Origin of the sequence: Rhizobium aouanii, from assembly GCF_037002925.1 — a bacterium.
Taxonomy (GTDB): Bacteria; Pseudomonadota; Alphaproteobacteria; order Rhizobiales; family Rhizobiaceae; genus Rhizobium; species Rhizobium aouanii.
In genome coordinates, this window is record NZ_JBAMYD010000014.1 from 1 (window position 1) to 112,889 (window position 112,889).

The following is a 112,889-nucleotide window of genomic DNA, read 5'->3' on the forward strand; positions in this document are numbered from 1 at the left end:
CACACACGGCATTCCGCCAAATATCGACCACCAAAAAGGGCGCCGCCCACGCACCGCCCTCTATCTCACATCACGCTCGAATTACTTCGCGTTCAGGAACTCGCCAACCTCAAGCAGGCTGAACTCGTTATTGTCGGCCTTGTCGACGGCGCGGCCGGCCGAGAAGGGCAGGTTGTTGTCGTTGCCGATGATGATGTGCGTGGCGTCGACGCGGTCGACGTTTTCGATCGTCACGAACGGCATGTCGTAGACGCCGTCCTTGCTGCCGGCCTTCTTCTTGTTGTCGGGGTCCTGGATGTTCAGGAGGTCGATATAGCCGATCTTGCGGACAGCCTTGCCGACATTGGCATCGTTGAACTCGATTTTGTAGACGCGCTTCAGCACGGCCGGAGCTTCGAAGCAATCCGGCTTCGGTTGCTTCGGATCGGCGCAGGCCTTGTCGCTGGTGCCGGCGCCGTTGTCGCGCTCGATGACGAGAGCGGTCGTGTCGTCGAGCATGTTGAAATCGCCGATCGACACGCCCTTGTCTTCGAACGGATAGAACCAGCTGCGGCCGGTCCACTTCTTCGAAGCGACATCGAATTCGATGACGCGGATGGCGGTGTGGCCGTCGGCCGTTTCCACCGTGCCGTCATCCTTGTAGATGGCGCCCTCGAGCAGGCCGTAGAGCTTGGCGCCGTCCTTCGACATGGCGAGGCCTTCGAAGCCTCCGGAGCGCTTCAGATTAAAGACCGGCATCTTGGCGGCCGGGTTTGATGGAACCGAGAGAAGCGGATTGTCTGGCGAAAGCACCGGCTTGCCGTCGAGCGTCGTCGGGATGACGTCGGTGAGGCGGCCTGACGTGTCGAACTTCAGGATGTGGGGACCGAATTCGTCGCCGATCCAGAAGCCGTCGGCAACCGGCTGGATCGATTCGATGTCGAAGTCGGCGCCGGTGAGATAACGCGTGTCGGTGCCTTCGAGAACGATCGGGAACGGGGCGATCTTGTTGGGGTCGGAGAGGAAGAGCTTCTTGACGATCTCAGCCTTGTTGCCGGCCCAGTCGAACTTCATTTGGTGCAGGAAGAGCATGGAGTCCGACGAGTTGGACTTCGAGCCGAAACCGTTGTCGGAGAGCGTCCAGAAGGTACCGTCGGCCATCGTCTTGACGCCGGAGAAGCCTTGGATCGGCTGGCCGTCGAAAGGAAGCTTCAGATCGGTGACGCGAGCGCCGTCCTTGCCGGGAACGGTGCCGAGCGCTTCGGTACGCTTGCGGTCCGGCGTTGTAAACTTGCCGGAATGCTTGAGGAATTCGGGGGCATCGGCCGGCGCCGGAACCATGGTGTTGGCAGGCAGGATCGCCTGGCCCGCGAGCTTGGCCGGGAACTGCTGCTGGTCGGCCGAAGCGGAGCTCGCGACCAGGATGAAAAGCGATACGGAAGCAAAAAGGACGTTCTTCATAATATCCCCGTGGAGCGGATTGCAAAGGCCTTCCGCTTAGCAGGGCTTCCGTGTCAGCGAATTGACGGTTGGGTGAAGCTTTGGTGACGTGAGGTAGAGTTGTTACTCAGCCGTGCAGAATGACCGCCGGCGTGTTCAGTACGGTGACCGCGCGCGAGGAGAGCGCCATGACGCCGAGCGCCTGGCCGCGCCCCTTGACGGCATGGGTGCCGAGATCCTCGCATGTGATGTCGTCGGGAAAATCCATGCGCCGGGCAAGCTCGCTGGAGATCAGCACCGATCGGTTCAGACTGCGGCAAAGCGTCTCCAGCCGGGCAGTGGTGTTCACCGTATCGCCGAAATAGCTGATCTTGTGATGGTCGACGCCGATTTCGGCGGTAATGATCTCGCCGCCGTGAAGGGCGGCGCGGAGCTTCGGCACCTGCCCGTAATTCTTTCGCCAGCCGGCGGCATTGGCGTCGATATCGGCGAGGATATCGAAGATGCAGCGCACGCAACGCGCATTCTTGACGCCGCGGGCAAGTGGCCAGGTGATGATCGCCGCATCGCCGACATAGTCGTTGATCATGCCCTTGTGGCGCCTGACGGGCTCGGCGAAGGTCGCAAACAGCGAACTCAGCAGCTGTTGCGCCCTGAGGTCGCCGTGCTTCTCGGCAAAAGCCGTCGAATCGACGAGGTCGATGAACAGGAAGACGCGCTCTTCCTTGACCGGATTGCGGTAGCGGCTGATGAGCATGCTGAGGAAAACTTCACGACCAAGCAGTTCCCGCACGCGCAAGACGAAGATCAGCATGGTGCAGACCGCAAGCGCATAGAGGAAGACCTCGAACGGCATGATGACGAGGTCGAGGAGCGACACCGGCTTCACCATGCCGAGCCACCAGAGCAGCAGGCCGGCGCAGGCAAAGCCGATACTCATCAGGATTTCGTAGATCAGCAGCTCGGTGATGATGAAGGCGAAAGTCGGCAGCTTCTGGATGCGCCTGTAGAGTGCTCGAAACAGCACCTTGCGCTCGAAAGCGAGGATCGGCATGCCGATGAAGAGCGCGAAGATCGCCCCGATGATCGGCGTCTGATTGGAATAGAACATCAGATCATAGATGACGCCGCTGGTCGCAAGGACGATCGTGATCAGGATCCAATTCTGTGTCGGAGATATTTCCCGCATGCCGCCTCTGCGCCGTGATGTTTCTTCCCGCCATTGTTTCAGGCCGGAAAAAACCGTCAAGCGAATTCGAAATTACAGCCGCGCGTCTTTTCAGACGCGCGGCTGTAGCATTTGAATGACTGCGCTTAAATCGATGCCGGTTTAAGGCGTGATGCAGTCGCCTCAGAGGCTGACGGTTTCGACCTTCCGGTCGACGAAACGCAGAGCGATCGCGCCCTGGATCAGTTGCAGTGCCGGCTCGCCGAAAAGATCGCGCCGCCAGCCGTGCAGGGCAGCGACTTCGGCCTTCTCGCCCTCGGCGGCGATCTTGTCGAGATCTTCGCTATTGGCGATCACCTTCGGCGCCACGCCGTGTTTTTCCGAAATCAGCTTCAGCAGAACCTTCAACAATTCAACGGCGGCAGCGGCCCCTTCGGGCGCCTGCGCCTGGCGTGGCACATGCGGCATATCGGCCTTCGGAAGAGCAAGAGCGGTGTTGACGGCCTCGATAACCGCAGCGCCGGAAGTTGAGCGCTCCCAACCCTTCGGAATGGTGCGCAGACGGCCGAGCGCCTCTGTATCCTTGGGCTGCTGCTGGGCGATCTCGTAGATCGCATCATCCTTCAGCACCCGCGAACGCGGCACGTTGCGGGCCCGCGCCTCGCGTTCACGCCAGGCGGCGACATATTTCAGGATCGCCAGCTCCTGCGGCTTGCGCAGGCGCATCTTCAGCCGCTGCCAGGCATCGTCTGGATGCATGTCGTAGGTTTCGCGCGACTCGAGAACGTCCATTTCCTCGGAGAGCCAAGAGGTGCGGCCTTCGCGTTCGAGTTCCGCCTTCAGCGACAGGTAGACGTCGCGCAGGTGGGTGACGTCGGCCAGCGCATAATCCAGCTGTTTGTCCGACAGCGGCCGGCGGCTCCAGTCGGTGAAGCGCGACGACTTGTCGATATGGACGTTCTTGATGCGGCTGACCAACTGGTCATAGGAGACGCTGTCGCCGAAGCCGCAGACCATGGCGGCGACCTGCGTGTCGAAGATCGGATGCGGAATGAGATTGCCGCGATTGAAGATGATTTCGATGTCCTGGCGGGCCGCATGAAAGACCTTCAGCACCTTCGTATCGGCCATCAGCTCGAAGAAGGGGGCGAGATCGATGCCCTTGGCCAGCGGATCGACGAGAACTTCCGTCGTCGGGCTTGCCATCTGGATCAGGCAGAGCTCCGGCCAGAAGGTCGTTTCGCGCAGGAATTCGGTGTCGATGGTGATGAAGTCGGACTTGGCCAGCTCTTTGCAGGCGGCCGCCAAATCGGCGGTGGTTTCGATCATATCATTTCATTCGCAAGGAAAAGGTCGGTTAAACCTTCCTTCTCCTTTCGGTTCGATATGTCAATACAACAGCATACGCTTCGAGCATTGCTGGCTAAGAATCACGTCCAAACTGAGGCAAGGCGCGATGCATGGCGGCAATCGCGGTGAAAGTGCAGGCAGTCTCAGCTTACCCTGAGATAGCTCGTCATCCCCGTCTTCTGGTGCTCGATGATATGGCAATGCAGCAGCCAGTCGCCGGGATTGTCGGCGACGAAGGCAAGCTGCACCTTCTCGTCCGGCTGGATGAGATAGGTATCGGACACTAGCGGCATCACCTCCCGCGTCGAGGAGTAGATCACCGTGAAACTCATCCCGTGCAGGTGGATCGGATGGGCATGCGGCGTGGTATTCTCCAGATTGAAGACATAGCTCTTGCCAAGCTTCAATTCCGCAAGCGGCGCTGTCGGATCGGGCGTGTCGCCCGGCCATGGCACCTTGTTGATGGCCCAGAAACTGTAGCCGAGCGTGCCGCAGATGCTTTCGACGGCGGCATTCTCGGCAGTGGCGCTGAGCACCAGTGGGATCTGCTCGGCAGCGGTTAGATCGGCCTTCGGGACGGGGTTGTCGACAAGCGGCCCAAGATCGCCGATGGCGCGCTTCAACGACGATCCGACCGCGCGCAGGCTGGCGATCGTCTTCGGCGCCGTGCCGCGGATATCCTCCAGTGTCGCGACCGCACCTTCACCATCAGGCATGCGCACGGCAAGATCGAGCCGTTGACCCGGTCCGATCTGCAGGAGGTCGAGGGGAAAACGCTTCGGCACCGGATTGCCGTCGATCGCGATGACGGTGGCGTCGGCGCCTTCCATCTTCAGCGAGAAGATCCGCGTCACGTCGGTCACGGCAATGCGCAGCCGCACCAGCCCGCCGGTCGGCATGTCATATCGCGGTTCCTGTTGCCAGTTGGCGGTGCGGACCGTGCCGTAGGTGCCGGTCTTGGCAGCGTCGCGCGGCCGGAAGGGAGCGATGAATTGCCCGTCGCCGCCAAGCCGCCAGTCGCGCAGGTTCAGCACCACCTCGGCATCGAATTCCGGATCGGCCGGATCTTCGACGACGATGAGGCCGGTCATGCCGTGTCCCATCTGCGTCAGCGTGTTGCAATGCGGATGGTACCAGAAGGTGCCGGCATCGGGCGGCGTGAAGGTATAATCGAAGCTGTCGCCGGTGTAGACGTAGGGCTGCGTCATGAACGGCACGCCGTCCATGCGGTTGTCGATGCGAAGTCCGTGCCAATGGATCGTCGTCGGCTCGTCGAGACCGTTTTTCAGCCGCGCCGCATAGGGTCGCCCCTTCGTCATCCTGAGAACCGGCGGCATGCCGTCATGGCCCCAGCTCATGATATCCCTGGTCGGTCCCGCCTCGGTTAGCATAACCTCGGTCTTCACCGCCGTCAGCAGCTGCGGCTCGGGAGCCGCCTCGGCAAACCCGAATTTACCGGCAATGCCGATGCCGACGCCATAGGCACCCGCAACAGCGGATGCCTGGAGAAGGTTGCGTCGGCTAAGGAGAGGCATGCGGATGCTCCACGGTGAGAATGCCGATCCTTTTAAAGTTGACCGGCATCTTCATCAATATAGGAAGTGCGGCCAAACTGCCGCAGCATACGGGTCGCAGCCTCGCCATAAACGCGTGTCAAACGCCCGGTCGCGTGCGCCAAGCCTTGACAAATCGGAGCGTCCATGCGCTTTTCCGCCCGATTTTCTTGTCGGCGCTTGAGGGTCTTGGAACCCTTGCTGCCGTCTTAAGCCACATGCCAGGATTTGAGATCATGCATCGCTATCGCAGCCACACATGCGCCGCCCTCCGCAAGTCGGATGTCGGCTCGACCGTCCGTATTTCCGGCTGGGTTCACCGCGTTCGCGACCATGGCGGCGTTCTCTTCATCGACCTTCGCGACCATTACGGCATCACCCAGGTCGTCGCCGATCCCGACAGCCCGGCCTTCAAGATGGCGGAAACCGTGCGCGGCGAATGGGTCATCCGCATCGATGGCCTCGTCAAGGCCCGCACCGAAGACACCGTCAACAAGACCATGGCGACCGGCGAGATCGAGCTCTACGCACAGGAGATCGAAGTCCTCTCCGCCGCCAAGGAATTGCCGCTGCCGGTCTTCGGCGAGCCGGACTATCCCGAAGACGTCCGCCTGAAGTATCGCTTTCTCGATCTTCGCCGCGAAACGCTGCACCGGAACATCGTCAAGCGCACCCAGGTCATCTCGGCCATGCGCCGCGAAATGGGCAATGTCGGCTTTACGGAATACACGACGCCGATCCTGACGGCCTCCTCGCCGGAAGGCGCGCGCGACTTCCTCGTGCCGTCGCGCATCCATCCCGGCACTTTCTATGCGCTGCCGCAAGCGCCGCAGCAGTACAAGCAGCTGCTGATGGTTGCCGGCTTCGACCGCTACTTCCAGATCGCGCCGTGCTTCCGCGACGAAGACCCGCGTGCCGACCGCCTGCCGGGCGAATTCTACCAGCTCGACCTCGAAATGAGCTTCGTCACCCAGGAAGACGTCTGGAACACGATGGGCCCGCTGATGACTTCGATCTTCGAGGAATTCGCCGAAGGCAAGCCGGTCACCAAGGAATGGCCGCGCATCCCCTATGACGAGGCGATCCGCAAATATGGTTCCGACAAGCCGGACCTGCGCAACCCGATCGTCATGCAGGCGGTGACCGAGCATTTTGCCGGCTCTGGCTTCAAGGTTTTCGCGGGCATGATCGCCTCCAACCCGAAGGTCGAGATCTGGGCTATTCCGGCCAAGACTGGCGGTTCCAGAGCGTTCTGCGATCGCATGAATGCCTGGGCGCAGTCGACCGGTCAGCCTGGTCTCGGTTACATCTTCTGGCGCAAGGAAGGTGACAAGCTCGAGGGCGCCGGCCCGCTTGCAAAGAACATCGGCGAGGAGCGCACCGACGCGATCCGTACCCAGCTCGGCCTCGATGACGGTGACGCGTGCTTCTTCGTTGCCGGCGATCCGGCCAAGTTCTACAAGTTTGCCGGTGAAGCCCGCACCAAGGCCGGCGAAGAGCTGAACCTTGTCGATCGCGACCGTTTCGAACTCTGCTGGATCGTCGACTTCCCGTTCTTCGAATGGAGCGAGGAAGAAAAGAAGGTCGATTTCGCCCACAACCCGTTCTCCATGCCGCAGGGCGGCCTCGATGCGCTGCAGAACCAGGATCCGCTGACCATCAAGGCGTTCCAGTACGACGCCGTCTGCAACGGCTTCGAAATCGCCTCGGGCTCGATCCGCAACCAGTCGCCGGAAACCATGGTTGCCGCCTTCGAGAAGGTCGGCCTCAGCCAGCAGGATGTCGAGGATCGTTTCGGCGGCCTCTATCGTGCCTTCCAGTATGGCGCGCCCCCGCATGGTGGCGCCGCCTTCGGCATCGACCGTATCGTCATGCTGCTCGTCGGCGCGAAGAACCTGCGCGAAATCTCGCTATTCCCGATGAACCAGCAGGCCCAGGACCTGCTGATGGGGGCGCCGAGCCCGGCAACGCCGACACAACTGCGCGAACTCTCGATCCGGCCGATCCCGCCGGTCAAGAAAGACTGAGATCGTCTGATCCCGAATGCAAAAAGCCCGGCAAATCGCCGGGCTTTCCATTTTGTTCGCTCGCTCACAATGCCGCGTAGATTGCTTCGCGAAGATCGACTGTGAACTTGCCCCACATGCCCTCCAGCGTCGTGTTGGTCAGCGCAACGACGGTCAGCCCGTTGACCGGATCGATGAACCAGCTATGGCCGTAGACGCCGCCCCATTTCAGCGTGCCTTTGGGGAAGGGGACGCCTGCCTCGGCCGGATTGGTGATGACTGACCAGCCGAAGCCAAAGCCGGAGCCGGGTTCGTGCTGCTGGCGACGCCCGCCGGCCTGGTCCGCCATCATCATCCCTACGGTTTCGGTCGCGAGCAGCGGTGCGCCACCCCTACGGATGGTTTCGAGTATGGCCAGGATATCACCCGCCGTTCCCGCCATGCCGGCACCGCCGGAATGATAGGAGGCGGGGTCGGCCGATCTTTACCGCGCCGCGCTGGAGCAATACCGAGGGCTGGGCGCCGATACGTTTTCCGCGCTCGGCGAGCCGATCGACACCGTCTCCGCCTTCGAGCGCATATTGCGTGGCTCGGCTGCGATTTTCTCGGCGCCGGAGCATCCGAAAGGCTGCATGATCTCGACGGCCGTGCTGAACTGCGCCAGCGAGAACGCCGTGATCGCCGACCATGTCGCAGCGATGCGTCGTCGGTCGCTGGACGCTTTCACGGCGAGGATCGAGCGTGGCATCCGCGAGGGCGACATGAAGCCAGAGACGAACCCCCGCGCGCTGGCACGGTTCCTCGGTGCCATCATCCAGGGCATGTCGGTGCAGGCGAGGGACGGCGCATCGCCAGAGGAGTTGCTTGATATCGCAGTCCTCGCCATCGCCGAGGTCGCCCGTCATCGCGCCTGAAAACGAAAAGGCCCGGCAGTACCGAACTGCCGGGCCTTTTCGTCGCAAGATCGAAGCGATCAGTCGTTGGCGGTAACCTTGACGCCAAGCACCTGCGGCAGAGTGTTCGGAGCACCCATGGCGGCGCCCACGATCGTCGGGAACGGCACCGGTTTTTCAGGAGCGGCCTTGACAGTCAGGCTCTTCGGGTCGTCGAGGAAGGTGTTGACCGCTGCTGAAACGGCGTTCTGCAGTTCGGGGATATTGAGCTGCGCCAGCATGATCGGCGTCATCGCCTTCAGCGAATCCGCCATCTGTTTGCCGGACATGTTCTGCTGTGCACCGGCATAATCGAGCGCGCGCTTGGTGATCGAAGCATCTTCGAAACGCACCTGTGCGGCCTCGAAGGACAGCTGCTGCATCAGGCCGAGCATGGCAAGACCAAGCGCCTGCTGTGATTCCTCCTTGTTCGGGTTGGCTTCGGATTGCTTCATCGCATCCTGCAGCGATTTCACGAAGGGCATCGTGTAACCTGAGATCTTGAAGCCAAGGTTCAGCTTGCCGATGTTGGTGAAGTCGAAGGCGAATTCCGAAATGTCGATCGTGCCGGGTGCCAATTCCCAGGCGCCCTTCATGGTGATGTCGCCCTGGATGTGCTGCAGGGCCAGCTTCTCGATCGCGTCCTTGCTCTGCGGATCCTCAGCCTTGCTGAGATCGGCCTTCATGCTTTTGAAGGCGCCGTCGAAATCGAAACCGGATTCGTCTTCGCGCAGCGTCAGGTTGACGTCGCTTTCGAGCACCGAGAACAATTCCGCCCCATCCTTGACCACCTTCAGCGGGCCGGTATGGGCAGTTTCGTAGAGCATCATGGTATCGAGCGTGTCGCCGCCCGGCGTTGCCGGGATCGAGATGCCGCCGAGCGTCAGCTCCTGAGCCGTGACCGTGACCCCGTCTTTCGTGGTGTTGATATCGGGGAAGGCGGCCTCTTCGATGTAATAGCCGCCATCCTCGTCTTCTTCGACGCCGGAAAGGGTGACTTCGCCAACGGCCAGGCTTTCGCCGCCGGCAGATTTGACGCTGACATTCTTCAGCGTCGCGGTCGTGCCCTCGATATCGACGCTGTCAGCCGAAATCGTTCCGCCTTGTGCGGCATAGGCGGCATTGAGCTTCTTCAGCAGATCGGCGCCGTCGAGAGCGAAAGCCGAGCCGGCGAGCGAGAAAAAGGCTGCGCTCGATAGCATCAGCCGCGTTGTCCGGTAAAAGTTCATGGGGTGATTCCTCTGGTGGCGTGGTGGCGGTTGGAAATCTGCAGTGACGCTACTACGGATTGGGCCTGCTTTATATTTGCCGACCTCTAAATTTTTGTTGAGAGGAACGGCAAACGAAGTCCAAATTGCGGCGGAGCGTTTGTCTCATCCTTTGATGTCGGTCCCAAGCTTCATCCACAGCTGCAATGGCCCGGATTCCTTGCCCGCCGGCCGCTTCTGGGCTAGTCAGAACCTATGGGACAAGAGATTTTGCCGCCTTCAGGCGGAGACGACGATCACATCCAGCCGGTCGACCTCAAGGCGGCGCTCGAGCAGCGTTACCTTGCCTATGCGTTGTCGACCATCATGCACCGCGCCCTGCCTGACGTGCGCGACGGGCTGAAGCCTGTCCATCGCCGCATCGTCTACGCGATGAACGAGATGGGGCTGAGGCCGAACTCGGCCTTCAGAAAATGCGCCAAGATCGTCGGCGAGGTGATGGGTAACTACCATCCACACGGCGACCAGTCGATCTACGATGCGCTTGCCCGTCTCGCCCAGGATTTCTCGCAGCGCTACACGCTGGTCAACGGCCAGGGCAATTTCGGCAATATCGACGGCGATAGCCCCGCCGCCATGCGTTACACCGAATCGAAGATGACGGCGGTCTCCGAACTGCTGCTCGAAGGCATCGATCAGGATGCCGTCGATTTTCGCGACACTTACGACGAATCGAATTCCGAGCCGGTCGTCCTTCCCGGCGCCTTCCCGAATCTGCTCGCCAACGGCTCCTCCGGCATCGCTGTCGGCATGGCGACCTCGATCCCGTCGCACAATGCCCACGAGCTTTGCGACGCCGCCCTGTATCTGATCAAGCATCCCGATGCGACCGTCGAAAAGCTCGTCGAATTCATTCCCGGCCCGGATTTCCCCACCGGCGGCATCATCATCGACAACCGCGACAGCATCATCGAGAGCTACCGCACCGGCCGTGGCGGTTTCCGCGTCCGGGCGAAATGGCAGACGGAAGATCTCGGCCGCGGCGGCTACCAGATCGTCATCACCGAAATTCCCTTCCAGGTGCAGAAATCGCGGCTGATCGAGAAGATCGCCGAGCTGCTGATCGCCCGCAAGCTGCCGCTGCTGGAAGATATCCGCGACGAATCGGCCGAAGACATCCGTGTCGTGCTGGTGCCGAAGACCCGCAGCGTCGATCCGACGATCCTGATGGAATCGATGTTCAAGCTGACGGAGCTCGAAAGCCGCTTCCCGCTCAACATGAACGTGCTCTCCATGGGCCGCATCCCGCGGGTCATGGCGCTGAACGAGGTGTTGAAGGAGTGGCTGGACCACCGCCGCGAAGTTCTGCAGCGCCGTTCGCGCTTCCGTCTGGCGGCGATCGACAGACGCCTCGAAATCCTCAGCGGCCTGCTGGTCGCCTACCTCAACATCGATGAGGTCATCCGCATAATCCGCGAGGAGGACGAGCCGAAGCCGGTGATGATGGCGCGCTGGGATCTGACCGACAATCAGGTCGAGGCGATCCTCAATATGCGGTTGCGCGCCTTGCGCAAGCTGGAAGAGTTCGAGATCCGCAAGGAATTCGACGAACTCACCAAGGAGAAGGGCGAGATCGAGGTACTGCTTTCCTCCGACGACAAGCAGTGGCAGACGGTCGCCTGGGAAATCGGCGAAGTGAAGAAGAAATTCGCCAAGGCGACCGAGGTCGGCCGCCGCCGCACCCAGTTTGCCGACGCGCCCGAGACCGACGAGGAAGCAATCCAGCAGGCGATGATCGAGAAGGAACCGATCACCGTCGTCATTTCCGAAAAGGGCTGGATCCGCGCGTTGAAGGGCCATATCGCCGATACGGCGGCGCTGACCTTCAAAGAAGGCGACGGCTTGAAGATCGCCTTCCCGGCGCAAACCACGGACAAGATCCTGATCGTCACCACAGGTGGCAAGGCCTTCACGCTCGGCGGCGACAAGCTGCCGGGCGGCCGCGGTCACGGCGAGCCGCTGCGCATTATCGTCGATATGGATAATGATCAGGCGGTGCTGACCGCTTTCGTCCACGATCCCTCGCGCAAGCAGCTGATCGTCTCGACCGCCGGCAATGGCTTCGTCGTTCCGGAGGCCGAGCTGGTCGCCAATACGCGCAAGGGCAAGCAGATCATGAATGTCGGGCTGCCTGAGGAAACGCAGCTGCTCGTGCCCGTCAGCGGCGACCATGTCGCCGTCGTCGGCGAAAACCGCAAACTGCTGGTCTTCCCGCTGGCGCAGGTGCCGGAAATGTCGCGCGGCAAAGGCGTGCGTCTGCAGCGTTACAAGGATGGCGGCATTTCCGACGTCCGCTGCTTCGCGATATCAGACGGCCTCGTCTGGGAAGACAGCGCCGGCCGCACATTCACGAAGAACAAGGACGAACTTGCCGAATGGCTGGCCGACCGCGCTACCGCCGGCCGCACCGTGCCGAAGGGTTTTCCGCGTAGCGGCAAATTCGCCGGCTGAGGTCTAAAATTTCCGCGTTCGGCTCTTGGCGGGCGCGGGAACTTCTCTATCTCACTCCTGTTACCAAAAATAAGAGAAGGCCGGTTCCGAAGGCGGACGGAATGGCCGTGGCCGTGCGCTTGGGGAAGTGCGCGCGCCCTTACAGGAGGAAAATCGATGCCCGCCAGCACCATCAAATTGCATGTCAGTCACACCTACAAAGCGCCGCCCACTGTCGTCTACGACGCCTGGCTCAACCCCGAAATCGCCCGTCGTTTCCTGTTTGCGACCGATGACGGTCATGTCATCCGCGCCGATATCGATCCGCGTGTCGGCGGCCGATTCTTTGTCGTCGACCGCCGCCCGACCGGCGACGCCTTTCACCAGGGTGTCTTCCTGGAACTGAAGCGCCCGCGACGCATGGTCTTCAGCTTTTCCGTCGAGGAGCACGATCACAACTGCGACCGCGTCGAGATCGACATCGAACCTCTCGGCAGCGGCAGCCGTCTGACGCTGACCCATGAAATGTGCGCCGAATGGGCCGAACACGAGGAAAAGACCCGGAAGGGCTGGGCGCATGTGGTCGAAGGGCTGGGCAGGGAACTGGAGCAGCAGCAGTTCAAGGCGACGGGTTGAGCGGCATGCTGAAATCCCGCAGGAAGCGGGTCGCACCTTCTTCGTCGATCTCGCCGGCGGCTACGGCAAGAACGAAGGCGTAGAGATTGGCATCGGTCGTTTCGATCTCGTAGCCATTTTCGAGAAGGAACACACCGGCGGTTACGATCGCGATCCGCTTGTTGCCGTCGACGAATGCATGGTTGCGGGCAAGGCCGAAAAGATAGGCGGCGGCGAGTTCGATGACGTCGTCGCAGCCGTAATTTGCCTTGTGCATCGGCCGGCCGAGAGCAGATTCCAGGGCGCCTTCGTCACGCAGTCCCGCCAGACCGCCAAAGCGCTCGATCTGCATTTTCTGCAGGCTCTCGACCAATGCTCTCGTCAGAAATTTGAAGGCCATTATTCGGCCAGCTTTTTCAAGGCGACCTTATACTTTTCCATGAAATATCGCGCCGCCTCGAGCTGACGGGACAAATCCTCATCGGCCGGTTTCAACGTGATACCGCCGTTTTCCATCTGCAATTCCAGGGAATCGCCGGCCTTCAACCCAAGACGGTCGAGAGCTTCCTTGGGGATGATGACCCCCTCGGAATTGCCGATCTTGCGGATCGTGACGTTCATCGCTTCATCCTCAATGTAATAACGTGGTTATAACATGATGAGGAAACGGCGACAATCTTATCCTGCCATTTGCCTGATGCTTTTCCTCCGCACCATCCAGATGGAATGCGCTGCGATCGCCGTCACCAGGATGCCGCCACCGATCAGCGTCATCGGCGCTGGCGTTTCCGCAAAGATCAGCCAGACCCAGATCGGCGCGAGCACGGTTTCGAGCAGGTAGAACATGCCGACCTCCGGCGCGGAGAGGTAGCGCGGCCCGGTCGCCAGACACCAGAAGGCAAGCGGCATCATCACCGCACCGTTAAAGAGGATCCAGGCCGGATGATCGATCGAAAAACCGCCTGCCGGCATGATTAAGATCAGGCCGACTGCCGCCGGCAGCACCGTCGAAAGCAGCGAGACGAAGCCCATCTCCCGGCGGGATGCGCGGCTGATGGTGATGGCGGCGGCAATGATGAAGGCGGTAAGCAGCGCCATGATATCGCCGAAGAGATGGCCGCCCGAAAGCCCGTCCCGCACGATCAGGCCGACTCCGAAGATCATCGCGGCCATGGCGATCAGCGTTGCCAGCGCCGGCCGCTCCTTGAGGAAAATCCAGGAAAGAAGCGCAGCGAACATCGGGTTGAAGGCGACGATGAAAACAACATTGGCCGTCGACGTGTTGAAAACGGCGAGAAGGAAGATCACCGTCGTCAGCCCGTAGAGCAGACCGGTGACGAGGCCCGGCCAGCCCGGCACGAGCACTGGCCATCGCCCCTTGGCGAGCCTGAGCGCCGTTGCAACCAGAAGCGTCACGCCAAGGGTCGCGATGCTTCTTACGGCAAGGATCGACCACAGCTCGCCGTCGGCGAGCCTCATCAGCGGGATATCCACGGAAAGCGCCAGCCCGCCGATCGCCGTCAGCAACAGGCCCTTCCGATGGTCGGAAAGAGCGGTGGGGAACATTCAGTCGTGGGTGCTCTCGGGCATGGATGAGGGATCGAAGCGTTCCCAGCCGCGCGGGGTCAGATGCTCCTGCGGCTGGAAGCGCGTCTTGTAGTCCATTTTCCGCGACCCTTGAACCCAGTAGCCGAGGTAGACATGCGGCAGTCCCAACGCTTTCGTGCGCCTGACATGATCGAGAATCATGAAGGTGCCGAGCGAACGCCGCTCAAGCGCCGGATTAAAATAGGAATAGACCATCGACAACCCGTCGCTCATCGTGTCGGTCAGCGCAGCGCCAAGCAGCTCGCCCTTCGGGCGCTGCTCCAGTCCCGAGCCTTCCTCACGCAGGCGATATTCGATGATCCTCGTATTCACATGCGTGTCTTCCACCATGATTGCATAGTCGAGCACGGTCATGTCGGACATGCCGCCCTGCTGGTGGCGAAAATCGAGATAGCGCCGGAAGAGCGAATATTGCTCGCTGGAAGGCTGGGCCGCGAATTCGGTGGCGATGACGTCGGAATTGGCGGCAAGCACCCGCTTCATCGATTTGGTCGGTTCGAATTCCTGAGCGAGAATTCTCACGGAAACGCAGGCGCGACAGGATTCGCAGGCCGGGCGATAAGCGATGTTCTGTGAGCGGCGGAAACCGCCCTGCGTCAGGATGTCGTTCATCTCGGCGGCGCGCGGGCCGACCAGATGGGTGAATACCTTGCGCTCCATCTCATGCGGCAGGTACGGACACGCAGCCGGAGCCGTCAGATAAAACTGCGGGGATGGCGTCGTCTGCGTATTCATTTGTCGCGGAAATTTCCTTATCGAGACCGTGCCGTTTCCTGACAGCATGACCTAAGAATAAAAAACGTCAACAGCGGGGCGCGTTTCGCCCTTCATATCAGTCTTCTAATTTTAGATATGGAGCGCCGGCGCCCGTCGACAAAGAGACGGCGGAGACTTTATTTCGTCTCCGCCCCCGAGATCGCAGTTAGGGTTTCAGCCAAGGTCTCAGCCAAAGTCTCAGGCTGTGCGCACCGTCGCCGTGCCCACAAGCAAGTCGTGAACGAGACGGCTGCGCTCGATAAACAGGCCGGCAAGCAGGATCAGCGGCGTTAGCACCGAGTTGAGGATCCAGAACAGTGCCAGATGGACGATCGCCGTCATGAAATCCATCGGCCGTCCATCGACGCGCACGATCGCGATCCCCATGGCGCGCATACCGAGCGAGGCCTGGCTCGGCCCGCCCACCGTCAGGCCGAAGTAAATGCCGGCGACGATGACGAAGAGGGCAGGGTAGAGAAAGAAGCCAAGCCCCAGCGTGACGATCGACAGGAAGAATAGAACGATCGCCGCGGGAATGCAGAGCAGCGCCACGATGACGTAGTCGAGGATAAAGGCGAAGACCCGGCGGCTCAACACGCCGCTATAGGCGCGCCAGTCCTCCGGTGCGGCATAAAGCGGATTGGGGTTGTAGCTCATCTCAATCTCCTCAGGAAAAGCGATGCCGCTGATATGGTATCGGCAGGGCCAAATGCAATAATCTGCCCTGGGTGCGGATGATTTTAGCCGGATCGGCCAGAATCAGCGTTTGCTGAGAATCCTCGCCACTTCGACCGCGAAATAGGTGAGGACGCCGTCGCAGCCTGCCCGCTTGAACGACAGCAGCGTCTCGAGCATTGCCCGCTCGCCATCGATCCAGCCATTCATCGCTGCCGCCTTGATCTGGGTATATTCGCCGGAAACCTGGTAGGCGAAGGTCGGCAGGCCAAAAGCCTCCTTCATCCGCCAGCAGATATCGAGATAGGGCAGGCCGGGCTTGACCATCAGCATGTCGGCGCCTTCCTCGACGTCGAGGGCAGCGTCGCGGATCGCCTCGGTGCCGTTGGCGGGGTCGATATAATAGGTCTTCTTGTCGCCTTTCAGCAGACCGCCCGTCGAGATCGCCTCGCGATAGGGACCGTAGAAGGCGGAGGCGAATTTCGTCGCATAGCTCATGATGCCGACGCTCTGGTGGCCGGCCGCATCGAGTGCCATGCGGATCGCGCCGATGCGTCCATCCATCATTTCCGACGGCGCGATAATGTCGGCGCCGGCATCTGCCTGCATCACGGCGGCGCGCGCCACCTGATCGACCGTTTCGTCGTTGACGATCTCGCCGCCTCTGAGAATGCCGTCATGGCCGTGGCTGGTGAAGGGATCGAGCGCGACGTCGGTAATGATGCCAATATTGGGCACCGCCTTCTTGATCGCCGCCGTCGCCTGATTGATCAGATTGTTGGCTTCGAGGCTGTTCGAGCCGGTCTCGTCGCGCAGCTCCATCTCGATATTCGGAAAGGTGGCGAGTGCGGGAATGCCGAGGCCGGCCGCTTCGCGCGCGGCTTCGACGGCCTTGTCGATGCTCATGCGGTTGACGCCGGGCATGGCAGCGATCGGATCGACGATGCCGGAACCCGGCACGATGAAGATCGGCCAGATCAGGTCGTCGACCGTCAGCCGGTTCTCCTGCACCAGCCGGCGCGTCCAATCCGCCTTGCGGTTGCGCCGCATGCGGCGATGGCCGGTGATGTCGTCGACGAGATGAGTCCTATCCTGCATGATATCTATCCCTGGCCCATTCCATTTATCGGAGCGCTCATTATCATGGCGTCAGGAAAATCCAAACCGGACGATTGGCCGCGGCGGAAGAACCTCTGGCGCATGATGCCGATAATCGGAATCGATTTTTCGGGGGTATGCGCAAACTCAAAGTGATAAAGCGTTCTCCAGCGCGTCTTGTCAGACCCGCGGCGTTCTTTATGAAGATGCAACCTCAAACCGATGTCTGCGCTATGGAAACCGAATCCCCGACGATACCGAAACGCACACTGGCGGATATCCTCTTCATTCTCTTCCTGAGGCTGGTTGCCTTGTCCTGCTTCTGGTTCGGCCTGCAATATTGGGCGATGCTCGTCGGCTATTCGCTGGTCGGCGCCGGCCGCTTCGATCTTTTGAGCCTGCCATGGAAGGTGGCGAGCACCAGCCTCGCCGTGCTCTTCCCCGTCGCCTCCCTCGGCCTCTGGCTCACCGTCTCCTGGGGACCGGTCATCTGGGTGCTGGCCGCTGGCGGGCAGATCCTCATGTATGGCCTGCTGCCGGATATTTTCGGCCCTAATCAACTGATCATCCTGCTGCATGTCATCGTCGCCGTGGTCTACTTGATTTTCCGCCTGCTGCTCTGGCTGGAAAAGCGCCGGCATCGCCGCCAGGTAAGTGTTGATTTACCTTGAGACAACGTGGAGTTACCGGTAAGGCTCCGTTAAGCCTGCGGTTTAAGTCGAATTTTATATGTATTCGATAGGGTCTCACTCAAGGCGGGAAGAAAACACACCGCCAAACAAACAGTGAGGCAGTCAATATGAACACGAAAATCAAGCCACAGGCGGTATCGACCTTCCGTGACCAGCAGGACCACGACATCCGTGATCTTTACATGGAATCCCTTCATCTCGTTGAACGTCTGCACCGTCGTCTTCTCGACGTCATCAAGGACGAATTCGACCGCCAGGGTCGCAGCGACGTCAACGCCATCCAGGCGCTGCTCCTTTTCAACATCGGTAATTCCGAGCTGACCGCCGGCGAGCTGCGCTCGCGTGGCTACTATCTCGGCTCCAACGTCTCCTACAACGTCAAGAAGCTGGTCGATCTCGGTTTCATCAACCACCAGCGCTCGCGCATCGACCGCCGCTCGGTCCGCATCAGCCTGACCGAAACCGGCCAGGACATCGCCGAAACGGTGGCCAAGCTCTACGAACGCCACATCGCCTCGATCGACAAGGTCGGCGGCATCGGCACCGACGAGTTCACGCAGATGAACAAACTGCTCCAGCGTCTGGATCGTTTCTGGAACGACCAGATCTTGTATCGCCTCTGAGACCCCTGACCTCCTTCCAGGGTTGGCCAAAACTGGATGCGTCCCTGCGCGTCCGGTTTTGCCGTTTGCTCTCGCGTGGCATCTTTGCAACGCAAGGCAGGCAAGCGCAAAGCCCGGTATTCAAGCCGTTTTTTAGCCGTTATTAACCGGCACGCTTTACCCCGTCATATGGTTCGCTGCGTCCTGTTTCCGGCAGTCGGCAAGTCCGTCTTTCGGCCCGGCAACACGAATTGGCCATATTGGTGTGGCAGCGGAAGGCTTAACAACCGGCGCTTTCAATAGACCGATCAGGACTGTTCAGGCTGCCGCATCGCAATCTTGTGATGGGGCAAGCGGAATTTTTCGGTGCGCCGGGACAACGAATGGACTGGGATCTGCGTTAAAGCGCAGTGATATCGCAAAAGGCCGCGGGTTCTCTTTATAGCGGCATTCAGTGGTTGGGACTATGTCGAAGAAAAACGGAATTGAAGCTCTCTCGCGCCGCGCCTTCCTTGCGTCCGCGGCAACGGTTGGCGCCAGCGCGATCGCCGCGCCGGCATTCGCGCAATCGGCGCTCGATACGCTGATCAACGCGCCGCGCCGCGGCAACTGGGACGACCAGTTTGACGCCAAGGCGGCGTCGCGCACGGCGACCGCCATGGTTTCCAACACGCCGATCCTTGGGCCCCAATCGGTCGCGAGCGCGCAGCAGGCAATCATGCAGTATCAGCAGATCGCCGCAGCCGGCGGCTGGCCTGAGGTCAATCCCGGTGACCAGCGTCTGCAGCTCGGCGTCAGCTCTCCCGCCGTCCAGGCGCTGCGCCAGCGCCTTGCGATCACCGGCGATCTGCCGCGCGAGGCAGGCCTCTCCAACGCCTTCGATTCCTATGTCGACGGCGCCGTCAAGCGTTTCCAGGCGCGTCACGGCCTGCCGGCCGATGGCGTTCTCGGCGAATTCACGCTGAAGGCGATGAACATCCCCGCCGATGTCCGCCTGCAGCAGCTGAACACCAATGTCATCCGTCTGCAGACCTTCCCTGAAGACTTGGGCCGCCGTCACCTGATGGTCAACATTCCGGCCGCCTATGTGGAGGCTGTTGAAGACGGCAGTGTCGCGACGCGTCACGCCGCCGTCGTCGGCCGTATCAGCCGCCCGACGCATATCGTCAACTCGAAGGTCTACGAGGTCATCCTCAATCCCTACTGGACTGCGCCGCGCTCGATCGTCGAGAAGGACATTGTGCCGCTGATGCGCAAGGACCCGACCTATCTCGAAAAGAACGCCATTCGTCTGCTCGACGGCAAGGGCAACGAGGTCGCCCCCGAGACCATCGACTGGAACGGCGAGGCGCCGAACCTGATGTTCCGTCAGGATCCGGGCAAGACCAACGCCATGGCGTCGACGAAGATCAACTTTCACAACAAGAACGGCGAGTACATGCACGACACGCCGCAGCAGGGCCTGTTCAACAAGCTGATGCGCTTCGAATCGTCCGGCTGCGTTCGCGTCCAGAACGTGCGCGACCTGACGAACTGGCTGCTTCGGGAGACGCCCGGCTGGAACCGCCAGCAGATGGAGCAGGTCATCGCCACCCGCGTCAACACGCCGATCACGCTCGGCTCGGAAGTTCCTGTCTATTTCGTCTACATCTCTGCCTGGGGCATGCCCGATGGCATCGTCCAGTTCCGCGACGACATCTACCAGCTCGACGGCAATGCCGAACTGGCTCTGGACACGACCACCGGCATCGAACAGCCGGTCCAGTAAGCGGCAGCCTCTACCCACAGTGATTTGAAACCGCGCTTTCCGGCGCGGTTTTTTATTGGGAAAGACGCTCCGTAAGGTGGTCGACAGTCCTTGGCGCGACGCTGCTGTAAAAGAGCCCGAGCGCGCGCTTTGCTCAGCAAATGTCGTTCTCCGTATTGCTCTCGCCACGGCGGAAGGCTAATACCTCAGCGCATTCCAGTTGAGGAGCCCGCCGATGACCAATGCTTCCACCGAATCCTTCTTCAATCGCTCGCTTGCGGACGTCGATCCGGACATTTTCGGCGCGATCGGAAAGGAACTCGGTCGCCAACGGCACGAGATCGAACTGATTGCTTCTGAGAACATCGTCTCCCGCGCCGTGCTGGAAGCCCAGGGCTCCATCATGACCAACAAATATGCCGAGGGTTATCCCGGCAAGCGTTATTACGGCGGCTGCCAGTTCGTCGATATCGCCGAGGAGCTGGCGATCGAGCGCGCCAAGAAGCTGTTCGGTGTCAATTTCGCCAACGTCCAGCCGAATTCCGGTTCACAGATGAACCAGGCCGTGTTCCTCGCGCTGCTGCAGCCGGGTGACACCTTCATGGGTCTCGACCTGAATTCGGGCGGCCATCTCACGCACGGTTCGCCGGTCAACATGTCCGGCAAGTGGTTCAACGTCGTCTCCTACGGCGTGCGCGAAGGCGACAACCTGCTCGACATGGATGAAGTCGCCCGCAAGGCCGAGGAAACCAAGCCGAAGCTCATCATCGCCGGCGGCACTGCCTATTCCCGCATCTGGGACTGGAAGCGCTTCCGCGAGATCGCCGATTCGGTTGGCGCCTACCTCATGGTTGACATGGCCCACATCGCCGGCCTTGTCGCCGGTGGCGTTCATCCGTCGCCGTTCCCGCATTGCCATGTCGCGACGACGACGACCCACAAGTCGTTGCGCGGCCCGCGCGGCGGCGTCATCCTGACGAATGACGAGGATCTGGCGAAGAAGTTCAATTCGGCCGTCTTCCCGGGTCTGCAGGGCGGCCCGCTGATGCACATCATCGCCGCCAAGGCTGTCGCATTCGGCGAGGCGCTGCAGCCGGAATTCAAGGATTATGCCGCCCAGGTGGTCAAGAACGCTAAGGCGCTTGCCGAAACGCTGATATCGGGCGGCCTCGACGTCGTCTCCGGCGGCACCGATAATCATCTGATGCTGGTCGACCTGCGCAAGAAGAACGCCACCGGCAAGCGCGCCGAGGCAGCGCTTGGCCGCGCCTACGTCACCTGCAACAAGAACGGCATTCCCTTCGATCCGGAAAAGCCCTTCGTCACCTCGGGCGTGCGCTTAGGCGCACCGGCCGGCACGACCCGCGGCTTCAAGGAAGCGGAATTCCGCGAGATCGGCAATCTGATCGTCGAGGTTCTCGACGGTCTGAAGGTCGCCAATTCCGATGAAGGCAACGCCGCGGTCGAAGCCGCCGTGCGCGGCAAGGTGGTCAGCCTCACCGACCGCTTCCCCATGTACGGCTACATGGGATAAGGAGTAGGGATGCGCTGCCCCTATTGCGGTTCGGAAGATACTCAGGTCAAGGATTCGCGCCCGGCGGAGGACAACACGTCCATCCGCCGGCGGCGTATCTGTCCGGATTGCGGCGGCCGCTTCACCACGTTCGAGCGTGTGCAACTGCGCGAGCTGATGGTCATCAAGAAGACCGGCCGCAAGGTGCCCTTCGACCGCGATAAGCTGGTGCGCTCCTTCGAAGTGGCGTTGCGTAAGCGCCCGGTCGAGCGTGATCGCATCGAGCGCGCCGTTTCCGGCATCGTCCGCCGGCTTGAAAGCTCCGGCGAGACCGAGATTTCGTCCGAGCAGATCGGCCTGCAGGTGCTGGAAGCCATGAAGAGCCTCGATGATGTCGGCTTCGTGCGCTATGCCTCCGTCTACCGGGATTTCTCGCTTGCCGAGGATTTCGAGAAGGTCATTTCCGAAATCAACGCCAAGATCGCCCGCGACCCGCTGGACAGGTGAGCCATGAGCATCACGCCGCATGACGAACGTTTCATGGCGGCGGCGATCCGCCTGTCGCGCTGGCATCTTGGCCGCACTGCCACCAATCCTTCGGTCGGCTGCCTGATCGTCAAGGATGGCGTCATCGTCGGCCGTGCGGTGACGGCTGTCGGTGGCCGCCCGCATGCCGAGACGCAGGCACTCGCTGAAGCCGGCGCGCTCGCCCGCGGCGCCACTGCCTATGTGACGCTCGAACCTTGCTCGCATCACGGCAAGACGCCGCCCTGTTCCGAGGCGCTGATCGCCTATGGCGTTGCCCGCGTCGTGATCAGCGTCACCGATCCCGATCCGCGGGTCTCGGGCCGCGGCATCGCCATGCTGCGCGAAGCCGGCATAGAGGTGGATACCGGCGTGCTGGAGGCCGAGGGCCGGCACTCGCTTGCCGCCTATCTCACTCGCCAGTCGAAGAACCGGCCCTATGTGACTCTCAAGCTTGCTGTTTCCGCCGATGGCATGATCGGCCGCGAAGGGGAGGGGCAGGTGGCGATAACAGGCCCGGAGGCTCGCGCCCAGGTGCAGGCGCTGCGCGTCGAAACCGATGCGATCCTCGTCGGCATCGGTACCGCGATTGCGGATGATCCGCTGCTGACGGTGCGGGCATCAGGTCTTGAATCGCAATCGCCGATCCGCATCGTGCTTGATCCCTTTCTGGCATTGCCGCTGACGAGCAAGCTCGTCATGACGGCGCGTGAGGTGCCGGTCATCGTAGTGGCGAGCGAGGAAGTGTCGTTGTTGGAGGCGGAGGGTTTACCCCCCTCTGCCCTGCCGGGCATCTCCCCCACAGGTGGGGAGATCGGCAAGAGGCGCGATCCGAATTCCCTAGTTTCCGATGGTGATGGTTTCGCCTTGAGGCAAGACGCAGGGCAAGGGGCTAACCCCGATCCGATCTCCCCCCTTATGGGGGAGATGCCCGGCAGGGCAGAGGGGGGTAACGCACCCGCGGACGCCAGAGACATGGACTCCCGCCGCGCAGCCCTCGAAGCCGCCGGCGTCGAGGTGCTCTACTGCAATCCCTATCATCCGGAAGTCCTGCTGCCGGCGCTTGTGACGCGCGGTATTTCCTCGCTGCTGGTCGAGGGCGGCGCAAAGACCGCGCGGCTGTTCCTCAACGCTGGCCTCGTCGACCGCATCCAGCTTTATCAGGCGCCTGTCGTCATCGGCGAGCGCGGTATTGAATCCCCGCTTGATGCAACCGACATACCATCGGGTTTTGCCCATACGGGCACGCTGATGTTCGGCGACGATCGCCTGGACGAATACGAAAGAGGGCTTTGATGTTCACCGGAATAGTCACCGATATCGGTACGATTGAATCCGTTTCGCCGCTGAAGGAGGGCATCAAGCTCCGCGTTGCGACGAGTTACGACCCGGCGACCATCGATATGGGCGCATCCATCTCTCACTCCGGCATCTGCCTCACCGTCACCGGCCTGCCGCAGGAGGGCAGCAACGGCCGCTGGTTCGAGGTCGAGGCCTGGGAAGAGGCGCTGCGGCTGACGACGATCGGTACCTGGCAGGAGGGTAGCCGCATCAATCTCGAACGGTCGCTGAAGATCGGCGATGAACTCGGCGGTCACATCGTTTCCGGCCATGTCGACGGCAAGGCGGAAATTCTCTCGGTGACAGCAGAGGGCGACGCCACACGCTACCGCCTGCGCGCGCCCGAACATCTGGCGAAATTCGTCGCCCCCAAGGGTTCGATCGCACTCGACGGCACCTCGCTGACGGTCAATGCCGTCGACGGCACGGATTTCGACGTGCTGCTCATCCGCCACACGCTCGAGGTCACCACCTGGGGCGATCGCAGGGCCGGCGATTTCGTCAATTTCGAAGTCGACACCATGGCGCGTTACGCCGCCCGGCTGGCCGAATTCCCGAGCACCTGAATCGCAAACCTGTACCGGTTTTCAGGGTTACATCACGGCCGGCATGCTGGGCACGGAACATCATCAGGCGCTCGTCGACGCATCCAACTGCACGTCTGCGACGCGGCGCCGGCCCGATAGCTCACCAAGCCGGGGACAGCTTCGTCAGATACTGGCCGTAGGCGCTCTTGCCGAGCTCCTCCGCGAGCTTGGCAAGGTCGTTCTGCGAGATGTAACCCATGCGCCATGCGACTTCTTCGGGGCAGGCGATCTTGAAGCCCTGGCGTTTCTCCAGCGTGCTGACAAAACCTGCGGCATCGTGCAGGCTGTCCGGCGTGCCGGTGTCGAGCCAGGCATAGCCCCGGCCCATCAGCTCCACGAAAAGCTGGCCGCGCTCGAGATAGGTGCGGTTGACGTCGGTGATTTCCAATTCACCGCGTGGTGACGGCTTCAGGTTGGCGGCGATATCGACCACCTGCTGGTCGTAGAAATAGAGCCCGGTCACCGCCCAGTTCGATTTTGGCTCCTTCGGCTTCTCCTCGATCGACAGCGCATTCATCTTTTCGTCAAAGCCGACAACGCCATAGCGTTCCGGATCGGTGACGTGATAGGCGAATACGGTCGCGCCTTCCCGCCGACTCGTGCCGGATTTCATGATTTCCGGCAGTCCGTGCCCGTAGAAGATGTTGTCGCCGAGAACGAGTGCCGAGCTGTCGCCGTGCACGAAGTCGGCGCCGATGATGAAGGCCTGGGCGAGGCCGTCCGGGCTCGGCTGTACGGCATAGGTCAGCGAAATTCCCCATTGCGAGCCGTCGCCGAGAAGGCGCTTGAAGGCTTCGACGTCGTGAGGCGTGGTGATGATCAGCAACTCCCTGATGCCTGCGAGCATGAGCGTCGTCAGTGGATAGTAGATCATCGGCTTGTCGTAGACCGGCATCAACTGTTTCGAGACGGCCTGCGTGATCGGATGCAGACGCGTGCCCGTGCCGCCGGCGAGAATAATTCCCTTCATGCCATCTCCTTAAAGACCCTTATTCAAAAGGTCTTGCATGACGACCGTCATGGACTGCTTCCACTCCGGGAGCCGGATTCCATATGTTCTGGCGAGCTTGTCACCGTTGAGACGTGAATTGGCGGGACGCTTCGCCGGTGTCGGATAGTCCGCCGTCGGGATGCGCTCGACGCCGACGTTTCTGCCGGCGGATTTGGAAAGCTCCGTGAATATCTCTTCGGCGAAGTCCGCCCAGCTTGCTTCGCCGCCGCCGGTCAGGTGAAACGTGCCGCGGAGCGATGGCTCAGGGTCCGCTACGATACGGGATGCGATCGCAAGAATCGCGTCGGCGATGTCGAGTGCCGAGGTCGGGCATCCTATCTGATCGGCGACAACGCGAAGATGATCGCGCGTCTCGGAAAGCCGCAGCATCGTTTTCAGGAAATTGGTGCCAAAGGGCGAATAGACCCAGGCGGTGCGCAAGATGACATGGTTCGGGTTCACCGCCGCGACGGCCTTCTCGCCCGCGAGCTTCGAACGCCCATAGACGGAGATCGGCGCCGTCGCATCCTCTTCGGAATAGGCGGAGGCTTTGTCGCCGCTGAAGACGTAGTCGGTCGAAATGTGGATGACCGGCGCCCCGATCCGGGCGGCAGCCTCGGCAACCGCCCCGGCGCCCGCCGCGTTGACGGAAAAAGCAAGCTCGGCCTCGCTCTCGGCCTTGTCGACCGCCGTATAGGCGGCGGCGGAGACGATCACATCCGGCCGCAGAGCCGAGAAGGCGGCTGCGATGCTTGCAGGATCCGCGAGGTCTATTTCCGGGCGCCCGACCGCGCTGATTTCGACGCCCATTTCGGCGCCACGTCTGAGCAGCGACTGAACGACCTGGCCCTGTTTGCCGGTGACGGCAATGCGCATCGCTTATCGTCCCTTGAAAACGCCGAGGCGTTCGCCGGAGTAGACGTTTTCGCGCAACGGCCTCCACCACCATTCGTTTTCCAGGTACCAGTGCACGGTCTTCTCGATCCCCGTTTCGAAGGTCTCTTGCGCCTTCCAGCCAAGTTCGCTTTCGAGTTTGGAGGCATCGATCGCATAGCGTGCGTCGTGTCCGGGGCGGTCCGTGACGTTGGTGATCAGACGCGCATGCGGTCCCTTGTCGCTGTAGACGCCGTCGAGAATAGCGCAGATGCGATGAACGACATCGATGTTCCTGCGCTCATTGCGGCCGCCCACATTGTATTTTTCACCGGGGCGCCCTCTGGATGCGATCGTGAAGAGCGCGCGGGCGTGGTCTTCGACATAGAGCCAGTCGCGGACATTCGCGCCATTGCCGTAAACCGGAAGAGGCTTGCCTTCCAGTGCGTTCAGGATCATCAGCGGAATGAGCTTTTCGGGGAAATGGAACGGGCCGTAATTATTGGAGCAATTCGAGACGACGACGGGCAGGCCGTAGGTTCGGTGCCAGGCAATCGCCAGATGGTCGCTCGCGGCCTTTGAGGCAGAGTAGGGCGAGGACGGATCGTAAGGCGTCGTCTCCTCGAACAGGCCCTCGTCGCCGAGCGAGCCGTAGACCTCGTCGGTCGAGACATGCAGAAAGCGGAAAGCGCTCTTGCGGCGAGCGTCAAGTCCATCCCAATAGTGCCGTGCGGTATCCAGCAGGCTGAATGTGCCTATGATGTTGGTCTGAATGAAATCGGCCGCGCCCAAGATCGACCGGTCGACATGGCTCTCGGCCGCGAGATGCATGACGATATCAGGGCGGAAGGACGCGAATGCTTCCTGCATCCCGGCGCGGTCGCAGATGTCGGCGCGCAGAAACTGATAGTTCGGTGCCGAGTCGACGGATTTCAGTGACGCCAGATTGCCGGCATAGGTCAGCGTGTCGACATTCAGCACCTCGGCGCCGATCTCGCTGACGAGATGACGCACCAATGCCGATCCGATGAAGCCCGCTCCGCCCGTGACCAGGATGCGCATCGTCGATCAATCCTTGGGTTGCTGTGTTGAATAGGAAAAATGGCCAGGCAGATCGGCGAGCCGCGGCAGCGTCTTGTCCTTGTCGGACGATACCATGTCTCTCTCATCGAAGGGCCAGCGAATGCCGATCATCGGATCGTTCCACGCGATGCCCCGATCATGCTGCGGGCTGTAGGGTGCGGTTACCTTGTAGCTGATGACGCTGTTCGGCTCGATCGTTGCGAATCCGTGTGCGAAACCGGCCGGTATCCAGAGCTGCTTGCCGGTTTCCGGCGAGAGTTCCTGAGAGAGCCATTTGCCGAAGCTCGGTGATCCCTCGCGGATATCGACGACGACATCCATGATCCGGCCGGCAAGGCAGCGCACCAGCTTGCCCTGTGCGAAGGGCGGTATCTGGAAATGCAGCCCTCGGACGGTTCCGATCTGTGCCGAAAGCGATTCATTGTCCTGGATGAACGTGACGTCGGCCACATTTTCCCGGAACCAGGCATCCTTGAATACCTCGGAGAAGTAGCCGCGGTGATCGCCGAAGCGTGGCGGCGTGATTGCAACGATGCCCTCTATGGCCGCGGTCTCAATGCGCATGACGTACCTTTTCTGCGGCCTTCATCAGGCGCCCGCCTTCATGACGCTCATCAGCATGTCCGCCTGCGACCGGCTCCGCATGGCCGCAAGGCCTGTCGCGGCAATGGCATCGCGCTCGTCGGCATCTGCAATCAGCTTGTAGCAGCGCTCGATCATGTCGTCATAGGGCTCAATTGCCAAGCCGCCGATGAAGGGCTGGAGGTCAGGATCGCCGATGTCGCCTTCCGTCAGCACGCAAACGCGATTGGCGAGCAGGTAGGAAATGCGGACGATCTCGAAGACGCCGCTCGCATAATGATGGATGTTGATCACGATCTTGGCGCGGGCAATCGCCGCATCGCGTTCCGCGCCATAGATGTTGAAGAGGTGCGCGACCTTGAGCCCGCCATCCTTCAGCGTCTTCAGAATATGGTGGCGGCGTTCGTTCATCGAGCCGTAGAAGAGCACGTCGATATCTTTGACGGCGGCGTGCTGTATCTGACTGAGGCAGCGGCTATAGCCGATTTCGAGCACGCCGGCGTGATCAATGCCCTTGGCGGCGAGATTTTCCCGGTTGCGCGGGCTGTAGTCGAGAACCGGAAGCGACTTCAGGATCGAGGTATAGCGCGAATTGATCCAGATGCTTTCTGCGGACACCTGCTCGAGATTGATGACGACGCTGTCCTTCGGCAGATGGCTGACGATTTCGGCGGGGAGAAGATTGCCGCCATAGATGATCGGCGCACGGTCAGCGAATGCGTTCATGTCCCGGGTGATCGGAGCCGAGCCGCCGAGTTCCTCGAAGGCCCCCTGCAGGCCAAGCGCGACTTCGTCGAAGGCGTGGCTGTGAGTGTAATTGTCGGGCGTCACGATCCAGATGCAATGACGGTCCCTGTGTGCCTGCCATCCGCCGGCAAAGGGCTGCAAGAGGTTGCCGAGCGGCTGCTCGATCTTCGGCGCGGCTGGTATAGCGGGCCTTTCCGTCCGCACCGGCTGCCGCGGTACCGGGGAAGCGCCTGACGCCTGCTGGGCATAGGCGCGCATCAATTCGCGGCCGCCGATAAATTGGCCGCGCGGCATCCAGCCGGGCGGATCATCAGCCCCCCAGATAAGGTGCGGCTGCTTGATGAGCGGCTGGCGGCCTTGCTGCCACGAGGTCAGGAGAGCCTCGTCACGGCTCCGCAGAAAAGCTTCCTTGGCGGCAAAGAGACCATGCAGCATCCGGCCGAGGCGGACGCCGAACTTCCATTCGAAATCGGCAGGCGCCGGCACGAAGGCGGCGATCTTCAATCCGGCGGCGGCAGCATGCTGGACATAAAGCCCGAGCAGACGTTCGATCACGAAAGGGCGCATCTTCGCGTTGGCATCACGTGAATAGTGAGCCGAACCGGCATAGGCGGCGCCCGCCGCCGTGCCGGCGCACGCTTGGTTTTCCAGCGATTCGAGAATGCGTTCGCAAAAGGCGAAATACCCGGACCAGAATTTCCGGTTGCCGCAGAAATAGTTGCAGAACATGAAGGCGGTCTTGTCCTGCGGCGGCGCGATTGGGTAGCCAAGCTCCTGAATATGCAGAAAGATCGGTTCCATGCCGGGGTGACCGCCAAGCAGTGAATGTTCCCAGACGTTGCTGTAGATCGCCGCGTGGCCGATCAGCGGATTGTAAAGATAGGCGTCCGCACCTTCTGCCCTAGACTTCTCCGCCTCCGTGACAAAGGACGGAAAGCTCGTCACCGACTTCATCTCGAATTTGCTGGAGAGCAGCCCCCAAAACACGTCGTCACCGAGGCCGATCGCCTCATGATGCTGATGCAGGGTGAGGAAGAGTTCATATTCGCGGGTCGTAGCCTGCGTATTGAACGAGATGTCGAGTGGCATGGCGGCCGCATTGAGCTGGCTGCGCTGCGAAGGATCGAGATAAGGCTGATAGATAATGACGGATCCAGTGCCGGCAGCCTTCTCCGTGAGAAGCGCCAGATCAGGAAGACCGGCCGGCAAAGAAGAAATGGGCTGATTGATCGTCAAGGTATTGTCCTTCGCGAAGGCTGCCGTCTGCATGGGAATCCGCAGAACGGCAACTCGAGCCTGTTTGGTGCCTATTATTTGAGGTGAAGCTTGCGCCACACTGTTCGCAGAACTTTCGCTGATCAGCCTGAGGGGGTGTGGGAGCTCGGCTATCCGTGGTCAGTTTTGTCTAGCCAGCTTTATTGGCTCAGCCGCTTCTGCTGCCGGTATCGCAAAGAGTTGCGATGTTACGTTTGGAATTGGGCCGCCTCGGTTTATACGCCGCTTTTATAGACCCCATCATTCGATACGGTAGCTATTTCTCCGAACAAGGACCCAGGTAAGCTATTGCCATAGAGTTCGGCTATGCGTTTGATGAGAAGATAGCTTCCCAGACGCTCCTGGCAGAATGAGATCGCACGTTTCTGCACGGGGTCTTCGGCTTGAAACGGTTGATATCGTTTCGCAAATTCAAAAGACGGCGCCACAAGGCGCACAAAAGTATCGAGCCACCAGTCCGTCGGATACGTGCCGAGTTCAATGCCTCCAGGAACGAAAGTGCTGGAATTAAAAAAATGCAAAGCTTCGGCTTGCGTTAAAGTGTTTGCTTCGATCGAAAACGCTGTATATCTCAGGAAGTCAACAATATTGTGGAAGCGAGCATAGTGTTGAGAAATGTTATGGAGGTTTAACGGCCGAGGTAAGAAGAAGCTTTCTGTAAAAAGCGCCGGATTCTCCGGTCTTGTGATTCCTACTTCCTCTGAAGTCGTTGTATTCATTCCGGGATATTCGGGATTCGGTGTTCCGATTTTCAGTCGTGTTAAAAATTTACGATACTGCCAGATAGTAATGTTGCGAGGCTTTGCTGATTCCTCGGAAACGACTTTCGCGATTACGATCGTTCCCAACGATCCTGACAATTTCGCGTGAAGCTCCTCCGGTTCGCTGAAAAAATCATAACCGGCGATGACATCCATTCCTTTGTTTTCCAAAGGAGGTTTAGAATTGAGCCATATGATTTTCGAGCCCTCGGGAGGAGGGTAGCTCGGCAAATCCTTGTGGCAAACAATGAAAATGGTCATATTTGTGATCAGCCTCTTATGGATGGGGAGTTTCTGCCGGCTGCAATTACCACGCGGCTCGCCCGTCAACGCTTAATTGTGTCAAGGTGGCGGACGTCAGGATTCCAAGCGTTTCTGCCTCTTGTCAGCGACTCTAAAGCGCGTTCCTTGCGCGTAGCAGGTGCGAAGTCCGGACCCATCCGGGGATGAAGTCGGGTGCCGAAAGGTGAGGTCGTCGATATCCTTTTGCTTAAACTTGCTGTTGCTGTTGGCGATATCGGCAAATGTCAGCAAGCGCGCAATGGCGCGCGCTATGTTGTCCGCTTGGTGGAATTCCCTAACGCGAAAACTGAATGATCTCGCCGTTGTACTGCGTGCGCGCCGTCTCCCGGAAGCCGAGCTTGGCTGCGACCCGCAGCGAGGCCCGGTTCTCGGGACTGATGATGCAGCTCATTTGTTTTTCGGGAAAATGTGTTTCCGCCCAGCCGATCAGGACGGTCAACGCTTCGGTGGCATAACCGCGGCCGTGCGCCGAAGGCATCAACGCCCAGCCGACCTCCATCGTCCCCTCGATCGAGGGTTCCATCTCGCGGCAGGCTTCGAGGAAGCCCGCTTCACCGATGAACCGGCCGCTGTCCTTTTCCACGATCGCCAGAAAGCCGAAGCCCATATGGTGCCACATACCGGCGACACGCAGCATGCGGCTCCAGCTCTGCTCGCGTGTTGACGGCACGCCGGTGATGAAGCGCACGACATTATCGTCCGCCCACAGCGCTGCATGCGCGTCGAAATCATCGAGGCGGTGAGGGCGAAGCGTCAGCCGCGCCGTTTCGAGGGTCGGAATGTCGATCACGATGGGTCCTTGTGACAAAAACACGTCCTCAGGCGCCGGGCTCGCCGTCCCAATAGTCGAGGTCGCCTTCCGGCCGTCCGACGTGGCGGAAGCGCCTGGCTTCTGTACCGTCCCAGTTCGTCTTGGCAAGGAACTTTCCGGAATCGGGATATTCGACGATCTCGGTCTTCGCCATGGTCGAGATGCCGAGATAGACGAGTGTGGCCGTGCCGGTGTTGATGAGCTGGTGCGCCGTTTCCGGCCCGCCCGCCGGCGCGCCGAGCACGTCGCCTGCCTTGATCGCATGGCGTGCATCGCCGAAGCGGTATTCGCCGGTGCCGGCGATCACATAGAAAAGCTCGTCTTCGACGTGATGGTTGTGGAAGGGGCAGCCGGATTTGCCGGGCGGTACCTCGTTGTAGCTGACGCCCAGACCAGCCAGGCCGAGAAGCGCGCCGAACGATTTGTCGGTGCTCTCATAGAGCTCGCCCTGTGTCCAGTGCTCGAGCTTGAGATCGGCGGTATTGATCACCGCCTTCGATTCCATTGCCATGACGTCCTCCTGTTTCGGCAAGAGAAGCCGTCATCCCAGGAAAATTCAATGCTTATGTAAGATATCCCCAGCATGGGCGGAGAGGAGACCGCCGCCCATGCTTTGAGCGCCGTGCGTCGAATAGGACGCGATAAGGACGCTCGATCACTTCAACCCACGCATACCCCCGAAGATCGTTCCGATTTTCGGGGGTATGCGCTGGAGCGTCAGCGGACGTAGAAGGTCAAGCTTCCGTCGGCTGCCTGCTCGGCGTTGACGATGTTGTGGACGTCGACGCCTTCGGTGTTGAGCCGGTGGGCCAGCGACCTGTTGGCGTCGATCGAGGCCTGGATGCCGTGAACGGCTTGGCCGGAACGCTCCGGCGCCGAGCGGGGACCGGTCGTCTCGTCGTCGTGATTGCGCCAGTTGTAGACCTGCTCGACATTGAAATCATTGCCGTGGAAGGTCCTGAGTGTCTGCTCGATGCCCTGGGCCGTGTTCATCCCAAGGCTTTCTGCCCGGCTGACGCCGGCAAACGCGATGGAAGAGAGGGCAGCAGCGATAGTGATGGTGACAACGCGGTTCATGATGGTATCCTTTCATCTGCTTTGACGGTCGACTGTCGTTGCAGGGATCGTCTGCGTCACGACATCGAATTGGCACTCTCCCATTCGTGATTCAATGGGTTAAGCCACTGAAAATCCATTAAGAATTGTTCATGAAAACTGCCTTCGAATTGCCGCTTTCCGGGCGTCCGGGAAGGCTGATTTCAGAGGCTTGCCCAGCTGTGCAGACAGGGCGAGGCTATCCCCTTGCAGATATTTCCTCTTTCCCATTGCGGCATCGGCGAAATTGCTTGCCATTCGGACGAAGGCATGTTTTGACCGCGGGCTGCCGAGTGGGTAAATGTCCCGCCAACCGAAGGTGAACCATGCCGAGAGAGACCGCTCCCCATATTTTGATCGTTGAGGCCCGCTTCTACGACGACATGGCCGACGCCCTGCTCGAAGGCGCGACCTTCGCATTGACGGAGGCCGGCGCCACCTTCGAGGTCGTCACCGTTCCCGGCGCACTGGAAATTCCGGCGGCGATTGCCATGTCGCTTGATGGAGACGACAATGGCGGAACGCATTATGACGGATATGTCGCCCTCGGCATGGTCATTCGCGGCGAGACCTATCACTTCGATATCGTGTCGAACGAATCCTCGCGCGCCTTGATGGATCTCGCGGTCAGCGAATCCCTTGCCATCGGCAATGGCATCCTGACCGTCGAAAACGACCAACAGGCCTGGGCGCGCGTGCGCCGCTCGGAAAAGGATAAGGGCGGATTTGCCGCTCGTGCAGCTCTGACCATGATCGAGCTGAAGCAGAAACTGGGTGCATAGCGAATGAACGACGACAAGACGGAACGGCCGGTCAAGACTGCAAACCAGCGGGGCGCTGCCCGCCTTGCTGCCGTTCAGGCACTGTATCAGATGGATGTCGGCGGCACCGGCGTTCTGGAAATTGTCGCCGAATACGAGGCGCACCGTCTTGGCCAGGAAATCGATGGCGCGACTTATCTGAAGGCCGATGCCGCCTGGTTCCGTTCCATCGTCTCCGGCGTCGTGCGCGATCAGGTCCGTCTCGATCCATTGATTGCCGCAGCCCTGCAGGATGATTGGGCCTTGTCGCGCCTCGACAGCACCGTACGCGCCATCCTGCGCGCCGGCGTTTTCGAGATCGCCGACCGCAAGGACGTTCCGGTGGCGGTCATCGTCACCGAATATGTCGAGATCGCCCAGGCCTTCTTCGATGACGACGAGCCGAAGCTCGTCAACGCCGTGCTCGACCGCATCGCAAAGCAGGTTCGCGGCGAGGCGAAGAAATAAGTCATTAGCCGCCAAACAATCCCCCTACGTCTTTCTTCGTACCGCAATGGTTTTCGCCCGTGGCGGTCTTGACGCCACGTGATCGACCAAGCAATCTCCGCACCGCTTAGCTGTGGCATTTCTGTGGAGAGGAAGGCGATTCGGCGGCGTATCTGCCGGAGGAGGAGTGAGCTCCGGCCTATGGGAGGAAAGAGCGAAATGACGATTCTTTTATGCGTAATCGCATGCGGTCTGCTCTCGGTGGTTTATGCCGCCTGGGCAACCCGGTCGGTGCTTGCCGCCGATCAGGGCAACAGCCGCATGCAGGAGATCGCGGGCTATATCCGCGAAGGTGCGCAAGCCTATCTGACGCGCCAGTACAGAACCATTGCCATTGTCGGGGTCGTTGTTTTCATTTTAGCCTGGCTGCTTCTTTCCGCCGAGGCCGCGATCGGCTTCCTGATTGGCGCCGTGCTTTCCGGTGCTGCCGGTTTCATCGGCATGCACGTCTCCGTCCGCGCCAATGTGCGCACCGCTCAGGCAGCTTCCGTCAGCCTTTCCGCCGGCCTCGACATCGCCTTCAAGTCGGGTGCGATCACCGGCATGCTGGTGGCTGGCTTGGCGCTGCTTGGAGTTTCCATCTACTATACGGTCTTGACCATCGGGCTCGGCCATGAGAGCGGCTCGCGCGAAGTCATCGATGCGCTGGTGGCGCTCGGCTTCGGCGCGTCGCTGATCTCGATCTTCGCCCGTCTCGGCGGCGGCATCTTCACCAAGGGCGCCGATGTCGGCGGCGATCTGGTCGGTAAGGTGGAAGCCGGCATTCCCGAAGACGATCCGCGCAACCCGGCAACGATCGCCGATAACGTCGGCGACAATGTCGGCGACTGCGCCGGCATGGCTGCCGATCTTTTCGAAACCTATGCGGTCTCGGTCGTCGCCACCATGGTTCTAGCCGCGATCTTCTTTGCCGGCGCGCCGATCCTCCAGTCTGCGATGGTCTATCCGCTGGCAATCTGCGGCGCCTGCATCATCACCTCGATCATCGGCACCTTCTTCGTCAAGCTCGGCTCGAATGGCTCGATCATGGGCGCGCTCTACAAGGGCCTCATCGTCACCGGCCTGCTGTCGATCGTCGGGCTTGGCGCTGCCACCTCGCTCACTATCGGCTGGGGATCGATCGGCTCCGTCGGAGGCGCCGACATATCAGGCGCGAACCTCTTCTTCTGCGGCATCATTGGCCTCGTCGTCACCGCGCTGATCGTCGTGATCACTGAATATTATACCGGCACGGGCAAGCGCCCGGTCGTCTCGATCGCCCAGGCCTCGGTCACCGGTCACGGCACCAACGTCATCCAGGGCCTGGCGGTTTCACTGGAATCGACGGCACTGCCGGCGATCGTCATCGTTGGCGGCATTCTCGCCACCTATCAGCTCGGCGGCCTGTTCGGCACCGGCATTGCGGTCACGGCCATGCTCGGCATCGCCGGAATGATCGTCGCACTCGACGCCTTCGGACCGGTGACGGACAATGCCGGCGGTATCGCCGAAATGTCGCATCTGCCGCCGGAAGTGCGCAAATCGACCGATGCGCTCGATGCTGTCGGCAATACGACCAAGGCCGTCACCAAGGGCTACGCCATCGGTTCCGCCGGTCTCGGCGCCCTGGTTCTCTTCGCAGCCTACTCCTACGACCTCAAATATTTTGCGGCGAATGGTGACAAGTTCCCTTATTTTGCCGGCATCGGCGAAATTTCCTTCGATCTTTCCAACCCTTACGTGGTGGCGGGATTGATCTTCGGAGGTCTCATTCCCTATCTCTTCGGCGGCATCGCGATGACCGCCGTCGGCCGTGCGGCCGGCGCGATCGTCGAGGAAGTGCGTCGTCAGTTCAAGGAAAAGCCCGGCATCATGCAGGGCACGGAAAAGCCGGATTACGGCAGGGCGGTCGACCTTCTGACCAAGGCCGCCATCCGCGAGATGATCGTGCCGTCGCTGCTGCCGGTGCTGGCGCCGATCGTCGTCTATTTCGGCGTGCTTCTCATCTCCGGCTCCAAGGCCTCCGCCTTTGCTGCCCTCGGCGCATCGCTGCTCGGCGTCATCATCAACGGCCTCTTCGTTGCCATCTCGATGACATCGGGCGGTGGCGCCTGGGACAATGCCAAGAAGAGCTTCGAAGATGGTTTCGTCGACAAGGACGGCGTGCGTCACATGAAGGGTTCGGATGCGCACAAGGCCTCCGTCACCGGCGATACCGTCGGCGATCCCTACAAGGATACCGCCGGCCCCGCCGTCAACCCGGCGATCAAGATCACCAACATCGTCGCGCTGCTGCTGCTGGCCGTTCTCGCTGGTTGATGCCGCATCGCGGATGGTTGCCCCTCACCCTAACCCTCTCCCCGTTTTACGGGGAGAGGGGACGTGCTCTACGAGAGGTGAGCGAGGAACCGATAGGTTGCGGCTATCCCCTTCGCCCCGTTTACGGGGAGAAGGTGGCGGCAGCCGGATGAGGGGCCGGTGTCGGCAATCTCGGCCTGAATATGCTGGGTAAAAGACGAGGGTTATCAACAAAAAACCGCCGGAGCGATCCGGCGGTTTTTTCATATCAGGCGTGTCCGATCAGCGCAGGCTGCTTGGGTTCTGCGGCGTGCCGCCGGCGCCACCGCCGAACAGGCTGCGGGCAGCACTCGCGGCGCTGCCGCCGGAAAGCATCTGTTGCAGGAAGGTGAGTTCCTTGCCGCCGGTCGGCGTGACGCGTCCGATCGTGTCGAACACCTTGCCGTCCTGCAGCGTGTAGTTGGCGCGGCGGCTGACGACGCCGTCCTTGTCGAAATAGATCGCCAGAACGCTCTGATCGACGACCTTCAGTTTCTGGAAGGCGACCGCACGCGTGCGCCGCTGCGAGATGTAATAGAAGACTTCGCCGTCGAAGGTCGCCGTCGTCGACGGGGTGCCGAGCGAAAGCAGCACCTGCTCGCGGCTGGAGCCTTCCGGAACGAGGTTCAGCGACTGCTGGTCGGCGACGTAGCCGCCGTTGAGAACGGTGCTGGTCTGGCAACCGGAGAGAGCGGTAGTGGAGGCAATTATGAGGGCAATGGCCGCACTGCTGAAGAATTTCATGTCAGACTTGAAATACCGTTTCTTCAACGACATCTACTCCCTGTGAGTGTCGATAGCAGCCATTTGGGGCCTTGCACGCTTTCCTCCTGCAAAACCATTGTGGCCATTCCGGGTCGAATGTCCCGAATTCGCTTCGCTGACGCATCGAAGGCGTCGTCCCGAAACTGGCCATGATCGGCATTGCAATTCGCGCCTGCTTCGGTAAACCAGCTTTCGAAATCATGCAACAAGGCCAGACGCCAGCCGGCATGAAGAATGAGGCATTTCCGGAAAAAACAATGATCCTCGGGCTCTTCCGCAAGAAAAACAACAATCAGGCGATCGTCGACAGGCAATATGCGGCGTTGGCGGCGGCCGCGCGCATGCCGGAACTCTACGAGCGGCTCAATGTGCCGGATACGGTCATGGGCCGTTTCGAGATGCTGTCGATCGCCATGATTCTGTTTTTTCGCCGCACCCGTGCTTCCGCCACCAGCGGCCAGGAAATCGCCCAGGAGATCGTCGACGCTTTCTTCCAGGATATCGACTATTCGATCCGCGAACTCGGCATCGGCGACAACAGCGTGCCGAAGCGCATGAAGAAGCTCGCCGGTATGTTTTACGGCCGGCTCGAAGCCTATTCGAAGGCGATGGACACGGGCGATGCCGAAGCCCTCGCTCTTGCCCTTCAGCGCAATATTTACCCCGAAACCGCGGCGCCGGCCGATATGTCCGGTCTCGCCGGATGGATGATGGCCGCAGAATCGCATCTGTCCGCCGTTGCCGAAGAGGTAATCGCCACCGGTTCGGCAACGTTGCCGCCGGTCGCCTGCCCATCGGTCACCTGCCCACCGGTCACCTGAAGGAGGAAACGATGCAGAATGATCGGGACGATGTTCCCTTCTCCTATCAAGTCAAGGTCGGCCATATCTCGGCCAACCCCGTCGAGGTCCATGTCGAGGCCGACGCCAGCGAACTGAAGGCGTTGGCCCGGACCTGGAACGTCGTCTCCGTCGACGATCTCAGCGCCGATCTGCAGATTGCCCGCTGGAAGCGCGACGGCGTGCGCATCAAGGGCCGCGTGCAGGCGAAGATCGTCCAGTCCTGCGTCGTGACGCTGGAGCCGGTCGAATCCGCCATCGACGAGAGCTTCGAGCAGATCTTCGTGCCGGAGGGCTCCAAGCTTGCCCGCCAGGCCGGCAATGACGCCGGCGAGATGCTGCTCGATCCCGATGGTCCTGATCTGCCCGAAAACTTTGTCGGCGATACGATCGACGCCGGCGAGGTGGTTGCCGAATTCGCCGCTCTGGCGATCGATCCCTATCCGCGCAAGCAGGGAATCGAATTCGCCGGCCATGTCGAAGACAGCGGCGAGGACGATAAAAAGCCCTCCGCTTTCGCAGCCCTCAAGGACTGGAAAAAGGACTGAAGCCCCTCTGGCATTTGACACAATTCAGTTGTAAGCGACGCCAAAACCGGTATTTTGGCCGAAATTTCGCCCTCGGCGAAAAGAAGGATCAGGGACGCGTGATCAGAATATCTCTCGACCTCATGGGTGGCGATTTTGGTCCCCAGGTTGTCATCCCCGGCGCCGCCAAGGCGTTGGATCGGCATCCGGATATTTCCTTCGTTCTCTATGGTCTCAAGGAACAGTGCGATCCGGTTCTCGCCAAGTTTCCGAAGCTGAGGGAAAAATCGATCTTTCACGACTGCGAGCTTGCTGTCGCCATGGATGAGAAGCCGAGCCAGGCGCTGCGCCGTGGCCGCTACATCTCCACCATGTGGCGCTCGATCGCGGCGGTGAAGACGGGTGACGCCGATGTCGCTGTCTCGGCCGGCAATACCGGCGCGCTGATGGCGATGGCGAAGTTCTGTCTGCGGACCATGGCCAATATCGAGCGTCCTGCGATCGCCGCGATCTGGCCGACGCTGAAGGGTGAGAGCATCGTGCTCGATGTCGGGGCGACGATCGGCGCCGATGCGCAGCAGCTGATGGATTTTGCCCTGATGGGCGGCGCCATGGCGCGCGCGCTTTTCGAGCTCGAACGTCCGACGGTCGGCCTACTCAACGTCGGCGTCGAGGAGATGAAGGGCCAGGAGGAGGTCAAGGAGGCGGGCCGGCTGTTGCGCGAGGCGAACATCGCTTCGCTCGAATATTCCGGCTTCGTCGAGGGGAACGACCTTGGCAAGGGCACGGTCGACGTCGTCGTCACCGAAGGATTTTCCGGTAATATCGCGCTGAAGACCGCCGAAGGCACCGCCAAGCAGATCGGCGAATATCTGCGTGCCGCCATGTCGCGCACGCTGCTCGCCCGCATCGGCTATCTCTTTGCCAAAAGCGCCTTCGACATGCTTCGCGAAAAGCTCGATCCGAGCAAGGTCAATGGCGGCGTGTTTCTCGGCCTGAACGGCATCGTCATCAAGAGCCATGGCGGGGCGAACGCCGAAGGCATCGCAGCCGCCATCGAGGTCGGCTACGACATGGCCAAGAACGGCCTCAATCAGAAAATAGAAAACGATCTTAAGAAATATCATGCCAAGCGGCTGCCCCCGATGGGCCCGGAAGCGGCATGAGCGATGGGGTTCAATCAAAGATGATCCGTTCAGTGGTTCGCGGGTTCGGAGCCGCACTTCCGAAGCGCGTGATGACCAATCGTGACATGGAGGCCATCGTCGACACATCAGACGAATGGATCGTCCAGCGCACCGGCATCCGCCAGCGTTATGTCGCCGGCGATGACGAAACGACCGCGTCGCTGGGCGAGGCCGCCGCGCGCGCAGCGCTTGCCAATGGCGGCCTGACGCCTGCCGATATCGATCTTGTCATCTGTGCCACCTCGACGCCTGATAACACGTTTCCGGCGACGTCGGTCAACATCCAGAACCGGCTCGGCATGAGCCACGGCTTCGCCTTCGACGTCCAGGCCGTCTGCACCGGTTTCGTCTATGCGGTGACGACCGCGGATGCCTATATTCGCGGCGGGCTGGCAAAGCGCGTTCTCGTCATCGGCGCCGAAACTTTTTCGCGCATTCTCGACTGGAACGACCGCACCACCTGCGTGCTTTTCGGCGACGGCGCCGGCGCGATCATACTCGAAGCGACAGAAGGCGAGGGTACCGTTGCCGATCGTGGTGTGCTGACCGCACATCTGCGTTCCGACGGCTCGCACAAGGAAAAGCTCTATGTCGATGGCGGCCCGTCGACGACGGGCACTGTCGGCAAACTGCGCATGGAAGGCCGCGAGGTCTTCAAATACGCCGTCGGCATGATCACCGATGTTATCCAGGCGGCTTTCGATTCGACCGGCACCACAGCCGATGACCTCGACTGGCTGGTACCGCACCAGGCCAATCGCCGCATCATCGACGGTTCGGCGAAGAAGCTGAACATCGATGCCGCGAAGGTCGTCATCACCGTCGACCTGCACGGCAATACATCGGCTGCCTCGATCCCGTTGGCACTTGCGACCGCTGCCGGCGACGGCCGCATCAAGAAGGGCGACCTGGTGATGCTCGAAGCGATGGGCGGCGGTTTTACCTGGGGTGCGGTTCTGCTGCGCTGGTAGGCACGAATCCTAAAAAACTGGCGGCGAACAAGAGCTTGACCGTAAGGCGCAAGACAAATACTCTTCGTGCGATTTCACAAAATATTTGTATGGGCGGGGAAACCATGACCGGAAAAACAGTGACGCGAGCAGACCTGGCGGAATCCGTTTTCCGAAAGGTTGGGCTTTCGCGGACCGAATCTGCCGAACTTGTGGAAACCGTCATCGACGAGATCTGCAACGCCATCGTGCGTGGCGAAACCGTCAAGCTTTCCTCCTTCGCCACCTTCCAAGTGCGCGACAAGAACGAGCGGATCGGCCGCAACCCGAAGACCGGCGAAGAGGTTCCGATTTCCCCCCGCCGGGTCATGACCTTCAAGGCGTCGAACGTGCTGAAGACACGCATCCTCAAATCGCATGTCGCTCGCAAGATCAAGCTGAAGCCGCTGAATCCGGCTCCCTGATAATCGGCTTGCCGTTTCGGAAACGGCTTTTTTTCTCTCTCGCGCTCTCCATCCTTGTGCGCAACGTCAAGACATGACTTGAATTGTCGGCGCCAAACCGTTGAAATATGATGAGTCGCCGTAGGATCGAGCCGCGAGGTCGCGTAGCAGTATGACGTTGGACAAGAGCCCCGATGCCTTTCGCACCATCAGCGAAGTCGCAGACGATCTTGATCTGCCGCAGCATGTGCTGCGCTTCTGGGAGACGCGTTTTCCCCAGATAAAGCCGATGAAACGCGGCGGCGGCCGTCGCTACTATCGGCCGGAGGATGTGGATCTCCTCAAGGGTATTCGCCATTTGCTCTATGATCATGGCTATACGATCAAGGGTGTGCAGAAGCTTCTGAAGACCAACGGCAACAAGTTCGTCATATCGGTCGGTCATGGTGACCTCGCCAGCGTCGAGGCGCTTGCGTCGGGCGTGCAGGACATGGGTGCCGGAGAACCGCGCGTCGGCATGGCCGATGAAGACCAGATCGTCGGCCGCGCCAAGCCGCCGATCACCCGCCGGTTCTTCAATTTTGTCGCCGGAGACGACGAGCAGGAAGTCTCGATCGGCAAGTCGAGCGTTGGCAAGGAAGACAGGGCGTTGCTGCAAGAGGCGCTCTACGACCTCCTGGAATGCAAGCGTCTGCTCGATCAGGTGCGCTGAATAGGAAAGTCAGGCTGCGGTCAGCCGCTTCATTGCCTGTTCGAGTTCGCTGAGCTGGAAGGGTTTTTGCAGCACGGGCAGCGTGCTTGGGCTGCTGCCATCAGGCGGCGTGCCGTATCCCGTTGCATAGAGATAGGGTTTTCCGCGTTCGTCGAGCAGCTTTGCGACCGGCAGGGAACTCTGTCCGGCAAGCGAGACGTCGAGAATTGCAGCGTCGAACTCCGTATCCCTGGCGGTGGCCAGCGCCCGTTCCAGATCGGGTGCGCTCGCGCAGACCCGGTAGCCCAGATCGGCGAGCATGTCCTCGAGCAGCATGGCAATCAGCGCGTCGTCTTCGACGATGAATATGTCTTTCATGATCCCGTCCACCCATTGCCCCCTTGCTAAAGCATGTCGCGCAAAAGTGCGCGGCGGTTTTGCGATAACGACATGCGTAAAAACAAAGACCTAAAGCGCGAGGAGCGAATCTGAAAGATCGCGACGCGCTTTAGGCATGGAGATTTATGTGGACTGCTTGCACGGCTCGTCAAGACGTCATGGCCGGCAGTGCGAGAAACAGCATATTGCCGGTTGAAATTCGATGTGCAAAAGCTGGAAGTGCCGTCTCCGCAACGGCTCCTGCATAATTCCTTAAATCGGAATCGATTTATGGAAAAAATTATGCATCAATTCAATGCGTTACAGCGTCATTTGCCGCTCTCGAAAAGACGCGCGGCGCTGTAAGAAGGGGTGTCGAATGGATTTGCTGAGTGCCACGGATTGGCTGCGTCACAGGCCAGGTTATACATATCCGCTGGCCATTGCCTTTGTTGGCCTGACGTTTCTTCTGAGGCTTGCCGCCAGCGACACTCTCTCCGGGTTTCCCTTCCTGAGCTTTCTTCCGGCGATATTGCTCGCGAGTTTCATAGGCGGCGCCGGGCCGGGCGTTGTCGCGACCTTGGTTGCCGGTTTCATTGTCCAGCAGTTTTTCGTCGAGCCGTATGGTGTTTTCTGGCCAGCCACCGCCGGCCAATGGGTCGGTCTTTCCACCTATCTCATCAATGCGGTGATTACCGTCGGCCTGATGGAGATGATCATCATTGCCCATGGCAGGCAGAGCCGCCTCCGCAGCGAGCTCAACAGCTTCAACACGCGCCTCGAACAGACAGTGGCCCAGCGCACTGCCGAGCTCAGGCACGAGATGGAGGAGAATGCCGCCGCTCAAGCGCAGGTCCGCCAGTTGCAGAAGATGGAAACGATCGGCCAACTGACCGGCGGTGTCGCCCATGATTTCAACAACATGCTGGCAATCATCATCGGCAACCTCGATCTCGCCCAACGGCGCCTGACCGGCAGCGAGGATCCTCGCCTGCTATATTCCATCCAGAATGCCAGAGATGGTGCGCAGAGAGCGGCGGTGCTGACCGCGCGTCTTCTCGCCTTCTCGCGCCAGCAGCCGCTCGCCCCGGAGGTGATCGACCTCAACAAGCTGGTCGGCGGCATGTCCGAGTTGCTGCGGCGCACGCTCGGCGAGCACATCCGGATCGAGACGGTGCTTGCCGGCGGCCTTTGGCCGAGCTTTGCCGATTTGAGCCAGCTCGAGAATGCCATCTTGAACCTTGCCGTCAATGCCCGCGACGCCATGCCCGGCGGTGGAAATCTGACGATCGAGACCGCCAATACAGAACTCGACGAGCGATATTCGCGCATGCATTCGGAGGTCGAAGCAGGTCAATATGTGATGATCAGCATCACCGACACCGGCACCGGCATGTCGCCGGAGGTGATCGAACGCGCATTCGACCCGTTCTACACGACCAAGGGGCCTGGCAAAGGCACAGGTCTCGGCCTCAGCCAAGTCTACGGCTACATCAAGCAGAGCGGCGGCCACATCAAGATCTATTCAGAGATCGACAGGGGCACGACGTTGAAGATCTATCTTCCCCGTCATGTCGGCGCGACGGATGCCCGGTTGAACGTCGCCGGCGCCCAGCCGCTTCCCCAGGGCAGCGTCAAAGATACGATCCTGGTGGTGGAGGACGATGAGAACGTCCGCACCATGACTGCCGAAAGCCTGCATGAACTCGGTTACACCGTGTTGCAGGCCGCTAGCGGCATGGAGGCGCTTATGCTTCTGGAGCAGAATGCGGCAGTCGACCTGATCTTCACCGATATCGTCATGCCGCAGATGAGCGGACGCCAGCTTGCCGATATCGTCCAGGAAAAATGGCCGACGATACGGATCCTCTACACGACGGGTTACACCCGCAATGCCATCGTCCACAATGGCGTGCTTGATCACGGCGTTTCCCTGCTTGCCAAGCCCTTCAGCCTGGAGCAGCTCGCTCATAAGATCCGCGAGCTTCTGAATGTCGCGGTGAGGGTGGGAGACGAGCGGACGTGAAGCCGGAATACGGCCGCACGTCCGCAATTCTGTGTCAGCGTTATTCCAAGACCTGGATGATGCGATGCGTCTTCGGTTCGACGATCACGCGCCGCTCGTTGACGACCGTATAGCCATAGCCGTCGATATTTGGCACGGTATGCACTTCGACGGTATCGGGCAGCGTCGCCCCGACCGCTATATCGCCGTCATAGACGACGGATGGCGTGTTCTGCTCCATCACATAGGTGCGCACCTCGCCGGGCAATACGGCGGAGCCGGTCGGTGCGGGATCGGTGACGATGACGCTGCTCTGCGCGAAGGCGGCGGAACTGATGGTCAGCATGGCGGCCGCAGCCAGCATGGTCTTGCGCATGGGATTTCTCCTTTTCCTACCTGAGACATCAAGGCAACGCTGGCCATGCGGCATAGTTCCCCGCGGGCTTTTCGCGACAGCAGTAACAGACGCAAGGAGAGCATTTAAGTTGTTACTAAATTAATTTTTGCATCATACGGTTGAGCTGTCTGAACAGCGTTCGAAAAGAGTGAAGATGGTGATGTTAGAGCTCGCTTGTTTACTTTTCGCTAACCATGTTGGACGTTTATTCTGAACGGACGACCAACCGGTCGTTGATTCGACGATCCGTCGCGTTTCGGCTTGCGAATGGATCTCTAGAAAGACGATTGCGGCGGCTCGATACATGCGCTTGCGAAAGACGATATTGCTGGTGGCCGTGGGGGGCATGATGGCCGGCTGCACATCGACAGGCGGTGTGCGCCAGCCTTCCGCGCCGGAAACCGTGGCGCCTGAAAAGGCGCTGGTCCTGCCGCCGCCGGGCGGCCCGTCGATCGTCAGCGTCGTCGAGCGCAAACGTGGCAACGGCGTCGAGCAGACGATCTCGCTGTTTACCTCATCCTCCGTGCCCGGTCAGAATTCCCTGAAGGTCCAGTTCTTCGGCGGTTCCGGAGCCAATCCCGGCGCCGGCAATGCCGGCTTCAGCATGATCAACGAGAGCGGTATTGCCCGCGAGGTGGCCCGTTCGGCCCCAGGCGTGCCGATGGCGACCTCGGCGACCTTCCTGCAGAACGCCTATGGTCCTTTCGGCTATGCCTCCGGCCGAAGTCGTGCCGGCGACACCTGCCTCTATGCCTGGCAGCAGATCCGCTCGAGCACCAACGCCAATACCCAGGCGCGTAATTTCGGCATGATCCAGCTGCGCCTGCGCCTTTGCGATGCGAGAGCGAGCGAGCGCCAGCTGCTTGGCATCGTCTATGGCTACACCGTCACCGGCACCTTCGACGGCGAGATCTGGAACCCTTACGGCAGTCCGCCGCCCGCCGACGTGGCGCTCGGGCGCACCGGCGCACCGATCTATCCCGACGAAGGCGGTTATCGCGCCGGCCCGATGCCGATCGGCTACGAGCCGGCGCCTGCCATTGTCACCCGGCCGCGCGCCGCCGCTCGCAGCGCCTCGACCGCGCAACCGGCTCAAGGCGTCGCAGCGGTGCCGGCACCCATCGGCCCGCGCGTGCCGCTGCCGGGCGAGGCGCCCCAGACGAGAGCAAGGCCGGCTGCGGCCGCTGCGCCAATCGAACAATCGGTAAGGGCGATCGGCGTCACCGTGCCTTCGCCGGACTGCATAGGCGACGCGGCCATGACGGCCGCCTGCCGGAGATAGAGCATGATGCCGAAAAGTGTGAGCGGTTTTCGGACGACATCATGCTCTAACTCTTTAATTTAGAACAGGATTCAGATTTTAGGCCGACCCAGCCTAAAATCATCCTGTTCTAGTGAGCATGCCCGCGGGCGCCGGATGGTGCCCCGGTTGAGCAATTTCGAAGGAGCGCCGATGCGCAAAGCCCGCAGTGTCTTTATATGGGCCGTGGTTTCGCTCTGTATGATCGTGCTGATCACGCTGCCGGTCAACCTGCAGACCCAGCTCATCACCGCCATCACGGTCGTGACCGTGATGGCGGTCATCAAAATTCTGAAGGGCGAGGGGACATGGCGCCTGGTGGCGCTCGCCTTCGGCACGTCGATTGTGCTGCGTTATGTTTACTGGCGCACCACCAATACGCTGCCGCCCCTGAACCAGCCTGAGAATTTCATTCCCGGCCTGCTGCTCTATCTTGCCGAAATGTATAGCGTCGCGATGCTGGCGCTCAGCCTGTTCATTGTTGCCACACCGTTGCCGTCGCGCCCCTCGCGTGCCGCCAATCCCGGGCGCCTTCCTCATGTCGACGTCTTCGTGCCATCCTACAATGAGGATGCCGGTCTGCTGGGAAACACGCTGGCCGCCGCCAAGGCCATGGATTATCCGGCCGAGAAGCTGCATGTCTGGCTGCTCGACGACGGCGCCACCTTGCAGAAGCGCAACTCCGGCAAGCTGCTCGAAGCCCAGGCGGCTGCTGCCCGCCATATCGAGCTGAAGCAGCTCTGCGACGATCTCGACGTCCACTACCTCACGCGCGACCGCAACGAGCACGCCAAGGCCGGCAATCTCAACAACGGCATGAAACATTCGACCGGCGAACTCATAGCCGTCTTCGATGCCGACCACGCGCCGGCCCGCGATTTCCTCCTCGAGACCGTCGGTTACTTCGAAGACGATCCGAAGCTCTTCCTCGTCCAGACCCCGCACTTCTTCATCAATCCCGATCCGCTGGAGCGCAACCTGCGCACCTTCGACAAGATGCCGAGCGAGAACGAGATGTTCTACGGCATCATCCAGCGTGGCCTCGACAAATGGAATGCCGCCTTCTTCTGCGGCTCGGCCGCCGTTTTGAGCCGCAGGGCGCTCGAATCCCAGAATGGCTTCAGCGGCATCAGCATCACCGAGGATTGCGAGACGGCGCTGGCGCTCCATGGTAGCGGCTGGAACAGCATCTATGTCGACAAGCCGCTGATCGCAGGCCTGCAGCCAGCCACCTTCGCAAGCTTCATCGGCCAGCGCAGCCGCTGGGCTCAGGGCATGATGCAGATCCTGCGTTTCCGCTTTCCGCTTCTGAAGCGCGGCCTGACGATCCCGCAGCGCTTCTGCTATATGTCCTCCACGCTGTTCTGGCTCTTCCCGTTCCCGCGAACGATCTTCCTGTTTGCGCCGCTCTTCTACCTGTTCTTCGACCTGGAAATCTTCACAGCCTCGGGCGGCGAGTTCCTCGCCTACACGTTTGCCTATATGCTCGTGAATCTGATGATGCAGAATTACCTCTACGGGTCGTTCCGCTGGCCCTGGATTTCAGAGCTCTACGAATATGTTCAGACCGTGCATCTGCTGCCGGCAGTCGTCTCCGTCATGCTCAATCCGAGGAAGCCGACCTTCAAAGTCACCGCCAAGGACGAATCGATCGCCGTCAGCCGTCTGTCGGAAATCAGCCGTCCGTTCTTCGTCATCTTTGCGGTGCAGATCGTCGCGCTCATCATCACCATCTACAAGATTTATGCCGAGCCCTATAAGGCCGACGTCACGCTCGTCGTCGGCGGCTGGAACGTTATCAACCTGATTATGGCCGGTTGCGCGCTGGGCGTCGTCTCGGAGCGCGGCGAGCGCGCCTTGTCCCGCCGCGTCCGCGTCAACCGGCGCTGCGAATTCGGCGCCAACGGCAAGTGGTACGCGGCCTCGATCGAGGACGTTTCCGTCCACGGTGCTAGGCTTCACATCTTCAACAAGCAGCTCGACGAGATGCTGGTTGGCGCACTCGGAGAGATCCGCTTCCGCCCCTATAGCGGCGCGGAACTGGAAACCCTGCCGCTCATCGTCCGCAACATCGAGCCGTCGGGCGATATCAGCAATGTCGGCTGCCAGTACGCGCCGAAAAGCGCGCTCGACCATCGCCTGATCGCCGACCTGATGTTTGCCAATTCCGATCAGTGGACAGAGTTCCAGGCCTCGCGCCGTCGCAATCCGGGCCTGATCCGCGGCACCATCTGGTTCCTTGGCCTGTCGCTCTACCAGACGAGCCGCGGCCTCATTTACTTCTTCCGCAGCATGCGGCCGGAGCGAGAAGCCCAGCAGAAGGCGGCAAAGGTCAACGCCGGATGAGAAAGATCGTGGCTGCCTCGCTTCTCCTGCTGAATGCCTCCGCCGTCGCCCAGGCGCAGACGGCGCCCTTCGACATGTCCGGCGAGCGGCCGGCTGGTGCGTCCCTTACCCCGAGATTGACGTCGCCTACGCCGCCCGCAACCCCGGCCGCACCTGTTCCTCCGACGATCACCGTCCAGCCGCAACCGGCGGCGCCCCCGCTCCAGCCAGCCGCGGCGGCAAATACCGCTGCGCCGCCGCGCTCCGGCGATGTCCGTCGCTATGTCGTGCCCTTTTCGAAACTTGGTCTCGGCGGCGAATACGATCGCCGGTCATGGTCGGTCTATCTGACGCCGGAACAGGCGGCGGCCAAGGCAAACTTCACCTTCGCCTACCAGAATGCGATCGTCGTCGCGCCTGAGGCCTCGGCGCTGACCGTCTATCTCAACAACCGCCCGATCGGCCAGCAGCGTGTCGGCTCGCCGGATGGCCCGTCGGCCGTCACCTTCGAGGTTCCGGCCGGTTTGCTGCAGCCTGGCGCCAATCTTGTCACCTTTGAAGCCAACCAGCGCCACCGCACCGATTGCAGCATCCAGTCCACTTATGAGCTGTGGTCGAACATTGATCCGGCCGTAACCTATCTGAGCTTTGCCGGCAGCGATGCCGCCCAGCTGTCGAGCGCCGATGCAATCCGCGCCATCGGCGTTGACGGCGCTGGCAAGACCGAGTTCGACATCGTCGTCCCGGCACTGGAGCAGCCGGGAACCACCAAGCCGCTGTTGCGACTGGCGCAGGGCCTGTCGGTGCTGAGCAGTATGCCGAACCAGATCTTTGCCTTCAGCACCACCTCGCTTCCGGCCGTCAGGCCCGGCAAGCTTAGCGTGCTGGTCGGTACCGCAGCGGAATTGCGGCCGCTCTTTCCCGGCCTGCCGCCCGGTGCCGAAAGCGCGGCATTCGCCGCTTTCGCCACCGATCCGCGCAGCGGCTCGCCGGTGCTTCTGATCAGCGGCCCCTCCTGGCAGGCGGTCTCCTCGGCGATCGATACCATCGTCTCACCGACGGACCGGTCCTCGGATATCCGCCGCGACGTGTTGACCACCGAGCGCTGGAGCGCGCCGAACGCGCCGCTGGTCTTTTCCGATACGAACATCGCCTTGTCTCAACTCGGCGTGAAGACCACCGAATTCTCCGGCCGGCGGCTGCGGACCAGTTTCAATATCGCCGTGCCTGCCGATTTTTATGCCAATGCCTATGGCGAAGCGAAGGTGCTGCTCGACGCCGCCTATACCGATAACGTGATGCCCGGCAGCCACATCGATATCTACGTCAACGACAACATCGCCTCCACCGTGCCGATCACCACGACATCAGGCGGCATTCTCCGTCATCTGCCGATCCGCGTGACGATGCGGCACTTCAAGCCCGGTCTTAATTCGGTGGCGATCGAGGCGATCCTGATGACCAAGGATGATGCGGCTTGCGCGCCGGGCGCGACCGCGGGCGCCACCCCGCGCTTTGCCCTGTTCGATACGTCCGAACTGCAGATTCCGGATTTCGCCCGCGTCGGTCAGCGTCCGAACCTGGCCGCAATGGCCGGCACCGCTTATCCCTACGGTCGGGCCACGGAGCCGACGCCGCTCTTCATCGACCGCGTCGATGCCGATACGCTTTCGGCAGCCGCCACGCTGCTCGGTCAGATGGCGATCACCGCCGGCCATCCGATCGACGTCGAAACCGTCGCCTCGCCGAATATGATCGGCGATCGCGACGCCATCTTCATCGGCTCCGTCTCGCAGATGCCGGCAACCGCGTTGACGCAGACCAATATCGCCACGGCGAGCCAGGCCTCGTGGCGTCCCGTTGCGGATACGCAGGCGGGCGTCGTCGATACCGGTACGGCCTTCGAGGAGTGGAATTCCAAGGTCAGCGGCGGTGTCTTGCGCAACCGGATCACCGCCTTCCGCGAGTGGGTGTCGCGTAATTTCGATATCTCCCGCAGTTCGCTGCAATTCGTGCCCGGCGCGGAGGAGGTTTTCACGCCGTCCAATGTCGACACGATCTTGGTTGCCCAGGGCTCCAGCCCTGCCGGAGCCGGTGCATGGACGGTGGTAACGGCGCCGTCGGCAAAGGATTTGCGCGAAGGGCTGGAGGTTCTGACCGCGCAGCCGAACTGGCCAAAGATATCAGGCCACATCACCACCTATTCGAGCAAGACAGGCAAGATCGAGACCGTGCCCGTCACCCGTTTCGATTTTGTGCCGTCCACACCCTGGTCGATCTCCAATTACCGCCTGATCGCCGCCAACTGGCTGTCGACGAATATCCTCTCCTATGCCTCCCTGCTGGTCGTCTTCGTGCTGCTGATCGGGGTCACTACGTCAAGCATGCTCAGAAGACTGGGGCGGTCGAAATGAGGCGGTGGCGCGCACTCCTGCTTGCGGCATCGGTCGCGCTCGCTCCCGGGGGAGCGCCCGCCGTTGCGCAGCAGGCGATGATCAATGCCGGCGCATGGTCGGCCTACAAGGCGAAGTTTCTCGATGCGACCGGCCGCATCATCGATAACGGCAACGGCAATATCAGCCACAGCGAAGGGCAGGGCTATGGCATGCTGCTCGCCTATCTCGCAGCCAGCCCTGCCGACTTCGAACAGATCTGGTATTTTACCCGCACCGAGCTGCTGCTGCGCGACGATGGCCTGGCAGTCTGGAAGTGGGATCCGAACGGCAAGCCGCACGTCACGGACACCAACAACGCCTCCGATGGCGACATGCTGATCGCCTATGCGCTGGCGCTTGCCGGCACGGCGTGGAAACGCAACGACTATATCCTTGCCGCCTCCCGAATGGCGCAAGCGCTGCTTGCCGAAACCGTGGTGCACTCGGCTGGCCACACACTCCTGTTGCCAGGGAGTGAGGGTTTTGCCGCTACCGACCGTGAGGACGGCCCCGTCGTCAACCCGTCCTACTGGATTTACGAGGCGATCCCGGTGATGGCGGCGCTCGCTCCGTCGGATGCCTGGCAAAAACTGTCGGACGATGGCCTAGCGCTGTTGAAGACGATGCAGTTCGGCCCGCGCAAGCTTCCCGCCGAATGGGTCAGTCTCAACGGCCAGCCGCAGCCAGCTGAGGGTTTCGACGCCGAGTTTGCCTATAACGCCATTCGCATCCCGCTTTATCTCGCTCGTGGCGGTGTCACCGACAAGGCGCTGCTGACCCGCCTGCAACAAGGGATGTCGCAAGACGGCGTTCCCGCGACCATCGATCTGACTACCGGCCGGCCGAAGGCCGTGTTGTCGGATCCCGGTTATCGAATTGTTAACGATGTTGTGGCCTGTGTAGTCGATGGGACCAAGCTGCCGGTCTCGGCCCTGCAATTTGCGCCCGCACTCTATTATCCGTCCACGCTTCAGCTGCTGGGGCTGGCCTATATCGGGGAGAAGCATCCGGGGTGTCTGTGAAGTCTTCTCTCTTAGCGGTTTCAGCGGCAGTCGTGGTGGCGACCCTCGTCACCGGGCTGAAAGATCGTGCCGCTCTGCAGGAAAAGTTCGGCCTTGGGGCCGCCGGCAAGCCGGCGCCGGAGCTGATGATGATGGGCCGCATCAAGCCGACCGATGCTCCTGCCGGCAATCCCGAATTCAATGCGCAACTCGTCGCCGACAAGATAGAGGCGATCACTTCCCCGCCGCCAGCACCGGACAGGTCCGAGCCGGATGCCGCTGCGTCGCAGCCTGCGGCACCTCGGACGGCTGCTCCGCCGGCTCAGACGGTCGCCCACCCGGCACCAGTCACACCCCCCATCGTTTCCGAGCCGCCGGCACCACAGCAGGCGGCCGCGGCGCCGCAGCCTGCCGTCGATGAAAGTGCGCTTCGTTATTTCGCCAGCCGCGGCGACAAGGTGCGCCTGCAGGCCGAAATCTCCCGCCTTCAGGCGCTCTATCCGAACTGGGTTCCGCCAGCCGATCCGCTCGCCGTGCCGCAGAATGGCGACAAGCAGCTCGAGGCCATGTGGCAGCTCTATTCGGATGGCCGCTATGCGGAGCTGCGCAAGGCCGTCGCCGACCGCCAGGCAGCCGATGCAGGGTGGCAGCCGCCGGCCGATCTGCTCGACCGGCTTGACGTCGCCGAGGCCCGTGCCCGCCTCCTCAATGCTTCGGACCTCAAGCAATATGCGACTGTGGTCGATATCGCTGCCGCAACACCGAGCCTGCTCACCTGCAGCGAGATCGATGTTCTCTGGCGCGTCGCCGAAGCCTTCATCCAGACGGAGAGGGCGCAGCGCGGCCAGGACGCCTACACCTATATCCTGAAGAACTGCACCAATCCGGCCGAGCGGCAGGCGACGGTCGAGAAGGCTTCGACGCTGCTTGCCTACCAGCCGATGCAGGCGCTGCTCGCGCTGGAGAGGCCTGCCGCCGACGGCAGCAAGGAATTCGATGCGATTCGCGACAACCTCGCCCGACGCTTCATGGCCGAGGGCGATGACGATCCTAATCTCGCCATCGCGCCCGATTATATCGCCCGCCTCGAAAGACTCGCCGAGACGGAGGGGCTTGCCTCCGATGCGCTGCTGCTCGGCTGGTACCAGCTTCGCCGCAACAATGATGCCGATGCCGAAAAATGGTTCCGTGCCGCCCGAGCCAAGCAGGATTCGGCGGCCGCTTCGCAGGGGCTGGCGCTGGCGCTGATCGCCCGCAAGGCGCCTGAGGAAGCCGAGGACGTGATGTTCCGCTGGCGCGCCAATTCCGACGATGCAACTGCCACCTATCTCGCCGCCACCGCCAACTTGATGGCGTTGCAGCCGCCAGCCGATCTGGCCGAAGAGGTGCTGCATCGCATCGCCACCGAGGTCATCGCCCGGAAATATGTGCCGACCGCGCAGCAGTTCGGCTGGTATGCCCGCTCCCTCAACCAGTTCCAGACCGCCGCGCGCTGGTTCGAGACGGCGCTTGCCTGGAAACCCGACGACGAACCGTCCGCCTATGGCCTTGTCATTACCCGTGAGCAATTGAGCGACCGCAAGGGCGTGCTCGACCTCCAGCGTGCCTGGGCCGGCCGGTCGAGCCGGATCACCAATCTCCAAGACACGTCCTCCCTGATGCCGAATGCCGTCACGCCGCCGCCGGCGAAGGGCGGGCTTGTCGCACAGCAACCGGCCCAACCGACGCAGCGTCCTCCGGCCGAGCCGCTCCCGGCAGAGCGCCGCGTGACCCTGCAGCCGGGTGCGGAAGTGGTCGTTCGTGCGGCGAGACCGGCGATGGAGACGATGACCGTCCCGCGCGGCCCGCGTCAGACGCGCGGCTGCTCGACGACAATCGATGCGGGGCAGCTTAAGCCGGCCGACGCGTTGTCGCGCGGCTGGTGCCTGATGGATATCAACCGGCCGATGGAGGCGATCTCGGCCTTCGAGGCCGCATTGCAGAGCCCGGCCCGCAAGGTCCGTGAAGACGCAGCCTATGGCCAGAGCCTTGCCTATCTCCGCGCCGGCCTCTCCGGCAATGCCGCCGTCGCGGCCACCAAGGCGCCGCAGAACCGCCAGCGGGCCGCCGAGCTTCAGGTGGCGATCCTCGCCGACCGTGCGCTTTCAGCCTTCGACGCCGGACGTTACCGCGAAACCCTCATCTATCTCGACCAGCGTGCCCAGCTGCAGCAGGAACGCATCGACCTGATGGTTCTGCGCGGCTACTGCTACCTCAATCTCAAAATGTACGGCGATGCGACGCGTATCTTCGAAGCCGCTGCCGCGACCGGCAGCCGCGACGCCGCCCGTGGTCTTGCCGACGTCCGCAACGTCACGCATCCAGACACCAACAACTGACGTTGACGCCGCTTCCGCTCTCCGCTACTCGCCTGCGCAAGGCCGCCCCGGCCTCATGCTTGCAAGGAAACGCCCGTGCCCGCTCTCCATGACATCCTCGACAGATCCTACGACGCCTTCCTCTTCGATATGGACGGAACGCTGTTGAATTCCATTGCCGTCGTCGAACGCGTCTGGAGTGAATGGGCAAGACACCACGGCTTCGAGCCGGAGGTCTTCCTGAAGACGATCCACGGCATCCGCGCCTCCGACGTGATCCGCGGGCTCGGCCTGCCCGGCGTCGATCCCGCCCATGAGGCGGATCTGCTGCTCGCCGAGGAAATGGAGGATGTCTCCGGCATCGTCGAGATCCCCGGCGCCCTCCGCTTCCTCAATGCCATCGCCGATGGCAGATGGGCAATCGTCACTTCGGCGCCGATCGAACTCGCCAGGCGCCGCATGGCCGCCGCCGGCATCCCGATGCCGAAGGTCATCGTCAGCGGCCAGGAGGTCAAATCAGGCAAGCCCAGCCCCGAAGGTTATCTGCTCGGCGCAAGCCGCCTCGGCGTCGATCCGAAAAAATGCCTGGTCTTCGAAGATGCGGTCGCCGGTATCCTCGCCGGCGAGGCAGCGGGCGCCGACGTCACCGTCGTCACCGAAACGCACGCCACGCCCTTCGAAACGCCGCATTTTTCGATCGCCAACTACCAGGCATGGCAGCCTCGTCAAACCGCCGAAGGCCGGCTGAAGCTCGCGGCGATCTGACCATTCGCGCAAACCGCCTCCTTTTTCTTGGAGGCAAGGTTTTTCCGCTTGCATTGCACGCGCTGAAAAACTAAACGAAGCAAGCCGTTTCGGCAGGTCGGGGCGTAGCGCAGCCCGGTAGCGCACTTGACTGGGGGTCAAGGGGTCGCTGGTTCGAGTCCAGTCGCCCCGACCATTTATCCCCTTGAAATCCCAGTCATAATGTCAGTTTTCTTCGTCCCGCTGGCGGCGGAAATCGGAACGAGGCATTGGCAGAAATGCTAAAACGGGAGCCGAACGTCCCGAACGAAAATGTCATTTGTTCATGTTGCAGGTGAGCTGTAGCGCCAACCATTACAAAGGGCGGTCTGCCTTTGACCGCCGTCAGTGCGGTTTCTGAGCGATCGCGATCATCGACTTCGCCAGAAGCGGAATCCTCCCGACATATTCGAAGTCGACGTCTTCGAAGCCTGTTTCAAGCAGGAGGGTGCTGAGCGTTCCGGGAGACCAGAATTTGATATGGCCATGGTCCTTCAGAGGCATGAAATGGTCATCCATCTTTCCGCTGACGGCCAATGCCAGATTTTTCCAGTAGCCATGAAAAGGCGTCGACATAACGGCGATGCCGCCTGGCTTCACCAGATCATACATGGTGGCCGAGAAAGCCTTAGGATCATAGACATGCTCCACTACCTCGAGGCTTATCACCGCATCGAAGGTCCCATACCGGCTGGAAAGATCTTCGTATCCGGAACCGATTTCCAGCGGAAGATCGGGGTGGGCCGTTCTCGCTTTCGCGATGCCGTCCTGGGAGGGATCGACACCGACGACGTCATAGCCTTTTTCCGCAAGCACGGCGGCAGCACCGCCGGTGCCGCAACCGAGGTCGAAGACCGCTGTTTCTTTTGCCTCCTGGAAACTGTTCTCGAGAACATCGACAACGGTCGGCAGTATATAGGAATGGGCGGTCGCCGGCTTGGCGTGGACATAGGTAGTAGCGTCCAGTTCGATAGACATTTTACCTCCTGAAAACCTGAAGAAGTGAGCTGCCAATGGTACGGCGGACTTTGACGGGAGTGTGGTGTCGTTGTGGTATTAAGGTGATTAACGCCGAAGGCGTTCGCGGCGGCTAGGCGTCGCCCGCCGATTGGCTGTACAGACTGCGCGAGACATCCTCCAGCACGGCCCACGCTCGCTATGCCGGATCCCGAAGCTGATTGACAGGGTGCACTGAAGATGCTGAAAACGGGCCGCTTTCAGGTTTGCCGCATTCTCGTGGTTCAAAGGGCCGCTGCATCCGGCTCCGCTCCTTTCGACCATTTAGACTAAATAACGCGATGAAATACCCTTTGAAGGTGCATCGCAAATAAATCCTTTAGTTCTTTTTGGTACTACCTCAGTTGCGAGCGGTGGTATTTGTTGCCTTTTGTTAAGGTTATACCCAGTTTGGAAGTTAATACCCCAATTTTGGATTGAAAAAAACCTGAAGCCTCTTCGCATTCTCGTGAATATGTGTAAATTAACATTGTCCCTGTCACAGATAGCCTAGTCGAGCATGGCGGATATGAAACACAATCTAACTTGCAGGCAGAGCCTCGCCAGCGCGTTCCAGGCTCTGTCGGACGAGGCCGTCAAAGCCGGTTGGTCGGAAGGCGATGTCGCCCTCGCGCTTGCAGAACTCGCCGAGGAGCGGGTGATCGAGGTTACCGCCAAGGTGATCATGGAAGGCTCCGTCCATCCTCAGCTCATCGCTGCCGGCGGTGGACGCAACCGCTAACGATCTTACACCAGCAATCCCGCCGCTTTCGCTGCCGTGATGAAGGAAGCCTGTGCTGCGCGCGGGCTGCGTATTCCGTCGAGCGCATCCAGGCAGTGCTGGCGCGCAACGCGATAATCGCGCCCACGCTTGCTCGGCCACCGCTTCAGATATTCGACGGCCTCCCAGACGGTCGAAACGATCAGGCTGCTGTTTGCAGAAACGACCCGGACGGGGGAGGGAAAGCGTTTTTCACTCACGTCTGCACTCACTGATTCCTGCGACCAACGCGGCCGAACGCGCGGGATAAAATTTTGTTCCATAATTTTGTTCCATAGAAATTTGCGTAGTTGCTAAAGTTCGGACCCTCGCGCATAATGACTTTATGGTCGGTTGCGGAGGGCGGCCGGCGATGCAAGCGTGGATGCGTTTGCCCTCGGAGGAAATGCGGCGTGATGTTACGATCCTCAATTCATCCGCATGATTTACCGCTATTTTCGGAAGATCTCGATCTGCTCTCGCAGGTCCTCGACAAGGTCTGCGACGAACGCGGCCTCGCCAGGACGACGCCGGAGGCCGAGCGGATCGGGGCGGTCATCATTCAGCTCTACAGGCAAGGCGTGAAGGACGGCGGCAAACTCGCCGACCTTGCAAAAACCTATCTATAAAGATCAGTTCTGCTCGATCGAGACACCGTTCTTGCCGATGCTCATCTCGATGCCTTGCGGCTTACTTTCCTCGTGGAAGATATAGGCGCCGAGGCCGATGACGGCGACGACAAGAACGCCGATGATGACGTAGAGACCATTGCTGCGGTTCAAGAGACTGCCCCCGATATGATATAGGCCCCAATATGTTATGGGACAGCGAAACGCCCGGGCGAGCGATTGGTTCCGTCAGTCGTCGTTGGCGGCGTTGAGGTTTTCCGGCCGGATGCCGTCATCGCTGGAGGTGCGTGCGCGCAACCGGATGCCGGGGCCACCTTCATCCTGATTGCCGCTCGACAGGAAGATGATGCCGTTCGCCTCGAGTGTGCTGCGCACATCGAACAGCGCGTGCGGCTCGCCCGCGAATTCACCGTTTTCCAGCGCCGCCACAGTCTCGACCGGCAGGCCGCTGGCGGCGGCGAGCTCTTCGATGCTCATTCCAATCATGGCGCGCGCGCCGCGTATCTGCGTTGCTGTTATCATGGCGGAAAATCTAGCGCATTTCCAGCGCTTCTCAAGTGGCGACACTGCACGTTGGCCCTGCGGCATGCGCTCTTCAAACTTCCCTCAATTTGACACCAAATAGATCGTCATGCATGCGCTCGACCGCGATCCCCATTCCTCCCATCAGGGCGGCGCGGTTCCCAAAGCGACTGATCTCGATGCGCGGCGGATAAGGCGTACAACGCGGCAGGAAACCGCGGATGGCGTTTACGAGTTCCGGTCTTGCGCCGATGCTGCCGCCGGTGATCACCAGTTCAGGATCGAGAGCCGCTCCGATTGCAGCGATAGCGACTGCGACCAGCCTTGCCGTCTCTTCGATGGCAGCCGCGGCGCTTGTTTCTCCTGCATTAAACGCGGCGAAAAGATCGGCCACGGTGGATGCGTTACGCCCGCCGAAACCGACGTAGCGGCGCAACATCGCGGCACTGCCGACCGCACTCTCAAAGGTTCCAAGCGTAAATCCGCCAGGATCAAAAGCATCTCCGCCGATCGGAAGGTAGGCGATTTCGCCGGCCGCCCCACGCGCGCCGCGCAACAGAGTTCCGTTGGCGATGATGCCCATGCCGACGCCCGTTCCGAGAGCAACGAAAGCAAAATTGCTGGTTTCGATACCGTGTCCCCGCCATCTCTCCCCTTGCGCGGCCAGGTTGACGTCATTTTCAACGATCACGGGTATAGCCATTCTGTCGCTGAAGACTTGCCGCAGATTTATGGCGTCGATGCCGGGGATGCTTGGCGCTACGTTGATATGCCCGGTGGCCGGATCGAGCACGCCGGGACTGCCTAGAACGACGAGACGGAGTTTGTCGGCAGTCGTTCCGGCCGCAAACGCGAGTTCTACGATAAGATCGCTGAACTGATTGACGAGATGCATTCCGCCGCGCGGGTCGGTGGATACTTTGGTTTCAGCAACCACGTTCCCCAACAGATCGCAAATAGCCGCAGCAATCTTGGTGCTCCCGAGGTCGATAGAGACGGCCAGTCCCGCCCTGGCATTGATTTCATAGGTGATCGCATTCCGGCCCGGGCGACCGTCAGTCTGCCCGACTGGTTTCAGCCATCCGTCATCCTCAAGGTCGCGCACGACATCGGAAATCGTCTGCTTTGACAAGCCTGTTAGCTTGGCAATATCTGCGCGAGAGATCGACCCGTTCGCGAACACGGTTCGGATGACGGCATTGGTTGAAATTTTTCGTGCGATCGGGGTCTGTGCGACAGAAGATATCATTGCCATCCGGCTAGATCAGTCCAATTAGTTCGGAGCGCATACTTAATGGCCGCGATATTAAGTCACAACTATCGCGACTAACCGGAATTCAATACATCGAACCAGGCAATTTGTCTATGTCCTTGACAAATGGGAGGCCAGCTGTAGGCTTGAATTAACGTGCGATGAAATAAAGAGGGTCGATGAGAAGTATGTGCCATACCTATCGTCCGGTTAGCCGTGCGCCTGCCAAGATCGCCCAAAGAGGAACTGGCCTGGCCTTGACCGGCTATTTCCTTTTTCGCGTCCCGCGGACTCCTTAAACCCCGGCTGCCGAGGATTTGCTCATGATGAAGCCCTCGACTGATGGACAGCTTTTCGCCGAGCAGCCTGTTTTACTGCCAATAGTATCACGCCTTCATGCGGACGTTCATCCGGATGGGCACACTGATCTCGCCTTGTGGGGAGCAGGCAGTTTCGGGCGTGTGAGATTTTCTCCAATCGAGGGTGTTTATACCCGGGAGACAGGGCCTTTCCGTGGCTCGGAGAAACCAGGAAATGCTTCAACCCGATCCCTCGTCGATCCGCATTGCGAAGGCGACGGAGCCATCCTGCTCGAATTCGGAAAAGCCGAGGCGACGGTAGAAACCCCTGGCGCGTTCGTTGTTTGGGTCGACCCCGAGATGCACGGCTCCGACCCCGTGGTTTCGAAGCGCTTGAAGCTCCGTGGCGATCATCCTGCGCCCCCAACCGCTTGCCTGAAGTCCGGGAAGGATGTTGATGTGGAGATGCGCGGGGTACTGGTCTTGAAGCCACGCCGTTCCGCTGCGCGGATTTTGAATCCGTTCCATCACGTCGGCGTCGCGCGGACGGGTGGGTGCCAGTCCCGCAATCTGCTGGCGGACGAACGGCCACCAGTTTGTCTGCAAGTCTCTGTCGAACCTGCTGGTGTCCGGCACCCCTACGACATAGCCGGCCGGCCGGCCGTCCTGAACGAGAACAAAGGCAAAGTCCTTGGCGAATTTGAGGTAGGGTACCGACCAGATGTAGCCGGGCAGATGCGGGTCGCTATAAAGCGCGCTGGCATCCTCACCGCAATTGGCGGTTTTCAGGCAGATGTCGAAAAGGGCGTCGATATCCGCTTCAATCGCGGCGCGGATGAAACAGCTGGTGCCCATCACTTTGCCACCTCCTGCGTGGCGCTTTGTCATTTTAGGTCGCGAGAGGAGCCGATGCATTGACGATTACCTCAGATTCGCCAGCCAGGCAAAGCTCTGGGGGAAGAAAACGTTCGGCCGCTGCCTGGCGCAAGGCCTGAACGGGAGTGGAGAATAAACCAGATGAGGTGGAGCAGATGAAAAGAACCGTGAAATCGATCAGCATACTGCCGGCATACCGATTGAAAGCAGCTGTCGCGCTTGCTGGCGCGGCGCTTTTGAGTTTTAGCCTTTCGACAGCCGCGCGCGCCGATGACCTGGCTGTGTGGGATGACCAAACCTATGAAGGTCAGAGTGCGGTCATAGAGCAGCTCAACAAGGAGTTCGAAGCTGCGCATCCCGGCGTCACGATCAAACGCACCGCCCGCACCTTTGATGACATGAAGTTGACGCTGAAGCTCGCGGTTTCGGCAGGGGATGGCCCTGTCATCACGAAAGTCAATCAGGGTGCCGGCGACATGGGGGCGATGGTCAAGGAAGGATTGCTCCTGCCGGTCGACGACTACATCAAAAACTATGGCTGGGATAAGCGCCAGTCTGATTCCGTGCTTGCTCGAGACCGCTGGGAAGATGGAAAATTTGGGGTCGGTAAGACCTACGGCATATCAGGCCTCGGCGAGATCGTTGGCCTCTACTACAATAAAAAGATCCTCGGCGATGCGGGAGTAGCGCTGCCGCAAACCTTCGAGGAGCTGTTGGCCGGTCTTGATAAGCTGAAGGAAAAGGGCGTTGCGCCCTTCATGATGGGCTCGGCAAAGCAGCATCTGGCCCTGCACATGATCGGCGCCATCGAGCAGGCGCATATCGACGCGAGCAATCGTGCCGAGCTTGACGATCTGATTTACGGCCGGGGCGGCTCCTGGAACACCAAGGGGAACATCGAATCCGCCAAACTCGTACAGCAATGGGCACAGGGCGGTTATTTTTTCCCCGGTTTCGAAGGCATCTCGGGTGACGACGCCGTCCAGCTTTTCATTTCCGGGCAGGGCGCGTTCCTGATCTCCGGGACCTGGTATTTCGGTGACATGCAACACAATCCGGATATCGGTTTCATGGCAATTCCTGCCCCGAAAGGTATTTCCAAGCCCATGAGTGTCGGGGGCGTGGATCTTGCCTGGGCGATAACGAGCCTTGCCAAAACGAAGCCGACACAGGACCTAGCCGGCGCATACATCGATTACATGGTCTCGGAAAAAGCTGCTGAAACCTGGGCCAATGCCGGCTATCTTCCGGCAACGTCGCTCGCGGCTGACGCAAAGCCAAAGCTCACGCCGCTCCTCACCTCCGGCATCGAAATGTGGAAGACACTCAACGCAAACGACGCTCTCGGCCATTACCCCGATTGGTCGAGCCCAACGATGCTGAAGACAATAGACGACAACACGCCGCTTCTTCTGTCCGGCAATATCACGCCCGAAGCCTTTGTCGATGCTATGGACAAGGATTATCAGGCGTACCTGAAGGATAAGAAATAAAGATTGCGGGCGCTGGTCACGGCCGTCCCCTGCGGTCGTGACCTCAGTCTCGTCGATCCAAATAGATTGAGCGCTGCGATCGGCTCGCTGCGCGATGACCACAGCTTTGGCCTTATGGAGTACTGGATGAAACGCTCCGCACTTGATGGCTCGCAACAGACCAATTTTATCTATTTATTGCCTGGTTTGCTGTTCTACGCGGCTTTTGTCTTTGGACCGATCGTCGCGGCTTTGGGTTTGAGCCTGACCAGCTGGGACGGCTTGAGCATGCCCAAGTGGATTGGTCTCGGCAATTACGTCGATCTCTTTTCTGACAGCCGTTTTTATATTGCCTTGCGCAACAATGCCGAGCTCATGATCTTCTACTGCGTCCTGCCGCTCGTGCTCGGCATAACTCTTGCCGCTTGCGTCTGGAATCTGAAGCAGCGCGAACAACTTGCGCTCCGAACCTTCCTGTTCCTGCCTTATATCATGCCGACTGCCGTGTTGGGCATCATCTGGGCATGGCTCTACAATCCTGCATTTGGCCCTTTCAATCAGTTTCTGAGAGCAGTGGGCTTAGGCGCCTTGGCACTCCCGTGGCTCGGAGATTTCAATTTTGTGCTTCCCGCGGTCGGGATCGTTGCTACCTGGTATTTCTTCGGTTTTTGCATGGTCATCTTCCTGACCGGAATTCAGCGCATCGACCCGTCTCTTTTCGACGCTGCCAAGGTCGATGGCGCTTCGGCGCGAAAAACCTTTTTCTGGATAACACTGCCGCTTCTCTTGCCTGAAATAAGGGTGGTTTTGCTCCTGACGGTCATAGCGTCAATCAAAAGCTTCGACCTGATTTTTACAATGACCAGGGGCGGACCCGCCAACGCGACGCTCGTGCCGAACATCTACATGTATCAGCTCGGCTTCGAGCTTAATCGGTTCGGCGCCGCAGCGGCCATCGCCATTGTCGGCGCGGTCCTCACATTCGTCATCAACTATGCAATTCACCGATTTGTGGGATCGCAGAACAAAGGACGGGCTTGATGAGCCGTTGGTCTAAAATCTCGGCCGGTACGCTATTTCTTCGCCTTGTTCTCTGGCTTCTTGCTTTCGTAACGATAACGCCGTTCCTGCTTCTGCTTCTGACCTCGATAAAGAGCAAGGCCGACGTTCTGCAGGGTGCATTCGCGCTGCCGGCATATCCGCATTTCGAAAATTACGTCGATGCTTGGAATGCCGGACATTTCAACATTTACTTCTGGAATTCGATCATCGTTGTCATACCCGTCGTTGCTGCAAGCGTCTTTTTGGGCCTGCTGACTGGTTTTGCCTTCGCCTACCTGTCGTTTCCGTTCCGGCGCACGCTGTTCGCCATCCTGACGCTCGGCATGATGGTGCCCGCGGAAGCCTTCATCATCCCGCTTTATTACGAAATGCGGTATCTGGGGTTGATCAATACCTATGCGGCTCTGATTTTGCCGCAGATCGCGATGTCGATACCGTTCTCGACGATCTTCCTCGCCAGCGCGATGCAGCAACTGCCGGAAGAAGTTCTCGAAGCGGCGGTTCTCGATGGCGCCGGACGCTTTCATATCCTGCGCAAGATCGTCGTCCCGCTCATGGTGCCGGCAATGTCGACACTGGCGCTGTTCCTGTTCATATGGACCTGGAACGAGTTTCTGATACCGTTCATCCTGGTCAACGACGACGACTATCGGACGCTGCCCCTCGGCATGCTGTTTTTCCAAGGGCGTTATACCGTCAACACGCCGGTTCTGACCGCCGGCGCGGTGATTGTCATTTTCCCGCTCATCGTGACTTATCTCATTTTCCAGCGGCGGTTTATTGCTGGCTTGACGGCAGGAGCGACGAAATAGACAGCCGATGCGGTCGGCGGCAAGACCTCACGCCGCCTCGTGGCGTCTTCGTTCGCGCTTGTGGCGCACTTCCAGCGCCGCACAGCCCCAGACCGTGCCAAGCAGCAGATAGACATGGCGCCAGTGGTCGATATCGATGACGTTGCCGATTGTCGCATGGCCGAGAACCGAGATCCAGGCGATCATCAGGAAGGGCTGCCACGGTCGGTCGAGCAGCAGGTTTCTGAAACCGAGAGCCAGCGTCCAGAGAAGCATGCCGACGTAGCTGACGAAACCGAGCCAGCCATAGGAGGTGAGCGATTTTAGCCAGATATTGTGCTCGTCCTCGGGAAACATCGTGCCGAACACCAGCGGGCCGATGCCGAGCGGACGCTCCATCATCATGGTGAAGCCGATCCGGTGGCGCTCGAAGCGGCCGAGATGTTCGCCGTCATATTGCTGTACCAGCTGGGCGCGCGCCGAAAACAGTTCGGCGACCTTCGGGATCTGCAGCGCCACCAGCAGCGACGCGATCAGCATGATGATCGCCGCCAGCGACAGGACCAGGACTCTCAAGCGAAAGGCGCCGCTGCGCTCTTTCAGCAGCATGATGAAGATCAACAGCACCACGCCGAGCGCGAAGAGCCCCCAGGCGGCGCGGGAAAAGGAGAGGAAAATGCCGAGCGCAAGCACGAGCAGGGCGGCAGCCTTCAGCGGCGATTTCTTCAGGTCGCCGACCAGGATACCGTGGACGAGATAGAGCGATGGCGGCACCAGGAAGGGGCCGAAAACATTTGGATCCTGGAAGGCGCCCTTGGCACGGTCGTAGAGCGTGAAGATTTCCGCGCCCGGGAAGGCGTGGAAATAGCCGAGTATGCCGAGCGCGGAGGTGGCAACGGCGGCGAAGGTCCAGGCATTGAAGATCAGCGGCAGCCGCTTGTGGCTGTCCTCGATGATTGCCGCGTAGAAGACCGCCGTCAGCGCCAGGAAGGTCGACACCGCGATATACATCGGCGCCGTTGCCAGGTCCTTCATCTGCGTCAGCGACAGCATGCCGCCGATATTGAAGGTCAGCAGCAGGGCAAGCAGCGGCGCCACGCTGCGCGAAATCCTGAGGCCCAGGATGAACCAGAGGCCGATCAGCCCCGCCATCCAGAGTTCATAAGGTGCCGGCTCGTCGATCACGAAACCGGAAAGGAAGACGCCGAAGGCGACGAAGGCCGAGCCGATCAGGCGCAGCGTCATCCGCTGCGGTTGGGCGACAGGGGGATGTGTCGCCTCGATCGCGCTCAATAGGCGTTTTCCGTGTTGAGCAGTCGGATCGGCGTCAGGAACAGGATCTTGAGATCGAACCAGAGCGACCAGTTCTCGATGTAGTAGAGGTCGTAGGCCGTGCGGAACTTGATCTTCTCGTCATTGTCGACTTCGCCGCGCCAGCCGTTGATCTGCGCCCAGCCGGTGACGCCGGGCTTGACGCGGTGGCGGGCGAAATAACCCTCGACGACATCGGCGAAGGCGCGATCGCGCGCCTGGGCGAGAACGGCATGCGGGCGTGGGCCGACCAGCGAGAGCTCGCCCCTCAAAACGTTGAAAAGCTGCGGCAATTCGTCGATCGAGGTCTTGCGGATGAAGCGGCCGACGCGGGTGACGCGCGGATCGCCCTTGGTCACCGCGGCCTTGCCGGTGGGGTCGGCCATGGTGGTGTACATCGAGCGGAACTTGAAGACGTTGATGATTTCGTTGTTGAAGCCGTGGCGCTTCTGCATGAAGAAGACCGGGCCTTCGGAGGTCGCCTTGATGGCGATCGCGGTCGCGATCATCAGCGGCCAGAGCAGCGCGAGCGCAACCACAGTGAAGAAGATGTCGAAGCCGCGCTTGGCGACGGAATCCCAGTCGCGGATCGGCTTCTTGAAAATATCGAGCATCGGCACCGAGCCGACATGGGAATAGGCGCGCGGCCGGAAGCGCAGCCGGTTGGCATGCGCGGCAAGGCGGATATCGACCGGCAGAACCCAGAGCTTCTTCAAAAGGTCGTAGATACGGGCCTCGGCCGACAGCGGCAGGGCGATGATCAGCATGTCGATGCGCGTCAGCCGCACGAATTCGACGAGTTCGGCCACGGTGCCGAGCTTCGGATAACCGGCGACCATGATCGGCGAGCGTTTCTCGCCGCGGTCGTCGAATATGCCGCAGATGCGGATGTCGTTGTCGGCCTGCTGTTCGAGGATGCGGATCAGGTCCTTGGCCGGCTCGCCGCCGCCGACGATGACGGCGCGGCGTTCCATGATGCCGTTGCGCGCCCAATTGCGGATGCCGTAGGCGACGAGGAAACGCTCGGCCGCAAGGAAGAGCGCGCCTGCGACGAACCACGGGATATAGGCATCGACCATCGCCAATGTTGTGCCGCGAATGAGCGCGAACAGGCCGACGGTCAGGAGAAGCGCGATCGTCCAGGAGGCGAGGATGCGTGGCATCAGCCGCAGCTTCGCCCGGAGGGCGGGAATGGTGTAGGTGTCGGCAAGCTGCAGGCCGATAACGGTCAGGGCCGAAGCGATCGCCGCCATGCCCGCCCGCATCGAGGTGGAATCGCTGCCGTCACCGGGCCAGAAATAGTGGGAGATCAGGGCGATCGCGAAGAGCGCCAGGAATTCCAGCAGCCGCAATTGCCCGATGATGATCGCAGGCGAATTGGTTCCGTCGCGGAACTGTTCGGCGATCTGCCGGGCATAGGGGTTGATTTCGGTCGGGTCGGAGGACTTCTCCTGACCCGCGCCGCCGCGCGCCTCGACATCGGAGACCTGCTTGCGCAGTGCGTCCACGTCGAATTGATCGCCTTTTTCCAGCTTGTTCATGGGGCTTTTCGCTCGTTGTCACCAAGCGAATACCAGAAAGCCCCTAAGAAATATTTACGAGGTGACGGGCATTGCTTGGCCGGCAGTGGGATTGACGAGCTCATGGTACAGTTTCAGGACATCACGTGCCATGACGGCGGAGGAGAACACCGCCTTCACCGCCTCGGGCTTCGGCATCGTCCTGGCGTGCCAGTCTGGCGTACTCAGCGTTTCCGCCATGACGCGGGCGAGATCGTCGGAATTGCCGGGCTCCACCAAAGCTGCGCTGTCGGCGCCGAGCACCTCAGGAATGCCGCCGACACGGCTTGCGATGATCGTCTTGCCGGCGCCGAGCCCCTCGAGCACGATATAGGGCATGGCTTCGGCGCGCGAGGGAACGACGAGGTTCTGTGCCATGGAGAAGGCTTCGTGGACCCGCATGGCCGGCAGCATGCCGATGCGTTTGCCAAGGCCGCGTTCGACCATCATCTCACGGTAGCGGTCGCGATCCGGCCCGTCGCCGATCATCAGCGCCGACAGCGGCCTGCCGAGCAGCCGTTCGGTCTTGGCGAAGGCATCGACAAACAGATCGGGACCCTTGAGGTCCCGGAGCATTCCCACATAGATGAAATGCACGGCATCCGAGCGGGTCGGGATCGGCTCGAAATCGCGCTCGCCGATGCCGTTGTAGATCAGTCTCGTCTTCGTCCTCGGTCGCCCGACCTTGCGCGCATAGGTGTCGCGCTCGTACTCGCAGATGAAGACCAGCGCATCGGTGAAATATTCCTGCAGGCGCTCCATCCGGAGGACGAACTGTCCGCTGAGGGAGGAGCGCGAATAATGCAGGCTTCCGCCATGCGCGGTATAGAGGCGGGCTACGCGATACCTGTTCACCCGCAACACTGAGCCGGCAAGTCGCGCGAGCACGCCGCCTTTGGCGCCGTGTCCGTGCAGCACATCCGGCCGCAAACTTTTGATTTTCTTGTATGTATCCCACATCGTCGCGATATCGGACGGGCTGATCGAGCGCCGGATCGGCACGCGCGTCAGGCCGAGCGAGAGATAGGGACGGATATCGTCGAACAGGCTGTCCTCGTACTCGCCGCCGGTCGAGCTGTCGCAGAGGATACCGATTTCATGGCCGGCCTTGCTGTGTTCCTCGACGAGATCGCGGACATGGCGGAAAATTCCGCCGACCGGCGACCTGAAGCAATGAAGGATGCGGAGCGGCTGCTGTTTTGCCATCGCTCAGAAAAGCCGTTCGCGAACGTAGATCGTGTCACCTGCGATGATCGGCCCCGATATGTTGATGCGGCCGGTCAGCACCTGTCCATTGATCTTGCGGGTGACATCGACCATGCGCTGGTTGGCGCGGCTGGTGAAACCGCCGGCAACAGCGATGGCATTCTGCACCGTCATGCCGGGAACATAGGCATACTGGCCGGGCTGGCCGACTTCACCCATGATGAAGACCGAACGGTAGCGATCGACATCGATGGTGACGTCGGGATCGCGAAGATAGCCCTGCTGCAGTTTCTGGGCGATCTGTCCCGAGAGTTGCTGCAGGGTTCGGCCGCGGGCAGGGACCTGGCCGATGAGCGGGAAGGCGACATAGCCGGCTTGATCCACCGTATAGGTATTGGTCAGGCTCTGCTGGTCGAAGACGGTAATGCGCAGCCGATCGCCGCTGTCCAGCGTATAGGGCTGGATGGTGGCCTCGTTGAAGGCCTTCGGCGCCGGCTTGTACGTCGTGCAGCCGCTCAGTGCTGCCGTCATGGCTGCAAGGCTCAGGGCCAAAAGGATCTTGGGCTGGACGACAGACATCCGCTAGTGCTCACAAAATGAACTCGGTGCAGCCGTTATCGATCCGTTAGGGTTAATGCCCGGTAAAGGGCGCTTGCAATTTCCCGGTATCCTTCATCGCTCATCGCTCGGCGAAATTGCCATTAACCGTTGAGTTACCATGGTCGTTTACGCTTACGGCACCTTTGTTGTGGAGTAAGAGCATGTCCGGCGTAGCTCGTGATCAGGATGTGGACATCGACCTCGGCCAGTTGGTCCGTGCGGTCTGGGCGCGCCGTCTGCGGATTTTGGCAATCACCCTCGTGGGGGCGGGCGTCGCCTTTGCCGGCGCCAAAATCATGTCGCCGCAATATCGTAGCGAAACGCGCATCCTCATCGAACCCCGTGCGCCGGCCTTTGCCAGCACGCAGCAAACCAATGACGTCAGCGCCGGACCGCTGATGGATGAACTGAACATCGCCAGCCAGGTGCAGCTTCTGCAATCGGCGGATCTCCTCAAGAAGGTCATCAACGATCTGAAACTTTATAACCGGCCGGAATTCGACGATGCTGCCAGCGGCTCGGCCATGAGCAGTATCCTGGTGAAGCTGCACCTGAAGAAGAACCCGCTGGAGAACCCGCCGGAGGAGCGCGTCATTGACGCCTTCGTCGAACGCCTGCAGGTCTATCAGGTGCCGGGTTCACGTGTCATCGGCATCACATTCACTTCCAAGGATCCGAAGCTCGCCGCCGCCATCCCGAACGCCATGGCGAATGTCTATCTTTCGACCCAGAGCGGCGCCAAGCTCGATTCCAATTCCGAGGCGACCCGCTGGCTGGAGCCGGAGATCGAAGGCCTGCGCCAGAAGGTCAGCGAAGCCGAGAAGAAGGTCGCCGAATACCGCACGTCGCACGGGCTGCTGCAAACGAATGGCACGACTACTTTTCCGGCCCAGCAATTGAACGATATCTCCGCCGAGCTGACCCGCGTGCGGGGCGACAAGGCCAATGCCGAGGCGAGGGCGCAGGCGGTGCGCAATGCGCTGTCTTCGGGCGAAGCCTCCGATACGCTGCCAGACATCATGTCCTCACAGGCAATCCAGAGGCTGAAAGGGACCGAGTCCGGCCTGCAGTCACAGGTCTCCGACCTGCAGACCAGCCTTCTCAACAACCATCCGCGGCTGAAAAGCCTGCGCGCTCAGCTCTCCGATATCCGCACGCAGATCCGCCAGGAGACGCAGAAGATCCTGGCGAGCATCGAAAACGAATCCAAGGTTGCTGATCTGAGGGCGAGCGAGCTGGAGCGCCAGTCCGAGACTGTGCAGGCCAACAGTGCCCGCGCCGGTGAGGACGAGGTCGGTCTCAATGCGCTGGAGCGCGAGGCGAACGCCCAGCGCCAACTGCTCGAAACCTATCTGGTGCGCTACCGCGAGGCCGCCTCCCGCGCCGACAGCAATTCGAGCCCCGCCGATGCCCGGATCGTTTCCAGGGCCGTCGAGCCGGTCGATCCTTATTTCCCGAAGGTGGTGCCGATCGTCGTCGTCGCTGCCGTCGCGACGCTGATCATGAGCGCCATCGTCATCATGCTGGCCGAACTCTTCAGTGGCCGGGCACTCCGACCGACAGATGCGGCTTCAGAGACAATCGAGGCAGAAGCAGTCGTCGAGGAGAAACATGTGCCGCAGGCCGCTCCGATTGCCGCTGCCGCCGGAAAACCCGTTCAGCCGAGCATGCTCGCCGTGGTCGCGGACGAAGAGGATACGATCGCGCACGTGAAGGCTGCCGATGAGGCGCCAGAGGACGAACCGGAGGACGACAATGAATTCTCCGTCGCCTCAGTTGCGGATTATCTCACCGGCAGCCGCGCGCCGCTGGCAATCGCCATATCTCCGACTGGCGACAACGGCTCGGCGGCGACGGTTTCGCTGGCCCGCATGCTCGCCGATGCCGGCCACCGCGTCATCCTGATCGATATGACCGGCTCCGGCTACCCCACGGAACTGATGGCCGAGGATCCGGCCGCCCTTGGCGTCACCGATCTGCTTTGCGGCGAGGCCGCCTTCGGCGACACGATCCACGGCGACCGCCTTTCCGATGCCCATCTCATTCCCCAGGGCCAGAGCGACGTGCGCCGCGCCATGCGCGGTGTCGACCGGTTGTCGCTGCTGCTCGATGCGCTCGCCGCCGCCTATGATCTCGTGGTGGTCGAATGCGGTTCGGCCGATGTCGCCGGCGTCTCGCGGCTGACGCGCAGCCGGGACGTCGAGATCATCCTCTCGCTGCCTGAGGTCGAGGAGACCATTTTCGTTGCACTGATGACGGAATTCCAGGCTGCCGGCTATGAGCGCGTCGTGCTGATGTCGGGCGGCGAAGGGGCCGAGCAGGCATTCGGCCGGGCCGCTTGAACGGTCAGCCGATCCGTGCCCGGATGCCCTGGGCGAATTTATAGAGCTTCGGGCGCGCCTTGATGTGCGCCTTGCCGTGGGTGACGATCCGGTGGGCGGCGCCGGCGACGACGCCGAACGGCGATACCGGCAGCACCACGTCGTAATGCGCGGTCTCGACCGGCGCCCAGGAACGCTTGTAGGTCTGGTCGCCGAGGCCGAAATCGAACAGCGCGACACCCTTGCCATGCAATCCCGAGATGGTCTGCCAATAGAGAAATTCGCCGGGGCTCGTATCCGGTACGAGCTCTTCATCGATCGCGCCGAACTGGCAGATGATATGATCGCCCTTGCGCGAAATCCCTGAAATCGCGGCGATCTTACCCTCATGCTCGCCCTTGAGCCGGAGCATATGCATCTGCAGCCCGAAGTACTGCCTGGTGTCGTCCTGCTTGTCGATGAGGCCGTGCAGGAAGGTCTGCGTTTCCCTGTCGGCAAAGACGTCGGGCAGGCCGAGGCTGGCGAAGCGGGCGCTTTTCAGGCGGAAGAAGATATCGAGCAGGCCGTGTTGTTCTGCCGATGTCTCGGGAATGACGTATTCGAAGCCGCCGGCCGCCTCGAAGCGCTTCGACTGAACACGGAATTTCTTGCGCCGGTTCTTGGCGTTGAGCTGCTTCAGCGTGTCCTCGAAAGCGGGAAGGAACGGCAGCTGATAAGCGTGATTCTGGTTCTGCACCATCGGCAGCCCGGCGAGCGGGCTCTCTCGACCGCGCCATTCCAGCGGAATGTTCTGCAGCAGCAGCAGATCGGCGCGGCCCTTCAGCGCATGCCGGAGCTGGCCGGCGAACTCATGGGGGGCGATGGTCCTGCCGGCTTCGGCAAAGCTCTCTGCGAACAGGCCGGTATTGATATTACTGTGATCTGCGGCAATGAATTTCGCCATCCTGAGCCCGCGGGACTTGACGATCTCGACCGGCAGAATGAAGACGGTCTGACCCGCATGAGTGGCTTTGAGGATCGCAAGCGGCCGCTGGAAGGCGCTCACCCAGGCGGCGCACCAGTCGTAGCTCTGATGCAGGGACTGGAGGTTGTCGCGCTCCAGCGCCCGCCAGTCATCCTCCAGCGGCTGCATCGCGTCGAAGACTTCGATGTCGAGTTGGGCCATGGCGAGTTTCATGCTCAGCTGGCGCAGGCGCGAAATGGCCGTATCGGCCAGCGCCACGTCGGACGGCTGTTCATGGACATCGAGCTGTTGCGTCTGCACGGTTTTCTCCGGTCAAGAATGCTGAACGGGAAGGTAGGTATGCCAGACGTATATTTGGTTTAACCGCAGGCGATGGGCGAGGTTTTCCGCGGATCACGGTTATTCGGCCGTTAATGGCCCTAAAGCATGTCGCGCAAAACTGTGCAGCGGTTTTGCGACAACGACATGCGTAAAAGACCTAAAGCGCGACAAGCGAATCTGAAAGATCGCGACGCGCTTTAGCGCTGCGGCGGACCGGCCATCCATTTGATGATCACCATCGCCGGCAATACCCAGATCAGGCCGGTGAGCAGGAAATAGAGCAGATGTCCCCACCAGGGCGCGTTGCCGAGCGTCGCCACCGCGATCGTATTGGCCACCAGCGCATAGACGACCACGAGCACGATGATGAGGATCGTGCCGATGAATTTGCGGAGGCGGACGGGCATCGGTTATCTCTCGGCATGGAGGGGCGAACCGGCGCGACGGCATGCCGCAAAGGTTCGGGGCTTGTTTTGCATGAGCCGGTGGGGCAAATCAACTGCCGGATAGAAGGAGACATCATGGCCGTCGCAAACCCGACCACGGAGCAGCCGATCCTGAGCGAAATGCGCAAGCAGAATCGCGACCGCCGCGCCTTGCGCTTGTGGCTCGGCATCGTGCTTTTGGCGCTCTTCTGTCTCGTGCTCGTCGGTGGCGCCACGCGGCTGACCAATTCCGGCCTGTCGATCACCGAGTGGAAGCCGATCCACGGCGTCATCCCACCGCTGTCGGCCGCCGAATGGGAGGAGGAATTCCGCCTCTACCAGCGCATTCCCGAATTTCAGCAGCTGAACAGTTCCATGACCGTCGATGAGTTCAAGGGCATCTTCTGGTGGGAATGGGCGCACCGACTGATCGCGCGTGCCATAGGCGTGATCTTCGCGCTGCCGCTCATCTATTTCTGGCTGACGGGGCGGATCGAGAAGCGTCTGCGCTGGCCGCTCGTCGGCATCCTGGCGCTCGGCGGCCTGCAGGGGTTTATCGGTTGGTGGATGGTGTCCTCGGGCCTTTCCGTCCGCACCGACGTCAGCCAGTACAGGCTGGCGACGCATCTCGTCATGGCCTGCCTGATCTTTGCCGGCTGCATGTGGATCATGCGCGGTCTCTCCAGACATTCCGACGATCCGGCGCCGACAAGAACCTTGCGCGGCTTTGCCGCAGCGATCGCCATCTTCTCACTGTTCCAGATCTATCTCGGCGCGCTGGTGGCGGGGCTTGATGCCGGTTTCTCCTACAATACCTGGCCGCTGATGGACGGCGCTGTCATCCCTTCCGATCTGCTGATCCAGCAGCCCTTCTGGATCAATGCCTTCGAGAACCCGAAGACGGTGCAGTTCATTCACCGCATCGGCGCCTATACGCTGTTCGCATTGACGCTGATCAACATGGTGATCGCCCTTCGCGCAGCACCTTGGACCACCCATGCACGCCGCGCCATCCTGCTTTTCCTGCTGGTGACACTGCAGGCGGCAATCGGCATAGCGACGCTGCTGATGCAGGTGCCGCTTCACTGGGGCCTGCTGCATCAGGCCGGTGCGCTTGTGGTTTTCGGTTTCGCCGTCGCCAACTGGCGCGGCTTTTACGGCGAATATCCGCACGGGACGATGATCGCCGAGCGCGATTGAAACTGACCCTCAACGTGACACGCCGGCGTGCCTGCGATTTCATGTTGCAGCCGCTCGAAGGTGATGGGGCTGTAGGGCTCGAGAGGCTTAGATGAAGAACAGGTAGCGAAGCGCGTGCGCGAAATAGAATAAAAGCGTGAGGACGATCGTGCCGCCATAAAGCCGATACCGACAGCCACTGAGATTATTCGTTCCTCTCCAAGCAGATCAAGCGCACAGATGGAAGGCGTTCACGACCAAGAGGGCAATTGCTGACTTAAACGTGTAGTATTGCATAGATATATACGATTGGATTAGGTTCGGTGAACGACGACAGCGTGGAGGGGGCGATGTCTAATAATTATGCCGGAATGCGTAGGGCATTGGAGGGAGAACCGAAGGGAACGATAGAGCGCTGCGCGCAACGCCTTCTCGAGATTCGAAAGACGCTTGCACCATTGCGCGCCCAGAAGAAAGACAGCTCACTGCTGCTGGCGACCTGGAACATCCGCGATTTCGATTCCAATAAATTTGGCTTCGGCCCTCGTCTGCCGGAGACCTTTTATTATATCGCTGAGATGATCGCCTGCTTCGATCTGGTGGCGATTCAGGAGGTCAACCGCGACCTTTCGGCCCTGGAAAAGGTGATGAAGATTCTCGGCCGGGAATGGGATTATATCGCAACGGATACGACGGCCGGCTCCGGCGGCAATTCCGAACGCATGGCCTTCGTCTACAACACTGAGAAGGTCTGGTTCCGCAAGATAGCCGGCGAAGTCGTGCTGCCGGAAGGTCATCTCGTCGTTTCGAGCAAGAAGGTGAAGGCGCCGAAAGGCCAGCCTGATGTCGAGCCGAAGACTGTCGAGATGGAGCAGCAATTCGCCCGCAGCCCGTTTCTCGTGGCATTCCAGTCCGGCTGGTTCCGTTTCAGCCTCTGCACGGTGCATATCTACTACGGTGCGGATTCGGGCGAGCAGTTGAAACGGCGGATCGGGGAAATCAAGCAGCTCGTCGAATTTTTCGCCGACCGGCAAGATGAAGCCAGCAGTCAGGAACTCGACCTCAGCGGCGCTGTTGAAAACTATATCCTGCTTGGCGATTTCAACGTCGTCAGCCCCGAACATGAGACAATGAAGGCCCTGAAGAGCCACGGCTTCGTGGTTCCGGCGGAGATCGACGGCAAGAAGGTGCGCAAGCTGGGCGACCATTTCTACGACCAGATCGCCGTACGCGTGAAGGACAAGCGCTTCAAGGTGATTACCGGCGGGCTAATCGACCTTTATGCCGACGTCTTCCGCTCCACCGACGAGGATAGGGCGCTCTATGCTGGATTCCTTCCGAAGAGCGATCCGGAAGCTGATCCGAAATTCAAGGCAAAGACGCCTGAGGCGCTCTACGAGAAATGGCGGACATGGCAGATGTCGGATCATGCCCCGCTATGGCTGGAGATCGATACCGATTTCACCGAGAATTATCTTCAGACGATTGCAGCTGGCGCGCATCCCGGACCGAAGCCGGCCTAACGCAACACTCCATCGAGCAGCGGCATGCCGATGATCGCAGAGGCGGCGATCAGGACATAGCAGGCGATGCGGAAGGTTCGTTCCTCGGCAAGCCCGAACAGTTTCGAGCCGCCGTAGAGCCCGACCACATAACTCGGCAGGATGACGACGGTGAGCGCAAAGACGGCAGGCACGAACAGTCCGCCGATATAATAGCTGATGGCGCTGAAGACGGACGAGATCGAGAAATAGAGCACGACATTCGCCCTGACACGGGTGAAGTCGCTCTTGCCGCCGAGCCAGTAGGCGATGACCGGCGGCCCGCCGAGCTGCGCAGCGCCGCTGAAAAGGCCGGCAATTAGACCGACGCCGCTGCTGAGTGGCGCCGAAGGTGCGCCGTGGTAACGCCATCCCGATACGAGAAGCGCGAGCAAGGAGATGGCGATGATCGTGATGCTCCAGCGCAGCAGCATCGGGTCGAGCAGCGCCAGCATCGCCGTGCCGGCCGGCACGCCGAGCGCGGCACCCGCCGCCATGACGAAAACCTCGCGCCGGTTGGCGCCGCGCCAGGCCGGTGGGATCATCCCGAGTGTGGCAATGCCGTCGATGACGAGCAGGATCGGCGAGATCAGCTTCGGCCCGACGATCGCGCCGCCGAGCGGAATGAAGATCAATGCGGCGCCGAAACCCGAAAAGCCGCGGGCAAGCCCTGCGATGAAGGCAAATGCCATCAGCGCATAGATGCCATGATCGGGCAAGGCGGCGGCAAACCATGCGCCGACGCCAGCGATAAGCGCATCCAACGTCATGACATCGGCTCCGTGATTCGGGATGGGCAGCGAGGAAGGATCCGGTTTCATAGCCCAATCGACATCGATGATCGAGCGCCAAAGCGATGCTGCGGCCGCCGATGCAAGCGGCCGCGGAAAGACCATGATGAAGAGATCGATACAAACTCGAACGGCACCACGTTGATGCCGTCGTCTGCGCCTTACGAGGCGAGCATCAAGTCCATGTTCTGGACGGCGGCGCCCGATGCGCCCTTGCCGAGATTGTCGAGCAACGCCACGAGGTTCACCTGCGAAGCACCTGCGGTGCCGAAGACGAAGAGCTTCATCGTGTCCTTGCCTTCGAGTTCGACGGCGTTGACGCGGGGTAGGGTCTTGCTTTCGGCCAATGGCACGACACTGACGATATCCTGGCCGGCATAATGGGCGACGAGGGCAGCATGGATGCTCTCCATCGTCGTGCCCTCGGCGAGATCGTCGAGATGCAGCGGCACCTGCACGATCATGCCCTGCGCGAACTTGCCGACCGACGGCGAGAAGATCGGCGCGCGGTCGAGCAAACCGTGCACTGTCATCTCGGGCACGTGTTTGTGGGTGAGCGGCAGGCCGTAGAGGAAATGCGGTGCGGTGATCGTATCGGGGTGATCCGGGTTTTCCATCTGCGCGATCATCTGCTTGCCGCCGCCGGTATAGCCGGAGACCGCATTGACCGTAACCGGATAGCCGTCCGGTAGAATGCCGGCGGCGCGCAACGGCCGGATGAGGCCGATCGCTCCGGTGGGATAGCAGCCGGGATTGGCGACGAAACGGGCGGCAGCGATCTTGTCGGCCTGCTGCTTGTCCATTTCGGCAAAACCATAGGCCCAGCCGGGATTGACGCGGAAGGCGGTCGAGGTGTCGATGACGCGCACATTGTTGTTGGCCGAAACCATCTGAACCGCTTCCTTCGACGCATCGTCGGGCAGGCAGAGAATGGCGATGTCGGCGCCGTTCAGCATGTCCTGGCGCATGGCGGCGTTGCGCCGCTCGGCTTCTGGGATGGACAGAAGCTCGACATCGCGGCGGCCGGCCATGCGCGTGCGGATCTGCAGACCCGTCGTGCCGTGTTCGCCGTCGATGAAGATTTTCGGTGCCATGTTAAACCTGCGCTTTCAATAGGTTCTGAAGGTTTCCGGATTCAGTTTGAGGATGATAGGTCAGCCTTGTGACACGGCGATGGCGCGTCGCTCCGCATGAAGCCCCAGCATATACATCGCCACCGTTGCCCCCGCAATGGCGGTGATATCGGCATGATCGTAGGGCGGCGATACCTCGACGACGTCGGCGCCGCGGATATCGAGCTGGTGCAGACGCTGCAGCACCGAAAGCATCTTGGCGCTCGATGGTCCGCCTGAAACCGGCGTGCCGGTGCCCGGCGCAAAGGCCGGATCGAGGCAATCGATATCGAAGGTGAGATAGGCCGGCGCCCCGCGCGTATGGGAGATGATTGCCGAGGCGATATCGCTGGCACTCATCTCCTCGACCTGGTGACCGTAGAGAATATTGACGCCGCAATCCTCCGGCGCATGGGTGCGGATGCCGATCTGAATGGAGCGGTCGGGATCGATAATGCCCTCGCGGGCGGCGCGTGCCACGAAAGAACCATGGTCGATGCGGCGCTCCTCGTCGAACCAGGTGTCCTGGTGCGCGTCGAACTGCACGAGCGCCAGCGGCCCATGTTTTGCCACATGGGCTTTCAGCAGCGGCCAGGTGACGTAGTGATCGCCGCCGAGCGTCAGCAGGAAGGCGCCGCTGTCGAGGATGACATTCGCCTGGCGTTCGATGGCGGCCGGCGTGTCCTGATGATTGCCATAGTCGAGCAGGCAATCGCCGTAGTCGATCACGGCCATTTCGGCGAAGAGATCGCGGTTGAAGGGATATTGCGCATCATTGTCGAAGATCGCCGAGGCGCGCCGGATCGCCTGCGGCCCGAACCGCGTGCCCGGCCTGTTCGATGTCGCGGCATCGAAGGGAATGCCCCAGACGGCGACGTCGACGCCGGCGAGCTCCTTGGTGAAGCGGCGGCGCATGAAGGACAGCGCGCCGGCAAAAGTCGGGTCGCTGGCGGCAGAGGTGAGGCTGGTCGCCGTGAAGGCGTGGTCAATCGATCTGTTCGCCAAATCGTGCTCCTTTTTCGGTCGCAAAATCATAGTCGCGTTCGATACGGACGCTGCATTGCAGGATCGCCGTTCGACACCGAGCGTCGGGCGGCGGGTCTCTCGCGAAGGAATTGGCCGATCCGCCGCGCGCAGAAAGGGGTAGGCGAGGTGAGGACGGATTTCAAGCAATCGTTCGGACGACGGCCGCTCGTTATCGTCGAGCGACCGTCATTTGTCCGCTGCCTATCTGGCCGGCTCCCGCAGGCACCACAATCCAGCCAACGTCGTCAGCGCGGTCGCTGAGACATAGCCCGCGAGCGGCCAGGCGCTGTCGCCGCCGAGTAGAATCACGAAGAAGGTTCCGGCAAAGCCGACGATGATGCTCGCGACGCAGGAATAGAGCGCGACCGCCGTCCCTGCCGTGTCGCCAAATGCGTCGAGGGCGCCGTTGGCGGTGACCGCCGTCGCAACGACGATGCCGATCGCGATGATCCACATCGGCACGACGAAGCTGACGAGGGTAGGCTGCAGAAACAGCTGTCCAAAGGCGAGCAGCACGGCGCCGAGAAGCAGCATTGCCATGCCTCTGGCAAGGCTGCCTGCAATGCCCCATCGCATGACGAAACGCCTGGCGAAACGCGCCGTCACGATCATCACCAGCGCCACCGTGGCAAAGGTGAAGCTGAAGGCGATGCCGGAAAAACCCGCTTTGTCGATCAGGATACGGGGTGCCGTCGAGAAGAAGACGAAGAAGGCGCCCATCGCCGTGCTGAAGCCGCCCGTATAAACCCAGAAGGGAAGGCTTGTAAGGATCGGGCCGAGAGCGATCTTCGCGGTGACGGCAGGGCGGGTTTCGTGCCATCGCATGCCGGCGTTGTAAAGGGCGGCAACCGAAAGGAGGCCGATGACGAGGAAGATGGCGCGCCAGCCGAAGCGATCCGCGATCAAGGCTCCGATGATCGGGCCGAGCGCGGGTACGAAGGAGAGGATGGAGCCGAGAAGACTATAGATCGTACTGCTTTCGGGACGCCCGGCGTAGACGTCACGCACTGTTGCGAAAGTTGCGACGAGGGTAGCCGACGCGCCGACTGCCTGCAGCAATCTCAAGACCACGAAGATCGGCGCCGACGAGGAGCCGGCAAGCAGGAAGGATGAAGCCGCAAAGAGTGCAGCACCTCCAAGCAGGACAGGCCGTCGTCCGACAATATCGGAAATTGGGCCGAAGACGATCTGGCCGACACCGAGCACGAGCATGTAGAGGCTGAGGGTCAGTTGGATGACCGCCGGCGAAGTGCCGAGCGCCTCCGGCATGACCGGCACGATCGGCAGATAGATATCCATGGCGAGCGAGGCCAGGATGTCGAAGAGTGCCATCAGCAGCAAGGCTGCCGGCAGGGGATAGGTCCATTGCTGGATTTTGGGATAAGACATGGGAAGAACCCGCTCAAATGATTTCATTCGGCGGCGACCTGTCTCTTCATCAGTATCGGGATTGACCGGACAGACGCCGCAACAACAGGGCAGAGTTGTTGCGGCCTATTCGTCTGCGGACTTGGTTGTTCCCATGATGCGACCCTGACTGCGGCTTCGCTCATTTCCGAAGCGCTTTGCCAAGCTTCTACCAGCAGAGCTGGAATGCGACAATGGCGCGCCGGCACGCTTCCGATTTGTTTAAACAGCGCAAAACAAAAAAAGGCCGGGTTGCCCCGGCCTTCGTAAATTCCGTCTGTCCGAAGCGATTAACGCTTGGAGAACTGGAACGAGCGGCGGGCCTTTGCCTTGCCGTACTTCTTGCGTTCGACGACGCGGCTGTCGCGAGTCAGGAAGCCGCCCTTCTTCAGCACCGCGCGCAAGCCCGGTTCGAAGTAGGTGAGCGCCTTGGACACGCCATGGCGAACGGCACCGGCCTGGCCGGAGAGGCCGCCGCCGGCAACGGTTGCGACGATGTCGAACTGGCCGTCACGGGCAGCCGCAACGATCGGCTGGCGCAGGATCATCTGCAGCACCGGACGTGCGAAATATTCCGCGAATTCCTTGCCGTTGACGGTGATCTTGCCGGAGCCCGGTTTGACCCAGACGCGGGCAACAGCGTTCTTGCGCTTGCCGGTCGCGTAGGAGCGGCCGAGCGAATCGACCTTGCGGACGTGGGCCGGAGCAGCAGCTTCGGAAACCATGCCGAGATCCTTCAGGGAGGAGAGGTCAGCCATATCAGGCGCTCCTTACGTTCTTTTTGTTGAGCGCGGCGACGTCGAGGGCGACCGGCTGCTGGGCTTCATGGGGATGGTTGGAGCCGGCGTAAACGCGCAGGTTCTTCATCTGGCGACGGCCGAGCGGGCCCCGCGGAACCATGCGTTCGACGGCCTTTTCGAGGACGCGCTCCGGGAAGCGGCCTTCGATGATCTGGCGTGCGCTGCGTTCCTTGATGCCGCCGGCATAACCGGTGTGCCAGTAGTAGACCTTGTCGGAATACTTCTTGCCGGTGAAGACGACCTTTTCGGCATTGATGACGATGACGTTATCGCCGTCGTCAACGTGAGGCGTGAAGGTTGCCTTGTGCTTGCCGCGCAGGCGCATAGCGATGATGGAAGCGAGACGGCCAACGACCAGCCCTTCGGCGTCGATGATCACCCACTTCTTCTCCACCTCTGCAGGCTTCTGGGAGAAGGTTGCCATAGTGAATACTCTCTTTTGGGACCCTTGGCCCGAGGGCTTGAAGGGCGTTTCTTGTTGCTTGGATTGGCAGGCTTTAGGCACGCCAAAAAGAAAGCCGCCCGGACAGGCTGCGTTCTGGGGCGGTGTATAAAGGCAATGTGACACTGGGTCAATATCGACATTCCGAAGGTTTGGAAAAATTTTGAAGCAAAAACAAATACTTATGTATGTGGTATTTTGATACCACATATTTCTGTGGTCGCGAACTGCTGCGTCTGACGTTTTTCACGTCGTCTCTGCCCGTTTGAAATCGCGTCCCCGGTCGAAAGCAGCTCTCAGCCTTTGAACGCGCGCAGGCATTTCATCATTTCGCGAAGGCCGCGTGTCAGATGTTTGTCCCGGCGCAGAACCATGCCGAGGCGGCGCGTGAGCCGCGGGTTCAGCGATGAAGTCGTCACCAGGCCGGCGCGGTCGCGCTTCAGCGCCAGCCCCGGCAGGATCGACCAGCCAAGCCCCACGGCCACCAGCTCCTTGATCGCCTCGATGCTGCCGAACTCCATCGCAGGTCGGATCCTGGTATCCGGTGCAGCCAGCCACGCGTCGATTGCCCGCCTGGTATTGCCGCCCTCATAAAGCAGCAGCGTCCTGTCGCGCATGAAGGCCGCGTTCGGTCCGCCTTCGGGCATCAGGCTGCCCGCAGGAGCGACGGCTAGCAATTCCTCCTCGTAGAACGGCTCGATCTCGAAGTTGCGTCCCGATGCCGGCAGGGCGACGACGGCGATGTCGAGGCTGTTGGCTTCCAGATCACGCAGAATGTCGTCGGCATCGCCGATGCGCACGGTGATTTCGAGGCCGGGCATGGATTTTCTGGCAACAGCGATGGCGCGAGGAAGCAGATGGATCGATGCCGTGCCGCCGCTGCCGATGCGCACACGGCCGCTGGCGCCATCTCTGTACGGCATCATCGCTTCTTCCGCGGCGGCCGATTCCTGAAGCAGTCGCCTTGCATGCACGAGCAGGTCGAGGCCTGCCGCGGTCGGCTGCGCCCGCCGCCCGACACGCTCGATTAGCCGGACGCCGAGCCGCTGTTCGAGCCCCTTCACCTGCAGGCTGACGGCCGGTTGCGTCAGGCCTTCCTTGTCGGCCGCAGCCGTGAAGCTTCCGAGATCGGCGACATTGACGAAGGCGGCAAGCTGATCGAGGTGGAGAGGCATACAAAAGAAATCCTTATGCATATCATAATATCCATAAGCTTCTTTTGCAGCATCTTCCAGCGCATCTTTCATCCGTTGAAGAAAGGAAGAAGAGATGGCCCTGGAATTAAGCGGGATCCTTGACACACCTCGCGATATCGTTCGGTCGAGACTTCACGGCATGGCGCGCTGGAGCCTGCGGCTGCTGATGACGATCGAGCATCACCTCGAAAAGCGCCGCAGCCGCCGCACGCTTTTGGAACTCACCGACGACGAGCTTTGCGATGTCGGTCTGACCCGTGCGCAGGCAAGCGCTGAGACATCGAAGTCGTGGTTCTGGTCCTGACGGCAACGGTCTCTGCGGGGAGTGCGGATCCTGCTCGAAATTTCCGGCGCCTTGTGGCAAAACGTCTGCCTGGAATCGAGCGCAGGGAGAGCATCATGGCCGAAATCGTATCCTTCCGGAAGGACGCCGGAGCGGAAGAGGGCGGCATGCTGACCCGCTCGCTGCGCGACGGCGTGCTGCGGCTCGTGCTCAACAACCCACCGGCCAATGTGCTTTCGATCGCGCTTCTCGAAGCGCTGCTGGAGGAGCTCGAGACGGCCGGGGCGGAGCCGGATGTGCGCGTCGTCGTCATCGCCTCGACCGGCAATGTCTTTTCCGCCGGGCATGATCTCAAGGAACTCACCGCCCATCGCGCCGATGAAGATCAGGGGGTCGATTTCTTCGAAAGATCCTTCCGGCTTTGCGCCGATTTGATGCTGAAGATCGCGCATCTGCCGAAGCCTGTCATCGCCGAGATCGACGGGCTTGCAACGGCTGCGGGCTGCCAGCTCGTTGCTTCCTGCGATCTGGCGATCTGCACGGACAGTTCGATATTCTGCACCCCGGGCGTCAACATCGGCCTGTTCTGTTCGACGCCGATGGTAGCCGTTTCCCGTGCCGCGCACCGCAAGCAGGCGATGGAGATGCTGCTGACCGGTGAGACGATCGACGCCTCGACCGCCAAGGATTTCGGCCTCGTCAACCGCATCGTGCCGAAGCAGTATCTGGCGCAGGTGGTTTCCAAATATGCGGCAGTGATCGCCAGCAAGTCGCCGCTGACGCTGAAGATCGGCAAGGAAGCCTTCAACCGGCAGCTCGAACTGCCGGTGGAGGCGGCATATGATTATACCGCCAGGGTAATGGTCGAGAACATGTTGACTGAGGATGCGCAGGAAGGGATCGGCGCCTTCCTCGGCAAGCGCAAGCCGGAATGGAAGGGTTAGAGCCTTTCCTGGTCAGAATGCTGCAATCTGACCAGGAAAGGCTCTAGTGATCACGCCAGTTTCAGAATCAGCCCGCCGAGCGCGATGACGACGCCGGCGATGTAGCGCCAGATGCTGGCTTTTTCCTTGAAGACGGTGATCGAGATCACCAGCGCAAAGAGGATCGCAGTTTCGCGCAAGGCCGCGACGGTCGCGACGGGGGCTTTTGTCATCGCCCAGAGCGCCAGCCCGTAGGAAGCGATCGAGCCGGCGCCGCCGATGAGGCCGCGCCACCAATTGCGGCGAACGTGACGCACCACGGCGAAAGCGCCGCGCTGGGACGCTGCCCAGGAAAACAGCAGGACCGGCGGCAGCAGCGACATCCACAAAGTGTAGGAAACCGCATTGCCGGAGATGCGTGCGCCGATTCCGTCAACATAGGTGTAGCTGGCGATGACGCAGGCATTGGCAAGCGAGAGGACGACAGCGCGGCTGCTGCCGCGCCGCGCCTCCAGGGCGAGTGTCAGCACGCCGGCCGAGATCGTTATTGTGCCGGCAAGGGCGCCGCCGGATAGATTTTCCTGGAGAATAAAACCGCTTGTCGCGGCGATCAGCAGCGGTGCGCAGCCACGCATCAGCGGATAGACGAGGCCGATGTCGCCGGCCCGGTAGGCAGCGGCGACCAATTGAAAATAAGCAAATTGCAGGATGGCCGAGGCACCGATGAACGGCCAGGCCGAGGCGTGCGGCAACGGCAGGAATGCAAGGAACGGCAGCGCCGAAACCGCGCCGCCGGCCGAGATCAATGCCGCATCGAGGGATTTGTCGCTTCCGGCCTTGACGATGGCGTTCCATGTCGCGTGCAGTAGTGCGCCGAAGAGAACAAGCAGGATGACGTCGAGAGGCAAGGGAGTGAATCCGGAGAGGATGAGAGGAAGCGGAATACGCCTCGCCTTCGGCGTTTCAAATTCCTGAAAAGACAACTGAGATTTGCACGAAAATGCGCGGTGGCGGTCGCTTATGCGTTCAGATGTCGAATAGCATCCTTTCAGGATGCGAACAATGGCGGTCCATTTGAGCAATTTTTACGTGCGCGCGACATGCGTTCAATCCAGCGCGATCCTTTCAACTATGAGATGTTTCTAATGGATACAGGAACAAAGCACGGAGCTATCACGAACAAAAAGAGAAAACATCTGCAGGAATTCGGGAGCTGATTATTCTATGCTGCTGAAATATAGATATTATTCTATAACTTCGACATAGGGGAAAATTAAAGCTCCTGATTGTGCAATCGTTACGAAATCGCAGCGCGGCATTGATCCTCAAACCTTTCGCAAACGGGAAAGCGTGCAGTTTCTGCGTCTGCCACGGCGGCGAAAAACATCAGAGTTGATGGTGCGGAACGAAGAGCATCCCGTCAAGGTTGTCGATGTTCTGACAGTTCAGCACCTGGCAGCGGGGAGTGTCTTTCGAAGGGATATGCGTCCATTCCGCATAATCGGTCGCGTCGCAATAATTGCTGTTGCGGACATAGCGGTCGTAGAGCGGCAAGCCACGGGGAGACTGGTAGCGGAAGATGACGGCGCCCTGATTGTGAATGGCGGCGCGCACGCTGGCACAGCTCATGGTGAGCGGATTGTAGCGCGAGATCGCCAGCGCCGGCGATGCGGCGAGCACGAGCATGAGGGCAAGAGCGATTTTTTTCATCGAATCATCCTCAACGAGTATCCAGTTCATATATACGGGCCAATTCATATATACGGAAAAGACACGCAGCCGGTTTCACGGAAACGCAAAAAAACGTGCCGGCCGTGCCGAAGGGCTTTCGGGAGTGGAGAAGCGGACATGGATCACGATGCCTATACGGATGATTACCTCGCCGGCATCCTGCAGTCGGTAAAGACCATCGCGCTGATCGGCGCTTCGCCCAATCCGGCCCGGCCGAGCAACGGCGTCATGGGCTATCTGCTGTCGCGCGGCTACGAGGTCATTCCTGTCAATCCGGGGCAGGCGGGCAAACTGATCCAGGGCCGCACCGTCTATGCTCGGCTCGCCGACATTCCCGTGCCGATCGACATGGTCGACGTCTTTCGCGCTTCCGAATATCTGGGTGGGGTCGTAGAGGAGGCGCTGGCGCTGAGGCCGCTGCCGAAGATCATCTGGTCTCAACTTGGTGTGCGCGACGATGCGGCTGCGGCAAAGGCGGAGGCCGCCGGCGTCCAGGTGGTGATGAACCGCTGCCCGGCGATCGAGTATCCTCGTCTTATTGCCTGAGTTGCGGTCCGCTGAGACGGATTTTCCACCGAACGCCCATGGGTTGAAATGGATCGCGATTAACTTTCGCAAGCGACCGGCTATGATCCTGCCCGTCAGCAACAACTGGAGGACGACATGGCCAAGAACGATCCGGGATTCAACACGTTGGCGATCCATGCCGGTGCCCAGCCCGACCCGGCGACGGGCGCGCGGATAACGCCGATCTACCAGACGACCGCTTTCGTCTTCAATGATTCCGATCATGCTGCCGCCCTCTTCGGTCTGCAGGCCTTCGGCAACATCTATACCCGCATCATGAACCCGACACAGGCCGTGCTCGAGGAGCGCGTCGCAGCGCTCGAGGGCGGCACGGCGGCCCTTGCCGTCGCCTCCGGCCATGCGGCGCAGATGATCGTCTTCCACACCATCATGCGCCCCGGCGAGAATTTCATCGCCGCCAACAGGCTCTATGGCGGCTCGATCAACCAGTTCGGCCATGCCTTCGAGAATTTCGGCTGGCAGGTGCGCTGGGCCGACCCCGCCGATCCGACAAGCTTCGAAAGCCAGATCGATGACAAGACGCGCGGCATCTTCATCGAAAGCCTGGCCAATCCCGGCGGCACCTTCGTCGATATCGCCGCCATTGCCGACGTCGCGCATCGCCACGGCCTGCCGCTGATCGTCGACAATACGATGGCAACACCCTATTTCATCCGTCCGATCGAGCACGGCGCCGACATCGTCGTGCATTCGCTGACGAAGTTTCTCGGCGGCCACGGCAATTCCATGGGCGGCCTCATCGTCGACGGCGGCACCTTCGACTGGTCGAAATCCGGCAATTACCCGATGTTGTCGAGCCCGCGGCCGGAATATAACGGCATGGTCCTGCACGCGACTTTCGGCAATTTCGCCTTCGCGATCGCTGCCCGCGTGCTCGGCTTGCGCGATCTCGGGCCGGCGATCTCGCCCTTCAATGCTTTCCTGATCCTGACAGGCATCGAGACGCTGCCGCTCAGGATGCAGCGCCACAGCGACAATGCGATCGCCGTCGCGAAATGGCTGAAGGCGCACAGCAAGATCGCCTGGGTGAATTATGCCGGCCTCGACGACGACCCGAACCATGCCCTGCAGCAGCGCTACTCGCCGAAGGGCGCCGGCTCCGTCTTCACCTTCGGCGTCAAGGGCGGCTATGAGGCGGGCAAGACGCTGGTCGAGGGGCTGGAGCTCTTCTCCCATCTTGCCAATATCGGCGACACCCGTTCGCTCGTCATCCATCCGGCCTCGACGACGCACCGGCAGTTGACCGACGAGCAGAAGATCGCTGCCGGCGCGGGGCCCGACGTGGTGCGGCTTTCCGTGGGCATCGAGGACGTCAAGGACATCATCGCCGATCTCGAACAGGCGCTCTCGAAGATCTGAGATCAGAGGGATTGACGGTAACCATGACAAACTACCTCAATTTCAGCATCGACGGCGTCGAACCCGAGTTCGGCGCCCCAGAGGCAGACCGGATCATTTCCGGCGACCCACACTTCCGCACCTGGAACCTGGAGGAGGCCGAAGGCGGCCTCTATTCCGGCATCTGGGAGGCGACGCCGGGCAAGTGGCGGATCGCCTACGGGGAATGGGAATATTTCAGTCTGCTGTCCGGCCATTCGATCGTGACGGAGGATGGCGGTGAGCCGGTTCATCTGAAGGCGGGCGACCGGATGATCCTCAGACCCGGCTTCAAGGGAACGTGGGAAGTCGTTGAAACGACTCGCAAGGATTATGTGATCAAGGTTTGAGCACGCGCCGGCAATCGGGTGCGAACGATGCCGGATCTGTCCGGTTTTCGGCTTCACCTTTTGCCGTCACGGATGCAGTGATGAACCAAGACTGCAAACAGGCAAGGCGGTGCTGCGGCCTTTGTGCCGGATCGAATGTTTTTAACCAATCCCATTAATCGTGCCTACATCGACACATGCTAAGCCTTATCTGCAGCGCATTGCGGACATGATGTCTCCTGCGGTCTCACAGACATGGCCTTGCAATTAATCATTCCGGAATTGGCATGTCGTCGAATCTTGCAGGTAGGTACGTTCGAACCCAGACGTCTTCCATCATCGCGACAACGGTCTTTTTCCTTGTCGTCGCCCTCGTGCTGACCGGCCTGATGGCACATGTCGTCGTCACAATGACCCGCTCAGTGAACGAGATCGACGATGCCAGGGCCAGTCGCGCCGCCCGTGCGGCGGTCGCTGCCTTTGTGGGTCGCTTGAGCGGGACAACGACGGACAATGCCATATGGGACGATGCCTATAGTGCTGTCTCATCTCCGGCCGCTGCGGATTGGGCCTATGAGAATTGGGGAAAAACCAGCGAGGATTATGCGCTTTATGACGGCGCGATCGTAACCGGCCCTGACCGGTCTTCGATCGTCTCGGCCTATGCCAAAGGCAAGCCCTTCCAGCCGGGCACGTTTTTTGGCGGCGTCTTTTATCAGCAGATCAATGCGGCTGCAGCTCCGGCGAAGGCGCCGGTGGTCAATTTCATCAAGACCGAAAGCGGTATAGCGCTGATCGCCTCGCAGGCGATCCAGCCTTTCGATGACGCCCCCAAGCTTCCGAAGTTCAGCGTGCTGAGTTTCTACAAGGAGTTTACGTCGGAGGTTCTCGATACGCTTTCCAATGACCACGAACTCGAGGGGCTGAGCCTCGAGACGACGCCCAAGCCGGAATCCCTGAACACGCCGATCACCGACGTGAATGGAACCGTCATCGGCTATCTCGTCTGGCCCAGCAAAGCGCCGGGAAGCGCCGTGTTTGATCAGGTCTACCCCTATGTTGCAGCCGCTATCGTGATCCTCACGCTGTTCCTGATCGGCGTTTTGCTGGTTGGTGCATCCGAAGCGCGGCGCTTGCGCCAATTGGCACAAGCAGCGCTTTTCGAAGCCGAACACGATAGCCTGAGCGGCCTGTTGAACAGACATGGGCTTCTCAACCTGCTGGAAGAGCTGGAAAATTCGGCCTCTTCGCCACCTCGGCTTTATCTGGTCGACCTTGATGGCTTCAAGGCCGTCAATGATGCCTGGGGGCATGCGGTGGGGGACGACTTGATCCGGCTGGTCTCGAAGGCGCTGACGGCTTGCCACCCCGAAATCATTGCCGCAGCGCGGCTCGGGGGCGACGAATTTGCGCTGGTGCACGTCGGTTCTGCCACGTGCGGAGATATGGAAAAGAGGATTCTGGCGCTGTTTGCCGAGCCCTTCAAAATCGACGGTCGAACGATCGAAGTTGGCGCAAGCATCGGAGCTGCTGCTCGCGACGAAGACGTCCCGCCCTTGGAGCTTCTCCGCAGAGCCGACATGGCCCTCTATCGTGCCAAGGCAAATGGCAAAGGCCAGGCGATCGAATACGACCCCGAATTGGACCGGGAACGCATACGGATCGCCGAACTTGAAGGCCTGTTGAAGAATGCCATCAGCAGTGGCGCAATCGAAGCCGTTTTCCAACCTCTCGTCTCCGCTTCGACCGGCGCTGTGACTGGTCTTGAAGCACTGGCGCGCTGGCGAACTGCAACGGGAAACATCAGCCCGGAGATTTTCATCCCTCTTGCCGAGAGGTGCGGCCTCATCGATGCGCTCGGCGTTCATATGCTGAGAACATCGATCGAGCACGCCAAGAGCTGGCCCGATCTGGCATTGTCGGTGAACGTTTCGCCAATCCAGCTCTGCAATCCGGAATTTGCCGCCGAAGTGATCTCTGTCCTGCAGGAGCTCGATTTCAATCCCAACCGCCTGACATTGGAGATCACCGAAGGCGTTCTGATGACAAATCCGGACCAGGCCCGGCGGTCGATAGACCAGCTCAAGCGCGTCGGCATAAAGTTTGCTCTTGATGATTTTGGCTGCGGCTATGCCAGCATCGGTGCATTGCGGCAGTTTGGGTTTGATCGCATGAAGATCGACCGTTCACTCGTGTCGGCCCTCGACGAAGGCGCAAATGGCGCTGATGTTCTCCGGGCAACCATCTCGCTCGCGACCGCGCTACGAATTCCCGTTACCGCGGAAGGTATCGAGACTACCCGCCAGGCGGCGATCTTGCGCGACGCCGGCTGCGATCAGCTTCAAGGCTATCTGATGGGAAAACCCATGTCGGCACACGACATATCCAGCAAGCTGGAAGAAGAGTCAGCCGCGTGATGCCGCCAACATCGTGGCATAGGCTCGGTATTGACGGATCGTTATCGGCGGCGACCGTATTTCCATTGGATAGTTTTCGGCTGTGGGCTGCTTTTTCTAGCGGCTCTGCTCGCCGCTACGATTTCCATGGTTGGGGGCGCGGCGGTCGCCTTCCGGACCTTCGGCTTCGGCTTCCTCTACGGGTAAAGAATGGGATCCGGTCGCGCAGCAATCCGCTGGCGTTCTGATCAGCCTCGGCATCGCCGTCTCGTCACCGAAATGGCGCCGCGCTGGCTGCGCGGACCGATCGGTGGCGCGATCGAACTGCTCGCCTGCATTCCAGACATTGCCCAGCTCAGAGGACGGATCACCATTGCAGATCCAGCCGATCCAGCCCGTGGAAATGGTAGACGTCCTTGACCACCGGCGTCTTCGCCAGCCTCAGGCCGGCAAGCCGTTCGAACAGGATCGGCAGCACGACGTTGAGCTCCAGCCGCGCCAGCGGCGCGCCAATGCAGAAATGGATGCCGGCGCCGAAGGAGAGGTTTGCCGCCTCGTTGCGGTCGGGCTTGAAGGTGAGGGGATCGGTGAATTTCGCCGGATCGAGATTGGCGGCGGCGAGGATTAGGCTGACCTTGTCGCCGCGCTTGAAGGAGACTCCGTCGATTTCGGCCGGCTCCAGGGCCCAGCGCTGGAAGATGTGGACAGGCGCGCAGATGCGCAGGGTTTCCTCGACGGTGCGCTCCGTCGTTGCCTCGTCCCGGAAGAGTTTCGCCGGATCGCAGCCGCTGTCGAGGATAGTGCGCACGGAGTTGCCGATCTGGTGCACGGTCGCCTCATGCCCGGCATTGAGCAGCACGATCGTCGTCGAGACGAGCTCCTCCTCGGTCAGATACTGGCCCTTATGCTCGGTATGGATCATGTGGGTCAGCAGGTCGTCGCGCGGTTCGGCACGGCGTTCCGTGATGACCGTCTTGACGTAGTCGGAAAATTCCTTGGCCGCCCGTTCGGCCTCTTCCTCCTGCTCGCGCGTACGGCCGAACATGTACATGCGGACATAGGCGTGCGACCAGGCGAGCAGCTGCGGCCCCATCTCCTCGGGAATGCCGATCATCCGCGCGATCATCGTCACCGGGATGATGTCGGCAAAGGCCGAGAGCAGCTCGACCTCACGCCTCTCCGCGAAGCCGTCGATCAGCCGGTTGGCGAGTTCGGCAAGATCCGGTTTCATCTTCTCGACATGACGGGACACGAAGGCGCGGTTGACGAGCGTGCGGAGCCGCGTGTGCTCCGGCGGTTCGAGTTCGAGCAGGGAATAACGTTCCGAGAGATCGAAACTGGCAAGATGCGGCATCGGCTCGGCAAGGCAGAGCTCCTCTCGGCTGGCGATATGCAGGATCTGCCGGCCGAAGCGCCGGTCGCGCAGCAGTCCGTTCACATGGTCGTAACCTGTGAAGAACCACTGCTTCTGCTCGCTCCAGTAGAAGGTCGGGCAATGGGCGTGAAGTGCGGCATAGACGGCATTTGGGTTGCCGTAGAAGGCCGGGTTGCGGCCATCTAGCGAGACATGGCGGCTGGCGCGGTCGATTGAGAGAAAGGATGGGATCATCATGCTCCGAGGCTTAGCGGATTTGCCGGACCTCGGAAAGATGCGGGGCAGGGATCTCGGACTACCCGGCCCGCGACAGCGTGCCCATGCGTCTGAGCGCTTCGACCTGATCGTCGACCGTCGGTACGAGTTCGCCGGCAGTGCTGTTCGGCGTGGCTGGTGCAGGGGCTGCGGCCTCCGCTTCGCCGAAGGTGACCGTGCAGTTGCGGCCGGCGGCCTTCGCCGCATAGAGCGCCCGGTCGGCGGCCGAGATCAGCTTGTCGATATTGGCTTCGATCGAGGAGGCAAGCGCGATACCGATGCTGACTGTGACCGGAACGATCGCTTCGCCGGTGCTGACGGGAAGACGGCAGAATTCGGTGCGGATCGCTTCGGCGATCGCCTCGGCTTCCGTCTGGTCCGCGACGGTGGCGAATGCGGCGAATTCCTCGCCGCCCATGCGGCCGAAGATGTTGTTCGGAATATACTGGCGGGCCATGCGCGCAAAGGCGGTCAGCACGGCATCGCCGGACTGGTGGCCGAAATGGTCGTTGACGCGCTTGAAATGGTCGAGATCGAAGAGAATGACCGCAACCTGGCGCTGCTCGTTATGAGCTCTCTCCTGAATGCCGTCGAAATAGCCGAGCAGGCCACGGCGGTTGAGCACGCCGGTCAGCGAGTCGGTCAGGGTGAGGGCCCGCAGGTGTCGTTCGGAGCGCTCCATGATCAGCCGGCAGGTGAACGCGAAAGCGATGGTCAGCAGGAAGGCGGTGGCCATGGCGGAAGCGCCGCCGAGATTTGTCGCCTCGACATCGCTTGGCATCGTCAATGCCATCGTCAGCGCCGAGCCGAAGCACAGGCAGCCCTGGAGGACGAACACACCCATCAGCTTGATGCGGGTAGGCTCACGGCGCATGTCGCCGGCGGCGACCGCCATGGCGAGTGCCGTCGCACCCGTCGCCGAAGCAAGGTTGTAGAGCACCACCCGGTTTGAATAATCGCTGTTGACCCAGGGCAGGAAGACACCGGCGAGCCAGATTGCCGGCGGCAGCAGTGCCCACCATTCGATCCGCTTGCGGTCGAGTGCCAGAAAACCTGCCACCCAGGCGCTCTGGCCGAGCAGGGCGATGGCATTGCCCGCCTCTGTGGAAAGCACGCTGGGGATTTCGCCGCGCAACGCGATCATCGCAAAGCCAATGCCGGTCAGCAGGAAGCCCAAGCCCCAATAGAGATAGGCCTCGTTCCTGACGTTGTGGCGCCAGGCGACGAACAGCACCAAAGCGAGCGTCATGGCCTCGGAACACCAGATGGCGAGACCTGTAGCAATACTGAACACGGCAGCGACCCCTTGTCTGTCCGTTCACATCCTTGCCGAGGAAGCTCGCCACTTCCTTAATGTCGCTGCGCTGCGGCATTGTTTCAGGCCGATATCTGCCGATAGGCTTTCCGTTGGGTAAACGTGTATGAGCACAGTCGAATAGAGTAAGCCTTCCTTCATCCTGTCATGGAGAAAAGCCGGGGAGACCGTAGCCAAGGTCTCCCCGTTAACAGGCGTTTGAGGGAAAGAGGCTCAATGCATGTCGCCCGGAAGTGTGCAGCGGTTCCGGGATAACGACATGCATGAAAAGAAGGAGCTTAGCCGCCTGGCCCCGTCTTCTTAACGTTATCCTCATGCGTGTCTTGAAGAGGAGGGCCGGGACACTCTATGTAGGGGTAAGACATTTTTTCTTTGATTCCCGGCGCCGGCCGGCGAGACGTTGACAAAGGACGCACATGAGAAACCCAGTCGATACCGCAATGGCCCTGGTTCCGATGGTCGTGGAACAGACCAACCGCGGTGAACGCTCCTACGACATCTATTCCCGCCTGTTGAAGGAACGCATCATCTTCCTGACAGGTACTGTCGAGGACCATATGGCGACGCTCGTCTGCGCCCAGCTGCTTTTCCTCGAGGCCGAAAACCCGAAGAAGGAAATCGCCCTCTACATCAATTCGCCCGGTGGCGTCGTCACCGCCGGCATGGCGATCTACGATACGATGCAGTTCATCAAGCCCGCGGTTTCGACACTCTGCATCGGCCAGGCTGCGTCCATGGGCTCGCTGCTGCTGGCGGCCGGCCACAAGGACATGCGCTTTGCCACGCCGAATTCCCGCATCATGGTGCACCAGCCTTCGGGCGGCTTCCAGGGCCAGGCTTCGGACATCGAGCGTCATGCCCGCGACATCCTCAAGATGAAGCGCCGCCTGAACGAGGTCTACGTCAAGCACACGGGCCGGACCTATGAGGAAGTTGAAAAGACGCTCGATCGTGACCATTTCATGGATGCGGACGAAGCCCAGAGCTGGGGCGTGATCGACAAGGTTCTGACGTCGCGCCTCGAAATGGAAGGCGAGCAGGCTAGTAATTAATAGGGATGGTGTTTTCCTCGCCACAGTTCTATCCCATTTGTGATTGAACAAGGGCTTTCATCCGGCGACGAAGACGCTAATAGTAACTATTAATGCTATGTTGAATTTTTATGACATAGCATTCGGCATTCGAAGGGGAATTCGTTGCCGCCGGGGCCAGGACATGATTGGTTGGCTCCGGTTCGTAGCCCCTGAAGCCCTTCTCGGCAAAGGCTCCGGAAACGGAGTGCCGCCAGGAGCTGATAGAGTGGACCGCGATTTCGCCTTGAAATGCGGCGTGCTGGAAGGAAAGTGATATGAGCAAGGTCAGCGGCAGCAACGGCGGCGACTCCAAGAACACTCTTTATTGTTCGTTCTGCGGAAAGAGCCAGCACGAAGTCCGGAAACTGATTGCCGGACCGACCGTCTTCATCTGCGATGAATGCGTCGAATTGTGCATGGACATCATCCGTGAGGAAAACAAGTCCTCGATGGTCAAGTCCCGCGACGGCGTTCCGACGCCCCAGGACATCATCAAGGTCCTCGACGAATATGTCATCGGCCAGCGGCAGGCGAAGAAGATCCTGTCGGTTGCCGTTCACAACCATTACAAGCGCCTGGCGCACGCCTCCAAGAACGGCGAAGTCGAGCTGGCGAAGTCGAACATCATGCTCGTCGGTCCGACCGGCTGCGGCAAGACCTATCTTGCTCAGACGCTCGCGCGCATCATCGACGTTCCCTTCACCATGGCCGATGCGACGACGCTGACCGAGGCCGGTTATGTCGGCGAGGATGTCGAAAACATCATCCTGAAGCTGCTGCAGTCGGCCGACTATAACGTCGAGCGTGCACAGCGCGGCATCGTCTACATCGACGAAGTCGACAAGATTTCGCGCAAGTCCGACAACCCGTCGATTACCCGTGACGTCTCGGGCGAGGGCGTGCAGCAGGCGCTGCTGAAGATCATGGAAGGCACGGTCGCTTCCGTTCCGCCGCAGGGCGGCCGCAAGCACCCGCAGCAGGAATTCCTCCAGGTCGACACGACGAACATCCTGTTCATCTGCGGCGGCGCTTTTGCCGGCCTCGACAAGATCATCTCTGCCCGTGGCGAGAAGACCTCGATCGGCTTTGGCGCTAGCGTCAAGTCGCAGGATGACCGCCGCGTCGGCGAGGTTCTGCGCGAACTGGAGCCTGAAGATCTGGTCAAGTTCGGCCTGATCCCTGAGTTCATCGGCCGCTTGCCGGTTCTGGCGACGCTCGAGGACCTCGACGAGGACGCGCTGATCCAGATCCTGTCCGAGCCGAAGAACGCGCTGATCAAGCAGTATCAGCGCCTGTTCGAGATGGAAGACGTGGAGCTGAACTTCCACGAGGACGCTCTTCGCGAAATCGCCCGCAAGGCGATCGTGCGCAAGACCGGCGCCCGCGGCCTTCGCTCGATCATGGAGAAGATCCTGCTCGACACGATGTTCGAACTGCCGACCCTGGAAGGCGTGCGCGAGGTCGTCATCTCCGAGGAAGTGGTGCGCGGTTCGGCCCGTCCGCTTTACATCTATGCCGATCGCCAGGAAGAAAAAGCCAACGCTTCGGCGTGACCTTTGCGGTTTTCGCGTGATTATTTTGGGGGCTTGCCATAGGCAGGCCCCTTTCTATTTGAAAAAACATGCGAGGCGCTGTTAGTATTTGCCCGGGGGAACGAAATTGCCTTTGCCGATGTTGCGCAAGGGATCGTGCTTGGCAATGATGCAATGATTCCGTAAGCCTCTTGCTGGCGTTTGTATTTTAGCCGGGTCGGAAGTGGTAAGCGCCGGTCCAGCCACGCGCTTCATAGTGTTGGTGTTCCGTTGTAATAAAGCTGTCACATCCGAGGGACGCGGGCGTTAGCGTGGCTTGAAAAGCGTAGTCAGAACCTCCACTTGTAGCAACAAGTGAGAGTGCCGGCCGGTCCCAAGCGGCCGCGCAGAGAGCCCGGCAACGGGACGATGGAAAGGACATAAAATGACGAAGAAAACGTCTGTAGCGAGCAGCACTGCCTACCCTGTTCTGCCCCTGCGCGACATCGTGGTTTTCCCGCATATGATCGTGCCGCTGTTCGTCGGACGGGAAAAGTCGATCCGTGCGCTCGAAGAGGTCATGGGTTCCGACAAGCAGATCATGCTGGTGACGCAGATCAACGCCAGCGACGACGATCCGGATCCTTCCGCGATCCACAATGTCGGCACCGTGGCGAACGTGCTGCAGCTCCTGAAGCTGCCCGACGGCACCGTGAAGGTTCTCGTCGAAGGCCGCGCCCGCGCCGAAATCGACACCTATACCAGCCGCGAGGATTTCTATGAGGCGCTCGGCCATGTGCTCGAGGAGCCGCATGACGATCCGGTCGAACTGGAAGCCTTGTCGCGTTCGGTCGTCTCCGAATTCGAGAGCTACGTGAAGCTCAACAAGAAGATTTCGCCCGAAGTGGTCGGCGCCGCCAGCCAGATCGACGACTATTCCAAGCTCGCCGATACGGTCGCCTCGCATCTGTCGATCAAGATCACCGAGAAGCAGGAGATGCTGGAGACCACCAGCGTCAAGCAGCGCCTCGAAAAGGCCCTCGGCTTCATGGAAGGCGAGATCTCGGTCCTGCAGGTCGAAAAGCGCATCCGCTCGCGCGTCAAGCGCCAGATGGAGAAGACCCAGCGCGAGTATTACCTCAATGAACAGATGAAGGCGATCCAGAAGGAACTCGGCGACGGCGAGGAAGGCCGCGACGAGATGAGCGAACTGGAAGAGCGCATCTCCAAGACAAAGCTGTCCAAGGAAGCCCGTGAAAAGGCCGATGCGGAGCTGAAGAAGCTGCGCCAGATGAGCCCGATGTCGGCGGAAGCCACCGTCGTGCGCAATTATCTGGACTGGCTGCTCGGCATTCCCTGGGGCAAGAAGTCGAAGATCAAGGCCGATCTCAACAATGCCGAGAAGATCCTCGAAGCCGATCACTTCGGTCTCGACAAGGTCAAGGAGCGCATCGTCGAATATCTGGCCGTGCAGGCCCGTGCCACCAAGATCAAGGGCCCGATCCTCTGCCTCGTCGGTCCTCCGGGTGTCGGCAAGACCTCGCTCGCCCAGTCGATCGCCAAGGCGACCGGCCGTGAGTATGTCCGCATGGCGCTTGGCGGCGTTCGCGACGAAGCCGAAATCCGCGGTCACCGCCGCACCTATATCGGCTCGATGCCCGGCAAGGTCATCCAGTCGATGAAGAAGGCGAAGAAGTCCAACCCGCTCTTCCTGCTCGACGAGATCGACAAGCTCGGCCAGGACTATCGCGGCGATCCGTCCTCGGCCCTGCTCGAAGTGCTCGATCCGGCCCAGAACATGACCTTCATGGACCACTATCTGGAAGTCGAATACGACCTGTCGGATGTGATGTTCATCACGACGGCGAATACGCTGAATATTCCAGCGCCTCTGATGGACCGCATGGAGATCATCCGTATCGCCGGCTACACCGAGGATGAAAAGCGCGAAATCGCCAAGCGGCACCTGCTGCCGAAGGCCATCAAGGAACATGCGTTGCAGCCGGAAGAATTCTCGGTCAGCGACGACGCCCTGATGGCGATCAGCCAGCAATACACCCGCGAAGCCGGCGTCCGCAACTTCGAACGCGAACTGATGAAACTCGCCCGCAAGGCGGTCACCGAGATCATCAAGGGCAAGACGAAGTCCGTTCACGTGACGGCGGCCAACATCTCCGACTATCTGGGCGTCCCGCGCTTCCGCCATGGCGAAGCAGAGGGCGAGGATCAGGTCGGCGTCGTGACCGGTCTTGCCTGGACGGAAGTCGGCGGCGAGCTGCTGACCATCGAAGGCGTGATGATGCCGGGCAAGGGCCGCATGACGGTCACCGGCAATCTGAAGGAAGTCATGAAGGAATCGATCTCGGCAGCGGCTTCCTATGTCCGCTCGCGCGCTGTCGATTTCGGCGTCGAGCCGCCGCGCTTCGACAAGAGCGACATCCACGTGCACGTGCCGGAAGGCGCGACGCCGAAGGATGGCCCCTCGGCCGGCGTCGCCATGGCAACCGCGATCGTCTCGATCATGACCGGCATCCCGGTGGACAGGCATGTGGCCATGACCGGTGAAATCACCCTTCGCGGCCGTGTGCTGCCGATCGGCGGTCTCAAGGAAAAGCTGCTCGCAGCGCTTCGCGGCGGCATCAAGAAGGTGCTGATTCCGGAAGAAAACGCCAAGGATCTGGCGGAGATTCCCGATAACGTGAAGAACAACATGGAGATCATCCCGGTATCCCGCATGGGCGAGGTGATCAAGCATGCGCTGATCCGGCGGCCGGAGCCGATCGAATGGGACGGCACGGTGGAAACGCCGGTCATCGCAACGGTCGAAGGCCTCGATGAGACAGGCGCAACCATAGCGCATTGAGTGGCCTTTGCCACATTTATGCCCAATTGGCCCAAAACACGCAAAAAGGCTGGCGGAAACGCCAGCCTTTTTTGTGAAAACGTCATGTAGACGCTTGCTTTTCCTTGATTTGCAGGGCTTTTGGGTTTTCGGCGGGCCTGATGAAACCTATTCTGCGCCTAGCTTACTTTTGAGTCGTTTCATACCATTTAGAAAGGGGTGGAAACATGAACAAGAATGAACTCGTGTCCGCAGTAGCCGAAAAGGCAGGACTGACGAAGTCTGACGCGGCTTCCGCTGTTGACGCGGTTTTTGACGTTGTCCAGGCTGAACTCAAGAACAAGGGCGACATCCGCCTCGCGGGTTTCGGCAGCTTCACCGTTTCTCATCGTGCCGCATCGAAGGGCCGTAACCCGTCGACGGGCGCTGAAGTCGACATTCCGGCTCGCAACGTGCCGAAATTCACGCCCGGCAAGGGCCTGAAGGACGCCGTCAACGGCTGATCTGAGATTATCCACCAGCCGGAAACGAGACCGGTTGTGCAGGATTTGAGAGGGGTTCGGCTTTGCCGGACCCCTTTGCTTTGGCGAGCCTTGCCGTCGCCCGAGCTTTGATCTACGACGTTTCTGTCCTCAGGGCGGGGTGAAACTCCCCACCGGCGGTAAGGGTTTCGGCTCGAGCCCGCGAGCGCCTTTCCTCGTGTCCAAGCGGGGGAGGGGTCAGCAGATCCGGTGCGATTCCGGAGCCGACGGTTAAAGTCCGGATGGAAGAGAATGAGTGTCGGTCGTGCGAGAGGGTGGGGATCCGCCATGTCGTTCGTGTTCGTGCCTCATGCGTCCTGATTTATGTTGGTCCCTGGTCGCGGATGAAAGACATGAATCAGAATTCCCTTGCAGTCGAGCCGCCCCGCGCCGTTGTCGGCGCCCTCTGGATGGTCCTTGCCGGCATTGCCTTTTCGCTTCTCAACATCGTCACCCAATGGCTGACGATGAAGCTTGCCTTTCCCTCGGCATCGGCTGCCTTCTGGCAATATGGCTTCGCCTTCCTGTTTTCGCTGCCGTTCCTGAAGAGGCTCGGCCTCGCAGCGATGCGCACACACTATCCCTGGCGTCACCTCGCGCGCGTCGCGCTTGCCGCGCTCGGCGTCGAGGCCTGGGTCGCCGGCCTTGCCGCGGTGCCGATCTGGCAGGCGATCGCACTGGTGATGACCTCGCCCTTATTCATCATTCTGGGCGCCCGGCTTTTCCTCGGTGAGCGCGTCGGCCCGGCCCGCTGGGCAGCGACGGCGACGGGTTTCACCGGAGCGATGATCATTCTGCAGCCATGGTCTGATGGTTTTGGCTGGGCGGCTCTCTTGCCTGTGTTTTCGGCGCTGCTGTGGGGCGGCTCGTCGCTGATCACCAAGAGCCTGACGGGCATCGAACGGCCGGAGACGATCACCGTCTGGCTGCTCGTTCTGCTGACGCCGATAAATGGCGGGCTGGCGCTTGCGGCAGGCTTTGCAGTGCCGACGGGCGCAACCCTTGCCCTGTTCCTGCTGGCGGGGCTGCTGACTGCCGTAGCGCAGTATTTGCTGACGCTTGCCTACGCCGCAGCGGATGCCGCCTACGTCCAGCCGTTCGACGATCTGAAACTGCCGTTGAACGTGCTGGCCGGTTGGCTGTTCTTCGGTTATGCGCCGGCGGGCTACCTCTGGCTGGGAGCGGCTCTCATCCTGTCTGCTTCGCTGTTCATCATGCGAAACGAGATGCGCCGGGAGCGCAAACCAGCCTGACGTGATCAGGTGCAAAATGCCGCATCTGTCATGCCTCTGTCATGCCGCGCGCGCAGAAAACTCCTGTTTCGAATGTTCGACACATGGGGGATTTCATGACAATTTCATCGCGCAAGGCAGCGCTTGCTGCCGTGCTTCTCGCATCCGTAGCGTTCCCGGCCGCGGCCGAGCCGGTTTTCAACCGCATCGCTTCCTTCCCGGTCGCAGAGAACCTGCCTGTTGATAGGGACAAGCTTTCGGTGAGTTCCGCCGAGATCATCACCGCGACCGACGACGGCAACACGCTGATCTATAGCGACAGCCCGCTCGGCGCGATCGGCTTTATCGACATTACCGATGCCAAGGCCCCGAAGGCCGGCGGCGCGCTGATGATGGACGGCGAGCCGACTTCGGTCACCTCCAGCGCCGGCAAGGCGCTCGTTGCCGTCAACACCTCCGAAAGCAAGGCCAAGCCCTCGGGCCGTCTCGCCATCGTCGACGTGGCGACCAAGAAGATCGAGAACACTTGCGATCTCGGCGGCCAGCCGGATTCGATCGCCCTCAACAAGGACAAGACGCTCGGCACCATCGCAATCGAAAACGAGCGCGACGAAGACGTCAATGACGGAAAGATCCCGCAGATGCCGGCCGGCGACCTCGTCGTCTTCCAGGTCAAGAACGGCACCGTCGATTGCGGCACTATCAAGCACGTGGCTCTGACCGGGCTTACCGGCGTCGCCCCGGAGGATCCGGAACCGGAATTCGTCGCCTTCAACGGCCTGAACGAGATTGCCCTGACGCTGCAGGAAAACAACGAGATCGTCATCATCGACGCCAATACGGCCGAGGTGAAGACGCATTTTACCGCCGGCAGCGTCGATCTCACCGGCATCGATACCAAGCGTGACGGCGCCCTGAAATTCTCAGGCGAAGCCAAGGGCGTACTGCGCGAGCCCGACGCCGTGAAGTGGCTGGACGACAACCGCCTCGTCGTCGCCAATGAAGGCGACTACCAGGGCGGCTCGCGCGGCTTTACCATTTTCGACAAGACGGGCAAGCTTCTCTACGAATCGGGCGCATCCTTCGAACGCGCCGTCGCCCATATCGGCCACTATCCGGAAAGCCGCTCGGGATCGAAGGGCGTCGAGCCGGAAGGCCTCGAAGCCGCCAAGTTCGGCGACGACCAATACTTCTTCCTGCTTGCTGAGCGCGCCTCGGTCGTCGGCGTCTTTAAGGATACCGGCGCCGATCCAGAACTCGTCCAGCTGCTGCCGTCCGGCATTTCGCCGGAAGGCGCGATCGCCATTCCCGCCCGCAATCTCTTTGCGACCGCCAACGAGGTCGATCTCGGCAAGGACGGCGGCGCGCGCTCGCATGTGATGATCTACGAGCGCTCGGAAGGCGAGAAGGCCTATCCGCAGATCGTCTCCGCCGAGAAGGACGGCAATCCGATCGGCTTCGCAGCCCTTTCGGGTCTCGCCGCCGTTCCGGGCAAGCCGGGCATGCTCTACGCCGTCAGCGACAGCGTTCTCGGCTCGCAGCCGACGATCTACACGATCGATGCCAGCAAGAAGCCGGCCGTCATCACCGACGCCCTCGTCGTCAAACGTGACGGCACCCCGGCCCAGAAGCTCGACATCGAAGGCATTGCGGCTGCCGCCGATGGCTCTTTCTGGCTCGCCTCGGAAGGCTACAGTGAGCGTCTCGTTCCGCACGCCCTCTACAATGTCAATGCCAAAGGCGACATCAAGGCTGAGATCGCCCTGCCGAAGGAGCTCGTCGCCAACGAAATCCGCTACGGCTTCGAAGGCGTGACAATTGTCGGCACCGGCGACGACACCACGCTGTGGATGGCCGTCCAGCGCGAGTGGAGCGACGACGAGAAGGGCTTCGTCAAGCTCGTCTCCTACAATCCGAAGAAGAAGGAATGGGGTGCCGTTCGCTATCCGCTCGACAAGACGGAAAGCGGCTGGGTCGGCCTGTCCGAGATCTCGGTACAGGGCGACAGTGTCTACATCATCGAGCGCGACAACCTCGTCGGCGATGCCGCCAGGCTGAAGAAGCTTTACAAGGTCTGGATTTCGGACCTGAAGCCCGCCAAGCTCGGAGCCGAGCTGCCGGTCGTCAAGAAAACCGAAGCCCATGACTTCCTCGGTGAGCTGAAGTCTGCCACCAACGGCTATGTGCTGGACAAGCTCGAAGGCTTCACTTTCGACGCGTCGGGCAAGCCCTACGCGGTCACCGACAATGACGGCGTCAGCGACTCCTCCGGCGAGACCCTGTTCTTCCCGGTCGACCTGACCGCCACGAACTGAGCTTCTGATAGTTACACGACAGAAAAATGGCCGGGCGACAACCCGGCCATTTTGCCTTTCGGCCATTTGCATTTTGGAATATCGATGGCCTACCAGCGCTGGTGCACATGCGGCGCGATCAGCCGCTCATAGATCTCGCGCGTTGCCGCCATGACATCGGCTGACAGCGGCGCAAGGTCGGCGGCAGCCGCGTTGGCCCTGGCCTGCTCGGCATTGCGGGCGCCGGGGATGACGACGGTGACAGCGTCGCTCATCAGAATCCAGCGGAGCGCGAAGGCAGCCATCGTCGTGCCCTCGGGCACCAGCTTGCGCACCTCTTCCACCGCCTGCAGGCCGGCCTCGAAGGGAACGCCGGCAAAGGTCTCGCCGACATCGAAGGCCTCGCCGTTGCGGTTGAAATTGCGGTGGTCGTCGCTGGCAAAATGTGTGTCCCGGGTGATCTTGCCGGAGAGAAGACCGCTGGCGAGCGGCACACGGGCGATGATCGCCACATTCCTGCGGCGCGCTTCCTGGAAGAAGAGGTGGTCGGGGCGCTGGCGGAAGATGTTGTAGATGATCTGGATGCTGACGACGCCGGGATATTCGATCGCCTTCAGCCCGTCTTCGACCTTTTCGACGCTGACGCCGTAACCCTTGATCTTGCCGGCCTTCTGCAGCGCGTTCAGGCTCTCGAAGATCTCAGGCTGGTAAAGCGCGTCGCGCGGCGGGCAGTGGAGTTGCACGAGGTCGAGGCTGTCGACGGCAAGATTCGCCAGGCTGCGGTCGATAAAGCCTGCGAGATTAGCCTTTGTGTAGCCTTCGGCGACATGCGGGTTGAGGCGGCGGCCGGCCTTGGTGGCAACCATCGGCCGTTCGCTGCCACGCGTCTTCAGCACGTCGGCGATGATCTTTTCCGAGCGGCCGTCGCCATAGACATCCGCCGTATCGATGAATGTCATGCCGGCATCGAGCGCGGCATTCAACGCCGCGCGTCCGTCCGCCTCGCTGATATCACCCCAGGAGCCGCCGATCTGCCATGCGCCGAAGCCGACATTGGTGACGGTGAAGGGCATGCGGCCAAAAGCATGGTGTTTCATGAAAAATCCTCCGTAGGTGATGAAAGGTGTTGGAATTATCAGTCGGGTCAGTCCGCGGCAATTGTCGATCCGGCTTTGATTGGTCGCCCCGATGAAATATCGTTCTGCCACAAGGCTTCAACCGTATGGATGGAAAAGGAAAGATCATGGAGATCAAACCCGTCGGCTCTCGCCCCTCGACGAAGCCACCGGCCGACTATTTCACCGGCGCCGTTCGCCAGGATCCGCTGATGGAAACGCCAGCACCCGCACGGGCCAGGGCGGTCTCCGTCACCTTCGAACCCGGCGCCCGCACGGCCTGGCATACGCATCCGCTCGGCCAGACGCTGATCGTGACATCAGGCAAGGGCCTCGCTCAAAGTTGGGGTGGGGACATCCGCGAGATCCGCGCCGGAGATACCGTCTGGTTCGCGCCGGGCGAAAAACATTGGCATGGTGCTGCCCCGGATACGGCGATGACGCACATCGCCATTCATGAGGCGCTGGACGGCAATCACGTCGACTGGATGGAAAAGGTCAGCGACGAGCAATATTCCGGCAAGGTGTAAAGCTGATCAGAGCCGCTTCAGGCAATAGGAAAAATGTGCATGCGATTCGACCGTCAGGAACTCGAATTGCCAGCCGTAATCCTTGCAGAATTTGGTAACCGCCTCGACGACGCCATAGACGATCGGCTTGACCGTATTGCCGGTGCAGAAATCATGCCCGGCAATGCGCCCCGTCCGCTTCACCTTCTTTTCGCAGAGCAGGAGTTCCTGCCAGGTGAGCTCGAAGGAATGATCGGTATCGATATAGGCCCAGTCGAGGAAATCGTCCTCGAATTCGGCAAGCTTCTCGAGCGATGTGCCCTGCATCAGGTGCAGCCGGCCGGCCTCGATCTCGGCCGCGAAATTTGTGTGGATCGCATCGAGCCCGGAGCTGTAGCGGTCCATCGACCAGGGATCGATGAGGTAGAGCTGCGCCGGGCGGTTCTTTTCCAGGATCTCCGCCGTATATTCGCCGAAGGCTGCTCCCACCTCGACGCCGATGCCGCCGTTCGGAATCCGGTAGAGCAGCTCGCCGCGATCCGGCAGCAGCCGGGCGTTCTCCATATGATGGGCGCTGAGCGGGGTGCGCGGCATGCTCGCCCGGAGCGCCTGCCTTTCTTCACGTGTCTTCATCTCTGATCTCGGGATTGCGGGCGACTGACGGCCCAGATGCGGTTTGACGGGAAGGTAGGAGCAGCCGGCACCGATGACAACCGCATGACAGGAATTTGCTTCTTTCGAACAAACCGCTAAGTTCCATCTGTGAACTGACGAAAAAGCCTCGGGAGGAGCGATTTCATGAGACGCATGTGGCCTGAAGAATTCAACGCCATCATCAGCGGAGCTGAGGAGGTGATGTTGGAAACACCAGCCGAGGCCGGCGAAGCGCCGCTGCAGCGCAAGGCGCTGAAGGCGCGAATCACCATGCAGGATTACGAGCGGATCTGGCCGCTCGCCGAGATGCGCTTCCGGCTTGGCGAAAGAGATGGCAAGGCCATCACGCTGATCACCACCAACCCCCACTATCATCCCTGGCACCCGAAGGACGGCGGCAGCGTCGATTCCGTGTCGGACAGTGGCCGCCATTACAAGACGGATTATCTCGTCGTGCACTTCCTGCTCGACGACGTGAAGGAAACGTCTCCCGCCTGAGGTGCTGAGGCCCGGTGCGGCCGGAAGCCGCACCGGCGTCCTGTGGAAGCCAAGTTGATCCCGACGCTGATGACAACTGCGGCGATATCGCTAAGCTTGGCGAAACATATCCTTACGAAATTGGAGGTTCCCGTGACGGGCAATGTGCTGGATATCCCGGTCAAAACAGTGGATGGTCGTGAGACCACGCTCAACGAATACAAGGGCAGGGTGCTCTTGGTCGTCAATGTCGCCTCGAAATGTGGGCTGACAGTCCAATATGAGGGGCTGGAAAAGCTCTATGGGGAAAAGCGCGAGCGCGGCTTCGTCATCGCCGCCTTTCCCGCCAACGACTTCAAGGGCCAGGAGCCCGGCACCGACGCCGAGATCCTCGATTTCTGCACCAGCACCTACGACGTCACCTTCCCGATCTTCTCGAAGATTTCGGTCAAGGGCGAGGCCCAGCACCCGCTTTACCGGCAATTGACCAAGTCGGGTGTCGCGACGACGGGTGACGGCCCGATGCGCGAACGCCTGAAATCCCACGGGATGACAGGCAGCGATGAGGACGACATCCTCTGGAACTTCGAAAAATTCCTGATCGGCCGCGACGGCAAAGTCGCCGCCCGATTCGCGCCCGATGTGACGGCCGACGATTCGCGGCTGGTTTCGGCGGTGGAGAAGGAATTGGCGAAGGCATGAATTGGTGGGTATGAGCGCCCCGCCAGACGGCAAGGCATGCCCGGCACCCCAAGCACATGGTCACATCTGCGTCAGAGAAAATGAGAAGGCGCATCGGGCGCCGCTCATAAACGAAACGCGGTTCTGGAAAAACGAAAACGTATATTCGTCGCCGCTTTGACCGCTGTCTTTGAAAGACGCGGGGAATCGGCTGATTGTGCTTAAGACGCCGCGCTGGCTGGTTTTCTTGATTTCCAGGCTGCAGGCTGAATTGTCTGCATCGACCGAAAAATTAATCGGCAGATCTGACGGCATTCTGAGAAGATAGGTGCTGGCTTCACGCGCCGGGGTTTCTCCCGAGGTCGTCATCGTCTGGTCCCCGGCAGACAGAAAAACCTCTAGCGCCGGCTCTTTGGCAATCGACGGCGACGCAGCCACGCCGGCGAGAAGCAGCGCAGAGATAATGGCAACGGTTTTCATGAGGTGTCTCCTGACAAAACACCTTGCGCAGATCGTGACCGGATTAGCGAGCTAATTCGGGAGCCTAACTCTGATGAACAAGCTGCGGGAAAGTTTGGAATGGTGGGCGATGACGGACTCGAACCGCCGACATCCTCGGTGTAAACGAGGCGCTCTACCAACTGAGCTAATCGCCCATCGCAAACGAAGCCGGATCGGCCTGCCGCGTTGGTGGCCGTGATCTATGCGGATCGCGGCAAAACCGCAAGAGTGTTTGTGAAGATTTTTTGATTTTTTTGGTGGTGATCCCGTGTCTTGCAATGCCGCTCAGGCTCGGCGCGGCTGTGGAAAAGTGAGGGGAGGGCTTGTTTCGAAGGCACTGCGTCTGCGCCTGAGCATCGCTGCGGAAGACGGAAGTGCCGACTTTCGTTCGTCTGGCATCCAACCCACCGAAACAATTCGCAGACTGTCATGGTTTTGTCTCCAAACCTGCTTGACACTAAAAGGCGAACCCCGTAGTTAGCCGCTCATCGAAACGGGCAGCCGTTTTGGAGAGGGTGCTAGGGCATCCGGACTGCTTGAAATGAATTGCGGGTGTAGCTCAGTTGGTTAGAGTGCCGGCCTGTCACGCCGGAGGTCGCGGGTTCGAGCCCCGTCACTCGCGCCATTTCAAGTCTTGTAAAACGCAAATGCGATTTGTCGTTTGTCCGGTTCACTTCATCCTCGCGGCCGCAAAATGGCCGATCAATGCGCGGGTGTAGCTCAGTCGGTTAGAGTGCCGGCCTGTCACGCCGGAGGTCGCGGGTTCGAGCCCCGTCACTCGCGCCATTTCTTCCGAAAGCCATGCAGTTTCCAGTGGTCAGGCATGCAGGTTCAAACGGCCTGCACGGATTTGTCGCGACATCGTTGCATCTGCTTGATAATGTCCGCGCGACACGCGTCGAATTGCCTCTGTAAAAGTCTTGCGCCGGGGCCTCGGCTGCGCTAACCACGGCTTGTTGCAACGCACGTTCGCTTGCCGGGCATTTGCCCAAATGCGCCGCCTGGCGTCACCGGCAAGCAGGGATGAACATGATGACTGAACTGCTCAGTTCTTATATTCCGATCGCTATCTTCATTGCTATTGCGCTCGTCATCGGCCTGGCGCTGCTCATTGCGCCGTTCGCCGTGGCTTTCAAAGCGCCTGATTCGGAAAAGCTCTCGGCTTACGAATGCGGCTTCAACGCTTTCGACGACGCCCGCATGAAGTTCGACATCCGTTTCTACCTCGTGTCGATCCTCTTCATCATCTTCGACCTCGAAGTCGCCTTCCTCTTCCCCTGGGCCGTGTCCTTCGGCGCCATCGGCTGGTTCGGCTTCTGGTCCATGATGGTCTTCCTTCTCGTGCTGACCATCGGCTTTATCTATGAATGGAAGAAGGGAGCCCTGGAATGGGAGTAGCCCCTGTGAGCAATCAGCCGCTTGTTGCCCAGCAGCCGAAGGGGATTATCGATCCCTCGACCGGCAAGCCGATCGGCAGCAACGACCCATTTTTCGGCGAGATCAACAATGAGCTTGCCGACAAGGGTTTCCTCGTTACCTCGACCGACGAGCTGATCAACTGGGCCCGCACCGGCTCGTTGATGTGGATGACCTTCGGTCTTGCCTGCTGCGCTGTCGAAATGATGCAGCTGTCGATGCCGCGTTATGACGTCGAGCGCTTCGGCTTTGCGCCGCGCGCCTCGCCGCGCCAATCCGACGTGATGATCGTCGCCGGCACGCTGACCAACAAGATGGCGCCCGCTCTGCGCAAGGTCTACGACCAGATGCCAGAGCCGCGTTATGTCATCTCGATGGGCTCCTGCGCCAATGGCGGCGGCTATTATCACTATTCCTATTCGGTGGTGCGCGGCTGTGACCGCATCGTGCCGATCGACATCTACGTGCCGGGCTGTCCCCCCACGGCAGAGGCGCTGCTTTACGGCGTGCTTCTGCTGCAGAAGAAGATCCGGCGTACCGGAACGATCGAACGCTAAGGGTTAAGGACAAGGCATATGAGTGAAGCCCTGACTGAGCTTGCGTCCTACCTTGGCGAAGCGCGCGGCAACCTGATCGCCGCATCGCAGATGAAGTATGGCGAACTGACGCTGACGACGACGGGTGAAAACCTGGTCGTACTTCTGACCTTCCTGCGCGACGACGCCAAATGCGGTTTCGTCAACCTGATCGATATTTGCGGGGTCGACTGGCCGCAGCGCGAGCTGCGTTTCGACGTCGTCTACCACCTGCTGTCGCCGAAGAAGAACCTGCGCATCCGCGTCAAGGTCGCAACGGATGAAGATACGCCGGTCCCGTCGGCCTGCCCCGTCTATCCGGGCGCCGACTGGTTCGAGCGCGAGACCTGGGACATGTACGGCGTGCTCTTCACCGGCCATCCGGACCTGCGCCGCATCCTGACCGACTACGGCTTCGAAGGCCATCCGTTGCGCAAGGACTTCCCGACCACCGGCTTCGTCGAAGTGCGCTACGACGACGCGGCAAAGCGCGTCGTCTACGAGCCAGTGGAACTGAAACAGGAATTCCGCAATTTCGACTTCATGTCGCCTTGGGAGGGGACTGAATATGTTCTCCCTGGGGATGAAAAGGCGAAGCCGTAACGGCGAATAGTGAGTAGCGAATAGCGAATAGTAAGGGGCGGGCAGACGATAAACTCGTACAAGGATCTTAAGGTCTGGCAGATGGCGATCGATCTCGCGGTGGATTGTTATCAACTGACCAGAAAGTTTCCCAAGGAGAGGTTTACGGTCTGACGGCTCAGATGCGCAGGGCGGCGAGTTCGATCGCAGCCAATATCGCTGAAGGACACGGACGTGAGGTCACGGGAAGTTTCATTCAGTTTTTGCGTATCTCTCAAGGTTCGTTGAAGGAATTGGAAACGCATATGCTCATTTCTCATCGCATCGGCCTGATCGACGAGAGTGAGTTCAGGCAGATGACCGGAAAGTGCGACGAGATCGGACGAATGATTCGAGCGCTAATACGGAGTCTCCAGGAGAAATAATGAGACCGAACGAAACTACTCGCTATTCGCTATTCGCTATTCGCCTAATTGCCCGCGCGTTTGCTATGGAGCACGCAGCATGACCGAACACAACGTCCGCAACTTCAACATCAACTTCGGACCGCAGCATCCGGCGGCGCACGGCGTTCTTCGTCTTGTCCTGGAGCTTGACGGCGAAATTGTGGAGCGTGTCGATCCGCATATCGGCCTTTTGCATCGCGGCACCGAGAAGCTGATCGAGACCAAGACCTATCTTCAGGCCGTGCCCTATTTCGATCGCCTCGATTACGTCGCGCCGATGAACCAGGAACATGCCTATGCGATGGCCGTCGAAAAGCTGCTCGGCATCGAGATCCCGATTCGCGGTCAGCTGATCCGCGTTCTATATTCGGAAATCGGCCGCATCCTTTCGCACCTCCTGAACGTCACGACGCAGGCGATGGACGTCGGCGCGCTGACGCCGCCGCTCTGGGGCTTCGAAGAGCGTGAAAAGTTGATGGTGTTCTATGAGCGCGCCAGCGGCTCGCGCATGCACGCCGCCTATTTCCGTCCGGGTGGCGTCCACCAGGATCTGCCCGAACAGCTCGTGCAGGATATCGGCGATTGGTGCGATCCGTTCCTGAAGGCGCTCGACGACATCGACAACCTGTTGACCGGCAACCGCATCTTCAAGCAGCGCAACGTCGATATCGGCGTCGTCTCGCTGGAGGAATGCTGGGCCTGGGGCTTCTCCGGCGTCATGGTGCGCGGTTCGGGTGCGGCCTGGGATCTGCGTCGCGCCCAGCCCTATGAATGTTATTCCGATCTCGAATTCGACATCCCGATCGGCAAGAACGGCGACAATTACGACCGCTATCTGATCCGCATGATCGAGATGCGCGAATCCGTCCGTATCATGAAGCAATGCGTCAATCGCCTGCTCTCGGATGCCAAGACCGGTCCTTTCTCGTCGATCGACGGCAAGGTCGTGCCGCCGAAGCGCGGTGAGATGAAGCGCTCGATGGAAGCGCTGATCCACCACTTCAAACTCTATACCGAAGGCTACCATGTGCCGGCCGGTGAGGTTTATGCCGCCGTCGAGGCGCCGAAGGGCGAGTTCGGCGTCTATCTCGTCTCCGACGGCACCAACAAGCCCTATCGCTGCAAGATCCGCGCGCCGGGTTATGCCCATCTGCAGGCGATGGATTTCATGTGCCGCGGCCATCAGCTTGCCGACGTCGCGGCCGTTCTCGGCTCGCTCGACATCGTCTTCGGCGAGGTGGACCGCTGATGCAGCTTCTGCCGCTGGCCGTCGCAATTCTTCTTTCGGCATCCGGGGTTTCGGCCCAGGAGGCCGATAGCCTCGGCACGCCGCTGGGCCATAAGGAAGAGACGCCGCCGGCGCAGCAATCGTCCATGGGCGAGCTTTTGTCCAAGGGCTATCAGATCAAGGCTGCCATTCCGAACGGCAGCAAATTCGTAGTGTTTATGCAAAAAGACCAGTCGGCCTATGCCTGCGAAATGCAGTCTTTGACCGCTTCGCGGTGTGGAACCCTAAACTGACAAGGCGTGAGAAAGAATGTCCGTTCGTCGATTAGCCGAAGATCAACTCCAGCCTGCCGCATTCGCCTTCAGCGATGAGAATGCGGTCTGGGCGGACAAGACGATCCAGAAATACCCCGCCGGCCGCCAGCAATCGGCGGTCATCCCGCTGTTGATGCGGGCGCAGGAGCAGGACGGCTGGGTCACGCGCGCGGCGATCGAAAAGATCGCCGACATGCTTGATATGGCCTATATCCGCGTGCTTGAGGTGGCGACCTTCTATACGCAGTTCCAGCTGCATCCGGTGGGAACGCGCGCCCATGTGCAGGTTTGCGGCACGACGCCCTGCATGCTGCGCGGCTCGGAAGCGCTGATGTCGGTCTGCAAGAGCAAGATCCATGCCCATGCCTTCGAGCGTAATGCCGAAGGCACCTTGTCCTGGGAAGAGGTCGAATGTCTCGGGGCCTGCGTCAATGCGCCGATGGTAATGATCGGCAAGGACACTTATGAGGACCTGACGCCCGCGCGTCTCGAAGAGATCATCGACGTCTTTGCCGCCGGCAATGGCGCCAGCATCAAGCCCGGCACCCAGATCGACCGGGTGTTTTCGGCGCCTGAAGGCGGCCTGACCTCGCTGACGACCGAAGAGCCGAAGGTGAGGGCGCGCGCCAAGAAGGCCGATGCCGAAACCGTGTCGGCTCCGGTCGACGCCGCTCCGGTTCCGCCCTCTGAGGCCGCCCGCCCGAAGAGCTCCGATGCCGAGACCAATGCTGCTCTGAAGACGCCGGCAACGGCGCCGAAGGCGGCTGCGAAAAACGCCAAGGCAGCCGAGCAGCAGCCGATATCAGGCACTGCGGCCGCCGAACCGGCGCCGAAAGCGGCCGTAAAGGCTGAGGCTGCTCCGGCTGCAAAGCCTGCCCTGACTGACAAGAACCGTCCGTCCGGCATCGAAAAGCCCGCCGCACCGGATGATCTGAAGATGATCTCGGGTGTGGGCCCGAAAATCGAGGCGACGTTGAACGAAATCGGCATCTTCACCTTCGCGCAGGTCGCGGCCTGGAAGAAGGCTGAACGCGAATGGGTCGACGGCTATCTGAATTTCCGCGGTCGCATCGAGCGCGACGACTGGGTCAAGCAGGCCAAGGCGCTCGCCAAGGGCGGGGAAGCGGAATATATCAAGGTCTTCGGCAAGAAGCCGCGGTAAGAGGTGAAGCATGTTACAAGATAAAGACCGCATCTTTACCAACATCTACGGCCTCAAGGACAAGTCCCTGAAGGGCGCGATGAGCCGCGGCCACTGGGACGGTACCAAGCAGATCCTCGAAAAGGGCCGTGACTGGATCATCAACGAGATGAAGGCGTCAGGCCTTCGCGGCCGCGGCGGCGCCGGCTTCCCGACAGGCCTCAAATGGTCCTTCATGCCGAAGGAAAGTGACGGCCGACCGCATTACCTCGTCGTCAACGCCGACGAATCCGAGCCCGGCACCTGCAAGGACCGCGACATCATGCGCCACGATCCGCATACGCTGATCGAAGGCTGCGTCGTCGCGAGCTTCGCGATGGGTGCCAATGCGGCTTATATCTATGTGCGCGGCGAATATATTCGCGAGCGCGAGGCGCTCCAGGCGGCAATCGACGAATGCTATGATTACGGCCTGCTCGGCAAGAACAACAAGCTCGGCTGGGACATGGACATCTTCGTCCATCACGGCGCCGGCGCCTATATCTGCGGCGAGGAAACCGCGCTGCTTGAAAGCCTCGAAGGCAAGAAGGGCCAGCCGCGTCTGAAGCCGCCGTTCCCGGCCAATATGGGCCTCTACGGCTGCCCGACGACGGTCAATAACGTCGAATCGATTGCTGTTGCGCCGACGATCCTGCGCCGCGGCGCCGGCTGGTTCTCGGCCATCGGCCGTCCGAACAATGTCGGCACCAAGCTGTTCATGCTCTCCGGCCACGTCAACAAGCCGTGCACGGTCGAAGAAGAAATGGGCATCACCTTCCGCGAACTGGTCGACCGCCATGCCGGCGGCATCCGCGGCGGCTGGGACAACCTGCTTGCCGTCATTCCGGGCGGGGCATCCTGCCCGATCGTTCCGGCCAAGGACATCATCGATTGCCCGATGGATTTCGACGGCCTGCGCGGCGTCGGCTCTTCCTTCGGTACGGCGGCCGCGATCGTCATGGACAAGTCCACCGACGTCATCAAGGCGATCGCCCGTATCTCCGCCTTCTTCAAGCATGAGAGCTGCGGCCAGTGCACGCCCTGCCGCGAAGGCACGGGCTGGATGTGGCGCGTGATGGAGCGCATGGCCAAGGGCAATGCCCAGAAGCGCGAAATCGACATGCTGTTCCAGGTGACGAAGCAGATCGAAGGCCACACCATCTGCGCGCTCGGCGACGCCGCCGCATGGCCGGTGCAGGGTCTGATCCGTAACTTCCGTCCCGAGATCGAAAAGCGCATCGACCAGTATACGGCGAGCGCGCTTGATCACGGCGCGGTTCTGGAGGCGGCTGAATAATCATGGCGGACAATGCATCCAAGGGTAGGAAAAACGAAGAGACTGCCGATTTCGCCGCCGGCTTCGGCCGTCTTGCCGCCGAGATGCTGGAAAATGCACAGGCAATGCCGGTGCATCCGCTGATGGCGCATCCCGCTGCAGCCTTTGCCGCCGCAACGGCGATCGGCTTCGGTTTCTCGACCCAGATGGCCGGTGCTTTCTTCGGGGCCTGGCAGAGCGCCCTGGAAACCACTAGCAAGGTCGCGGCCGCCCTCGATGACACGCCGCCGGACGAACTGAAGCCCGATGTCGATATCCGGTCGGAGAATATTCGCCCGGTCGTGAAGGCGTTCACCAAGCCACCGGCCGCGCAGAAGGCAGGACCGAAACTGACGGTTGTCAAGCCGGTCGGCGAACCGACGCCAGTAAGCCAAGCGAAGCCAGTCAGCCAGGCGAAGCCAGCCCGCCAAGCGAAGGCCAGCGAGCCAAAGCCGGCCGTGAAGGCAAAACCGGCTGCGCGGGGGAAGACAGACGATCTCAAGCTGATCGCCGGCATCGGCCCGAAGCTGGAGCAGGTGCTGAATTCCAAGGGCATTCGCAGCTTCGCCGAGATTGCCG

105 protein-coding genes, 4 tRNA genes, 4 pseudogenes and 1 riboswitch (1 of these 114 running past the window's edge) are annotated in these 112,889 nt (G+C 60.6%); of the genes and pseudogenes, 62 read left to right on the plus strand and 51 right to left on the minus strand.

What is annotated here, in order from left to right:
• Positions 1-81: 81 nt before the first annotated feature.
• From V8P77_RS23140 to V8P77_RS23155, 4 genes are all read right to left on the minus strand, one after another.
• Positions 82-1,440: an esterase-like activity of phytase family protein gene (locus V8P77_RS23140; RefSeq protein WP_335914439.1), complete on the minus strand. Its 1,359-nt coding sequence runs from the start codon at positions 1,438-1,440 to the stop codon at positions 82-84.
• 106 nt (positions 1,441-1,546) lie between these two features.
• Positions 1,547-2,608: an adenylate/guanylate cyclase domain-containing protein gene (locus V8P77_RS23145; protein WP_221997438.1), complete on the minus strand. Its 1,062-nt coding sequence runs from the start codon at positions 2,606-2,608 to the stop codon at positions 1,547-1,549.
• 162 nt (positions 2,609-2,770) lie between these two features.
• Complete coding sequence (gene rnd / locus V8P77_RS23150) at positions 2,771-3,916, minus strand: ribonuclease D (RefSeq protein WP_221997439.1); 1,146 nt, start codon at positions 3,914-3,916, stop codon at positions 2,771-2,773.
• Between the two features lie 164 nt (positions 3,917-4,080).
• On the minus strand, positions 4,081-5,472 hold the full coding sequence (locus tag V8P77_RS23155) for a multicopper oxidase family protein (protein ID WP_335914440.1): 1,392 nt from the start codon (positions 5,470-5,472) through the stop codon (positions 4,081-4,083).
• Between the two features lie 254 nt (positions 5,473-5,726).
• Between V8P77_RS23155 and aspS the strand changes: the two genes are divergently transcribed.
• The gene (gene aspS / locus V8P77_RS23160) at positions 5,727-7,517 is read left to right on the plus strand and encodes an aspartate--tRNA ligase (protein WP_335914441.1); all 1,791 of its coding nucleotides are present in this window, start codon (positions 5,727-5,729) and stop codon (positions 7,515-7,517) included.
• 64 nt (positions 7,518-7,581) lie between these two features.
• Here aspS and V8P77_RS23165 read toward each other — a convergent pair.
• Positions 7,582-7,980 (minus strand): annotated as a pseudogene (locus V8P77_RS23165) (serine hydrolase); the annotation flags it as partial.
• On the opposite strand from V8P77_RS23165, the pseudogene V8P77_RS23170 reads away from it, so the two are divergent.
• A pseudogene (locus V8P77_RS23170) lies at positions 7,973-8,410 on the plus strand (TetR family transcriptional regulator C-terminal domain-containing protein); the annotation flags it as partial. The pseudogenes V8P77_RS23165 and V8P77_RS23170 overlap by 8 nt on opposite strands.
• A 59-nt stretch (positions 8,411-8,469) precedes the next feature.
• On the opposite strand, the gene V8P77_RS23175 reads toward V8P77_RS23170, so the two are convergent.
• Complete coding sequence (locus tag V8P77_RS23175) at positions 8,470-9,657, minus strand: aq_1923 C-terminal domain (protein WP_335914442.1); 1,188 nt, start codon at positions 9,655-9,657, stop codon at positions 8,470-8,472.
• Positions 9,658-9,891: 234 nt separating this feature from the next.
• On the opposite strand from V8P77_RS23175, the gene parC reads away from it, so the two are divergent.
• Positions 9,892-12,147, plus strand: coding sequence for a DNA topoisomerase IV subunit A (gene parC, locus V8P77_RS23180; protein WP_335914443.1), 2,256 nt, complete (start codon positions 9,892-9,894; stop codon positions 12,145-12,147).
• Positions 12,148-12,303: 156 nt separating this feature from the next.
• Positions 12,304-12,762, plus strand: a complete 459-nt coding sequence (locus V8P77_RS23185; protein WP_335914444.1) for an SRPBCC family protein — start codon at positions 12,304-12,306, stop codon at positions 12,760-12,762.
• Here V8P77_RS23185 and V8P77_RS23190 read toward each other — a convergent pair.
• The 6 genes from V8P77_RS23190 to hemB all read right to left on the minus strand — a co-directional run bounded on the left by V8P77_RS23190 (position 12,746) and on the right by hemB (position 16,878).
• A complete protein-coding gene (locus V8P77_RS23190; RefSeq protein WP_335914445.1) occupies positions 12,746-13,141 on the minus strand; it encodes a type II toxin-antitoxin system death-on-curing family toxin in 396 nt (131 codons plus the stop codon). The genes V8P77_RS23185 and V8P77_RS23190 overlap by 17 nt on opposite strands.
• The gene (locus tag V8P77_RS23195; RefSeq protein WP_335914446.1) at positions 13,141-13,362 is read right to left on the minus strand and encodes an AbrB/MazE/SpoVT family DNA-binding domain-containing protein; all 222 of its coding nucleotides are present in this window, start codon (positions 13,360-13,362) and stop codon (positions 13,141-13,143) included. Before V8P77_RS23195 ends, V8P77_RS23190 begins: the two co-directional genes overlap by 1 nt.
• A 57-nt stretch (positions 13,363-13,419) precedes the next feature.
• Positions 13,420-14,307 (minus strand): DMT family transporter, encoded by an 888-nt coding sequence (locus V8P77_RS23200; RefSeq protein WP_335914447.1) that lies wholly within the window; start codon positions 14,305-14,307, stop codon positions 13,420-13,422.
• Complete coding sequence (locus V8P77_RS23205) at positions 14,308-15,084, minus strand: arginyltransferase (protein WP_017959862.1); 777 nt, start codon at positions 15,082-15,084, stop codon at positions 14,308-14,310. It abuts the gene before it with no gap.
• Positions 15,085-15,303: 219 nt separating this feature from the next.
• Entirely contained in the window at positions 15,304-15,762 is a 459-nt protein-coding gene (locus V8P77_RS23210; protein WP_003547150.1) for an RDD family protein, read from the minus strand.
• Positions 15,763-15,864: 102 nt separating this feature from the next.
• The gene (gene hemB / locus V8P77_RS23215) at positions 15,865-16,878 is read right to left on the minus strand and encodes a porphobilinogen synthase (protein ID WP_222339365.1); all 1,014 of its coding nucleotides are present in this window, start codon (positions 16,876-16,878) and stop codon (positions 15,865-15,867) included.
• 233 nt (positions 16,879-17,111) lie between these two features.
• Between hemB and V8P77_RS23220 the strand changes: the two genes are divergently transcribed.
• From V8P77_RS23220 to V8P77_RS23250, 7 genes are all read left to right on the plus strand, one after another.
• Entirely contained in the window at positions 17,112-17,549 is a 438-nt protein-coding gene (locus tag V8P77_RS23220) for a DUF6163 family protein (protein ID WP_025394019.1), read from the plus strand.
• 128 nt (positions 17,550-17,677) lie between these two features.
• Positions 17,678-18,193: a transcriptional regulator LdtR gene (gene ldtR / locus V8P77_RS23225; protein WP_003547156.1), complete on the plus strand. Its 516-nt coding sequence runs from the start codon at positions 17,678-17,680 to the stop codon at positions 18,191-18,193.
• A gap of 445 nt (positions 18,194-18,638) precedes the next feature.
• On the plus strand, positions 18,639-19,940 hold the full coding sequence (locus V8P77_RS23230) for a L,D-transpeptidase family protein (protein WP_335914448.1): 1,302 nt from the start codon (positions 18,639-18,641) through the stop codon (positions 19,938-19,940).
• Between the two features lie 214 nt (positions 19,941-20,154).
• A complete protein-coding gene (glyA, locus tag V8P77_RS23235) occupies positions 20,155-21,453 on the plus strand; it encodes a serine hydroxymethyltransferase (RefSeq protein WP_011651299.1) in 1,299 nt (432 codons plus the stop codon).
• A 9-nt stretch (positions 21,454-21,462) separates the two neighbouring features.
• Positions 21,463-21,939: a transcriptional regulator NrdR gene (gene nrdR / locus V8P77_RS23240; protein ID WP_003547190.1), complete on the plus strand. Its 477-nt coding sequence runs from the start codon at positions 21,463-21,465 to the stop codon at positions 21,937-21,939.
• A gap of 3 nt (positions 21,940-21,942) precedes the next feature.
• Positions 21,943-23,253, plus strand: coding sequence for a bifunctional diaminohydroxyphosphoribosylaminopyrimidine deaminase/5-amino-6-(5-phosphoribosylamino)uracil reductase RibD (ribD, locus tag V8P77_RS23245; protein ID WP_335914449.1), 1,311 nt, complete (start codon positions 21,943-21,945; stop codon positions 23,251-23,253).
• Positions 23,253-23,864: a riboflavin synthase gene (locus V8P77_RS23250; RefSeq protein ID WP_335914450.1), complete on the plus strand. Its 612-nt coding sequence runs from the start codon at positions 23,253-23,255 to the stop codon at positions 23,862-23,864. The genes ribD and V8P77_RS23250 overlap by 1 nt, the downstream gene beginning before the upstream one ends.
• A 121-nt stretch (positions 23,865-23,985) precedes the next feature.
• Here the strand turns inward: V8P77_RS23250 and rfbA are convergent, their stop codons facing one another.
• From rfbA to V8P77_RS23295, 9 genes and pseudogenes are all read right to left on the minus strand, one after another.
• On the minus strand, positions 23,986-24,855 hold the full coding sequence (rfbA, locus tag V8P77_RS23255) for a glucose-1-phosphate thymidylyltransferase RfbA (protein ID WP_335914451.1): 870 nt from the start codon (positions 24,853-24,855) through the stop codon (positions 23,986-23,988).
• 9 nt (positions 24,856-24,864) lie between these two features.
• Positions 24,865-25,752, minus strand: a complete 888-nt coding sequence (gene rfbD, locus V8P77_RS23260; protein ID WP_335914452.1) for a dTDP-4-dehydrorhamnose reductase — start codon at positions 25,750-25,752, stop codon at positions 24,865-24,867.
• Positions 25,753-25,755: 3 nt separating this feature from the next.
• Positions 25,756-26,811 carry a dTDP-glucose 4,6-dehydratase gene (rfbB, locus tag V8P77_RS23265; protein ID WP_335914453.1) on the minus strand — a complete coding sequence of 352 codons (1,056 nt, stop codon included), beginning with the start codon at positions 26,809-26,811 and terminating at the stop codon, positions 25,756-25,758.
• 6 nt (positions 26,812-26,817) lie between these two features.
• Positions 26,818-27,396 carry a dTDP-4-dehydrorhamnose 3,5-epimerase gene (rfbC, locus tag V8P77_RS23270; RefSeq protein WP_335914454.1) on the minus strand — a complete coding sequence of 193 codons (579 nt, stop codon included), beginning with the start codon at positions 27,394-27,396 and terminating at the stop codon, positions 26,818-26,820.
• A pseudogene (locus V8P77_RS23275) lies at positions 27,386-29,397 on the minus strand (CgeB family protein). Before V8P77_RS23275 ends, rfbC begins: the two are co-directional and overlap by 11 nt.
• 254 nt (positions 29,398-29,651) lie before the next feature.
• Positions 29,652-30,458, minus strand: coding sequence for a hypothetical protein (locus tag V8P77_RS23280; protein WP_335914455.1), 807 nt, complete (start codon positions 30,456-30,458; stop codon positions 29,652-29,654).
• Between the two features lie 316 nt (positions 30,459-30,774).
• Positions 30,775-31,290, minus strand: coding sequence for a GNAT family N-acetyltransferase (locus V8P77_RS23285; protein ID WP_335914547.1), 516 nt, complete (start codon positions 31,288-31,290; stop codon positions 30,775-30,777).
• Between the two features lie 28 nt (positions 31,291-31,318).
• Positions 31,319-31,822 carry a cupin domain-containing protein gene (locus tag V8P77_RS23290; protein ID WP_335914456.1) on the minus strand — a complete coding sequence of 168 codons (504 nt, stop codon included), beginning with the start codon at positions 31,820-31,822 and terminating at the stop codon, positions 31,319-31,321.
• 206 nt (positions 31,823-32,028) lie between these two features.
• A complete protein-coding gene (locus tag V8P77_RS23295; RefSeq protein ID WP_335914457.1) occupies positions 32,029-32,388 on the minus strand; it encodes a hypothetical protein in 360 nt (119 codons plus the stop codon).
• A gap of 344 nt (positions 32,389-32,732) precedes the next feature.
• Between V8P77_RS23295 and ribH the strand changes: the two genes are divergently transcribed.
• From ribH to V8P77_RS23310, 3 genes are all read left to right on the plus strand, one after another.
• Positions 32,733-33,188: a 6,7-dimethyl-8-ribityllumazine synthase gene (ribH, locus tag V8P77_RS23300; RefSeq protein ID WP_335914458.1), complete on the plus strand. Its 456-nt coding sequence runs from the start codon at positions 32,733-32,735 to the stop codon at positions 33,186-33,188.
• A 3-nt stretch (positions 33,189-33,191) separates the two neighbouring features.
• Positions 33,192-33,674 (plus strand): transcription antitermination factor NusB, encoded by a 483-nt coding sequence (gene nusB, locus V8P77_RS23305; RefSeq protein ID WP_335914459.1) that lies wholly within the window; start codon positions 33,192-33,194, stop codon positions 33,672-33,674.
• Between the two features lie 198 nt (positions 33,675-33,872).
• Positions 33,873-36,011, plus strand: a complete 2,139-nt coding sequence (locus tag V8P77_RS23310) for a sodium-translocating pyrophosphatase (protein WP_131640359.1) — start codon at positions 33,873-33,875, stop codon at positions 36,009-36,011.
• A 261-nt stretch (positions 36,012-36,272) separates the two neighbouring features.
• Here the strand turns inward: V8P77_RS23310 and V8P77_RS23315 are convergent, their stop codons facing one another.
• Complete coding sequence (locus tag V8P77_RS23315; protein ID WP_171600921.1) at positions 36,273-36,806, minus strand: outer membrane protein assembly factor BamE; 534 nt, start codon at positions 36,804-36,806, stop codon at positions 36,273-36,275.
• A 137-nt stretch (positions 36,807-36,943) separates the two neighbouring features.
• Here V8P77_RS23315 and V8P77_RS23320 point away from each other — a divergent pair, with 137 nt between their 5' ends.
• The 6 genes from V8P77_RS23320 to V8P77_RS23345 all read left to right on the plus strand — a co-directional run bounded on the left by V8P77_RS23320 (position 36,944) and on the right by V8P77_RS23345 (position 41,452).
• A complete protein-coding gene (locus tag V8P77_RS23320) occupies positions 36,944-37,615 on the plus strand; it encodes a ubiquinol-cytochrome C chaperone family protein (protein ID WP_335914460.1) in 672 nt (223 codons plus the stop codon).
• A gap of 11 nt (positions 37,616-37,626) precedes the next feature.
• Positions 37,627-38,181 carry a YceD family protein gene (locus tag V8P77_RS23325; RefSeq protein WP_335914461.1) on the plus strand — a complete coding sequence of 185 codons (555 nt, stop codon included), beginning with the start codon at positions 37,627-37,629 and terminating at the stop codon, positions 38,179-38,181.
• A gap of 98 nt (positions 38,182-38,279) precedes the next feature.
• Positions 38,280-39,326 carry a phosphate acyltransferase PlsX gene (gene plsX, locus V8P77_RS23330; protein ID WP_335914462.1) on the plus strand — a complete coding sequence of 349 codons (1,047 nt, stop codon included), beginning with the start codon at positions 38,280-38,282 and terminating at the stop codon, positions 39,324-39,326.
• 20 nt (positions 39,327-39,346) lie between these two features.
• Positions 39,347-40,318, plus strand: a complete 972-nt coding sequence (locus tag V8P77_RS23335; protein ID WP_011651317.1) for a beta-ketoacyl-ACP synthase III — start codon at positions 39,347-39,349, stop codon at positions 40,316-40,318.
• Between the two features lie 104 nt (positions 40,319-40,422).
• Complete coding sequence (locus V8P77_RS23340) at positions 40,423-40,761, plus strand: integration host factor subunit alpha (RefSeq protein WP_003547228.1); 339 nt, start codon at positions 40,423-40,425, stop codon at positions 40,759-40,761.
• Between the two features lie 151 nt (positions 40,762-40,912).
• On the plus strand, positions 40,913-41,452 hold the full coding sequence (locus tag V8P77_RS23345; protein WP_020049428.1) for a MerR family transcriptional regulator: 540 nt from the start codon (positions 40,913-40,915) through the stop codon (positions 41,450-41,452).
• Between the two features lie 9 nt (positions 41,453-41,461).
• Here the strand turns inward: V8P77_RS23345 and V8P77_RS23350 are convergent, their stop codons facing one another.
• Positions 41,462-41,809, minus strand: a complete 348-nt coding sequence (locus V8P77_RS23350; RefSeq protein WP_335914463.1) for a response regulator — start codon at positions 41,807-41,809, stop codon at positions 41,462-41,464.
• Between the two features lie 379 nt (positions 41,810-42,188).
• On the opposite strand from V8P77_RS23350, the gene V8P77_RS23355 reads away from it, so the two are divergent.
• Positions 42,189-43,835 (plus strand): ATP-binding protein, encoded by a 1,647-nt coding sequence (locus V8P77_RS23355; RefSeq protein WP_335914464.1) that lies wholly within the window; start codon positions 42,189-42,191, stop codon positions 43,833-43,835.
• Between the two features lie 40 nt (positions 43,836-43,875).
• Here the strand turns inward: V8P77_RS23355 and V8P77_RS23360 are convergent, their stop codons facing one another.
• The gene (locus tag V8P77_RS23360) at positions 43,876-44,190 is read right to left on the minus strand and encodes a DUF1236 domain-containing protein (protein WP_335914465.1); all 315 of its coding nucleotides are present in this window, start codon (positions 44,188-44,190) and stop codon (positions 43,876-43,878) included.
• Between the two features lie 325 nt (positions 44,191-44,515).
• Between V8P77_RS23360 and bcsN the strand changes: the two genes are divergently transcribed.
• The 7 genes from bcsN (at position 44,516) to V8P77_RS23395 (ending at position 54,569) form a co-directional block, all read left to right on the plus strand.
• Positions 44,516-45,493 (plus strand): cellulose biosynthesis protein BcsN, encoded by a 978-nt coding sequence (bcsN, locus tag V8P77_RS23365; RefSeq protein WP_335914466.1) that lies wholly within the window; start codon positions 44,516-44,518, stop codon positions 45,491-45,493.
• A gap of 171 nt (positions 45,494-45,664) precedes the next feature.
• Positions 45,665-47,857, plus strand: coding sequence for a UDP-forming cellulose synthase catalytic subunit (bcsA, locus tag V8P77_RS23370; protein ID WP_335914467.1), 2,193 nt, complete (start codon positions 45,665-45,667; stop codon positions 47,855-47,857).
• Entirely contained in the window at positions 47,854-50,250 is a 2,397-nt protein-coding gene (locus V8P77_RS23375) for a cellulose biosynthesis cyclic di-GMP-binding regulatory protein BcsB (RefSeq protein WP_335914468.1), read from the plus strand. Before bcsA ends, V8P77_RS23375 begins: the two co-directional genes overlap by 4 nt.
• On the plus strand, positions 50,247-51,293 hold the full coding sequence (locus tag V8P77_RS23380; RefSeq protein ID WP_335914469.1) for a family 8 glycosyl hydrolase: 1,047 nt from the start codon (positions 50,247-50,249) through the stop codon (positions 51,291-51,293). Before V8P77_RS23375 ends, V8P77_RS23380 begins: the two co-directional genes overlap by 4 nt.
• Positions 51,290-53,650, plus strand: a complete 2,361-nt coding sequence (locus tag V8P77_RS23385; protein ID WP_335914470.1) for a tetratricopeptide repeat protein — start codon at positions 51,290-51,292, stop codon at positions 53,648-53,650. Before V8P77_RS23380 ends, V8P77_RS23385 begins: the two co-directional genes overlap by 4 nt.
• Before the next feature lie 75 nt (positions 53,651-53,725).
• Positions 53,726-54,394, plus strand: a complete 669-nt coding sequence (locus V8P77_RS23390) for an HAD family hydrolase (protein WP_335914471.1) — start codon at positions 53,726-53,728, stop codon at positions 54,392-54,394.
• A gap of 98 nt (positions 54,395-54,492) precedes the next feature.
• Positions 54,493-54,569 (plus strand) — tRNA-Pro (locus V8P77_RS23395).
• A gap of 188 nt (positions 54,570-54,757) precedes the next feature.
• Here V8P77_RS23395 and V8P77_RS23400 read toward each other — a convergent pair.
• Positions 54,758-55,390: a class I SAM-dependent methyltransferase gene (locus tag V8P77_RS23400; RefSeq protein ID WP_335914472.1), complete on the minus strand. Its 633-nt coding sequence runs from the start codon at positions 55,388-55,390 to the stop codon at positions 54,758-54,760.
• Positions 55,391-55,928: 538 nt separating this feature from the next.
• On the opposite strand from V8P77_RS23400, the gene V8P77_RS23405 reads away from it, so the two are divergent.
• Positions 55,929-56,150, plus strand: coding sequence for a hypothetical protein (locus V8P77_RS23405; RefSeq protein ID WP_028741416.1), 222 nt, complete (start codon positions 55,929-55,931; stop codon positions 56,148-56,150).
• A gap of 5 nt (positions 56,151-56,155) precedes the next feature.
• On the opposite strand, the gene V8P77_RS23410 is transcribed toward V8P77_RS23405, so the two are convergent.
• On the minus strand, positions 56,156-56,389 hold the full coding sequence (locus V8P77_RS23410; RefSeq protein ID WP_335914548.1) for a DUF982 domain-containing protein: 234 nt from the start codon (positions 56,387-56,389) through the stop codon (positions 56,156-56,158).
• A gap of 195 nt (positions 56,390-56,584) precedes the next feature.
• Between V8P77_RS23410 and V8P77_RS23415 the strand changes: the two genes are divergently transcribed.
• Complete coding sequence (locus V8P77_RS23415; protein WP_029872887.1) at positions 56,585-56,797, plus strand: hypothetical protein; 213 nt, start codon at positions 56,585-56,587, stop codon at positions 56,795-56,797.
• Between the two features lie 3 nt (positions 56,798-56,800).
• On the opposite strand, the gene V8P77_RS23420 is transcribed toward V8P77_RS23415, so the two are convergent.
• The 4 genes from V8P77_RS23420 to V8P77_RS23435 all read right to left on the minus strand — a co-directional run bounded on the left by V8P77_RS23420 (position 56,801) and on the right by V8P77_RS23435 (position 59,725).
• Positions 56,801-56,950, minus strand: a complete 150-nt coding sequence (locus V8P77_RS23420; RefSeq protein ID WP_012756918.1) for a hypothetical protein — start codon at positions 56,948-56,950, stop codon at positions 56,801-56,803.
• A gap of 75 nt (positions 56,951-57,025) precedes the next feature.
• Positions 57,026-57,319 carry a helix-turn-helix domain-containing protein gene (locus V8P77_RS23425; RefSeq protein ID WP_335914473.1) on the minus strand — a complete coding sequence of 98 codons (294 nt, stop codon included), beginning with the start codon at positions 57,317-57,319 and terminating at the stop codon, positions 57,026-57,028.
• Between the two features lie 73 nt (positions 57,320-57,392).
• Complete coding sequence (locus V8P77_RS23430) at positions 57,393-58,574, minus strand: ROK family transcriptional regulator (protein ID WP_335914474.1); 1,182 nt, start codon at positions 58,572-58,574, stop codon at positions 57,393-57,395.
• A gap of 536 nt (positions 58,575-59,110) precedes the next feature.
• Positions 59,111-59,725 (minus strand): GNAT family N-acetyltransferase, encoded by a 615-nt coding sequence (locus tag V8P77_RS23435; protein WP_335914475.1) that lies wholly within the window; start codon positions 59,723-59,725, stop codon positions 59,111-59,113.
• A 176-nt stretch (positions 59,726-59,901) separates the two neighbouring features.
• Here V8P77_RS23435 and V8P77_RS23440 point away from each other — a divergent pair, with 176 nt between their 5' ends.
• The 3 genes from V8P77_RS23440 (at position 59,902) to V8P77_RS23450 (ending at position 63,092) form a co-directional block, all read left to right on the plus strand.
• Entirely contained in the window at positions 59,902-61,239 is a 1,338-nt protein-coding gene (locus V8P77_RS23440) for an extracellular solute-binding protein (protein WP_335914549.1), read from the plus strand.
• A 126-nt stretch (positions 61,240-61,365) separates the two neighbouring features.
• On the plus strand, positions 61,366-62,259 hold the full coding sequence (locus V8P77_RS23445; RefSeq protein ID WP_335914550.1) for a carbohydrate ABC transporter permease: 894 nt from the start codon (positions 61,366-61,368) through the stop codon (positions 62,257-62,259).
• A complete protein-coding gene (locus tag V8P77_RS23450; protein WP_335914476.1) occupies positions 62,259-63,092 on the plus strand; it encodes a carbohydrate ABC transporter permease in 834 nt (277 codons plus the stop codon). The genes V8P77_RS23445 and V8P77_RS23450 overlap by 1 nt, the downstream gene beginning before the upstream one ends.
• Before the next feature lie 27 nt (positions 63,093-63,119).
• Here V8P77_RS23450 and V8P77_RS23455 read toward each other — a convergent pair whose 3' ends face one another.
• Genes V8P77_RS23455 through V8P77_RS23470 form a run of 4 tightly spaced genes read right to left on the minus strand, consistent with a single transcriptional unit; the run spans position 63,120 to position 67,726 of the window.
• Positions 63,120-64,364 carry an O-antigen ligase family protein gene (locus V8P77_RS23455; RefSeq protein WP_335914477.1) on the minus strand — a complete coding sequence of 415 codons (1,245 nt, stop codon included), beginning with the start codon at positions 64,362-64,364 and terminating at the stop codon, positions 63,120-63,122.
• Entirely contained in the window at positions 64,361-65,923 is a 1,563-nt protein-coding gene (locus tag V8P77_RS23460; RefSeq protein ID WP_335914478.1) for an undecaprenyl-phosphate glucose phosphotransferase, read from the minus strand. Before V8P77_RS23460 ends, V8P77_RS23455 begins: the two co-directional genes overlap by 4 nt.
• 54 nt (positions 65,924-65,977) lie before the next feature.
• Positions 65,978-67,147 (minus strand): glycosyltransferase family 4 protein, encoded by a 1,170-nt coding sequence (locus tag V8P77_RS23465; protein ID WP_335914479.1) that lies wholly within the window; start codon positions 67,145-67,147, stop codon positions 65,978-65,980.
• A gap of 3 nt (positions 67,148-67,150) precedes the next feature.
• Entirely contained in the window at positions 67,151-67,726 is a 576-nt protein-coding gene (locus V8P77_RS23470) for a polysaccharide biosynthesis/export family protein (RefSeq protein ID WP_020049461.1), read from the minus strand.
• A 182-nt stretch (positions 67,727-67,908) separates the two neighbouring features.
• Between V8P77_RS23470 and V8P77_RS23475 the strand changes: the two genes are divergently transcribed.
• Positions 67,909-70,089 (plus strand): GumC family protein, encoded by a 2,181-nt coding sequence (locus V8P77_RS23475; protein WP_335914480.1) that lies wholly within the window; start codon positions 67,909-67,911, stop codon positions 70,087-70,089.
• A gap of 4 nt (positions 70,090-70,093) precedes the next feature.
• Here V8P77_RS23475 and V8P77_RS23480 read toward each other — a convergent pair whose 3' ends face one another.
• Positions 70,094-71,332, minus strand: coding sequence for a GNAT family N-acetyltransferase (locus tag V8P77_RS23480; protein ID WP_335914481.1), 1,239 nt, complete (start codon positions 71,330-71,332; stop codon positions 70,094-70,096).
• A 218-nt stretch (positions 71,333-71,550) separates the two neighbouring features.
• The gene (locus V8P77_RS23485) at positions 71,551-71,760 is read right to left on the minus strand and encodes a DUF2842 domain-containing protein (RefSeq protein ID WP_335914482.1); all 210 of its coding nucleotides are present in this window, start codon (positions 71,758-71,760) and stop codon (positions 71,551-71,553) included.
• 114 nt (positions 71,761-71,874) lie between these two features.
• Between V8P77_RS23485 and V8P77_RS23490 the strand changes: the two genes are divergently transcribed.
• On the plus strand, positions 71,875-72,978 hold the full coding sequence (locus tag V8P77_RS23490) for a COX15/CtaA family protein (RefSeq protein ID WP_335914483.1): 1,104 nt from the start codon (positions 71,875-71,877) through the stop codon (positions 72,976-72,978).
• 329 nt (positions 72,979-73,307) lie between these two features.
• Entirely contained in the window at positions 73,308-74,480 is a 1,173-nt protein-coding gene (locus V8P77_RS23495) for an endonuclease/exonuclease/phosphatase family protein (RefSeq protein WP_335914484.1), read from the plus strand.
• Here the strand turns inward: V8P77_RS23495 and V8P77_RS23500 are convergent.
• From V8P77_RS23500 to V8P77_RS23530, 7 genes are all read right to left on the minus strand, one after another.
• Complete coding sequence (locus tag V8P77_RS23500; RefSeq protein ID WP_335914485.1) at positions 74,477-75,268, minus strand: sulfite exporter TauE/SafE family protein; 792 nt, start codon at positions 75,266-75,268, stop codon at positions 74,477-74,479. The two genes, V8P77_RS23495 and V8P77_RS23500, sit on opposite strands and share 4 nt — an antisense overlap.
• A 182-nt stretch (positions 75,269-75,450) precedes the next feature.
• The gene (gene argC / locus V8P77_RS23505; RefSeq protein ID WP_335914486.1) at positions 75,451-76,383 is read right to left on the minus strand and encodes an N-acetyl-gamma-glutamyl-phosphate reductase; all 933 of its coding nucleotides are present in this window, start codon (positions 76,381-76,383) and stop codon (positions 75,451-75,453) included.
• 60 nt (positions 76,384-76,443) lie between these two features.
• Positions 76,444-77,406 (minus strand): agmatinase, encoded by a 963-nt coding sequence (gene speB / locus V8P77_RS23510; RefSeq protein WP_335914487.1) that lies wholly within the window; start codon positions 77,404-77,406, stop codon positions 76,444-76,446.
• Between the two features lie 222 nt (positions 77,407-77,628).
• Positions 77,629-78,816 (minus strand): CmlA/FloR family chloramphenicol efflux MFS transporter, encoded by a 1,188-nt coding sequence (cml, locus tag V8P77_RS23515; RefSeq protein WP_335914488.1) that lies wholly within the window; start codon positions 78,814-78,816, stop codon positions 77,629-77,631.
• A gap of 308 nt (positions 78,817-79,124) precedes the next feature.
• A complete protein-coding gene (gene rpsI, locus V8P77_RS23520; protein ID WP_335914489.1) occupies positions 79,125-79,592 on the minus strand; it encodes a 30S ribosomal protein S9 in 468 nt (155 codons plus the stop codon).
• A 1-nt stretch (position 79,593) separates the two neighbouring features.
• A complete protein-coding gene (gene rplM / locus V8P77_RS23525) occupies positions 79,594-80,058 on the minus strand; it encodes a 50S ribosomal protein L13 (protein ID WP_003558420.1) in 465 nt (154 codons plus the stop codon).
• 314 nt (positions 80,059-80,372) lie between these two features.
• Complete coding sequence (locus V8P77_RS23530; RefSeq protein WP_335914490.1) at positions 80,373-81,272, minus strand: LysR family transcriptional regulator; 900 nt, start codon at positions 81,270-81,272, stop codon at positions 80,373-80,375.
• A gap of 73 nt (positions 81,273-81,345) precedes the next feature.
• On the opposite strand from V8P77_RS23530, the gene V8P77_RS23535 reads away from it, so the two are divergent.
• A complete protein-coding gene (locus V8P77_RS23535) occupies positions 81,346-81,576 on the plus strand; it encodes a DUF1127 domain-containing protein (RefSeq protein WP_003547308.1) in 231 nt (76 codons plus the stop codon).
• A gap of 95 nt (positions 81,577-81,671) precedes the next feature.
• Positions 81,672-82,499 (plus strand): enoyl-CoA hydratase, encoded by an 828-nt coding sequence (locus V8P77_RS23540; protein ID WP_335914491.1) that lies wholly within the window; start codon positions 81,672-81,674, stop codon positions 82,497-82,499.
• 50 nt (positions 82,500-82,549) lie between these two features.
• Here V8P77_RS23540 and V8P77_RS23545 read toward each other — a convergent pair whose 3' ends face one another.
• Both V8P77_RS23545 and V8P77_RS23550 read right to left on the minus strand, forming a co-directional pair.
• Positions 82,550-83,386: an EamA family transporter gene (locus V8P77_RS23545; protein WP_025394077.1), complete on the minus strand. Its 837-nt coding sequence runs from the start codon at positions 83,384-83,386 to the stop codon at positions 82,550-82,552.
• Between the two features lie 478 nt (positions 83,387-83,864).
• Entirely contained in the window at positions 83,865-84,188 is a 324-nt protein-coding gene (locus V8P77_RS23550; protein ID WP_026236908.1) for a hypothetical protein, read from the minus strand.
• A gap of 138 nt (positions 84,189-84,326) precedes the next feature.
• On the opposite strand from V8P77_RS23550, the gene V8P77_RS23555 reads away from it, so the two are divergent.
• From V8P77_RS23555 to V8P77_RS23570, 4 genes are all read left to right on the plus strand, one after another.
• On the plus strand, positions 84,327-84,755 hold the full coding sequence (locus V8P77_RS23555; protein WP_335914492.1) for a CoA-binding protein: 429 nt from the start codon (positions 84,327-84,329) through the stop codon (positions 84,753-84,755).
• A gap of 117 nt (positions 84,756-84,872) precedes the next feature.
• Entirely contained in the window at positions 84,873-86,156 is a 1,284-nt protein-coding gene (locus V8P77_RS23560; protein ID WP_335914493.1) for an O-acetylhomoserine aminocarboxypropyltransferase, read from the plus strand.
• A gap of 23 nt (positions 86,157-86,179) precedes the next feature.
• A complete protein-coding gene (locus V8P77_RS23565) occupies positions 86,180-86,524 on the plus strand; it encodes a cupin domain-containing protein (RefSeq protein WP_335914494.1) in 345 nt (114 codons plus the stop codon).
• Positions 86,525-86,790: 266 nt separating this feature from the next.
• Positions 86,791-88,920 (plus strand): bifunctional diguanylate cyclase/phosphodiesterase, encoded by a 2,130-nt coding sequence (locus V8P77_RS23570; RefSeq protein WP_335914495.1) that lies wholly within the window; start codon positions 86,791-86,793, stop codon positions 88,918-88,920.
• A gap of 346 nt (positions 88,921-89,266) precedes the next feature.
• Here the strand turns inward: V8P77_RS23570 and V8P77_RS23575 are convergent, their stop codons facing one another.
• Positions 89,267-90,511, minus strand: coding sequence for a cytochrome P450 (locus tag V8P77_RS23575; RefSeq protein WP_335914496.1), 1,245 nt, complete (start codon positions 90,509-90,511; stop codon positions 89,267-89,269).
• A 58-nt stretch (positions 90,512-90,569) separates the two neighbouring features.
• Positions 90,570-91,823: a sensor domain-containing diguanylate cyclase gene (locus V8P77_RS23580; RefSeq protein ID WP_335914497.1), complete on the minus strand. Its 1,254-nt coding sequence runs from the start codon at positions 91,821-91,823 to the stop codon at positions 90,570-90,572.
• 437 nt (positions 91,824-92,260) lie between these two features.
• Here V8P77_RS23580 and clpP point away from each other — a divergent pair, with 437 nt between their 5' ends.
• From clpP to V8P77_RS23610, 6 genes are all read left to right on the plus strand, one after another.
• Positions 92,261-92,896 (plus strand): ATP-dependent Clp endopeptidase proteolytic subunit ClpP, encoded by a 636-nt coding sequence (gene clpP / locus V8P77_RS23585; RefSeq protein ID WP_335914498.1) that lies wholly within the window; start codon positions 92,261-92,263, stop codon positions 92,894-92,896.
• Between the two features lie 296 nt (positions 92,897-93,192).
• Positions 93,193-94,470, plus strand: coding sequence for an ATP-dependent Clp protease ATP-binding subunit ClpX (gene clpX / locus V8P77_RS23590; RefSeq protein ID WP_003547337.1), 1,278 nt, complete (start codon positions 93,193-93,195; stop codon positions 94,468-94,470).
• Between the two features lie 403 nt (positions 94,471-94,873).
• Positions 94,874-97,291 (plus strand): endopeptidase La, encoded by a 2,418-nt coding sequence (lon, locus tag V8P77_RS23595; RefSeq protein WP_335914499.1) that lies wholly within the window; start codon positions 94,874-94,876, stop codon positions 97,289-97,291.
• Positions 97,292-97,497: 206 nt separating this feature from the next.
• Positions 97,498-97,773 carry a DNA-binding protein HupB gene (hupB, locus tag V8P77_RS23600; protein WP_003547346.1) on the plus strand — a complete coding sequence of 92 codons (276 nt, stop codon included), beginning with the start codon at positions 97,498-97,500 and terminating at the stop codon, positions 97,771-97,773.
• Positions 97,774-97,894: 121 nt separating this feature from the next.
• Positions 97,895-98,049: riboswitch (FMN riboswitch) on the plus strand.
• Between the two features lie 86 nt (positions 98,050-98,135).
• Positions 98,136-99,044, plus strand: a complete 909-nt coding sequence (gene ribN, locus V8P77_RS23605) for a riboflavin transporter RibN (RefSeq protein ID WP_444965442.1) — start codon at positions 98,136-98,138, stop codon at positions 99,042-99,044.
• Positions 99,045-99,127: 83 nt separating this feature from the next.
• A complete protein-coding gene (locus tag V8P77_RS23610) occupies positions 99,128-101,338 on the plus strand; it encodes an esterase-like activity of phytase family protein (RefSeq protein WP_335914501.1) in 2,211 nt (736 codons plus the stop codon).
• 89 nt (positions 101,339-101,427) lie between these two features.
• Here the strand turns inward: V8P77_RS23610 and V8P77_RS23615 are convergent, their stop codons facing one another.
• Positions 101,428-102,414: an aldo/keto reductase gene (locus tag V8P77_RS23615; protein WP_335914502.1), complete on the minus strand. Its 987-nt coding sequence runs from the start codon at positions 102,412-102,414 to the stop codon at positions 101,428-101,430.
• Positions 102,415-102,560: 146 nt separating this feature from the next.
• On the opposite strand from V8P77_RS23615, the gene V8P77_RS23620 reads away from it, so the two are divergent.
• Positions 102,561-102,962, plus strand: a complete 402-nt coding sequence (locus tag V8P77_RS23620; protein ID WP_027665358.1) for a (R)-mandelonitrile lyase — start codon at positions 102,561-102,563, stop codon at positions 102,960-102,962.
• A gap of 6 nt (positions 102,963-102,968) precedes the next feature.
• Here V8P77_RS23620 and V8P77_RS23625 read toward each other — a convergent pair whose 3' ends face one another.
• Complete coding sequence (locus V8P77_RS23625) at positions 102,969-103,574, minus strand: class I SAM-dependent methyltransferase (RefSeq protein ID WP_180693229.1); 606 nt, start codon at positions 103,572-103,574, stop codon at positions 102,969-102,971.
• Positions 103,575-103,739: 165 nt separating this feature from the next.
• Here V8P77_RS23625 and V8P77_RS23630 point away from each other — a divergent pair, with 165 nt between their 5' ends.
• Together V8P77_RS23630 and V8P77_RS23635 are read left to right on the plus strand one after the other, a co-directional pair.
• Positions 103,740-104,093 (plus strand): hypothetical protein, encoded by a 354-nt coding sequence (locus V8P77_RS23630; protein ID WP_003547358.1) that lies wholly within the window; start codon positions 103,740-103,742, stop codon positions 104,091-104,093.
• A 132-nt stretch (positions 104,094-104,225) separates the two neighbouring features.
• Positions 104,226-104,774: a glutathione peroxidase gene (locus tag V8P77_RS23635; protein ID WP_164045936.1), complete on the plus strand. Its 549-nt coding sequence runs from the start codon at positions 104,226-104,228 to the stop codon at positions 104,772-104,774.
• Between the two features lie 60 nt (positions 104,775-104,834).
• Here V8P77_RS23635 and V8P77_RS23640 read toward each other — a convergent pair whose 3' ends face one another.
• Positions 104,835-105,233, minus strand: a complete 399-nt coding sequence (locus V8P77_RS23640) for a hypothetical protein (RefSeq protein WP_017959934.1) — start codon at positions 105,231-105,233, stop codon at positions 104,835-104,837.
• Positions 105,234-105,333: 100 nt separating this feature from the next.
• Positions 105,334-105,409, minus strand: a tRNA-Val gene (locus V8P77_RS23645).
• Positions 105,410-105,802: 393 nt separating this feature from the next.
• Between V8P77_RS23645 and V8P77_RS23650 the strand changes: the two genes are divergently transcribed.
• The 11 genes and pseudogenes from V8P77_RS23650 to V8P77_RS23700 all read left to right on the plus strand — a co-directional run.
• Positions 105,803-105,879: transfer RNA gene (locus V8P77_RS23650), tRNA-Asp, on the plus strand.
• Between the two features lie 84 nt (positions 105,880-105,963).
• Positions 105,964-106,040 (plus strand) — tRNA-Asp (locus V8P77_RS23655).
• 246 nt (positions 106,041-106,286) lie between these two features.
• Positions 106,287-106,652 (plus strand): NADH-quinone oxidoreductase subunit A, encoded by a 366-nt coding sequence (locus tag V8P77_RS23660; RefSeq protein WP_010055493.1) that lies wholly within the window; start codon positions 106,287-106,289, stop codon positions 106,650-106,652.
• Complete coding sequence (locus tag V8P77_RS23665; RefSeq protein ID WP_003547368.1) at positions 106,643-107,227, plus strand: NuoB/complex I 20 kDa subunit family protein; 585 nt, start codon at positions 106,643-106,645, stop codon at positions 107,225-107,227. Before V8P77_RS23660 ends, V8P77_RS23665 begins: the two co-directional genes overlap by 10 nt.
• 18 nt (positions 107,228-107,245) lie before the next feature.
• Complete coding sequence (locus V8P77_RS23670; RefSeq protein ID WP_335914503.1) at positions 107,246-107,848, plus strand: NADH-quinone oxidoreductase subunit C; 603 nt, start codon at positions 107,246-107,248, stop codon at positions 107,846-107,848.
• Between the two features lie 81 nt (positions 107,849-107,929).
• Positions 107,930-108,252, plus strand: a pseudogene (locus V8P77_RS23675) (four helix bundle protein).
• Between the two features lie 79 nt (positions 108,253-108,331).
• Positions 108,332-109,522: an NADH-quinone oxidoreductase subunit D gene (locus V8P77_RS23680; RefSeq protein WP_335914504.1), complete on the plus strand. Its 1,191-nt coding sequence runs from the start codon at positions 108,332-108,334 to the stop codon at positions 109,520-109,522.
• Positions 109,522-109,794, plus strand: coding sequence for a hypothetical protein (locus V8P77_RS23685; protein ID WP_003558449.1), 273 nt, complete (start codon positions 109,522-109,524; stop codon positions 109,792-109,794). The genes V8P77_RS23680 and V8P77_RS23685 overlap by 1 nt, the downstream gene beginning before the upstream one ends.
• 16 nt (positions 109,795-109,810) lie before the next feature.
• Entirely contained in the window at positions 109,811-110,977 is a 1,167-nt protein-coding gene (locus tag V8P77_RS23690; RefSeq protein WP_335914505.1) for an NADH-quinone oxidoreductase subunit E, read from the plus strand.
• A 10-nt stretch (positions 110,978-110,987) separates the two neighbouring features.
• Positions 110,988-112,292, plus strand: coding sequence for an NADH-quinone oxidoreductase subunit NuoF (gene nuoF, locus V8P77_RS23695; protein WP_003558451.1), 1,305 nt, complete (start codon positions 110,988-110,990; stop codon positions 112,290-112,292).
• A gap of 2 nt (positions 112,293-112,294) precedes the next feature.
• Positions 112,295-112,889, plus strand: partial view of a helix-hairpin-helix domain-containing protein gene (locus tag V8P77_RS23700; RefSeq protein ID WP_335914506.1) — the 5' portion only. Its footprint extends 122 nt past the window's final position; the window shows 595 of its 717 coding nt (coding positions 1-595); the start codon lies at positions 112,295-112,297; the stop codon falls past the right edge of the window.

Excerpts from the sequence above, each read along its gene's own strand:
- glyA (WP_011651299.1), top strand. The coding sequence starts at position 20,155 with ATGACCAATGCTTCCACCGAATCCTTCTTCAATCGCTCGCTTGCGGAC.
- rfbB (WP_335914453.1), bottom strand. The coding sequence starts at position 26,811 with ATGCGCATCCTGGTCACGGGCGGAGCGGGCTTCATCGGATCGGCATTG.
- V8P77_RS23310 (WP_131640359.1), top strand. The coding sequence starts at position 33,873 with ATGACGATTCTTTTATGCGTAATCGCATGCGGTCTGCTCTCGGTGGTT.
- V8P77_RS23295 (WP_335914457.1), bottom strand. The coding sequence starts at position 32,388 with ATGAACCGCGTTGTCACCATCACTATCGCTGCTGCCCTCTCTTCCATC.
- V8P77_RS23280 (WP_335914455.1), bottom strand. The coding sequence starts at position 30,458 with ATGACCATTTTCATTGTTTGCCACAAGGATTTGCCGAGCTACCCTCCT.
- V8P77_RS23210 (WP_003547150.1), bottom strand. The coding sequence starts at position 15,762 with ATGAGCTACAACCCCAATCCGCTTTATGCCGCACCGGAGGACTGGCGC.
- V8P77_RS23335 (WP_011651317.1), top strand. The coding sequence starts at position 39,347 with ATGATCCGTTCAGTGGTTCGCGGGTTCGGAGCCGCACTTCCGAAGCGC.
- V8P77_RS23550 (WP_026236908.1), bottom strand. The coding sequence starts at position 84,188 with ATGAAAAAAATCGCTCTTGCCCTCATGCTCGTGCTCGCCGCATCGCCG.
- V8P77_RS23400 (WP_335914472.1), bottom strand. The coding sequence starts at position 55,390 with ATGTCTATCGAACTGGACGCTACTACCTATGTCCACGCCAAGCCGGCG.
- bcsN (WP_335914466.1), top strand. The coding sequence starts at position 44,516 with ATGCGCTTGCGAAAGACGATATTGCTGGTGGCCGTGGGGGGCATGATG.
- V8P77_RS23320 (WP_335914460.1), top strand. The coding sequence starts at position 36,944 with ATGATCGGCATTGCAATTCGCGCCTGCTTCGGTAAACCAGCTTTCGAA.
- V8P77_RS23155 (WP_335914440.1), bottom strand. The coding sequence starts at position 5,472 with ATGCCTCTCCTTAGCCGACGCAACCTTCTCCAGGCATCCGCTGTTGCG.
- V8P77_RS23530 (WP_335914490.1), bottom strand. The coding sequence starts at position 81,272 with ATGCATAAGGATTTCTTTTGTATGCCTCTCCACCTCGATCAGCTTGCC.
- V8P77_RS23340 (WP_003547228.1), top strand. The coding sequence starts at position 40,423 with ATGACCGGAAAAACAGTGACGCGAGCAGACCTGGCGGAATCCGTTTTC.
- V8P77_RS23565 (WP_335914494.1), top strand. The coding sequence starts at position 86,180 with ATGACAAACTACCTCAATTTCAGCATCGACGGCGTCGAACCCGAGTTC.
- V8P77_RS23195 (WP_335914446.1), bottom strand. The coding sequence starts at position 13,362 with ATGAACGTCACGATCCGCAAGATCGGCAATTCCGAGGGGGTCATCATC.
- V8P77_RS23500 (WP_335914485.1), bottom strand. The coding sequence starts at position 75,268 with ATGACGTTGGATGCGCTTATCGCTGGCGTCGGCGCATGGTTTGCCGCC.
- V8P77_RS23465 (WP_335914479.1), bottom strand. The coding sequence starts at position 67,147 with ATGGCAAAACAGCAGCCGCTCCGCATCCTTCATTGCTTCAGGTCGCCG.
- clpX (WP_003547337.1), top strand. The coding sequence starts at position 93,193 with ATGAGCAAGGTCAGCGGCAGCAACGGCGGCGACTCCAAGAACACTCTT.
- bcsA (WP_335914467.1), top strand. The coding sequence starts at position 45,665 with ATGCGCAAAGCCCGCAGTGTCTTTATATGGGCCGTGGTTTCGCTCTGT.
- V8P77_RS23205 (WP_017959862.1), bottom strand. The coding sequence starts at position 15,084 with ATGAATACGCAGACGACGCCATCCCCGCAGTTTTATCTGACGGCTCCG.
- V8P77_RS23630 (WP_003547358.1), top strand. The coding sequence starts at position 103,740 with ATGAGACGCATGTGGCCTGAAGAATTCAACGCCATCATCAGCGGAGCT.
- V8P77_RS23430 (WP_335914474.1), bottom strand. The coding sequence starts at position 58,574 with ATGGCAATGATATCTTCTGTCGCACAGACCCCGATCGCACGAAAAATT.
- V8P77_RS23230 (WP_335914448.1), top strand. The coding sequence starts at position 18,639 with ATGTCGAAGAAAAACGGAATTGAAGCTCTCTCGCGCCGCGCCTTCCTT.
- V8P77_RS23485 (WP_335914482.1), bottom strand. The coding sequence starts at position 71,760 with ATGCCCGTCCGCCTCCGCAAATTCATCGGCACGATCCTCATCATCGTG.
- V8P77_RS23190 (WP_335914445.1), bottom strand. The coding sequence starts at position 13,141 with ATGGCCTTCAAATTTCTGACGAGAGCATTGGTCGAGAGCCTGCAGAAA.
- V8P77_RS23360 (WP_335914465.1), bottom strand. The coding sequence starts at position 44,190 with ATGCGCAAGACCATGCTGGCTGCGGCCGCCATGCTGACCATCAGTTCC.
- V8P77_RS23460 (WP_335914478.1), bottom strand. The coding sequence starts at position 65,923 with ATGAACAAGCTGGAAAAAGGCGATCAATTCGACGTGGACGCACTGCGC.
- V8P77_RS23220 (WP_025394019.1), top strand. The coding sequence starts at position 17,112 with ATGGAAACCGAATCCCCGACGATACCGAAACGCACACTGGCGGATATC.
- lon (WP_335914499.1), top strand. The coding sequence starts at position 94,874 with ATGACGAAGAAAACGTCTGTAGCGAGCAGCACTGCCTACCCTGTTCTG.
- V8P77_RS23685 (WP_003558449.1), top strand. The coding sequence starts at position 109,522 with ATGCAGCTTCTGCCGCTGGCCGTCGCAATTCTTCTTTCGGCATCCGGG.
- V8P77_RS23495 (WP_335914484.1), top strand. The coding sequence starts at position 73,308 with ATGTCTAATAATTATGCCGGAATGCGTAGGGCATTGGAGGGAGAACCG.
- V8P77_RS23490 (WP_335914483.1), top strand. The coding sequence starts at position 71,875 with ATGGCCGTCGCAAACCCGACCACGGAGCAGCCGATCCTGAGCGAAATG.
- V8P77_RS23540 (WP_335914491.1), top strand. The coding sequence starts at position 81,672 with ATGGCCGAAATCGTATCCTTCCGGAAGGACGCCGGAGCGGAAGAGGGC.
- V8P77_RS23405 (WP_028741416.1), top strand. The coding sequence starts at position 55,929 with ATGGCGGATATGAAACACAATCTAACTTGCAGGCAGAGCCTCGCCAGC.
- rfbC (WP_335914454.1), bottom strand. The coding sequence starts at position 27,396 with ATGCGCATTGAGACCGCGGCCATAGAGGGCATCGTTGCAATCACGCCG.
- nuoF (WP_003558451.1), top strand. The coding sequence starts at position 110,988 with ATGTTACAAGATAAAGACCGCATCTTTACCAACATCTACGGCCTCAAG.
- V8P77_RS23665 (WP_003547368.1), top strand. The coding sequence starts at position 106,643 with ATGGGAGTAGCCCCTGTGAGCAATCAGCCGCTTGTTGCCCAGCAGCCG.
- V8P77_RS23185 (WP_335914444.1), top strand. The coding sequence starts at position 12,304 with ATGCCCGCCAGCACCATCAAATTGCATGTCAGTCACACCTACAAAGCG.
- V8P77_RS23610 (WP_335914501.1), top strand. The coding sequence starts at position 99,128 with ATGGGGGATTTCATGACAATTTCATCGCGCAAGGCAGCGCTTGCTGCC.
- V8P77_RS23250 (WP_335914450.1), top strand. The coding sequence starts at position 23,253 with ATGTTCACCGGAATAGTCACCGATATCGGTACGATTGAATCCGTTTCG.
- V8P77_RS23615 (WP_335914502.1), bottom strand. The coding sequence starts at position 102,414 with ATGAAACACCATGCTTTTGGCCGCATGCCCTTCACCGTCACCAATGTC.
- V8P77_RS23145 (WP_221997438.1), bottom strand. The coding sequence starts at position 2,608 with ATGCGGGAAATATCTCCGACACAGAATTGGATCCTGATCACGATCGTC.
- V8P77_RS23535 (WP_003547308.1), top strand. The coding sequence starts at position 81,346 with ATGGCCCTGGAATTAAGCGGGATCCTTGACACACCTCGCGATATCGTT.
- V8P77_RS23345 (WP_020049428.1), top strand. The coding sequence starts at position 40,913 with ATGACGTTGGACAAGAGCCCCGATGCCTTTCGCACCATCAGCGAAGTC.
- V8P77_RS23625 (WP_180693229.1), bottom strand. The coding sequence starts at position 103,574 with ATGAAGACACGTGAAGAAAGGCAGGCGCTCCGGGCGAGCATGCCGCGC.
- V8P77_RS23415 (WP_029872887.1), top strand. The coding sequence starts at position 56,585 with ATGTTACGATCCTCAATTCATCCGCATGATTTACCGCTATTTTCGGAA.
- V8P77_RS23380 (WP_335914469.1), top strand. The coding sequence starts at position 50,247 with ATGAGGCGGTGGCGCGCACTCCTGCTTGCGGCATCGGTCGCGCTCGCT.
- V8P77_RS23140 (WP_335914439.1), bottom strand. The coding sequence starts at position 1,440 with ATGAAGAACGTCCTTTTTGCTTCCGTATCGCTTTTCATCCTGGTCGCG.
- rnd (WP_221997439.1), bottom strand. The coding sequence starts at position 3,916 with ATGATCGAAACCACCGCCGATTTGGCGGCCGCCTGCAAAGAGCTGGCC.
- argC (WP_335914486.1), bottom strand. The coding sequence starts at position 76,383 with ATGGCACCGAAAATCTTCATCGACGGCGAACACGGCACGACGGGTCTG.
- V8P77_RS23670 (WP_335914503.1), top strand. The coding sequence starts at position 107,246 with ATGAGTGAAGCCCTGACTGAGCTTGCGTCCTACCTTGGCGAAGCGCGC.
- clpP (WP_335914498.1), top strand. The coding sequence starts at position 92,261 with ATGAGAAACCCAGTCGATACCGCAATGGCCCTGGTTCCGATGGTCGTG.
- V8P77_RS23560 (WP_335914493.1), top strand. The coding sequence starts at position 84,873 with ATGGCCAAGAACGATCCGGGATTCAACACGTTGGCGATCCATGCCGGT.
- V8P77_RS23355 (WP_335914464.1), top strand. The coding sequence starts at position 42,189 with ATGGATTTGCTGAGTGCCACGGATTGGCTGCGTCACAGGCCAGGTTAT.
- V8P77_RS23450 (WP_335914476.1), top strand. The coding sequence starts at position 62,259 with ATGAGCCGTTGGTCTAAAATCTCGGCCGGTACGCTATTTCTTCGCCTT.
- V8P77_RS23470 (WP_020049461.1), bottom strand. The coding sequence starts at position 67,726 with ATGTCTGTCGTCCAGCCCAAGATCCTTTTGGCCCTGAGCCTTGCAGCC.
- parC (WP_335914443.1), top strand. The coding sequence starts at position 9,892 with ATGGGACAAGAGATTTTGCCGCCTTCAGGCGGAGACGACGATCACATC.
- V8P77_RS23690 (WP_335914505.1), top strand. The coding sequence starts at position 109,811 with ATGTCCGTTCGTCGATTAGCCGAAGATCAACTCCAGCCTGCCGCATTC.
- nrdR (WP_003547190.1), top strand. The coding sequence starts at position 21,463 with ATGCGCTGCCCCTATTGCGGTTCGGAAGATACTCAGGTCAAGGATTCG.
- rfbA (WP_335914451.1), bottom strand. The coding sequence starts at position 24,855 with ATGAAGGGAATTATTCTCGCCGGCGGCACGGGCACGCGTCTGCATCCG.
- V8P77_RS23575 (WP_335914496.1), bottom strand. The coding sequence starts at position 90,511 with ATGATGATCCCATCCTTTCTCTCAATCGACCGCGCCAGCCGCCATGTC.
- hemB (WP_222339365.1), bottom strand. The coding sequence starts at position 16,878 with ATGCAGGATAGGACTCATCTCGTCGACGACATCACCGGCCATCGCCGC.
- ribN (WP_444965442.1), top strand. The coding sequence starts at position 98,136 with ATGAAAGACATGAATCAGAATTCCCTTGCAGTCGAGCCGCCCCGCGCC.
- rplM (WP_003558420.1), bottom strand. The coding sequence starts at position 80,058 with ATGGCAACCTTCTCCCAGAAGCCTGCAGAGGTGGAGAAGAAGTGGGTG.
- V8P77_RS23200 (WP_335914447.1), bottom strand. The coding sequence starts at position 14,307 with ATGTTCCCCACCGCTCTTTCCGACCATCGGAAGGGCCTGTTGCTGACG.
- V8P77_RS23475 (WP_335914480.1), top strand. The coding sequence starts at position 67,909 with ATGTCCGGCGTAGCTCGTGATCAGGATGTGGACATCGACCTCGGCCAG.
- V8P77_RS23660 (WP_010055493.1), top strand. The coding sequence starts at position 106,287 with ATGACTGAACTGCTCAGTTCTTATATTCCGATCGCTATCTTCATTGCT.
- V8P77_RS23620 (WP_027665358.1), top strand. The coding sequence starts at position 102,561 with ATGGAGATCAAACCCGTCGGCTCTCGCCCCTCGACGAAGCCACCGGCC.
- V8P77_RS23175 (WP_335914442.1), bottom strand. The coding sequence starts at position 9,657 with ATGAACTTTTACCGGACAACGCGGCTGATGCTATCGAGCGCAGCCTTT.
- cml (WP_335914488.1), bottom strand. The coding sequence starts at position 78,816 with ATGTCTTATCCCAAAATCCAGCAATGGACCTATCCCCTGCCGGCAGCC.
- V8P77_RS23555 (WP_335914492.1), top strand. The coding sequence starts at position 84,327 with ATGGATCACGATGCCTATACGGATGATTACCTCGCCGGCATCCTGCAG.
- ribD (WP_335914449.1), top strand. The coding sequence starts at position 21,943 with ATGAGCATCACGCCGCATGACGAACGTTTCATGGCGGCGGCGATCCGC.
- V8P77_RS23315 (WP_171600921.1), bottom strand. The coding sequence starts at position 36,806 with ATGTCGTTGAAGAAACGGTATTTCAAGTCTGACATGAAATTCTTCAGC.
- V8P77_RS23680 (WP_335914504.1), top strand. The coding sequence starts at position 108,332 with ATGACCGAACACAACGTCCGCAACTTCAACATCAACTTCGGACCGCAG.
- rfbD (WP_335914452.1), bottom strand. The coding sequence starts at position 25,752 with ATGCGCATTGCCGTCACCGGCAAACAGGGCCAGGTCGTTCAGTCGCTG.
- rpsI (WP_335914489.1), bottom strand. The coding sequence starts at position 79,592 with ATGGCTGACCTCTCCTCCCTGAAGGATCTCGGCATGGTTTCCGAAGCT.
- V8P77_RS23325 (WP_335914461.1), top strand. The coding sequence starts at position 37,627 with ATGCAGAATGATCGGGACGATGTTCCCTTCTCCTATCAAGTCAAGGTC.
- ribH (WP_335914458.1), top strand. The coding sequence starts at position 32,733 with ATGCCGAGAGAGACCGCTCCCCATATTTTGATCGTTGAGGCCCGCTTC.
- V8P77_RS23445 (WP_335914550.1), top strand. The coding sequence starts at position 61,366 with ATGAAACGCTCCGCACTTGATGGCTCGCAACAGACCAATTTTATCTAT.
- V8P77_RS23570 (WP_335914495.1), top strand. The coding sequence starts at position 86,791 with ATGTCGTCGAATCTTGCAGGTAGGTACGTTCGAACCCAGACGTCTTCC.
- hupB (WP_003547346.1), top strand. The coding sequence starts at position 97,498 with ATGAACAAGAATGAACTCGTGTCCGCAGTAGCCGAAAAGGCAGGACTG.
- V8P77_RS23290 (WP_335914456.1), bottom strand. The coding sequence starts at position 31,822 with ATGGCAATGGAATCGAAGGCGGTGATCAATACCGCCGATCTCAAGCTC.
- V8P77_RS23350 (WP_335914463.1), bottom strand. The coding sequence starts at position 41,809 with ATGAAAGACATATTCATCGTCGAAGACGACGCGCTGATTGCCATGCTG.
- aspS (WP_335914441.1), top strand. The coding sequence starts at position 5,727 with ATGCATCGCTATCGCAGCCACACATGCGCCGCCCTCCGCAAGTCGGAT.
- nusB (WP_335914459.1), top strand. The coding sequence starts at position 33,192 with ATGAACGACGACAAGACGGAACGGCCGGTCAAGACTGCAAACCAGCGG.
- V8P77_RS23425 (WP_335914473.1), bottom strand. The coding sequence starts at position 57,319 with ATGATAACAGCAACGCAGATACGCGGCGCGCGCGCCATGATTGGAATG.
- V8P77_RS23640 (WP_017959934.1), bottom strand. The coding sequence starts at position 105,233 with ATGAAAACCGTTGCCATTATCTCTGCGCTGCTTCTCGCCGGCGTGGCT.
- V8P77_RS23375 (WP_335914468.1), top strand. The coding sequence starts at position 47,854 with ATGAGAAAGATCGTGGCTGCCTCGCTTCTCCTGCTGAATGCCTCCGCC.
- V8P77_RS23435 (WP_335914475.1), bottom strand. The coding sequence starts at position 59,725 with ATGGGCACCAGCTGTTTCATCCGCGCCGCGATTGAAGCGGATATCGAC.
- V8P77_RS23440 (WP_335914549.1), top strand. The coding sequence starts at position 59,902 with ATGAAAAGAACCGTGAAATCGATCAGCATACTGCCGGCATACCGATTG.
- ldtR (WP_003547156.1), top strand. The coding sequence starts at position 17,678 with ATGAACACGAAAATCAAGCCACAGGCGGTATCGACCTTCCGTGACCAG.